This window comes from Acinetobacter soli, from assembly GCF_000760595.1.
Classification (GTDB): domain Bacteria; phylum Pseudomonadota; class Gammaproteobacteria; order Pseudomonadales; family Moraxellaceae; genus Acinetobacter; species Acinetobacter soli.
On the sequence record NZ_BBNM01000001.1, the window covers coordinates 403,292 to 496,417 of the forward strand.

General features: G+C 43.4%; 85 protein-coding genes and 4 tRNA genes (1 of these 89 running past the window's edge). 35 read left to right on the top strand and 54 right to left on the bottom strand.

From position 1 onward, the window contains the following. The 8 genes from Aso01_RS01915 to Aso01_RS01950 all read right to left on the bottom strand — a co-directional run. Positions 1–1,171, bottom strand: partial view of a hypothetical protein gene (locus Aso01_RS01915; protein WP_004939556.1) — the 5' portion only. The gene continues 233 nt to the left of window position 1, outside the view; only the first 1,171 of its 1,404 coding nucleotides appear in the window; the start codon lies at positions 1,169–1,171; the stop codon falls past the left edge of the window. Continuing rightward, on the bottom strand, positions 1,168–2,166 hold the full coding sequence (tssG, locus tag Aso01_RS01920) for a type VI secretion system baseplate subunit TssG (protein ID WP_004939560.1): 999 nt from the start codon (positions 2,164–2,166) through the stop codon (positions 1,168–1,170). Before tssG ends, Aso01_RS01915 begins: the two co-directional genes overlap by 4 nt. Then, positions 2,130–3,941: a type VI secretion system baseplate subunit TssF gene (gene tssF, locus Aso01_RS01925; RefSeq protein WP_004939563.1), complete on the bottom strand. Its 1,812-nt coding sequence runs from the start codon at positions 3,939–3,941 to the stop codon at positions 2,130–2,132. Before tssF ends, tssG begins: the two co-directional genes overlap by 37 nt. Positions 3,942–3,952: 11 nt before the next feature. Then, a complete protein-coding gene (gene tssE, locus Aso01_RS01930; protein ID WP_039910098.1) occupies positions 3,953–4,426 on the bottom strand; it encodes a type VI secretion system baseplate subunit TssE in 474 nt (157 codons plus the stop codon). A 69-nt stretch (positions 4,427–4,495) separates the two neighbouring features. Further along, complete coding sequence (locus Aso01_RS01935) at positions 4,496–4,999, bottom strand: Hcp family type VI secretion system effector (protein WP_004939568.1); 504 nt, start codon at positions 4,997–4,999, stop codon at positions 4,496–4,498. A 45-nt stretch (positions 5,000–5,044) separates the two neighbouring features. Then, positions 5,045–6,529 (bottom strand): type VI secretion system contractile sheath large subunit, encoded by a 1,485-nt coding sequence (tssC, locus tag Aso01_RS01940; RefSeq protein ID WP_004939570.1) that lies wholly within the window; start codon positions 6,527–6,529, stop codon positions 5,045–5,047. Next, the gene (gene tssB / locus Aso01_RS01945; protein WP_004939573.1) at positions 6,522–7,025 is read right to left on the bottom strand and encodes a type VI secretion system contractile sheath small subunit; all 504 of its coding nucleotides are present in this window, start codon (positions 7,023–7,025) and stop codon (positions 6,522–6,524) included. The genes tssC and tssB overlap by 8 nt, the downstream gene beginning before the upstream one ends. A 21-nt stretch (positions 7,026–7,046) precedes the next feature. After that, positions 7,047–7,694 carry a hypothetical protein gene (locus tag Aso01_RS01950; RefSeq protein ID WP_004939578.1) on the bottom strand — a complete coding sequence of 216 codons (648 nt, stop codon included), beginning with the start codon at positions 7,692–7,694 and terminating at the stop codon, positions 7,047–7,049. Positions 7,695–8,083: 389 nt separating this feature from the next. Between Aso01_RS01950 and tssH the strand changes: the two genes are divergently transcribed. The 6 genes from tssH to Aso01_RS01980 are packed head-to-tail and all read left to right on the top strand — an operon-like array spanning position 8,084 to position 15,617. Further along, entirely contained in the window at positions 8,084–10,747 is a 2,664-nt protein-coding gene (gene tssH / locus Aso01_RS01955) for a type VI secretion system ATPase TssH (RefSeq protein ID WP_004939579.1), read from the top strand. A 17-nt stretch (positions 10,748–10,764) separates the two neighbouring features. Continuing rightward, on the top strand, positions 10,765–11,865 hold the full coding sequence (tssA, locus tag Aso01_RS01960; protein WP_004939582.1) for a type VI secretion system protein TssA: 1,101 nt from the start codon (positions 10,765–10,767) through the stop codon (positions 11,863–11,865). Between the two features lie 16 nt (positions 11,866–11,881). After that, on the top strand, positions 11,882–13,249 hold the full coding sequence (gene tssK / locus Aso01_RS01965) for a type VI secretion system baseplate subunit TssK (protein ID WP_004939583.1): 1,368 nt from the start codon (positions 11,882–11,884) through the stop codon (positions 13,247–13,249). Between the two features lie 11 nt (positions 13,250–13,260). After that, entirely contained in the window at positions 13,261–14,064 is an 804-nt protein-coding gene (gene icmH / locus Aso01_RS01970; RefSeq protein ID WP_004939586.1) for a type IVB secretion system protein IcmH/DotU, read from the top strand. 11 nt (positions 14,065–14,075) lie between these two features. Continuing rightward, a complete protein-coding gene (locus Aso01_RS01975; protein WP_004939589.1) occupies positions 14,076–14,645 on the top strand; it encodes a hypothetical protein in 570 nt (189 codons plus the stop codon). 9 nt (positions 14,646–14,654) lie between these two features. After that, complete coding sequence (locus Aso01_RS01980) at positions 14,655–15,617, top strand: M15 family metallopeptidase (RefSeq protein WP_004939592.1); 963 nt, start codon at positions 14,655–14,657, stop codon at positions 15,615–15,617. A 17-nt stretch (positions 15,618–15,634) separates the two neighbouring features. On the opposite strand, the gene prpF is transcribed toward Aso01_RS01980, so the two are convergent. After that, the gene (gene prpF, locus Aso01_RS01985; protein WP_004939594.1) at positions 15,635–16,816 is read right to left on the bottom strand and encodes a 2-methylaconitate cis-trans isomerase PrpF; all 1,182 of its coding nucleotides are present in this window, start codon (positions 16,814–16,816) and stop codon (positions 15,635–15,637) included. 48 nt (positions 16,817–16,864) lie between these two features. Between prpF and Aso01_RS15920 the strand changes: the two genes are divergently transcribed. Then, a complete protein-coding gene (locus tag Aso01_RS15920) occupies positions 16,865–17,026 on the top strand; it encodes a hypothetical protein (protein WP_004939597.1) in 162 nt (53 codons plus the stop codon). A gap of 424 nt (positions 17,027–17,450) precedes the next feature. Here Aso01_RS15920 and Aso01_RS01995 read toward each other — a convergent pair whose 3' ends face one another. Then, the gene (locus Aso01_RS01995; RefSeq protein WP_004939600.1) at positions 17,451–18,743 is read right to left on the bottom strand and encodes a Y-family DNA polymerase; all 1,293 of its coding nucleotides are present in this window, start codon (positions 18,741–18,743) and stop codon (positions 17,451–17,453) included. A gap of 4 nt (positions 18,744–18,747) precedes the next feature. Continuing rightward, positions 18,748–19,359, bottom strand: a complete 612-nt coding sequence (locus tag Aso01_RS02000) for a LexA family protein (RefSeq protein ID WP_004939604.1) — start codon at positions 19,357–19,359, stop codon at positions 18,748–18,750. Between the two features lie 144 nt (positions 19,360–19,503). Between Aso01_RS02000 and Aso01_RS02005 the strand changes: the two genes are divergently transcribed. Then, on the top strand, positions 19,504–19,755 hold the full coding sequence (locus Aso01_RS02005) for a hypothetical protein (protein WP_004939609.1): 252 nt from the start codon (positions 19,504–19,506) through the stop codon (positions 19,753–19,755). Positions 19,756–19,897: 142 nt separating this feature from the next. On the opposite strand, the gene Aso01_RS02010 is transcribed toward Aso01_RS02005, so the two are convergent. From Aso01_RS02010 to Aso01_RS02050, 9 genes are all read right to left on the bottom strand, one after another. Beyond that, a complete protein-coding gene (locus Aso01_RS02010) occupies positions 19,898–20,344 on the bottom strand; it encodes a PaaI family thioesterase (protein WP_004939612.1) in 447 nt (148 codons plus the stop codon). 248 nt (positions 20,345–20,592) lie between these two features. Beyond that, the gene (locus Aso01_RS02015; protein ID WP_004939616.1) at positions 20,593–21,324 is read right to left on the bottom strand and encodes a PqiC family protein; all 732 of its coding nucleotides are present in this window, start codon (positions 21,322–21,324) and stop codon (positions 20,593–20,595) included. Further along, complete coding sequence (locus Aso01_RS02020) at positions 21,314–22,969, bottom strand: PqiB family protein (protein WP_162179346.1); 1,656 nt, start codon at positions 22,967–22,969, stop codon at positions 21,314–21,316. The genes Aso01_RS02015 and Aso01_RS02020 overlap by 11 nt, the downstream gene beginning before the upstream one ends. 36 nt (positions 22,970–23,005) lie before the next feature. Continuing rightward, complete coding sequence (locus Aso01_RS02025) at positions 23,006–23,764, bottom strand: paraquat-inducible protein A (RefSeq protein ID WP_004939626.1); 759 nt, start codon at positions 23,762–23,764, stop codon at positions 23,006–23,008. After that, positions 23,761–24,441: a paraquat-inducible protein A gene (locus Aso01_RS02030; RefSeq protein ID WP_004939629.1), complete on the bottom strand. Its 681-nt coding sequence runs from the start codon at positions 24,439–24,441 to the stop codon at positions 23,761–23,763. Before Aso01_RS02030 ends, Aso01_RS02025 begins: the two co-directional genes overlap by 4 nt. Before the next feature lie 280 nt (positions 24,442–24,721). Next, on the bottom strand, positions 24,722–25,702 hold the full coding sequence (locus Aso01_RS02035) for a zinc-binding dehydrogenase (RefSeq protein ID WP_004939634.1): 981 nt from the start codon (positions 25,700–25,702) through the stop codon (positions 24,722–24,724). 64 nt (positions 25,703–25,766) lie between these two features. Then, complete coding sequence (locus Aso01_RS02040) at positions 25,767–26,456, bottom strand: type 1 glutamine amidotransferase domain-containing protein (RefSeq protein ID WP_004939637.1); 690 nt, start codon at positions 26,454–26,456, stop codon at positions 25,767–25,769. A gap of 3 nt (positions 26,457–26,459) precedes the next feature. Continuing rightward, positions 26,460–27,083: a TetR/AcrR family transcriptional regulator gene (locus tag Aso01_RS02045; protein ID WP_004939640.1), complete on the bottom strand. Its 624-nt coding sequence runs from the start codon at positions 27,081–27,083 to the stop codon at positions 26,460–26,462. An 82-nt stretch (positions 27,084–27,165) separates the two neighbouring features. Continuing rightward, complete coding sequence (locus Aso01_RS02050; protein ID WP_004939642.1) at positions 27,166–28,089, bottom strand: LysR family transcriptional regulator; 924 nt, start codon at positions 28,087–28,089, stop codon at positions 27,166–27,168. Between the two features lie 89 nt (positions 28,090–28,178). On the opposite strand from Aso01_RS02050, the gene Aso01_RS02055 reads away from it, so the two are divergent. Together Aso01_RS02055 and Aso01_RS02060 are read left to right on the top strand one after the other, a co-directional pair. Continuing rightward, positions 28,179–28,817 (top strand): LysE family translocator, encoded by a 639-nt coding sequence (locus tag Aso01_RS02055; RefSeq protein ID WP_004939646.1) that lies wholly within the window; start codon positions 28,179–28,181, stop codon positions 28,815–28,817. Positions 28,818–28,998: 181 nt separating this feature from the next. Further along, a complete protein-coding gene (locus Aso01_RS02060) occupies positions 28,999–29,694 on the top strand; it encodes a tetratricopeptide repeat protein (protein ID WP_004939650.1) in 696 nt (231 codons plus the stop codon). A 75-nt stretch (positions 29,695–29,769) separates the two neighbouring features. On the opposite strand, the gene Aso01_RS02065 is transcribed toward Aso01_RS02060, so the two are convergent. Both Aso01_RS02065 and Aso01_RS02070 read right to left on the bottom strand, forming a co-directional pair. Continuing rightward, the gene (locus tag Aso01_RS02065; protein WP_004939654.1) at positions 29,770–30,657 is read right to left on the bottom strand and encodes a DMT family transporter; all 888 of its coding nucleotides are present in this window, start codon (positions 30,655–30,657) and stop codon (positions 29,770–29,772) included. A 201-nt stretch (positions 30,658–30,858) separates the two neighbouring features. Further along, positions 30,859–31,737: an alpha/beta fold hydrolase gene (locus Aso01_RS02070; RefSeq protein ID WP_004939657.1), complete on the bottom strand. Its 879-nt coding sequence runs from the start codon at positions 31,735–31,737 to the stop codon at positions 30,859–30,861. A 363-nt stretch (positions 31,738–32,100) separates the two neighbouring features. Here Aso01_RS02070 and Aso01_RS02075 point away from each other — a divergent pair, with 363 nt between their 5' ends. Further along, entirely contained in the window at positions 32,101–32,268 is a 168-nt protein-coding gene (locus tag Aso01_RS02075; RefSeq protein ID WP_228127985.1) for a hypothetical protein, read from the top strand. A 330-nt stretch (positions 32,269–32,598) separates the two neighbouring features. Here the strand turns inward: Aso01_RS02075 and Aso01_RS02080 are convergent, their stop codons facing one another. The 10 genes from Aso01_RS02080 to Aso01_RS02125 form a co-directional block, all read right to left on the bottom strand. Further along, positions 32,599–32,742 (bottom strand): zinc ribbon-containing protein, encoded by a 144-nt coding sequence (locus Aso01_RS02080; protein ID WP_004939665.1) that lies wholly within the window; start codon positions 32,740–32,742, stop codon positions 32,599–32,601. A gap of 326 nt (positions 32,743–33,068) precedes the next feature. Further along, positions 33,069–34,400, bottom strand: coding sequence for a phosphorylase family protein (locus Aso01_RS02085; RefSeq protein ID WP_004939670.1), 1,332 nt, complete (start codon positions 34,398–34,400; stop codon positions 33,069–33,071). Positions 34,401–34,486: 86 nt separating this feature from the next. After that, entirely contained in the window at positions 34,487–37,120 is a 2,634-nt protein-coding gene (acnD, locus tag Aso01_RS02090) for a Fe/S-dependent 2-methylisocitrate dehydratase AcnD (protein ID WP_004939671.1), read from the bottom strand. Continuing rightward, the gene (gene prpC / locus Aso01_RS02095) at positions 37,120–38,277 is read right to left on the bottom strand and encodes a bifunctional 2-methylcitrate synthase/citrate synthase (protein ID WP_004929159.1); all 1,158 of its coding nucleotides are present in this window, start codon (positions 38,275–38,277) and stop codon (positions 37,120–37,122) included. Before prpC ends, acnD begins: the two co-directional genes overlap by 1 nt. Before the next feature lie 216 nt (positions 38,278–38,493). Further along, positions 38,494–39,378: a methylisocitrate lyase gene (gene prpB / locus Aso01_RS02100; protein ID WP_004929161.1), complete on the bottom strand. Its 885-nt coding sequence runs from the start codon at positions 39,376–39,378 to the stop codon at positions 38,494–38,496. Between the two features lie 23 nt (positions 39,379–39,401). Next, a complete protein-coding gene (locus Aso01_RS02105; protein WP_004939675.1) occupies positions 39,402–40,082 on the bottom strand; it encodes a GntR family transcriptional regulator in 681 nt (226 codons plus the stop codon). Positions 40,083–40,505: 423 nt separating this feature from the next. Then, positions 40,506–41,513: a transketolase family protein gene (locus tag Aso01_RS02110; protein WP_004939678.1), complete on the bottom strand. Its 1,008-nt coding sequence runs from the start codon at positions 41,511–41,513 to the stop codon at positions 40,506–40,508. Positions 41,514–41,525: 12 nt separating this feature from the next. Beyond that, positions 41,526–42,371, bottom strand: a complete 846-nt coding sequence (locus Aso01_RS02115; protein WP_155757073.1) for a transketolase — start codon at positions 42,369–42,371, stop codon at positions 41,526–41,528. A gap of 18 nt (positions 42,372–42,389) precedes the next feature. Next, positions 42,390–43,688 carry an MFS transporter gene (locus tag Aso01_RS02120; protein ID WP_039910004.1) on the bottom strand — a complete coding sequence of 433 codons (1,299 nt, stop codon included), beginning with the start codon at positions 43,686–43,688 and terminating at the stop codon, positions 42,390–42,392. 75 nt (positions 43,689–43,763) lie between these two features. Then, complete coding sequence (locus tag Aso01_RS02125; protein WP_004939687.1) at positions 43,764–44,513, bottom strand: SDR family NAD(P)-dependent oxidoreductase; 750 nt, start codon at positions 44,511–44,513, stop codon at positions 43,764–43,766. Positions 44,514–44,699: 186 nt separating this feature from the next. Here Aso01_RS02125 and Aso01_RS02130 point away from each other — a divergent pair, with 186 nt between their 5' ends. Continuing rightward, complete coding sequence (locus tag Aso01_RS02130) at positions 44,700–45,602, top strand: LysR substrate-binding domain-containing protein (RefSeq protein WP_151765490.1); 903 nt, start codon at positions 44,700–44,702, stop codon at positions 45,600–45,602. A 10-nt stretch (positions 45,603–45,612) separates the two neighbouring features. Here the strand turns inward: Aso01_RS02130 and Aso01_RS02135 are convergent, their stop codons facing one another. Beyond that, positions 45,613–45,996, bottom strand: coding sequence for a VOC family protein (locus Aso01_RS02135; RefSeq protein WP_004939691.1), 384 nt, complete (start codon positions 45,994–45,996; stop codon positions 45,613–45,615). A gap of 217 nt (positions 45,997–46,213) precedes the next feature. On the opposite strand from Aso01_RS02135, the gene Aso01_RS02140 reads away from it, so the two are divergent. The 6 genes from Aso01_RS02140 (at position 46,214) to tcuB (ending at position 53,314) form a co-directional block, all read left to right on the top strand. Further along, the gene (locus Aso01_RS02140; RefSeq protein WP_039910099.1) at positions 46,214–47,143 is read left to right on the top strand and encodes a LysR family transcriptional regulator; all 930 of its coding nucleotides are present in this window, start codon (positions 46,214–46,216) and stop codon (positions 47,141–47,143) included. A 268-nt stretch (positions 47,144–47,411) separates the two neighbouring features. Beyond that, on the top strand, positions 47,412–48,722 hold the full coding sequence (locus Aso01_RS02145; protein ID WP_004925205.1) for an MFS transporter: 1,311 nt from the start codon (positions 47,412–47,414) through the stop codon (positions 48,720–48,722). Positions 48,723–48,811: 89 nt separating this feature from the next. Beyond that, positions 48,812–49,606: a substrate-binding domain-containing protein gene (locus Aso01_RS02150; protein WP_004939695.1), complete on the top strand. Its 795-nt coding sequence runs from the start codon at positions 48,812–48,814 to the stop codon at positions 49,604–49,606. 131 nt (positions 49,607–49,737) lie between these two features. Further along, a complete protein-coding gene (locus Aso01_RS02155) occupies positions 49,738–50,667 on the top strand; it encodes a LysR family transcriptional regulator (RefSeq protein WP_004939696.1) in 930 nt (309 codons plus the stop codon). A gap of 102 nt (positions 50,668–50,769) precedes the next feature. Continuing rightward, positions 50,770–52,176: an FAD-dependent tricarballylate dehydrogenase TcuA gene (tcuA, locus tag Aso01_RS02160; RefSeq protein WP_004939698.1), complete on the top strand. Its 1,407-nt coding sequence runs from the start codon at positions 50,770–50,772 to the stop codon at positions 52,174–52,176. Further along, the gene (gene tcuB, locus Aso01_RS02165) at positions 52,166–53,314 is read left to right on the top strand and encodes a tricarballylate utilization 4Fe-4S protein TcuB (protein ID WP_004939700.1); all 1,149 of its coding nucleotides are present in this window, start codon (positions 52,166–52,168) and stop codon (positions 53,312–53,314) included. The genes tcuA and tcuB overlap by 11 nt, the downstream gene beginning before the upstream one ends. 23 nt (positions 53,315–53,337) lie before the next feature. Here tcuB and Aso01_RS02170 read toward each other — a convergent pair whose 3' ends face one another. Continuing rightward, entirely contained in the window at positions 53,338–53,982 is a 645-nt protein-coding gene (locus Aso01_RS02170; RefSeq protein WP_004939702.1) for a TetR/AcrR family transcriptional regulator, read from the bottom strand. Between the two features lie 308 nt (positions 53,983–54,290). Continuing rightward, a tRNA-Ser gene (locus Aso01_RS02175) sits at positions 54,291–54,380 on the bottom strand. Between the two features lie 307 nt (positions 54,381–54,687). Between Aso01_RS02175 and greB the strand changes: the two genes are divergently transcribed. Together greB and Aso01_RS02185 are read left to right on the top strand one after the other, a co-directional pair. Then, positions 54,688–55,164 carry a transcription elongation factor GreB gene (gene greB, locus Aso01_RS02180; RefSeq protein WP_004939704.1) on the top strand — a complete coding sequence of 159 codons (477 nt, stop codon included), beginning with the start codon at positions 54,688–54,690 and terminating at the stop codon, positions 55,162–55,164. Between the two features lie 549 nt (positions 55,165–55,713). Further along, positions 55,714–56,826 carry an MltF family protein gene (locus tag Aso01_RS02185; RefSeq protein WP_004939708.1) on the top strand — a complete coding sequence of 371 codons (1,113 nt, stop codon included), beginning with the start codon at positions 55,714–55,716 and terminating at the stop codon, positions 56,824–56,826. Between the two features lie 75 nt (positions 56,827–56,901). Here the strand turns inward: Aso01_RS02185 and Aso01_RS02190 are convergent, their stop codons facing one another. Beyond that, complete coding sequence (locus Aso01_RS02190; RefSeq protein WP_004939712.1) at positions 56,902–57,285, bottom strand: SCP2 sterol-binding domain-containing protein; 384 nt, start codon at positions 57,283–57,285, stop codon at positions 56,902–56,904. 207 nt (positions 57,286–57,492) lie between these two features. Beyond that, positions 57,493–58,398 (bottom strand): tRNA 2-thiocytidine(32) synthetase TtcA, encoded by a 906-nt coding sequence (gene ttcA, locus Aso01_RS02195; protein WP_025096236.1) that lies wholly within the window; start codon positions 58,396–58,398, stop codon positions 57,493–57,495. A gap of 513 nt (positions 58,399–58,911) precedes the next feature. Here ttcA and Aso01_RS02200 point away from each other — a divergent pair. Continuing rightward, positions 58,912–59,760 carry a lytic transglycosylase domain-containing protein gene (locus Aso01_RS02200; RefSeq protein ID WP_004939717.1) on the top strand — a complete coding sequence of 283 codons (849 nt, stop codon included), beginning with the start codon at positions 58,912–58,914 and terminating at the stop codon, positions 59,758–59,760. Positions 59,761–59,910: 150 nt separating this feature from the next. Beyond that, positions 59,911–60,816 carry a protease HtpX gene (gene htpX / locus Aso01_RS02205; RefSeq protein WP_004939720.1) on the top strand — a complete coding sequence of 302 codons (906 nt, stop codon included), beginning with the start codon at positions 59,911–59,913 and terminating at the stop codon, positions 60,814–60,816. A gap of 43 nt (positions 60,817–60,859) precedes the next feature. Here htpX and Aso01_RS02210 read toward each other — a convergent pair whose 3' ends face one another. The 3 genes from Aso01_RS02210 to Aso01_RS02220 form a co-directional block, all read right to left on the bottom strand. After that, a complete protein-coding gene (locus Aso01_RS02210; protein ID WP_004939723.1) occupies positions 60,860–61,435 on the bottom strand; it encodes a DUF4112 domain-containing protein in 576 nt (191 codons plus the stop codon). A 33-nt stretch (positions 61,436–61,468) separates the two neighbouring features. After that, positions 61,469–62,815 (bottom strand): magnesium transporter, encoded by a 1,347-nt coding sequence (gene mgtE / locus Aso01_RS02215; RefSeq protein ID WP_004939725.1) that lies wholly within the window; start codon positions 62,813–62,815, stop codon positions 61,469–61,471. A gap of 100 nt (positions 62,816–62,915) precedes the next feature. Next, positions 62,916–66,014 carry an efflux RND transporter permease subunit gene (locus Aso01_RS02220; RefSeq protein WP_004939727.1) on the bottom strand — a complete coding sequence of 1,033 codons (3,099 nt, stop codon included), beginning with the start codon at positions 66,012–66,014 and terminating at the stop codon, positions 62,916–62,918. A 261-nt stretch (positions 66,015–66,275) separates the two neighbouring features. Here Aso01_RS02220 and Aso01_RS02225 point away from each other — a divergent pair, with 261 nt between their 5' ends. After that, complete coding sequence (locus Aso01_RS02225; RefSeq protein ID WP_004939730.1) at positions 66,276–66,653, top strand: diacylglycerol kinase; 378 nt, start codon at positions 66,276–66,278, stop codon at positions 66,651–66,653. A 269-nt stretch (positions 66,654–66,922) separates the two neighbouring features. Here the strand turns inward: Aso01_RS02225 and groL are convergent, their stop codons facing one another. From groL to Aso01_RS02245, 4 genes are all read right to left on the bottom strand, one after another. After that, entirely contained in the window at positions 66,923–68,557 is a 1,635-nt protein-coding gene (groL, locus tag Aso01_RS02230; protein WP_004939733.1) for a chaperonin GroEL, read from the bottom strand. A gap of 64 nt (positions 68,558–68,621) precedes the next feature. Then, on the bottom strand, positions 68,622–68,912 hold the full coding sequence (gene groES / locus Aso01_RS02235; protein ID WP_004939735.1) for a co-chaperone GroES: 291 nt from the start codon (positions 68,910–68,912) through the stop codon (positions 68,622–68,624). Positions 68,913–69,076: 164 nt separating this feature from the next. Next, on the bottom strand, positions 69,077–69,868 hold the full coding sequence (locus tag Aso01_RS02240; RefSeq protein ID WP_004939742.1) for a metallophosphoesterase family protein: 792 nt from the start codon (positions 69,866–69,868) through the stop codon (positions 69,077–69,079). Continuing rightward, the gene (locus Aso01_RS02245; RefSeq protein ID WP_004939744.1) at positions 69,849–70,793 is read right to left on the bottom strand and encodes a diacylglycerol/lipid kinase family protein; all 945 of its coding nucleotides are present in this window, start codon (positions 70,791–70,793) and stop codon (positions 69,849–69,851) included. The genes Aso01_RS02240 and Aso01_RS02245 overlap by 20 nt, the downstream gene beginning before the upstream one ends. Before the next feature lie 398 nt (positions 70,794–71,191). Between Aso01_RS02245 and Aso01_RS02250 the strand changes: the two genes are divergently transcribed. Beyond that, a complete protein-coding gene (locus Aso01_RS02250) occupies positions 71,192–73,021 on the top strand; it encodes a phosphoenolpyruvate carboxykinase (GTP) (RefSeq protein WP_004939747.1) in 1,830 nt (609 codons plus the stop codon). Positions 73,022–73,124: 103 nt separating this feature from the next. Here the strand turns inward: Aso01_RS02250 and glpD are convergent, their stop codons facing one another. After that, positions 73,125–74,642, bottom strand: coding sequence for a glycerol-3-phosphate dehydrogenase (glpD, locus tag Aso01_RS02255; RefSeq protein WP_004939751.1), 1,518 nt, complete (start codon positions 74,640–74,642; stop codon positions 73,125–73,127). Between the two features lie 209 nt (positions 74,643–74,851). On the opposite strand from glpD, the gene Aso01_RS02260 reads away from it, so the two are divergent. After that, entirely contained in the window at positions 74,852–75,280 is a 429-nt protein-coding gene (locus Aso01_RS02260) for a hypothetical protein (protein WP_004939754.1), read from the top strand. Between the two features lie 32 nt (positions 75,281–75,312). Here the strand turns inward: Aso01_RS02260 and Aso01_RS02265 are convergent, their stop codons facing one another. Further along, positions 75,313–75,984, bottom strand: a complete 672-nt coding sequence (locus tag Aso01_RS02265) for a class I SAM-dependent methyltransferase (protein WP_004939757.1) — start codon at positions 75,982–75,984, stop codon at positions 75,313–75,315. Positions 75,985–75,986: 2 nt separating this feature from the next. Next, a complete protein-coding gene (folD, locus tag Aso01_RS02270; protein ID WP_004939760.1) occupies positions 75,987–76,835 on the bottom strand; it encodes a bifunctional methylenetetrahydrofolate dehydrogenase/methenyltetrahydrofolate cyclohydrolase FolD in 849 nt (282 codons plus the stop codon). Between the two features lie 153 nt (positions 76,836–76,988). Here folD and Aso01_RS02275 point away from each other — a divergent pair. The 4 genes from Aso01_RS02275 to Aso01_RS02290 all read left to right on the top strand — a co-directional run bounded on the left by Aso01_RS02275 (position 76,989) and on the right by Aso01_RS02290 (position 78,662). After that, positions 76,989–77,062: transfer RNA gene (locus Aso01_RS02275), tRNA-Cys, on the top strand. Positions 77,063–77,073: 11 nt separating this feature from the next. Next, a tRNA-Leu gene (locus tag Aso01_RS02280) sits at positions 77,074–77,160 on the top strand. A gap of 178 nt (positions 77,161–77,338) precedes the next feature. Further along, positions 77,339–78,502: a glycerate kinase gene (locus tag Aso01_RS02285; protein WP_004939762.1), complete on the top strand. Its 1,164-nt coding sequence runs from the start codon at positions 77,339–77,341 to the stop codon at positions 78,500–78,502. 73 nt (positions 78,503–78,575) lie between these two features. Beyond that, a tRNA-Leu gene (locus Aso01_RS02290) sits at positions 78,576–78,662 on the top strand. Between the two features lie 118 nt (positions 78,663–78,780). Here Aso01_RS02290 and Aso01_RS02295 read toward each other — a convergent pair. The 4 genes from Aso01_RS02295 to rlmE form a co-directional block, all read right to left on the bottom strand. Further along, on the bottom strand, positions 78,781–79,095 hold the full coding sequence (locus tag Aso01_RS02295) for a DUF5713 family protein (protein WP_004939767.1): 315 nt from the start codon (positions 79,093–79,095) through the stop codon (positions 78,781–78,783). Between the two features lie 78 nt (positions 79,096–79,173). Then, complete coding sequence (gene folP / locus Aso01_RS02300) at positions 79,174–80,028, bottom strand: dihydropteroate synthase (RefSeq protein ID WP_004939772.1); 855 nt, start codon at positions 80,026–80,028, stop codon at positions 79,174–79,176. 119 nt (positions 80,029–80,147) lie between these two features. Then, positions 80,148–82,043: an ATP-dependent zinc metalloprotease FtsH gene (gene ftsH / locus Aso01_RS02305; protein WP_004939774.1), complete on the bottom strand. Its 1,896-nt coding sequence runs from the start codon at positions 82,041–82,043 to the stop codon at positions 80,148–80,150. Between the two features lie 135 nt (positions 82,044–82,178). Continuing rightward, a complete protein-coding gene (gene rlmE, locus Aso01_RS02310) occupies positions 82,179–82,829 on the bottom strand; it encodes a 23S rRNA (uridine(2552)-2'-O)-methyltransferase RlmE (RefSeq protein ID WP_004939777.1) in 651 nt (216 codons plus the stop codon). Positions 82,830–83,026: 197 nt separating this feature from the next. Between rlmE and yhbY the strand changes: the two genes are divergently transcribed. Next, positions 83,027–83,353: a ribosome assembly RNA-binding protein YhbY gene (gene yhbY / locus Aso01_RS02315; RefSeq protein WP_004939780.1), complete on the top strand. Its 327-nt coding sequence runs from the start codon at positions 83,027–83,029 to the stop codon at positions 83,351–83,353. A 12-nt stretch (positions 83,354–83,365) separates the two neighbouring features. Next, a complete protein-coding gene (locus Aso01_RS02320; protein WP_004939784.1) occupies positions 83,366–83,902 on the top strand; it encodes a DOMON-like domain-containing protein in 537 nt (178 codons plus the stop codon). Between the two features lie 47 nt (positions 83,903–83,949). On the opposite strand, the gene Aso01_RS02325 is transcribed toward Aso01_RS02320, so the two are convergent. Continuing rightward, the gene (locus Aso01_RS02325) at positions 83,950–84,378 is read right to left on the bottom strand and encodes a hypothetical protein (RefSeq protein WP_004939787.1); all 429 of its coding nucleotides are present in this window, start codon (positions 84,376–84,378) and stop codon (positions 83,950–83,952) included. 342 nt (positions 84,379–84,720) lie between these two features. On the opposite strand from Aso01_RS02325, the gene carA reads away from it, so the two are divergent. From carA to greA, 3 genes are all read left to right on the top strand, one after another. Beyond that, complete coding sequence (carA, locus tag Aso01_RS02330; protein ID WP_004939789.1) at positions 84,721–85,860, top strand: glutamine-hydrolyzing carbamoyl-phosphate synthase small subunit; 1,140 nt, start codon at positions 84,721–84,723, stop codon at positions 85,858–85,860. A 14-nt stretch (positions 85,861–85,874) separates the two neighbouring features. Next, positions 85,875–89,108 (top strand): carbamoyl-phosphate synthase large subunit, encoded by a 3,234-nt coding sequence (gene carB / locus Aso01_RS02335; RefSeq protein WP_004939791.1) that lies wholly within the window; start codon positions 85,875–85,877, stop codon positions 89,106–89,108. A 90-nt stretch (positions 89,109–89,198) separates the two neighbouring features. Continuing rightward, complete coding sequence (gene greA, locus Aso01_RS02340; RefSeq protein WP_004939793.1) at positions 89,199–89,675, top strand: transcription elongation factor GreA; 477 nt, start codon at positions 89,199–89,201, stop codon at positions 89,673–89,675. Positions 89,676–89,748: 73 nt separating this feature from the next. Here the strand turns inward: greA and Aso01_RS02345 are convergent, their stop codons facing one another. Beyond that, entirely contained in the window at positions 89,749–90,111 is a 363-nt protein-coding gene (locus tag Aso01_RS02345) for an MGMT family protein (RefSeq protein ID WP_004939797.1), read from the bottom strand. Between the two features lie 199 nt (positions 90,112–90,310). Between Aso01_RS02345 and Aso01_RS02350 the strand changes: the two genes are divergently transcribed. Continuing rightward, complete coding sequence (locus Aso01_RS02350) at positions 90,311–90,757, top strand: universal stress protein (protein ID WP_004939800.1); 447 nt, start codon at positions 90,311–90,313, stop codon at positions 90,755–90,757. A gap of 89 nt (positions 90,758–90,846) precedes the next feature. Here the strand turns inward: Aso01_RS02350 and Aso01_RS02355 are convergent. After that, positions 90,847–93,126: BapA/Bap/LapF family large adhesin (locus tag Aso01_RS02355; protein WP_042065108.1), on the bottom strand; the 2,280-nt coding region annotated here is incomplete at its 5' end.

Genomic DNA, 93,126 nt, shown 5'->3' on the forward strand with positions numbered 1-93,126 from the left:
TCAAATTGAATTGTGTTGCTGGCTCAAGCACATACACAAAAGGATCTTCCGCTTCATACTGCGCATGTGTTTCCAGATTTAAATCACAGAGTGCAGCGTGAGCGTGCGCAGCAGCTTTACAGACATTCAGATGCTTGATAGGTTCTAAGCCTTCAATCACCACGGTCTCTGCTGCTATACAACAGCTACTGATAAACTCGGCCGGTACGTGATTTTCTTTTTGCCAGAAGCGCTCGTCTATTACATCCTGATCAATTTCCGAATCGACTGCTGACACCCAATACACTTCATTTGGTTTACTTGTAATTTCTCGAAGTAAACTGTTCCATTTAGAATAAGCCGAAACTGAACTCACAAATTGATACTCAATCATGAGCTGCTCTGGATTTAAGCCGTACTGCGTAAGCTGTGCATAGATCAGCGAATTGGCATGCTCATCCTGCCAAATGTGTAGCAAGTCTTCAGGCAAAAATAGTTGTAGCGTTAAACGATCGAGCTGCTGTACAGGTGGCGTGAACATTGCGGATTCAAGCTCAGGTGTATCGGTTTGCTCATTTTTCCAACCTGGATGAACACGATAGTCATAACTTTCCTGTGTGTCATAAAATAATGCAGAACGATTTAAATGCGCGGCAATCGACTCAAACACCGATTGATGCTGTTCGAGTTGATGCTGAATCAAGCTATAAATTCGCTGCTGACGAAGCGCAAGCTCCGATTCATCGTCAGCCAAAACTAAATCTGCAATGCGATATGACAAAATAGGCAAACCATAAGAATTGGTTAGCTCACTATCTAAACTTGGACTTTGATAAGCCACAATCGCCTCAAGAATATCCGTGTTTTCACCACTTGCGGCATAGGCAGATGCGGCAAAAACATTCAGCTTAAGCCACTCGGGCACTTCTGCCTGCACGGCTTGAGCAGGTATTTCCTGAGCATGTTGCGGCTGCATTGAAGCTTGCTGCTGACGATTTTGATATGCACGATAGGCGCGATAAAGAAGCCATGGACTTAAGATCAAAAGCCCCAATACAATAGGCAGTACAAACAGATACAGCCATAAATCGGTACTGCTTGGATCAAACTGACTGTCCTTCCAGTAAAGAATCACTACACTGATAACCAGTAGCAAAACACCCAGCAACACCCATATTATTTTTTTAATCATGCAACCACCCCGATCAAGGCATAGCAGGTATCATTACGATCTTGCCCAGATGCTGCCGACATCAAAAAAGCACCTTGTCCTAGCCCCTGCTCATGCACTGAACTCAATTGAAATGGTTGTACATCTTCATGTTTTAAAATCAGACGTACATCGACCAATAGCGTCGGGTTACTCCATGTTTGTAAAATTTGTTTTAATCGCTGGCTATGCTCACCAGATGGCAAAAAACGCAAGTAATCCTGACGTTGCAGTGGGCCAATCTGGATCTCAATTTTGCCATCCATCTGCTCTACTTGATCACCACAGAAGGTATTCACGCCCAATAAGCTCGGGTTTTGTCCGCCTAAAGAAGTTTTCTGTGTATCGTTTAAGGCAAACTTTTCCCGAATAAACTCTTGAACTTTTACTTGCTGTTTAAAAATACAACGTAGCATGGTACTGAGTGCATAAGCCGTATGGTTTTGCCCCTGCATTAAGCCTGCAAATTCTGCGAAGTATTCGTCTAACTCTGGCTGCTGATGCTGCTCGGCAATATAGCCATTCAGTGCATGCAAAATCTTTAAATAATGATTTTCTTCTTCAATTTCATAGCGCAGCGGTAAATGATGTACCAGACTGGCATCTACATACTGGGCAGACAAAGTGTGGTTAAACAGACCTAAAAAGGCTTGGGTTTCTTTACGTTGAGGTCGTGCACTGCGCTTGACTTTGTTGGTATAGGTATAAGGCAATGCGCCTTGCGTTCCAGTTAAACCGACAATCAGGTTGACCAGTTCGATACGATCATTTTCTTGTGCCAGATGCTCAATTTCAGTAGCAGGAAAACCTAATTCTAACGATGTACCAAAATAAAAATGCGATGCCCAGCGACGCTGATTGAGGCGAAATGGTACATGTCGCAGTAAACGGATGGCCTGAATAAATTCGAATTTTTTAGGTGTCTGAAACAGGTTTTCTGTTACAGAAGTGCTTTGCCACCAACGTTCTGAACGCATTGGTATAACTCCTGTTGACGTTGACTGTCCCAAATCACCACATCGACAAAACTGTTCATTTGAACTTTTAAATTGAAGATATGACTGAGCAACTGACTGAAAATATATACGCTGTGCCCACGAAAAACTGTAGGATCAACATAAACATTGGCTTTGATCCCTCGCACAAACATAGGAAAAGGTTTGGCCTCGACCAGCTTGTGCGTTAATTCAAACTGGATTTGCTTGATGGCATGAATCAGTAATGTATTTTCTTTAGAATGTGGCAAATTATAGAGCGCTAAAAGTTCCTTTAGATGCGACAGGCTATCGCCTTTCATGAGTGCCAGCGTATTGAGTGATAAATGCGAAATAATTCGCCACTGCTCATTTTTATTTTGTTCAAACTGATACGGCATGGTAGGTCGTTTTAAAACCGTTGCACGGCGTGCCAGCGTACTGTTGTTTAGATTGAGCGTGGTGTGTGTTTGTCCGAGGACCTCGTGTGGAAGGTCCCAGTTTGAACACAACAATTGCGTACTCACGTAGTCTGAAGACGTATTAAATGGCTCCAGCTGTTTTGAAACAATTGTAAATCGGGTCTGCATCCGGCTCGAACTGCTTATTTTTTGCTGATTCAATGCATAAAAAAACTTAACCGTCTGAGGGTGATAATGACTCATGGCGAAAAAAGGTAAAACAGGTGTGGTGATCTGTTCCTGATTACTTTTCTCGCGAATCATCTGCATATTTTGAATAGCATACACCTGATAGGCATCAGGATAATGAGCATCGGTCAACAATGAATATTCAAGTTGCTGATGATTGATCTTTTGTGGTTCAGCCTGTTTTTCAAAAAGATTGATAATCGGTGTGGTAAAGAGTTTGAAGTTTTCAGTGACAAGTTCAGAGTAATTACGAACGCTCGCTGTATCATTCAAGTTGAGTTTAAGATGAACTGATAGCTCAAAATCAGACTGGCCCGACAAGAACGACTTGAGTATAGAAAGATTAAGCTTTAAATAATTGAATTTTTCTGGAAAGCAAAAATATTCCATCAACAACCGATAAGCATGATGGGTATGCTGATCAATCGGCAGTAAGGCCTGCTCTTCTTCAAAGCCCATGATCTGAAATGGATTCGGAATACTATGCGTCTGGCGGTTTACAGTAATCGAAAACTGGGTCTCTGTTTTAAATAACTGATCGAGTACTTGAAGCGGAAAATTAGAAATACTGTCCAGATAAATCGGTAATTGTTCATCAAGCAGCCATGTCTGCGCCGGATTCAAAAGATCAAAATGAAAGTTAAAACTGGCATTTTGGCTCAAGTGTGCACGAGCACTGTCTAATGTTTTAAATTCAACCCGTGCCAGTTGAATGGGCAATAAGCGTACATCGTAGGTGGTGTTAAATTCGCACTGCACGCCTCGAAAGCTGCGCGATTTCAAACGTGTTTGTGCCGGAATAAGATGTGGCTCGGTCAATTGTTTGAGTTTCTGAGGATCATCAAAACTCACCACACTACAGGCTGGAAAGTGTCGCAAATATTGCGGAAACATCACCTCAAATAATGAGCGGGTAAAAATGTCGTGGCTGTCTGTAATTTTTTTATCAATACGCGCCGCAATTAAAGAAAAGGCCTGAATCAAGCGCTCGATATGCGGATCATCAATCTGTTCTTGATTGAGCGCGAGACGCTGTGCAATTTTAGGATATTTCTGCGCAAACTCACGCGATTGCTGACCAAACTCTTGAAGCTGTTTTTCATAGTAGGGTAAAAGTTCTTCTATCACAGCAGCTCCACTTAGCTTTGAGCAGAAATTACATATTGTTGTGTGGTTGGTTTCAGCAAGGCATCAAATACCACTGGTTCATATAATGGGTGGATATTCAGATAGGCCTGAATACTCAAACACAATGCGCCCATATTATGACCATCAAGCAACATCTCGACCTTGACCTGCTTTAAGCGAGGCTCATGTGCGGCAATCGATTGTTCGATTGATTGACAGATTTTTTCCCGATCCATTGGATTGGCTGTCGATAAACCGACAAAGTCGATAATGCCAAACTGTAAAATAGATTTTTGAGCCAATGGATAGTGATCCATGACATGGTCCATTTTTGCAATGCGGCTGTTGAGCAAATCTTCTAAATCACGTGCCACAGATTCGCGCAATTGTTGTACGGACAAACCGCTTAAGTCTTCTTGTTCAGGGGCAAGTCGATCAAACAGTGTCGAACGAAATCCAAATGGATATAAGTGATCTAGATTCATTTTCTCAAACATGAAAAACCAGATAGAGAACAATCGAAATTGTTCTCTATCCAGCTCGAAGTTAATGCATTATGCTGCGTAAGACGCGGTGTTGTTAGACAACGACCATTTCTTGGTAACGGCACCCTTCGCTGTACCATTGATGTCTTGCTGGTTGTAAGTCCACTCTACTGCTGCGTACTTAAGACCAAACGTTTCAGTCGGTACACCTTCTTCATTTACAGTTGGTGTCACGCTTGATACCAAGACATGCTTCAATTTAATCTGCAAGTACTTGATTCGTTTGTCGCCATTGGCACGGTAAAAGTCGATCTGTACTTCGTCGAAAGTGTAACCCGCTGAACATGCTTCCCAAAGTTTTGGACTTGTTGCATCCAAATCTTTTACAAAGAGCATGTCTGAGTGTTCAACACGTTCTGCTGTATGACCACCGACGCTACTTGAAGTTGCTGATTTTGGCTGACGAATGTTATGAGCCCATGAATTGACTTCTAGCCAGTCTTTGTGCTCAGCATCACGTGACTCGCCATCCACCTTGTATTTACCACGAAATTGAACGTATATATCTTTCATTTCAAAATTATCCTATTGTAATTTAAAGTTATTATGAGCTGTTCTCTAATTTGAGGACTGCGGAAGTTCCGTGACTAGTCTTAAAGAAACTGACAACTCATCCAGCTGGAAGTGGGGTCTTAAAAAGACCACCGATTTGTAGTGTCCCGGTTGTGCCGGATCTTCTACAACCTTTACAGATGCCTCACGAAGTGGGTATTGCGCTTTTGCTTCTTGTGAAGCTCCATCATCAAGCAATACATACTGAGACAGCCATTCATTCAAGAAGGCTTCTACGTTCCCTGCTGAAGCAAAACTTCCGACTTTATCGCGCATCATTGCTTTTAAGTAATGTGCAATACGCGATACGGCCATGATGTATTGAATTTGACTCGACAATGCGGAATTGGCATTTGCAGTATCACTGTCGTACTTTTTCGGTTTTTGTGTCGATTGCGCACCAAAAAATGCAGCGTAATCGGTATTTTTACAATGTACTAACGGAATAAAGCCTAAATCGCTCAGCTCTTTTTCACGACGGTCTGTAATCGCAATTTCAGTTGGGCATTTAAATGCCACCTCGCCGTCATGCGTTTTAAAGGTGTGTACAGGCAGGCCTTCGACCAATCCGCCACCTTCAACACCACGAATCGCGGCACACCAGCCGTGTAAATCAAACGCATTGGTGAGTCGAGTACCAAAGGCATAAGCGGCATTCATCCACAAATAATCGTGGTGATCTTGACCTGTCACATCCTCTGCGAAGTTAAAGCCTTCAGTGGCTGTACCTTCTTTCGGATGATACGGCAGACGACCCAAAACACGTGGCATCGTCAACGCTACATAGCGCGCGTCTTCACTGTCTCGAAACGAACGCCATTGTACATATTCGGCCGTTTCAAAAATTTTCGATACATCACGAGGGCGATCAATATCTGTATAAGACTCTAATCCAAACATATTTGGATCGGCAGCCGAGATAAACGGCGCATGAGCCGCAGCAGCTACATGTGAAATTTGCTCAAGCAGATACATATCCGATGGCGTGCGGTCAAACTCGAAATCACCAATCAACGCCGAATAAGGTGCACCACCAAAAGAGCCGTATTCTTCTTCATAAATCTTTTTAAACAAGGTACTTTGATCAAAATCGGTTGCACCCTGAAAATCCTTGATCAGCTCTTTTTTTGTAGTGTTGAGCATGCGGATTTTGATTAATGGATTTGACGGTGTTTCTTGGCAGAAATAGTAGAGTCCACGCCAAGTCGATTCAATTTTTTGAAACTTTTCATGATGCATAATTTCGCTGAGCTGCTGGGAAATCAAGGCATCAATCTCTGCAATTCGTTTGTCAATTGACAAGGTCATGTTTTCAGAGACGGTAATGGTACCTGCCATCACCTCTTTAGCCAATTCACCAATGAGGCTTTTGGCACGTGTATGCTCTTCATCATTACGAGCAATGCGGCTTTGCTCGACAATTGAATCGAGCAAAGGTGTACTTTGAGTCTCGACTGCTGCCGCTGTATTGGCCAGTTGTGAATTACTCATGATCCACCTCATTGCTTAATTTACGCACTTGATCAGTATTTTTCAGCACTTCATCAAGTAAATCTTCAAGTCGCTCATTATTCGAAATTTTATTACGCAAATCGGTCAGACGCTCACGTGCTTCGACCAGCTTACGTAATGGCTCAACTTGTTGAGCCACATGCTCTGGGCGAAAGTCATCCATCGAATTAAAGGTTAAATCCACATGCATTCGTCCGCCTTGTTCAGTTAAGGTATTCCCTACATCAAACGCGGCACGAGGTGCCATGGATTGCATCACATCGTCAATATTGTCTAAATCAACGTTAATAAATTTTTTATCTTTTAATTTGGTTTTTTCAACTTCTGACGCCGCAGAAAAATCTCCCATTACGCCTACCACAAATGGCAACTCTTTTGCTTCTTTGCCATCACCAATCTCAACGTCATAGGTGAGTTGTACACGTGGTGGTCGAATTCGTTGAAGCTTCTTTTGTACGCTTTCTCTTTTCGCCATGGTCAATTTTCCTGTGTCAAATTACTTTAAAGAATCAAATGGACTTGCACTTGATTTCGATGCGGGAGCGGCGGCTTTGGCTGGAGCCGGGCTTGACGCTTTTGGTTTAGGCGTACTTTTTGTAGAACGCTTCGTGCTGGACGTTGCAGCTACACGTTGGGCACGTGCTTTATTTCTGAGTGATTCATCGGTGATGGGTTTGAGGTTTGAGGTATCTGGCGCAGGGACAGCACTTTTGATCGCGTCGGCAAGTTCTTTCGCGGGTGGATAAGTCGTATCTTCAGTGAGAAAACGCATTTCAGTATTACGCATCTCTTTTAAGCTTGTATTGGCAATCGCAACGCTCGATAAGAAAGTGACGTCTGTGAGGAGATTTCCGCGAACATTCTGCTGCTTGAGTTGATTGACTAAATACAGCGCATTCATATTTTGTCCGATCTGATGAAAACGCATCGCAGCCTGAGCCAATAAATCATTTTTACGATCGGCATTTTTTTTATCACACACTTGTGCATAAAGTGAAAGTAGGGCTTGATCTGTTTGCCCTGCAGCCTGCGGATAATCACGTATACAGCTCTTTTTCAGCTTAATATTTTCATCGTTTGCATGAGCAGAATTTAAAAATGTTAAGCCAACTAAAATCACTGAAAATACAATACTTTTTCTCAAAATATGCCTCTTAATCATTTAAATTTTTTAGGGAAAGACATTACAATTTTTTGTCAATCACAAATCTGCTCATCAATTTTTATAAAATTCGAACGTGCGGATTCTATCAAAAAACACACCAAGCTCGTCAAGACTAATCTGTCTATTTATTTTAAAACTTTATTTAACACGCAATCAATAATCAATACAAGAGAGTTTAATACAATCAACTTCATCTACCCATTAATGTTTTTTTTCGGTAGAATAAAAAAGCAAAACGCACCTAAAAAAGTATAATTTATTTAAAATCAATAAATTATACATAAAAAATGGTGTTTTATTTTTTAGAAGATGTGAATTTTCTTATTCAAGATTCTAGTAAATATTAATAAAACGACCTGAGATTTATGATGAGCAATTTAAAAATTCTAATTACCAAATTATCGAGTAACTCTCGGACAGCATTAGAAAAATCAGCAAACTCATGTATTTTGTTACAAAACTTTGAAATTGAAATTGAACACCTGTTTTTAGAGCTTTTAAATCAAAGCAGCAATAACGATTTAAAAATTTTACTAAACAAATACAAAATTAATTTAGATAAACTTTCAAGTGATTTAAATCAATCACTTAACACCCTACCTAAGGGAAATAATCGCACGCCAATTTTCTCAAAATCAATTGTTCGATTATTGGAACAGGCTTGGTTAGTTGCATCAGCAGATCAAACTCCGATTATTCGAAGTGGCCACTTATTGGTCGCGCTATTAACAGCAGCCGATCTTTATCAAATTGCGATTCGTGCATCGGAACGTTTTGAGGATATTCCAGTTGAATTACTCAAACATAAGTTTCTCGAAGAGTGTGAACACAGCCCAGAAAATATTCATCACGAAGACGTTAATCCTGCACCTGCAAAAGCGTCAGATACCAAACAAAAAACGCCAGCACTCGATTTATACACCATCAATCTAACCGATAAAGCTAAAAATGGTGCAATTGATCCTGTAATTGGCCGTGAAAATGAAATTCGCTTAATGCTGGATATTTTGATGCGTAGACGTCAGAACAATCCGATTTTAACTGGTGAACCTGGCGTGGGAAAAACCGCGGTGGTTGAAGGTCTTGCACTCAAGATTGCACAGGGTCAGGTACCGAGTGCCCTACTCAATGTACACTTGCATACCTTGGATATGGGGCTGCTACAAGCAGGCGCAAGTGTAAAAGGTGAATTTGAAAATCGTTTAAAACAAGTGATTCAAGAAGTTCAATCTTCGACGCATCCTATCATTTTGTTCATTGACGAGGCACATACCCTGATTGGTGCAGGCGGACAAGCCGGGCAAAATGATGCTGCCAACCTTTTAAAGCCTGCCCTTGCGCGGGGTGAGCTTCGAACAATCGCAGCAACCACGTGGGCAGAATACAAACAATATTTTGAAAAAGATGCTGCGCTCAGCCGCCGCTTTCAGGTCATTAAAGTTGAAGAACCGTCTGAAGAAGTTGCGGTTGACATGCTGCGCGCCATGATTCCAGTCATGCAGCAGCATTTTAATTTACATATCGACGATGAGGCGATTGTGACAGCCGTACAGGCCTCGCATCGCTACATCAGTGGTCGTCAGCTGCCTGACAAAGCCATCAGTGTGCTCGATACCGCCGCAGCGCGTGTCGCACTGACACAAAATGCACAGCCGGTGATGCTCGATCAGCTACAGGCCGAGCTACATAATCTTCAACTTGAACACGATTTATTAACGCATGAGCATCGCCACTCTGCGGCACATGAGCAGCGTTTAAACAGCTTGAATCAGGATATTCAAGCTGTAAATCATCAGATCCAAGCCGTACAAGCACGCTGGCAGCAAGAGCTTGAACTGGTTAAAAAAATTCAGGATATTCAAAAAAATAGTGAAAATTTAGAGGATTATTCAGCTCAGCTTTTGCCATTGCGTAATAGCTTACAACAGCTTCAGGGCAATGAGCCATTGGTGTTTGAACGTGTGACTGCACAGATGATTAACCAGATTATTTCCGACTGGACCGGTATTCCAGTAGGTAATATGGTGCATGACGAAATTCAACATATCCTGACGCTCAAAGATAAATTAGAACAGCGCGTAATGGGACAAGACTATGCGCTCGAACAGCTCGTGCAGGGAATTAAAACCTCTAAAGCTCGTTTGGAAGATCCCAATAAGCCACAAGGCGTATTTTTACTGGTAGGGCCAAGTGGTGTCGGTAAAACAGAAACTGCACTTGCACTTGCAAATGAGCTTTATGGTGGTGAACAACACCTGATTACCATCAATATGTCTGAATACCAAGAAGCACATACCGTTTCATCCCTAAAAGGTGCGCCTCCAGGCTATGTCGGTTACGGTCAAGGTGGCGTGTTAACCGAAGCTGTGCGTCGTCATCCGTACAGCGTGGTATTACTCGATGAAATTGAAAAAGCCCATAGCGATGTTCAAGAGCTGTTTTATCAGGTGTTTGATAAAGGCATGCTTGAGGATGGTGAAGGCCGGTTAATCGACTTTAAAAATACCACCCTCATTCTGACCTCAAATGCAGGTTCAAGCAGCATCATGAAAACGTGTATTAACCGTCCAGTCGAGGAATGGCCAAGCGCGATTGAATTGATTGAACAACTTAAACCAAGTTTGTATCAGCACTTTAAACCGGCATTTTTAGGACGTATGCGAATTGTGCCCTATTTTCCATTGCACGATGAGTTACTGATTCAAATTATCCGCCATAAACTCGATAAAATTGTCCACCGTTTGACGGCCCAGTACAGTACAGAGGTGGAGTATTCAGATGATGTGGTTGAACTCATTTTGATGCGTTGTACCGAAGTCGATAGTGGTGCGCGTAATGTTGATCACATTTTAAATGCAAGTGTATTACCAGCACTTGCCACCCACATTTTGATGGCGTTAGCCGATCAAAACCTACCAAAACGAATTGTAATAGATACCCAAGACGATGAAATCGTCTACCAGCTTGATCCTGTTGAAAAAAAATCGAGTAAAAAACGTGTCGTCAAAACGACTAAAGTGTCTGAAGCGTGAGTCTATAGAGTAATGCTATGCAACTAAATTTGTCAGAATTGCTAAATCCAATTACTGAACACTCGCCATGTGGAGAGGATTATTCATTCTCTAATGAATTTCATCGGATCAAGCAGGCCAGAACACAAGATGATCTGCTACTTGATCAGGGAGATTGGGTTACCGCACCCAAACAGGCCAACTGGGAATTGGTGATTGAGACATCGACAGATTTATTACAACAGCACACCAAAGATATTCGTTTACTCACTTGGCTCGTTGAAGGCTGGGCAAATCTGGCTGGATTTGAAGGTATTGCCAAAGGCGTAGAGCTGAGTCATCTGCTCCTCGATCGTTACTGGGATTCGATTCATCCGGTGATTGAAGATCAGGATTTAGATCAGCGTTTGGGGCTGTTACAGGGATTAATTAATCAGCTTCCAATGCTTGTAAAAAAAGTACCTCTGATCAATACAGCACCTTATTATGCATTGCTGCAATACGAAAGTTTTCTTTACCATCAGAATATTCGTAGAAAGCAAAGCGATGAATACTCCGATTCAGATGCACCAAATGAACTTGAAGTATTTGAGCAAGCCCTGTTTAACACTTCAAAAAGTTTTCAATATCAAAACTATCAGTCATTTAAAGAAATTCTTGAGCAATGGCATACCTTAAAACAGGTACTTGATACACATATGGGACTTGATGCGCCAAGCTATGCTGCAATTGATTCGAGTCTGGAGGGAATTGATGTGACCCTGCGTAAAATTTATAAGGCTGATACGTTTGATACTGCGCCAAGCCAAACTTCCTCCATATCTGATCAAAACCACAATGATGTTGTCGCTTTAGACCAAAGTAACCACCCTGTAGCACAGCCTGTATCCTCACAGTTTCAGCCAGTTGCTCAAAGCCATATTGAAAACCGCGAACAGGCCATTCGCGTACTACAGCAAATTTCGGACTATTTTCAAACCAATGAACCGCATAGCCCTGTCAGTTATATGCTGCAAAAAACCATTAAATGGAGTCAGATGCCGCTACACGAATGGCTGGCCCAAGTGATTAAGGATGAACATCCGCTTCAACAAATACATGATACATTGGGTGTTCAAACCCAAAATGAATACGAATAAATGTGGGTAAAAACATATGTTTAAAGCAGAAAAAATCCTCTGGGGCGAAGGATTGTTTTTACGTCCACAGCATTTTCAGATTCAGGACAGCTATCATGAGCAGCGCCTGAATCAAACCATTCGGTCAACCATTCCATTTGCATATGGTATTCGGCAACTGCGTTTTGACGAGTTACAACTCGGTACTCACGTGCTGGCACTCGAAAGCATTGAAATGATTTGGCAAGACGGCGAGATTTATCACGCACCGAGTACAGATTTATTGCCGGAACCTTTGTTACTTGATGATCTGAATTTCCGTGGTGAGATGACGATTTATCTGACGCTACCTGTGGTTCAGCCCAATAAAAAGAACATGAGTCATGATCAAGAACAGCAGCATTCGGGGCGTTATGCATCGCATCTTGCACATACCCATGACTTGTTTACCGATGCTCAACCTGCCGACATCACCTTACTCCGACGTCGTGCCGTATTACGCTTACTCGATCCAGTCGCAGATCCAATCAGCCAGTTAGAGGGTTTTTTATACCTCCCGATTGGACGCATCAAACGTCATAGCTCTGGCGCTTTCGAACTGGATCAGAAGTTTATTGCACCGCTACTCCATATCGAAGCTTCAGAGGCCTTAACCTCTAATTTAAAACGTACGCTGAATGTCATTCGCGCCAAAATTAAAACGATTCAGACCAACAATCGCGAAAACGAACAGAAACTCATCGAATTTCGCTCTGGCGATATTGTCTCGTTCTGGTTGGTTAATGCACTGAATACAGCGCATGCAACATTAAGCCATTTTTTGCAGTATCCTCAAATTCATCCAGAGCGGCTTTTCTTTGAGTTGTTACGCCTAACAGGGTCTTTACTGACGTTTTCAACCGCTTACGAAGTCGATCAGTTGCCTTCATATCGCCATCATCAATTACAGCATAGTTTTCAAGAGCTGGATGTCATTTTACGCGATTTGCTAGATACGATTATTTCGAGTCGATATATCAGTATTGCGCTTAAGGAAATTCGTCCTTCTTACTGGTTGGGTAGTCTTGAATCAGACAAAATCACCCGAGATACACGGCTGTATATTGCAGTGTCGAGCAGCATGATGCAAACCCACGAACTGGTTCAGATCGTGCCGTTACGCTTTAAAGTGGGCAGTACAGTAGATGTCGAGCAACGCGTGGTGGCAGCCCTACCTGCCATACCATTGCATCATCTGATGCAGGTGCCGACCGCTATTCCCGTGCGCTCTGGGGTAAGTTATTTTGAAATTGAACCACATCACGATCTGTATCAACGCATGCTGGAATCCGAATCGATCTGTTTATACGTTCCATCGGGTTTTCAAGATATTAGCATTGAATTGATTGCTGTGATGAACGCCTAAGGAGAATCTGGATGAGCCAACCTACTGGTGCCCCTTCACTATTTGACGATGGCAAAATCGGCGGTGATTTTTCAGCACCCAATCAATACAGTCAGCAGCAAAGTGTCAATCTGGTCGATTTGTTACATGATGGATTTTATATTGTTTTCCTCATTCGAAATCAGTATATCCCATCGGATGTGCAAGAATTCCGCCAGAAAATTGTCGACTTACTCAATCGCTTTGAACAGCAAGCTAAAAAGCTGCATTTTTCAGCCGATGATATCCACGATGCTAAATATGCTTTTTGTGCGCTGATAGATGAAACGATTGTGACTCAGCAAGATCCAAGTTTCTTTCACTTGCAAAATGCATGGCTGATCAGTCCATTACAATTAAGCCTCTTTGGTTCACAGCTTGCTGGCTATCAATTTTTTGAAATACTGGAACAACTGCGCAGTAAAGGGAAAGCGCGTCTCGCGTCTTTAGAAGTCTTTCATTATTGTTTATTGCTCGGATTTCAGGGCAAATATCGGATTGAATCGATTGAAAGTCTGAATCATTTAGTGGCACGGGTTGGAGATGAAATTGACTACTTAAAGGGTAAAAAGGCAGCCTTCTCACCTTTTGCGGCTATTCCCGATCAAATTCGAAATATGATTCATGGTGAGCTGCCATTTTTTTGGATTTTAATTATTTTACTGATTTTTGCACTTTTGAGTTTCGGCGGACTCAAATATATGTTGGGGCATCAGGCCAATAGCTCACTTGCACCTTATCAGAATGTGGTTTCCGCGCCTGCTGAAGAAGCACATATCACCATTTACTTACCTTAAAAGGCACGGATATGGCACAAGAAAAACCGACTTCATTACGTATATTACAAACATCTAAAAAAAAATCAGCTTCACCTTTTATGTTTGGTCTTGTGGGGTTCATGACCGGCGTTGGTGTCACTTTAATGGGATTTTTTCTGGTTTTACAACCGTCTATGGGTTTATCTTCGGCACATTCACAAGCCGACGAGGTTGTGGTTCCAATTACGCCGAATCCACCTAGCTTACGTCAGGATGTGGAAACACCTGCACGTTCAGAAACCGCGCATGTAACCACGACAACGGGCGATGAAGCCGATACTGAAATCGCACAGCCGAAAGACAGTGAGCTCAGCAAACTTTTTTCGCATACCCCCGCAGCCCCGCCGGTTCAACGTGTTTCGCCATTTGATCAATCGCTACATGCGACACCGAAAACAGCAACATCTCCTAAACCTGCGGCTCAAACAACACCCAAAAAAGCCAATACAGCAGAGCCTAAAACTAATCATGATGCTGCCGTACCAGTTGCTAAGCCCACAACAGATTCTACAGCCGAGCCTTCAACTGCTGCGCCAGCAAAACCTGCAGAGGCAAGTTAAGTCTCATCTATGATCATTCTGATTATTTTGGGTTTTATTGCAGTGGCAGTGACATTGACACTGTTTATGTCATACGAGCTGCGCTTCAAAGCGAAACAATGGCTTCAAACACTTCTCCCCCAAAGTAAACATAAAATCCAGCATGCTAAAACGATGGTACAGCGCATGCATGCAGCATCGTCATCGCAGCAATTACAGTCGCAATGGCATTTGCAGCAATGGTGGATTTTAATTGCAGGATTACTATTGTTTAGTAGTGTGCTGGTGTTTGCTTTTACACGACCAGTCAGCTCGAGCAAAATTGAGGCCGAATATCTAAAAGAAGTCGATCCACAAATCTATACGCTCTTAAATGGTGAAATGCTCACGCCTCCACCTGAAGTTGATCAATCCTTGATTGAAGCTGCAATTGTTGAGGCCAATCAGCTCGAACAGCAATATGCCAGTAGCCGGCCTGCACAGCCGAGTATTACAGCGGAGGCCGAAGGTATTGGGCACCATAGTCTGATTATGGATACCCAGTTTGTTGATCGTAAATGGGACAAGATGAATCCGCGTTACAAACAACGTTTGTTAATGGTGTTTAAAATCATGAAAGAGCGCCATGGCTATGAATTGGTATTACTCGAAGGATACCGTAGCCCTGAGCGACAGAACTTCTTGTCTGGCAACCCCAATACCACGCGTGCCCGGGGCTATCAAAGCTATCATCAATTTGGCCTAGCCGCCGATGTGGCATTTAAACGTAACGGCAAAGTCGTGATTTCAGAGCGTGATCCGTGGGCCATGCGTGGCTATCAGCTTTATGGTGAAGTTGCAGAGTCGGTAGGCTTAACGTGGGGAGGCCGCTGGAAATCAATTCAAGATTACGGGCATACCGAATATCGAATGCCCGGCTTGAAAAAAACGAAAGAGATGGCCGAACAGCTCATTGCCGAAGGCCAACTAAGTGCGTCAGACACCAACAGTTAGTTTAAGCCTGATATATATTACTGAGGCACATAAACAAAACCCTCCATCAGAACACGGGCACTACGACTCATAATTGCTTTTTTCACTTGCCATTGTCCGCTGGTGTCTTGTACTGCTTCTGCACCAACACGTAAGGTACCCGATGGATGACCAAATCGAACCGCTTCACGTGGTATGGCACCAGCAGCTGTGTGTACCAACGTTCCCGGTACGGCAGCGGCAGTACCAATGGCGACTGCGGCGGTTCCCATCATGGCATGGTGCAATTTACCCATCGATAATGCGCGCACCAGTAAATCGATATCGGATAGCTCAACCGTTTTTCCGCTCGATGCCTGATAGGACTGCGGCGGCGCAACAAATGCAATTTTCGGTGTGTGCTGGCGTGATGCTGCTTCTGAAATGTCTTTGATAAGCCCCATTTTGACTGCTCCATGGGCACGAATGGTTTCAAAACGCGCCAGCGCAGCAACATCATTATTAATCTGATCTTGTAATTCGGTACCTGTATAGCCCAGTTCTGCTGCATTTAAAAAGATGGTCGGAATGCCTGCATTGATGAATGTGGCTTTAAACGTTCCAACTCCAGGCACTTCTAGATCATCGACAACTTGACCCGTTGGAAACATTGCCCCGCCATCCTCACCGTCTTCGGCAGGATCTAAAAATTCGATCTGAACTTCTGCGGCGGGAAAAGTAACTCCGTCGAGTTCAAAATCCCCAGTTTCTTGTACCACACCGTGTGTGATCGGCACGTGGGCAATAATGGTTTTTTGAATATTTTTTTGCCAGATGCGTACTGTGCAGTGTCCGTTGTCTGGAACTCGCTCTGGGTCAATCAATCCCTGACGAATCGCAAAGGCACCCACTGCTGCGGTTAAATTGCCGCAATTACCGCTCCAGTCGATAAACGGTTGGTCAATCGAAACCTGTCCAAACAAATAATCAACATCATGCTCGGGTTGTTGGCTTTTGGCGAGAATGACCGTTTTACTGGTACTTGATGTTGCACCGCCCATGCCGTCAATTTGCTTGCCATAGGGATCGGGACTTCCAATCACACGCAGCAAAAGCTGGTCGCGGGCGGCTCCTGCAACCTGAGCCTCAACAGGCAAATCATTTAAATTAAAAAATACACCTTTGCTGGTACCACCACGCATATAGGTTGCTGCAATTTTTTGTTGAGGAGGAAATTTCATGGTATTGCTTTATCCATTTCGCATTTTTATTCGATGCTTAGAGTTTAAATGATTTTTCTGGTAGTGGCTGTGACTGATCAGATCTGCGCGACTAAAGTTCAAAATCAATCTGGGCTGATCTGTTCTATTTTGCGTCAAGATGAAGATGAAGATGAAGATGAAGATGAAGATGAAGATGAAGATGAAGATGAAGATGAAGAGAATATATAAATGCTGAATGTTAGATTTTTATAATATTTTATATTCTTTTAAAATCTTGAGGGTGTTTAGGGAAAACAATATGTTTAACTTCAACAATTAAAGCTTTGTAAGCTGTAACCTTTTGCCTATAAACTCTTGATCTATAGCGTCCTAAGCCGAATCGAGACCTTTTGGGTGAGTACACACTAACGTTATACGTTTTGGTGCATGCTACTCTTTTCGATCCCTATCACACCCTTGAGATATAGTGTAGGAAAATCAGGGTGGGATTGTTTCCCTTAAAATCACTTTTTTATTTCATTTTTTAAATTTTTTTTCATTTAAAGCCAAATTAGTGACAATTTTTTCAATTTAAAGAAAAAATATACTTTTATTCTTTCATTATAATCAAAAAACAAGGTTATTTTTACCAAAACCAATACTTAAAATTTAATCATTGCACCCTCAGCACATCCGCCCACTGAGTAAGATAACTGGGCGATTTATGTGCCTGATTCATTTTCCAAGGTCGAGGCTGCTTATTCGTCAAAGGAGCCAAAATAATTCGATCTTTGCCATGCTCTTTGTTTATTTGTATCAATATATCCAGTAATTTTTGATTTTTAATGGTGCTCTGTGCATCGAAAAACAGATCTGGTACATATTGCTGCCGAGGAATTACATCTAGTAGCGTAATACCGGCTTTTTTGTAGCTGTGCCCTACTTTAAAGATACATTTTAATCCATATTGAACCGCTTTATTAATTTCCAGCAGATTGTCGGTGTAATCTCTCAAATGGACAATCGTATAGGGATGAAAATACTCAGCGTCTTGAAAGCGATTGGTACGGATACTAACACCGATCGATTTACATAACAGGCGCTGTGCATAAAGCCGCTCTACAGCCCGCTGGGTAAACTGCGTTAAGGCTTCACTCAGATTTTGCAAATCCTTAACAGGTTGTCCAAAGCTACGGCTACTAATAATATGCTGCTTATCGGGCACTTGATGTTCAAGTTCAATACAAGATATCCCTCGAAGCTCACGGACTGTATTTTCAAGCATCACTGAAAAATGTTGACCGAGTCGCTTATCATCAGCTTCAACCAAATCCATCACACTGCAAATCTGCATTTGTTCAAGACGCTTTTGTAGCTTGCGTCCGATGCCCCACACCTCCCCTACATCGGTGTGTGCCAGCAAATCTTCAATCACACAGGGGTCTTCATCGACCATGTTACAGACACCATTAAATGCAGCATGGGTTTTGGCGAGGTGATTGGCCATTTTGGCTTGAGTTTTTGAGTAACCAATACCAATACAGCACGGTAGTCCTAACCATGTCTGTACGGTTTTTAAAATCTGGCGTGCATATTGACTGAGATTTTCTCTGTGTTGATGGTCGGTCAGCTCCAAAAAACATTCATCAATGGAATAGATTTCCTGATCGTTCGGCCCGACAAAGTTAGCCAGAATATTCATAAAGCGTCTGGACATTTCGGCATACAGTGCATAGTTGCTCGAAAGCACAGCCACGTGATGCCGACGAATCAAATGCTGAATCTGAAAAAGCGGAACTGCCATTTTAATGCCCAATGCCTTGGCTTCTTTAGAGCGTGACACGACACAGCCATCGTTATTAGACAAAACAACCACTGGGCGTTGATGTAATTTGGGGTCGAATACTCGCTCACAACTGACGTAACAATTATTGACGTCGACGAGCGCAAAAATACGCTGTTTCATGGACTTATCGCATTCGTTTAAGGTTGTAAGTCACTACACCCCAAATCACCAATTCTTGGCCTTCATCGATATAAATATCTTGAAAGTCAGGATTTTCGGCTTTTAGCCAGATTTTTGGAGGCTGAAAATGATGATCGATCATCAAGCGTTTGACCGTAAATTCATTGTCGACCATGGCGATCACAATATCGCCCGATTTTGCAGGAAGGCTACGGTCAACAATCAGTGGATCGTCGATATCAATACCTGCATCGAGCATGGAAAGCGAATTGGCCTTCACAATAAACGTCGCACTTTCGTTACGAATCAGATATTCGTTTAAATCGAGTCCCTGTTCGACGTGATCTTGTGCAGGCGACGGAAAACCTGCCGCAACACGCTCAGTGGCAAGTGGAATCTGATAGATTTTGGCGGTATTGGGCTGAATCGCCTGTGCCTTGATCGAAGTTTTAAAATCGACCAGGTTATTGGTTTTTAAATTATCGAGCAGCCATTGTTTGATAAATGCCACTTGCGACTCAGGCACACGAATCACCTTAGTGGGTTCCTGAAATTTTGCCTTTCGACCCGCATTGGCCCGTGCACCGCCGTGCTCATTTTTATGTTGTTCAGCCATCATTCTCCTCCTCGCTTGACCATTCATCGTATTTTATTAATCTATCTTGAATTCGTTACAAATTCAAGTTGACGACGTTTTACTTTTGCATAACAATAGCCATGAGCAGATCAAATTATCAACAATATCTGGTGGAGCGTAACAATGAAAAAACAACGTGATGCAGTATTCGGCTATGCACAGGATTTACATGCTTACTATATTCAGTTTATTGAAAATAATAAGATTTTAGAAAATCGCTACGGCCTTGTATGTAACCTAAATGATGAAGATCAGGCCGACAGTATTATGACAACCTTGATACTAAAGAAATCCTTCTGGATGAATGGCTCGTCTTTGCACGACATCACCCGTGGACTACAGTTATTGGCACCGCATTTTAGCCATGCCTGTTAATGTTCAAGCTTTAAATGCTCAAATAATCCGGTTCTGCTGTTCGACACTTGCGAACCGGATGATGAGATGAAGTCTAATTTTCTATTTCAATTTAAAAAAATAAATTGATGTCATGCATCTAAATATTATTTTAATGCTGTTTTCAGGCTGATTTGGCACGCAAAATCATATTGGTTGCGGTGGCATGCGCATAGAGTTTTCCTTCTTCATCACGCAAATAGCCTTCAGAAATAATCAGGTTTTTCCCGATATTAATTACTTTCCCTTCTGCTATGAGCGGCGTATTAAACGGTACTGGACGGCACATTTTTATGGCTAGATCAGTGGTACCATAGCCTTCTCCAGCAGCCAGAACCGAATGCGCTGAACATCCAGTTACAGAATCCAAAACAGTTGCGGCAAATCCGCCATGTACGCCACCTAAAGGATTGGTATGACGCTCATCAGCTAATGCACGCATGACAATTCGGCCAAACTCGGCTTCGACTAACTCACCCATTCCCATGGTTTTTGAAATTCCAGGAGCCGGAACCAAGCCTTTTTGAAATGCTTGCATCATTTCAAGCCCCGTCATTTGATGTGGGTTCATGTTATTTTCCTCGCAAATTCTTTCATCATGTAGTTAACCGAATCTATTTATTTTTTCAGCCGTATCAATATAAAACCTAAACCTAATTTTAAGTTCCAAAAAAGAACTAAACAAAACGTACAGCGGTATCACAACAGAGTCAATCTATAAAACCCTAGAATTCTTGACTAGCAAGTTTTTTAAGGCGATTTGATCATCTCGATAAAAAAAGCCTCAACGCGTGAGGCTTTTTTAATGATGCTGAAGTTTTACGAACAACGTACGCCCTGAATGGTAGGGCGTGTTTTGGCTTCGGTGGCGACTAGGGACTGCGCCACAGCATCAATCACACGTTCCATTGCCACACTAGAAGCACGCACAGTTGCCTGAATATCACCTGCACCAGATGCCACTGGCTGCTGAAAGGTCATACGACAACTCATTTGACGATCGGCAATTTCCGCACTTCCCGCCGCTGCGGTTTTCACAGGTGCATTGATCGGTTCTTGTCGTTTGATAATCCAGGCCACCGCCACATCAATCATACGAGCATTCGATTTCATCTTTTCACCATTACCCGCGCTGATGATATCGAAATGAGAAAAGTCGGTTGCAATACGATACGAGACCTGCCCGCCAGTCATACCGCTGCTGTAGCGATCGACGGCGCCCAGCTTACGTTGTAATCCAGCCGACAGACTATCACGCAGTTCAGAGCTAAAGGTAGAGGTCCAGCGATCATTATCGAGTACCTTGGATTCGCCCGAAGGTTGCTGCAAGACCAACGGAATACGGTTGAGGCGGTCGGGCAACGCTACAGGAAGCACCTCAATGACTCGAACATTCGAGCTGGCCAAAGGCGTTACCTGAGGTGAAAGCGTGTAATAGTTCGGTGTTGGCGAACTGCTACAGGCACTGAGAAGCCACGGTAAAGTCACAAATGTGACACATCCCAGTAGTCGACGACCCAGTGACACTGGGTGTGTAATCTTATTTATCATCATCATCCTCTGGTAATTTGCCGCGAATCAAAGATTCTGGATGTTGTTCAATATAATCCGCCATCAATTGCAAGGATGCTGCGGCGCGCGTCATTTGCTGTAACGCACGGCGAACATCTTGCTGCATTGGTGCATCACTCGACAAAATTGATTCGCTTGATTTCACAGTTTTACGTACTTCAGTAAGTGTGGCTTGCAAATCTGGTGCAACTTTTCCATCTAACTGTTTAACCAGCTTGTCGGTCGATTCAATAGCGGTATTCATGTTTTTCAGCGTTTTGCGAACATCTTGACCAATTTCAACCAGTGGGAATTTGGTGAGCTTGTCGGCAATTTGTGAAACCTGAGCCTGTAAGCCGCTGAGTTCTGTTGGCGTGGTCGGAACTTCCACAACACCATTTGGTCGAATGATCAGATTTGCTGGTTTGGCTTTCGGGAACTTATCAAAGGCAATATAGTTTTGGCCCGTTAGCAAATTCCCTGTACGCATCTGAGCACGCCAGCCTTGCTGGATAAATGATCTGAAAATATCACCATCTGGATCGAGCTCTTTACCGTTGGCTAGACGCGACGGATAAATCAGCGCCTCAACCCGCATACGAAGCTGCGTATAATTGGCGTTGAATTCAACATTAATCGATTTCACATTCCCAATTTCTAAGCCCATAAAGTCAATCGGTGCGCCTGCAGTTAGACCACGAATAGAATGATTAAAGTACATAATGATCTGTTTTGGTCGGCCGTCTGGTTCTTTAAGCGCTTCTGTGCGTGAATCTGCCAGAATAAAACGACTGTGATTGGCCGCAACCCCCGCATTGGATGATTCCGGATAACCAAAGGCAATCCCGCCCGCCACAATACTGGCCAATGACTGGGTGTCTAAATTAAAGCCTGATGCATTGAGCGTGACATCAACGCCGCTGGCTTGCCAAAAGCGCGCATCGGTGGTGACAAATTTATCGTAAGGTGAGCGAACAAAGGTTTGTAACTCGACGCTCTTGCCATCTTGTGAGAGTTTATATGCTGTAATCTGTCCGACATTGATGCGTCGATAATAAATCGGTGAGCCAATATCCAGCGAACCCAAATCACGTGCTTTAAGAAAATAGACTTTGCCGGGTACATCCGATGCCACCACAGGCGGCACTTCAAGCCCGGTAAATTCCTCTTGCTTCTCTTTAGATTTGCCGCCATCGACCTCGATATATGCACCCGACAATAAGGTATCAATGCCAGATACGCCACTGGTTCCAATTCGTGGACGCACCACCCAGAAACGCGAATCTTTTGAGGCAAACTGGCTGGCGTCTTTGCGTAGCTCGATTTTGGCAATGACATGAGAGCCGTCGTCAGCTAAATCAATTTGACGCACTAGTCCGATATCGACCTGTTTATAACGCACAGTGGTTTTGCCTGCCACCAAGCCTTCAGCCGTACGGAACGACACATCGATTGTGGGCCCGGTGTTTAAAATAGCCTTAACCGCCAGCGAGAGCGCAATCAATAACGCCACAAGCGGAATGAGCCAGATCAGTGCCGGCCGCCACTTGCCTTTTCTCTTTTGTGGTTCAGGCAAGCCACGCGAAGTATGATTCGGATCTGGAACGGGATGTTCACTGTTTGGAGTATGCTCAGACATGCTTATCGTTCTTTTTAAAGGTCATTAAAGGGAAAATGTAATTCAATGGTGCTGCTCCATCATCGTGGTCGCTGTGCCTTGAGCTGTCTGGGACTGCTGTTTGGACTGTCCGGAATAATAGTTATCCCAAATCATTCGGGGGTCGAAACTCAAGGATGCAAACATGGTCAGGACTACCACGGCGCCAAATGCAACAGCACCCGGCCCAGCCAAGATCGTGGCCAGTGATTGAATCTGAATCAGCGCGGTGAGTAAGGCCACCACAAAAACATCAATCATGGACCAACGGCCAATAAACTCAACAATCCGGTATAAAATCGAACAATGCTCAGGCGAAAAACGCCAGCGTAATGAAGATTGCATGCGTACTGCAATCAGCAGGAAAAATAGAATAAACAGTTTAAGCAGCGGAATAAAAATACTGGCCATAAAGATGACCGTCGCCACCAGATAATCACCACTTTTCCAGAAGTAAATCACCCCACTCATGATGGTGTCTTGCTGACTGCCCAATAATGAATTGGTAATGGTCATGGGCAATACGTTGGCGGGTATGTACAAAATACTTGCTGCCACAGCCAGTGCAAAGGTCCGGTTTAAACTACTGGGTTTTCGCGCATGCAATGCACTGTGGCATCGGACACACTTAGGTGTGCTCTCATCGGCGTGCGAGATGTCGACATGATTAAGTAGCCCGCAACAATGACAACGCACGAGCGAAAGTTCATGCGCTCGAGGTGGAGGCACATCGGAAACAGGACTGACCACATGCTGTTGCTGTGACTCATGTTGAGTACTCATGGCACCCTCCTGTCAATTTCATCCCACAGATCATTGATCTTAAATGATGCAATATAAACCAGTAACACACTCAGCAGTGCAAACGCCCAAAGTGCAATACCTGGAATGACCACCACCATTGCGATCAGCTTGACCAGTGTCACCAATACACCAATCAGGAATACCTCAATCATGCCCCATTCTCGAAAAAGAAACAGGGCTCTGAGCGCCACCAACAAATAAGAAGGACGCGTTTTAAATATACTCACCGAAGCCAGAACGTAAGTGAGTAACAATAAATCCAGCAAAGGAACAATAAAGGTCGTGATCAGAATGAGCACCCCCACAAATGCCCGATCAATATGAAACATCGCCATCGCGGCACCAATGAGCGTAGTCTGAGAGGAATTCCCCTGCAATTCGACCTTTACAATGGGAAAACTATTGGCAATCGCAAATACAATCAGCGCTGTGAGCACCAGCGCTAGCAAAGTGCTGAGCGACTTGCTTCGTCGATATAATTCGGCACCACAACAGTTGCAGTAAGCACGTTCACCCGCAGCCAACGTGACCTTGCGGTAAATAGCATCGCATTCTTCACACCCTGCCAATTCTGAAGGCGTAAAGGATTGTCCCTCTATAAAAATTGTCGGGCTTGATGGTAAGGCTGATGACTGCTCTGAAACATCTCGACTCATGGAGCACGTGACCCAGTATAAAATTAAAGGCGCTATGAAATAAAAGTTGTCGCTTTGATATGTAGATGACTGACGTCCTGTACAAACTTATATTTCTTTTTCTTGTCCATCTTAACCGATGATCAAAGACTTGGCACACCATTCGAACAAAAAACATAAACGATGTCGCATAACAGCTTAATTAATGTTTGGCTTTTATATTTCCCTCTATTTTTAAGGCACAAAAAAGCACATGCTTGAACTCTTCTCACATGTGCTTGTACTTATATACAGTGATGGCCTAGTTTGGTTTAAACAACACCTTGCCTTTGCGGCCACTTTGGGTTGAAAGTCGTGCCGCTTCATCGACCTGATCAAAGCTTAAAATCGCCTCGACCGGAAGTTGCAATTGTTTACTTGCCGCCAGTTGAATCAGTTCGCTCAGTAGCTCACGTTTGTGTGCTGGCTCCATGTTCTTGCTCACGACACTGGCCCAAAACCCTTTCACCACAGCCTGCTTAAAAATCAAATCACCCGAAGGTAGCTGCATTGGTTCGCCAGTCATGCTACCAAAGGACACCAAGGTGCTGTCATCGCCTAATAAGCTCAGCACTTCAGCACTGGCCTGTCCACCAATCGAATCGACACCTGCTACCAACGTATGCTCACCGAGCAGGGTTTTAACCTGTGCTTTCCAGTCATCTTGTTCGGTAGCAACCACATGCTCAATTCCGAGCGCCGTCATTTCATCGACCGCACTTTGACGACGCACCAGATTGATCACGCCAATACCACGAGATTTGGCAATCATGGCCACTGTTTTACCTACTGCGCCGTTGGCAGTGTTTTGAATCATCCATTGACCCGGCTGAATGTCAATAAAATCGAGTAACATCAGCGCGCTGATCGGCATGCCAATCAACTGTGCCGCGGTTTGATCATCAATTTCGTCTGGCAATGGCACCACACCTGCCGCTGGTGCAAGAAAGTACTCTGCCCATGTGTTATGTACAGAGGCCACCGACACACGTTGTCCAACTTGAAGATGCTCAACGCCCTCACCCAACTCATCAATCAATCCGACCGCCTCACTGCCTCCAATTGCAGGAAGTTCAGGCTTATAACCATAGCGCCCGCGTACTGTCCAGACATCGTGGTTATGAATTGGGGTGAGAATTGTTTTGATACGTACCTGTCCCGCTTTTGGCTCAGGCACAGGCGTCTCTCCCAGCTCCAGTACATCGACAGGTTCACCAAAGGTTTTATGAAGTACGCTTTGCATATAAATTTCCTAAGTTTAAACAAGAATTAAAGAAGGATGAAACGTGGCCGTATCGGCAGCGCACTTAGGCGCTACGCTGACTCAATAGTTTGAGCAAATGCTCTGCCACAGCTTCAGAACTGGCCGGATTTTGACCCGTCACCAATAAGCCTTCTTTTACGGTAAAGGACTGCCAATCTGCACCTTTTTCATAATGTGCGCCTTGGGCCTTAAATTCATCTTCAATCAAAAATGGTACAACATCAGTCAGTTGTACACCCTCTTCTTCACTGTTTGAAAAACCAGTTACATGCTTACCTTTTACAAACGAGCCGCCTTCTGGCGTTTTTACATTTTTAAGCACTGCCGGCGCATGGCATACCAAACCCAATGGTTTTTGATCTTGAGTGACCTGCTCGATCAAACGAATCGAATGCGGATCGTTGGTCAAATCCCATAGCGGGCCATGACCACCCGAGTAAAATACAGCATCGAAATCATCTGGATTGATTTGCGCCAGCGGAATAGTATTGGCAAGCTGTTGCTGTGCATCTGGATCTTCTTTAAAACGACGGGTTGAGTCGGTTTGAGCATCCGGATCGTCACTTTTTGGATCTAGCGGTGGCTGTCCACCTTGAGGAGATGCCAATACCAGCTCGGCACCTGCATCTTTAAATACATAATACGGCGAGGTAAATTCTTCTAGCCAAAAACCGGTTTTTTTGCCTGTAGAACCAAGCTGACTATGTGAGGTAAGAATGATTAAAATTTTCATTGATTATTTTTCCTGTTGGTTATGCTGACATCCCGTTAAAAGGGCTTTACTGGCATCAAGCGCCTGATAAAGAGGCGTCTTTTCTTTGTGCAGTTTGCTGAGCAATGCTGCACCCAAAAACATCTGATAAATGACCTGTGCAAGACTCTGTGCCGGTTGTACAGAAGCAATCGAGCCCTCTTTTTGCCCTTGCACAATCAAGTCCGCCATACGCGCGGTCAAACGCTTCACACCTTCATCCATAATCAGTCGCATGTCTTCAGATAAATCTGCAACTTCTGCGGCCATTTTTACAATCAGGCAAGATTCCGCCCAACTGTCTTGGGTAGAAGGATCTTCAATCCAGCATTGAAAATACGTGAGTAATTTGTCCCGTGCAGACTGCTCGCTGGCCCACAACTGATTTAAACGTATTTGATAATCGGATATGTAGTTCTTGAGTAAAGCACAACCAAAGACTTCCTTCGAATCGAAGTAATGGTAAAAAGAACCCTTTGGAACACCGCTAGTTTTTAAAATTTCTTGCAAACCCACGCCAACAAATCCTTTACGTAAGACCAAACTAAATCCGGTATCGAGGATATGTTGCCGTTTCGCTTCAGATTTTTGCGCTTGATGTGTTGTCATGACCTTCACAATAAAATAGACCAGTCGTCTATGATTATACGTCAGATTTCTTCTATGTAAAGCCAGATACTCAATGAGTCATTTAAAGTGTTGGTTCTAAAGCAAGTTTTTCTGCCAAAAATTGAATAAATACACTAAGCTTTGGCGGCAAATGTCGCGTGGGTGGATACAGTAACCATGCATCACCACTGTAATAGGTTTTAAAATACCAGTCTGGCAATACCTGAATCAGTCGACCGTCTTGCAAGGCGTGTCGTGCCACAAAATACGGCAAGCTGGCAATGCCAATATGCTTAAGTGCAGCATCTAAACGAATACCTGTATGATTGGCCGAGTAACGTCCGCTCACCTGTACCGTGATGGTTTTTGAGCCTTGCTGGAATTTCCATTTCGAATCGCTGGGCTGTTCACCCAAATAAATACATGAGTGTTGTTTTAAGTCTTGAGGTTGTTCGGGAGTGCCGTGCTCGGCTAAATATTGCGGCGTGGCGCAAAGCAGATGATTAATTTCAATCAAGCGCCGCCCCATTAACCCACCCGGCGGGTGATCGGTGATACGAATGGCTAGATCGACACCGTCATCGATAAAGTCAACATAACGATCTTCGAGCAGCATCTGGACATCAATTTTTGGATAACGCTGAAAAAACTCTGGCATATGCGGATGCAGCATAAAATGCCCCACCGCTTTCGGTACACTCATACGAACTGTACCTTGCGGCTCACTATGAAACTGCCCTGAACTTTCCATTACGGCCTGCGCAGCATTGACCATATCGAGACAATTGACATAAATCTGCTGGCCACTTTCACTTAAACGTAACTTGCGCGTTGTGCGCTGAAGCAAACGCGTGCCCAATACTTTTTCCAGACGAGAAATTGCACGGCTAATCGCAGACGGTGTAGTGCCCATCTGACGGGCTGTTTCAGAAAAACTCCCCGTTTCGACCACTTTCACAAAAATGGCCATTTCCTGCAAATAATGAATACTTTGATTTGTGCTCATGAAGCAAAAATAATTTGAATTTTTACTAGATTATCATCATCTACATGTTTTTTTACACTAAGACTTAACAAATTTTTGGGACCTTTCCGATGCTGACACACTATTGGCCTGAATTTTTAAGTTTAGCGATTGTTCACCTGCTGGCGGTGATTTTACCCGGCCCCGATTTTGCGATCAGCGTGCGTCAAAGTTTACGCTATGGCCACCTTATTGGCTGCCTGACCGCAATTGGTATTGGCATGGGAATTTCGGTGCATGTACTTTATACCTTGGTTGGGGTTGGATTTTTTATCCAAAAAAATGAGTGGCTCATGCTGCTGTTTAAATCTGCGGGTGCATTGTACCTGTGCTATCTGGGCTGGAAGCTGATTACCAGTAAATCTAGCGGCGTGATTGATCTGGAGCAGCCTGCATCTGCGCATACAAAAATGAGTAAATGGCAGGCCATCAGTACCGGATTTATGACCAATGCACTCAACCCCAAAGCCACCATTTTCTTTTTGGCTATTTTTACGACCTTAGTTAGCCCGAATACCCCCACCAATATCCAGATTTTTTATGGTGTCTGGATGTGTGTGGTGACAGCCTTATGGTTTATTTTGGTTAGCTTACTGTTTTCACGTGCCAGCATCCGTCAGGCATTTTTAAAACGTGAAACCGTAGTAGAACGCGGCATTGGTGTGGTGCTAATGGGTATGGCCATCAAACTGATCATGACCAGCGTATAGATTTAACCACGCGCTTAATCAGCATAACGATAAAACATTTAAAGAGAGACAACCCATCTCTCTTTTTTATTTCTTGGCGCATCACAAACCATTCGACCAACCATTTCACAGTCATCTGTTGCAGATTCATTCAAATTTTGGTTAAAGTTTTATCAAAATAAATACAAAAAGATGTTTTGATATGCGTAATTATGTCCACCGAAAAATTATTATTTTGATTGCCGCCTGTACGCTTAGCGTAGCAGCATGGTCTGAACCGAGCGTCAGTGATATTCGTAAAGAGGCCGAGGCTGGCAAAGCCACCGCCCAGTATCATTACGGTATGATGCATTTAAGTGGTGAACAAGGTGTTCAGCTTAATAATGCCGAAGCACTCAAGTGGCTCACTCGCGCCGATGACAATGGCAGCGTAGGCGCCAAGTACAGTCTTGGCATGTTGTATTTGGTCGGTCAGGGAGTGAAAAAAGATGAAGCACGCGCACTCGATTATTTTAAACGGGCAGCCAAGTTTGGCCATGCCAAAGCGCAATATGTAGTCGCTCATATGTATCGCGAAGGGCGAGGAACCCCACAAAATGCACAAGAAGCCTTTAACTGGATGAGTCAATCTGCACAGCAGCACTACCCGCCTGCACAATACAGCTTGGGGCAAATGTATTCTAACGGTAAAGGCGTCCAGAAAAATGATACACAAGCATTGCACTGGTACACACAAGCAGCCGAAAACGGTGAAAAAGATGCACAGTATAATTTAGGCATTATGTATTTAAATGCAGAAGGCACAGCAAAAAATCTGCCCCTTGCCAAAAAGTGGCTACAACGCGCTGCCGATGCAGGCGACCCAGATGCCAAACAGGTATTAAAAGGACTCAAATAAACATCCTGTAATACATGCTCGGAATGAGCATACCTTGCAATAAACGCAATGGAGTGATCAAAGTTTTATTTACGCTTAAGCCCAAATCACCATAATTGCGGCCACAAGCACCAGCCACAAACCCATATGGTCTGTTCTGGCGAGTTTTTCTTTAAAAAAGAAAGCTGAAATTAACAGACTAAATAAAATCTCGACCTGCCCTAACGTTTTAACAATGGCAACGGTTTGCATGCTCATGGCACTAAACCAGCCCAAAGACGCCAAAAAACTGCAAACGCTGACCTTAAAGGTTAGTCCAATTCGTTGCCACATATGATAAAGCGTTTGTCGGCTAAAGATTCCCAGATACAACAGCATGATGATGCATTGAAAACTGATCAGACTACATAGCACCCACGCAGCGCGATGTAAAAATGGCAGCATGTCAAGCTCTAAACTGGCTTCACGTACCAATAGTGATGTAATGGCAAAACACAGGCCACTTCCCAAACCAATCATGAGGGTTTTTAGCGACAATTCACTCTGCTGCCGACCTTTACTGAGTAGAAATACCGCAACCGCACCAATCGATACGCCCACCCAGCCCCATGCGGTTAGATGCTCTTGTAGAAACAATACCCCCACCAAAGCGGCCAAAATCGCTTCACTTTTGGCAAGCCCCACCCCAATGGCATAATTTTTTTGCTGAAACAATTTAACCATTAAGGCGGTGGCATAAATCTGGCTCACTCCAGCGATCACAATACACAGCCAAAATTTTGGAGAAAAGCTGACATGCGCAGTGATAGGCTGCTGATGATACAAAAAAGCAAGATAACTCAGTGCAAATACTGGCGAAAATAAAAATCGGGCCAAGGTGGTGCCATAGATATCGACACTGCCACTGAGCTGCTTTTGAAATGCATTACGCCACGCCTGCATAAATGCCGCCATCAACGTAAATAAAATCCAGACAATCGCCATAGACCCCATATGCAATTCAAAAAAACACTGTAATGTACTGGATTGTGGTCAAAGTTTCGAGCATAGTTTAAGCGTTTTAAGTCGAATTTTTAAATAACATTTGTTTTGCTGGAGTTGATCGCCCTCATAAAAAAACCTGCTTTAAGAAGCAGGTTTTTTTCGATGTTTTATAGCATGAGTAAAAAAGCTTACACTGCCTACTTAAAAACGGTCGACTGAATGCTGTACACCCAAGAAATCGAGCAAATCTTGCGCTACGCGTTCTTGTTGCGTCGCCAACACACCATGTGGCTCATCTACATACTCGATGAGTTTGGCATTCGGCAACGCTTTTTGCACCGCATGTGCGGTAATCCCAATCGGAACGGTTTTATCTGCTGTGCCATGAATCACCAGCACTGGCACGGTAAAAGCGGCCAGATCGGGTCTGAAATCTGTATAAGCAAAGGCTCTCACACAATCGACTGTGGCTTTTAAACTGGCTTGCATCGCCACTTGGGTATTCCATTTAATAAATTCATCACTGACCGCATGGCTTAGAAGGCCTACACCATAAAAATCTTTAAAGAAGTGATTAAAAAACTTTGGACGTTCATCTAAGATGCCTTCAATCATGCCTTGAAAGACTGAGCCGTCTACACCTTCAGGATGATTATCTGTTTTTAATAAAAACGGCACGACCGATGAAATTAAAGCCACCTGTTTAATATCTTTGGCTTGATGGCGACTCAAGTAACGTGCAATTTCGCCGCCTCCCATAGAGAACCCCACCAAAGTGACATTGGTGAGCTGTTTGTCTTCAATTACACCGCGTAAATCATCGGCAAAAGTATCGTAGTCATAACCCGACCATGTTTGCTCTGAACGACCAAAACCACGACGGTCATAACTCACCACACGAAAGCCAGCTTCGACCAGTTTAATCGCGATCCAGTCCCAACTGTCTGAAGACAACGGCCAACCATGAATCAGTACCACAGGCTCTCCTTGGCCCCAGTCTTTGACATATAATTTTGCTTTATTGGTTTTATTTGCAGTGTTTTCAGCGCTTATATTGTATTGATTTTCGTAAAGTGACATGTGATTTCCTTAAGTAAAGAGCATACATTGGTCTATCAATCTAAAGCTGAATGATCATTTTCGGTGAGGGTTTAATGTGTAGATTTTATACAGTACGTGAGTCTTTGTTCACGTTCGGTGAGTGCGGGAGAACAGTACCGATAATAGATTAAATTTTATACCGATATTACTTTTTAAAAAACGTCACCTTATCACTATGCTACTGATATCTTAAATTAAAATAAAATTACAAATAGAAAGAAAAATCAACGTTTTGTTGCGCGAGTGCATTATTTGTATAACAGCTTTGTACTATTGAAATATTTTGAGCAATGCTAAATTGGCAACATCATAAATAAGAACAGTACACTCATGAAAACTGAAATGACCATACAACTTCCTTCTATCATGGCAATGTGGACTTTTTTAAATGAAAACCTACATTTCAAGCTGTCTAAATATGAATTTGTTGAAGGCGGCATAAAAGTAATTGTGCAAACCAGTAAAAGTATTGCCTCGACCAAACCCAAACGTACTAAACGATTCTTTTAAGCCAAAGGCCTAATGGTGAAATAAAATTTTGTAGGCTTTGGCGTACAAAGTTTTAAGGATTTTGCGGATTGGCAGCCCAATGGTAAAGGTCTATTCTAAAGTCATACAGGAACAGGACGTTCCAAAACATAAAACAACAACAATAAGTTTAAGCATCAGGACGTGAGGTACGACAGGAGTTATACCTAGTAACGAAATACGAAAAAAGCCCGACTGGATGTCGGGCTTTTTTTTGCTTATTTGAATGATGGCTGAGTATTATCAATAAAAAATCCCGTCGGTTGACAGGGATTTTTCAAAATAGCGGATAGCTGTTTTGTATTATGCGGCTTAGGCAAGCTTACTGCTAAATTGCTTGCCAAGGCATTTGGTACACGGAGGTAGTCGATCTGTACCAATTTCTAAGTAAACGCGATGTCCGCATTGGACACAAAAATAGAAGCCTGTTCCAGGTTTTTCGCCAGCTGTAACCATTTTTGTTCTCCATATATTTTAGAAATGGTATATATACTATAGCGTGATACTTTTGATTATATATTGACCTTTCTGACAAACGGTCATGATTTAATAGCGAAGTGCAATTGTGTACGTTTTGACGTACATTATTTTAAGGATTTTGCGGATTGGCAGCCTGCTGCTCTAGGTCTATTCTAAAGTCATACAGGAACAGGACGTTCCGAAACATAAAACAACAACAATAAGTTTAAGCATCAGGACGTGAGGTACGACAGGAGTTATACCTAGTAACGAAATACGAAAAAAGCCCAACAGGATGTTGGGCTTTTTTACCATTCTGTTTATTAAATATCTGACAAATCTTCATAAATTGGATATTGAATCGATATATCCAATTCGGATTCAATAAATTCTTCACCAGAAGAAGGCAAACTATATAAAGTACTATTCAGCAAATTTATTCGTCCCCCATCTCCTATATGATACTGGGCTGAATAGCCATCACCAATTCCTCTAGATTTATGATAAATACTTAATATTCGAGTATTTGTATCAAAGTCAGCTAAACCAGCTACACATTCATCGTAATACTCACCTGTAATAACATCATCCACATCAAAGATAAATCGACGTAATTTCAAAATCTCCCATCTAGGTTGATTTTCAGATTCATCCAAATAAATGTATAAATAACCAGCTTGGTATGCATACAAACCTAAGCTGACTTCTAATAAATATTGATGATTTCCTAAATTATAAAATGTTAATCCAGATTCACTTTCAAGATTCGATGAAGAGTTTATAAAATGTTCATCATACTGTTCCCTCCATCCAATCACTTTTCTCCATAATTCTCTATCTTTTAAGCCTATGGCAGGACGAGGAAGAGTAATTGGATAAAATGGAGTATTCTCAGGTAATAAAATTAATGAATTAATTTCTAACTTTTTCAAATCATTTTCTATAAAATACTTAGCCCACTTAGAAGATCTCAATGCTGCTGCTTCATGATATTCATCATCTTTCTGGTTATTAGCATAATCACAAACACCTTTACAAACAATAGCATAGCAAAGATATGAAAAACCTTTTATAGCCTCAAAGAATGCAAATGATTCCATATCTAAAGCTAAGGTTTTTCTATCGTATTTTGATTGTAATATCTGAAAAATATCATCCTTTTCTATAACAGCAGATCCACATGCAAAGCTTGCTAAATAAACATCAAAATCATCTCTAAAAAATGCATTTAAATCTGCTTTATACTGTTTTTTTCTTTGTTTTATTAGTCCCATTATTGGAGGTAATAACTCATGCGATTGTATTTCAGGCAATAGTAATTCTTGTTTTCTTTTTCCTGTCTCGTAATCATAAACTTTTTCTGAAATTATTAAATCTCCTAACTTAACTTTGCTTTGATCTCCCGCACAAATACCTATCATAATCGCAATACTAGGGTTTATCATGTACATCATTCTAGTAACATGTGCCGCTGATGCTACTTTAGAATATTTAGGTGATACAGAAGCAAATATTTCAACTGCTTTAGACTCAATAATAACTTTCTTATGATAATAAAAGTCACCTGAAGAATTTCTATCTTCTTCCCAGTTTTCAAATTCATTTAGAAAAGGTTCTAATTCTTCTTCTAAAGCAGCAATTACTAAAACTTTCATTTTATTCTCAATAAATTATTAAATAAAAACCCCATCATTACGATAGGGCTATTTTGAATAATTTTCAATCAATTGTAGACTAAATATTAAGCCACTTGGCCTTCTAAAAAGTCTTGCGCAAAACGCTGTAATACACCACCCGCTTCATAAACAGACACTTCTTCTTCTGTATCTAAACGGCACGTTACAGGCACTTCCAGAATCTCTTCCTTACCATCCGCTGTAGCACGCTCAATCACTAAAGTTAAAGTCGAACGTGGTGCAATATTCCCAATCACGCTATATAGCTCAGTACCATCGAGATTTAAGGTTTTACGGTTCACACCTGCTTTAAACTCAAGCGGTAACACGCCCATACCTACAAGGTTAGTGCGGTGAATACGCTCGAAGCCTTCGGCTACAATCGCTTCTACACCGGCAAGGCGTACACCTTTTGCAGCCCAGTCACGGCTAGACCCCTGGCCATAATCTGCACCCGCAACAATGATTAAAGGTTGCTTACGGTTCATGTAGGTTTCAATGGCTTCCCACATCCGCATCACTTCGCCTTCCGGCTCGACACGCGCTTTTGAACCCTGCTTAATGGTACCGTCGGAGCGTACCACCATTTCATTAAACAATTTCGGGTTGGCAAAAGTGGCACGTTGTGCGGTTAAGTGGTCGCCACGGTGGGTTGCATAAGAGTTGAAGTCTTCTTCTGGTACGCCCATTTTATGCAAGTATTCACCTGCTGCCGAATCCATCATAATCGCATTTGAAGGCGATAAATGGTCGGTGGTGATGTTATCACCCAAGATTGCCAGCGGACGCATATTGGTCAAAGTGCGTGGTGCAGCCAGCGCGCCTTCCCAATATGGCGGACGGCGAATATAGGTACTTTGTGGGCGCCAGTTGTACAGTGGGCTTTCGGCTTGTTCAACCTCACCCAGATCAAACATAGGAATATACACTTTACGGAACTGTTCAGGCTTAACCGCCTCTTTAACCAGTGCATCTATTTCGGCATCGGATGGCCAGATGTCTTTAAGGTAAATGGCGTTGCCGTTTTGGTCGGTGCCGAGTGCATCTTTTTCGATGTCAAAACGAATGGTGCCGGCAATCGCATACGCCACCACGAGCGGTGGAGATGCCAAAAAGGCCTGCTTTGCATATGGATGAATACGCCCGTCGAAGTTACGGTTGCCCGAAAGTACAGCCGTTGCGTACAAATCGCGGTCGATAATTTCTTGCTGAATATTAGGATCAAGCGCGCCAGACATCCCGTTACACGTGGTACAGGCATAGGCCACAATACCAAAACCGAGTTGCTCTAAGTCTTTGAGTACGCCCGCTTCTTCTAGGTAAAGCGCTGCCGCTTTTGATCCCGGTGCAAAAGAAGATTTTACCCAAGGCTTACGAACTAAACCTAACTCGTTGGCCTTACGTGCGAGTAGCCCTGCGGCCACGGTATTACGTGGGTTTGAGGTATTGGTACAAGAGGTAATCGCCGCAATGATGACGGCGCCATCTGGCATCAAGCCTTCTGCTTCTTGTGCTTTGGCTATATCTAAATTGCCTGCAATGCCTTTTGCTGCCAAGTCGGAGGTTGAAACACGGGCATGCGGATTAGATGGGCCTGCAATGTTGCGTGTAACAGTGGATAAATCAAAACGAAGTACGCGCGGGTATTCGGCTTGAGTCATTTCAGATGCCCAAAGACCAATTTCTTTTGCATATTGCTCAACCAATGCCACTTGAGCATCTTCACGGCCTGTCAGGCGCAAATAGTCGATGGTGTTCTGGTCGATATAAAACATGGCTGCGGTGGCGCCATATTCTGGTGTCATGTTTGAAATGGTGGCACGGTCACCCACCGACATGCTGTCGGCTCCCTCGCCAAAAAACTCCAGATATGCCCCAACCACGCGTTCTTTTCGTAAAAATTCAGTTAAAGCCAGTACGATATCGGTCGCGGTAATGCCGGCCTGACGCTGCCCGACCAGCTCGACGCCAATGATATCGGGCAAACGCATCCAAGAAGCACGGCCCAGCATCACGTTCTCTGCTTCCAAGCCACCGACACCTATCGAAATAACACCCAATGCATCGGTATGTGGAGTATGTGAATCGGTGCCGACACAGGTATCTGGATAAGCTACACCATCACGTGCCTGAACCACTGGCGACATTTTTTCCAGATTGATCTGGTGCATGATGCCGTTTCCGGCAGGAATGACATCGACATTTTTAAATGCCGTTTTGGTCCATTCGATAAAATGAAAACGGTCTTCATTACGACGGTCTTCAATCGCGCGATTTTTCTCAAAGGCATCGGGATCGAATCCGCCATATTCGACCGCAAGCGAATGGTCGACAATCAGTTGCGTCGGCACCACTGGATTCACTTTAGACGGATCGCCACCTTTATCTGCAATAGCATCCCGCAGGCCCGCAAGATCAACCAGCGCGGTTTGACCTAAAATATCATGACAGACCACACGCGCCGGATACCAAGGAAAATCTAGATCCTGACGGCGTTCGATCAACTGCTTTAAATAATCGGTCAGATGCGCAGGATCTGTTTTACGAACCAACTGCTCGGCCAGCACTTTTGAGGTATAAGGCAATGTCTGGTAAGCACCTGGCTGAATATCTTCAACGGCTTGACGCACGTCGTAATAGTCCAGCGGAGTATCGCCAAGTGCAGCATTCGGCAACGGTTTACGATATGGATTTGACATTAGCCACGCTCCGCCAACGGTTTAAATTCGAGATTTTCTGGGCCGGTATAGTTTGCACTTGGACGAATAATCTTGCCGTCTTGACGCTGCTCGATCACGTGCGCCGACCACCCTGCGGTACGTGCAATCACGAATAATGGTGTAAACATGGCTGTTGGCACACCCATCAGGTGGTAACTTACCGCGCTAAACCAGTCGAGATTTGGAAACATGTTTTTTACTTCTTTCATCACGGCTTCCAAACGCTCCGCGATCAAATACATCTTGGTGTTTTGCTGGGACTGCGCCAAATCGTAGGCCACTTTTTTAATCACTTCATTACGCGGGTCAGACACGGTATAAACCGGATGACCAAATCCGATCACCACTTCTTTCTTCTCTACACGGCTTCGAATGTCTGCCTCAGCTTCGTCTGCATTGTCATAACGTTGCTGAATCACAAAGGCCACTTCATTGGCACCGCCGTGTTTAGGGCCACGTAGTGCGCCAATTCCACCGGTAATGGCCGAGTACATATCTGAACCTGTACCGGCGACTACGCGTGAGGTAAAGGTAGATGCATTAAACTCGTGCTCTGCATACAAAATGAGTGAGGTGTGCATGGCCTGAATCCATTCTTCAGATGGTTTTTCGCCATGCAACAAGTGTAGGAAATGCGCTGCGATTGAGTCGTCGTCGGTTTCGACCTCAATACGGCGCCCATTGTTACTAAAGTGATACCAGTACAACAGCATCGAACCGAGGCTGGCCATCAGTTTATCGGCAATGTCTTTTGCGCCGGCTTCGTTATGGTCTTCATGTTCTGGGGTTAAACAGCCCAATACCGACACGCCCGTACGCATCACATCCATGGGGTGAGCAGACGGCGGAAGCTGTTCAAGTGCGGTTTTGAGTGCTGCCGGTAAGCCCCGAAGTGCCTTTAATTTGGCTTTATACGCTTTAAGCTCAGCTTGATTTGGTAATTTGCCATGTACCAGCAGGTGTGCCACTTCTTCAAACTGGCTGCCTACGGCGAGATCTAAAATGTCATAGCCACGATAATGCAAGTCGTTACCGCTACGACCGACGGTACAGAGCGCGGTGTTGCCTGCCACTTGTCCGCTAAGTGCAACTGATTTTTTTGGTTTAAAGCCTGTTGTTGTTTCATTTGAGCTCATAAGATTGTCCTTTCCTATCGATCTGAATTTATTTATTAGGCACGATGGAGTCGTACCATTTTCACTTCTTATTTCGAGATTAACCACTTCGCCTTGTGCCTCATCAGAGCTTTAATCGCTTTAAAAGCAGTGCAAGGCCGTCCAATGTAGCTGCATCCATACCGCCCTCACGATAGCCAAGACCATCATTTCCACTTCTTTTCAAAGAGGGCTTATTTATTTCTTTTTCGCAAATGCGTTGTCTAAATAGTCTTCAAATGCATAGTAGTTAATGCGTTCATACAGCTCTTTACGCGTTTGCATGATGTCGACCACATTCTTTTGTGTGCCTTCTTTACGCAAGGTTTCATAAACCGTTTCGGCTGCCTTGTTCATGGCACGAAATGCAGAAAGCGGATACAACGCAAGGCTGACATCGGCTGAGGCCAATTCATCGGTGGTAAATAGTGGCGTAGAACCAAACTCGGTAATATTGGCCAAAATGGGTGCACCAGTCGCCTGTGCAAATTGCTTATACATTGCAAGCTCGGTAATCGCTTCTGGAAATAGCATGTCTGCACCGGCTTCGATATACGCGCCTGCACGATCAATCGCAGCCTGTAAACCATCGACAGCCAATGCATCGGTACGTGCCATAATCACAAAATTTTCATCGGTCCGTGCATCGACTGCCGCTTTAATCCGGTCGACCATTTCTTCTTGGCTCACAATCGCTTTATTTGGACGATGACCACAACGCTTGGCACCAACCTGATCTTCAATGTGCATGGCGGCAGCACCAAATTTAATCAGTGATTTGGTGGTACGGGCAATATTAAATGCTGAAGCGCCAAAGCCTGTATCGGCATCGACCAGCAAAGGCAAATCGCATACATCCGTAATACGGCGCACATCGATCAGTACATCATCTAAATTGCTAATACCTAAATCGGGTAAACCAAGCGAACCCGCCGCAACCCCACCACCCGACAAATAAATGGCTTTATAGCCTGCACGTTTGGCCAATAAGGCATGGTTGGCATTGATTGCACCCACCACCTGTAATGGGCGTTCACTGGCGACTGCATCTCTAAATTTTTGTCCTGCTGATACTGTAGACATGTGCTAGTCTCTCTCCCTGTCAATTAAATAAAATGTTGTTCGATATTGCGATACGATGCTGCGATATGCCGGCGCATCAGAAGTTCTGCCAGTTCAGCATCTCCTTCGGCAATCGCGTTTAAAATATGTAAATGTTCAGACAGTGCTCTGTGCGGACGATTCGGGGTTTTGGAATACTGCACCCGATACATTCGAATTAAATGATAGAGTTCATCGCAGAGCATTTTTTCCAAGGTTTTGTTGCCACAATTTTTAATAATGCAGTAATGAAAATCGTCTTGGCCTTCTTGTAAATAGTAGCCCTTACCTTCTTTGAAATCGGGATCTTGCGCGTGCAGATGCAATACGTCACGCAAATTTAAGATTTGCTGTTTGTCGATGCTTTGCGCGGCTAGTCGGCAAGCCAGACCTTCTAGGTTTTCACGAATCTGATAGAGCTCTCGCAATTGCTGATGTGACAGCGATACCACCCGCGCGCCTACGTGTGCGGTGCGCTCGACCAATTTTTGTCCTTCTAGCCGATGAATGGCTTCTCGCAACGGCCCGCGGCTGATGCCATAAACACGTGCCAATTCTGGCTCCGAAATTTTACTGCCCGCTGCGATTTCACCACTGACAATCGCCGATTGAATTTTTTTAAAAATCTGATCGGTCAGGGTTTCTTGTGTACTTGTGCGCGCGGCTGGCTCAAGAAGTTCGGTCATGATGATGTCAACAATTACGACGATGCTGTTGTTAAAATACGCACAGATATCGAAAATTGCAATCACATTGTCGACAATATAAAAAACTCACGCGTTTACTTTTTTAGCATTAAAACCATTAATTAATTGAAAATAATTAATTTATTTAAATAAACTGAATATCAACTTATCTTTTAGACTTAAGTCGAAGTTCGCAAAGTGTAAACAGTTTGGCGGATGTGATTACTTTTCTAAGCCTATACATGTAGAGGTGTATATGCCATGAGCTTAGTGGCATCTTAAAAAACAGCACCACCTAAAAGACTTCTTATAGGTGGTGCTGTACTTTTTTAACTTGTTTTGAAATAAATGCTGTCGTGTTTTTCGATAATTAATCCTCAATTGAGCGTGGCTTTGGGGCGCGCTTAAACACGTGTAGAGTCATTACTTCGCCAAATGTGCCTTGATTTTGTCTTTCACTGCTTCGGTCGAAATACCATAGCGGTCATGCAAGGTGGGTAGCGCGCCTGCATCTAAAAAGGCATCTGGCAGCCCAATCATATCAAAATGCGGATGCTGACCATGTTTAAGCAGCAAAGCACCTACCGCTTCTCCAAGCCCACCTACCAGCGAATGATTTTCTGCGGTTAGTACCGGGCGCCCGCCTTGAGCCACTTCCTGCAAAATGGTGTCTTCATCGAGTGGCTTGATGGTTGGTACGTGCAGCACTGCCACGTCTATCCCTTCTTGCGCCAAAGCTTCGGCGGCTTCAAGGGCACGCATGGTCAGTAAGCCTGTAGAGATGATTAACAAATCTTTGCCGGGCTTAATCACTTGCGCCTTGCCAAGTTTAAACTCGTAATTGTATTTATCGAGTACTAGAGGCACTTGACCACGCAATAAACGCATATAAACTGGCCCTTTATGCGCTGCAATCTGAGGAATGGCCTGCTCGATTTCCAGCGCATCGCATGGATCGATCACCATCAAGTTCGGCATTGCGCGAAAAATCGCGATATCGTCGGTAGCCTGATGGCTAGGCCCATAACCTGTGGTCAGGCCCGGTAGAGCCGCGACAATCTTGACGTTTAAATTATCTTCTGCAATCGCCATACAGATAAAGTCGTAAGCACGGCGCGATGCAAACACCGCATAGGTGGTTGCAAAAGGAACAAAGCCTTCACGTGCCATACCTGCGGCTGCACTCATTAAGAGTTGTTCAGCCATACCCATCTGAAAAAATTTATCCGGATTTTCTTTGGCAAAAATGTGCAGATCGGTGTATTTCGACAAATCGGCCGATAATCCGACAATATCGTCGCGCTCTTTTGCGAGTGCATTAAGGGCATGACCAAATGGCGCTGGCTTAGTAGGTTGTCCTTCCGCAGCAATTGAAGCAATCATGGCTGAGGTAGTAAGTTTTTTCTTTGGCGGATGTGTTAACTGGCTCATCAGAAATGCTCCTTATTGACCATAATGCGTCAAAATATTTAATGCTTGATCCCACTCGTGTTCATCGACACGAATAAAGTGAGTTTTTTCACGGCTTTCCAGAAACGATACGCCTTTGCCCATTTTGGTGTCACAAATAATTACTCGTGGGCGCTGTCCGGTATGCTGTTTGGCTTGATCAAACGCATTGAGCAAGGCAGGTACATCATTGCCATCAACACGCTGGGTAAACCAGCCAAAGGCTTCCCATCGATCTACAATCGGCTCGAATGCCAGAATTTCACTTGAATGGCCGTCAGCTTGCTGATTATTGACATCAACAATTGCAATTAGGTTGTCGAGTTTCCAGTGTGAAGCCGACATCACCGCTTCCCAAGTTGAGCCTTCGTTTAATTCACCATCGGAGAGCAGGTTATACACAAAAGCATCGGATTTTTTTTGCTTGAGTGCCAAGCAAGCCCCCACTGCAATGCCCAAACCGTGTCCGAGCGAGCCACCGGTAATTTCCATACCGGGCGTGTAAGAGGCCATGCCGGACATTGGTAAACGGCTGTCATCAGCTCCATAGCTTTCCAGCTCGTCGAGAGGCACAATTTTGGCCTCGATCAGCGCGGCATAAAGTGCAATTGCATAGTGACCAATCGAAAGATAAAAACGGTCACGACCTTCCCATTCCGGATTTTCAGGTTGATACTTCATGGCATGAAAATATGCCACAGCAAGTAAATCGGCTGCACCCAGTGCCTGCCCTACGTATCCTTGCCCTTGTACCTGCCCCATACGCAATGCGTGCTGGCGAATGTTATAGGCGCGTTGATGAAGTTCGGCAATTTGCCCAGCGCGATCGATATTTAACATTGTCATTTTCTTTCCTTTTTAACGATTGACCAGTTTTGCTGGAACACGAGACACCAAGGTCGCACCGAACAACAGAACCGCGGTTATAATGAACATGCCGATGGCATTGGATCCCGTATTAGTCGTTATCCAACCGATCAGATACGGTGAGCAAAATCCGGCAAGATTGGCAAAACTGTTGACTGCTGCAATACCAGCTGCGGCAGATACGCCACCTAAAAAGTTGGTAGGCAACATCCAGAACAATGATGATGCAGTCAGAACACCTGAAGCCGCGATACAGAGGAAAATCAATGAAACGGTCAGGTTAGAGACAAACAGAGTGGCCAGTGTCAAGGCTGCCGCACCTGCACACATCGGTATGATCAAATGCCAACGGCGTTCTCTAAAATGGTCACCACTGCGGCCCGCCATAAGCATTACAAAAATGGCACACATATACGGTAAGCTGGTGAGTAATCCGATATGCCAGTTATCGCTGATTCCGGAGTTACGAATGAGTGTGGGTAGCCAGAAGGTAATGGCGTACTGTCCCATCACCACACAGAAATAAATACCCGCCAATAACCATAATCGACGGTCACGAACAAAATCTTTGATGCTGCCGTGGCCTTCTTTGTGCTGGTTATCTTCGGCAATTTCTTTTTTAACCAGACTTTTTTCGTCGTCTGTTAACCAGTTGGCATCATTGACCGAGTCTTTAAGTATTGCTAAAACCAGAAGCCCAACCACAACCGTGGGAATGGCTTCAAGTACAAACATCCACTGCCAGCCGTGCCAACCACGCACATTGTTCATCTGGTCCATAATCAAGCCCGAGATCGGACCGCCAATCATGCCCGAGATCGGAATGGCGATAAACCAAAGTACGGTCATGCGGGCACGTCGGTACGATGGAAACCAGTACGTGAGATAAAGGAGTAATCCCGGTGCCAGTCCGGCTTCTGCTACGCCCAGTAGAAAGCGCAAGGTATAAAACTGCCATTCTGTTTGTACAAAGGCGAAACAACCCGACAAAATGCCCCACGTAATCATGATGCGGGCAATCCAGCGGCGTGCACCGACTTTATGTAAAACGATATTGCTGGGCACTTCACATAAAAAATAACCGAGAAAAAAGATTCCTGCACCTAAACCGTATACCGCTTCACTAAATTGCAAATCGTTCATCATTTGCAGTTTGGCAAAACCGACATTAACGCGATCGAGGTAAGCACAGAAATAACACAACATTAAAAATGGCATCAGCCGAAACGCAATTTTTCGATACGCAGATTTACGCACTGCATCCGATTCTTGAAAATAAACCGTATCCATTACTTGAGTCCCTGTATATGTGGCCACGCTATCCTCGTGTGGCCGTTACTCTATTTTAATTTTTGGTTTAAACCATTAGTGAATGAGCATCCCGCCATTGACATCTAATGTCACACCCGTGAGATAGGCCGACAAATCGCTGGCTAAAAATAGCGCAGCATTGGCCACATCTTGCGCTTTACCTAAACGGCCTAGTGGAATTCCGGCCAAAATATCATGGCGACGATCATCATTCATGAGTCCACCCGTGATATCGGTTTGGATGAGTCCGGGCGTAAGTGAATTAACGCGAATATTATCTGCACCAAACTCGCGCGCCATCGCTTTGGCCAACCCCAGCACGCCTGCTTTGGCTGCACTGTAATGTGGTCCGCCAAAAATACCGCCGCCACGCTGTGCCGATACCGATGACAGGCATACAATACTCCCGCCTCCACTGGCTTTCATGGATGGGATAACCGCTTGAGACATGATTAATGTGCCGCGTAAACTCACATCGAGCACGCGATCGTAATCATTACGTTGAATATCGAGTGTTTTGATGGGCTGAGTAATTCCGGCATTATTCACCAAAATATCGATTTTTCCAAAATGCTGAATTGCCGCATCGACTGCCGCTTTGGCCTGCTCTTCATTGGCCACGTTTGCCGCAAGCCCAAGATGACCTTCGCCCAGTGCCTGCGCAGCGTGCTGGCTTTGTTCAAGATCTAAATCGACCACCACCACTTTGGCGCCTTGCTGTGCAAAAATTTCTGCTGTTGCACGCCCAATACCTCGTGCAGATGCTGCACCAGTAATTAACGCCACTTTTCCTTGTAGTAACATGCTCAATCCTCTTCGTTTAACTTTATTTGTGTGCTTTTGCGCTAGATTCGCTCTTTTCAGTGCAGGCAGCAATACGATAGAATTCAGCAAGGCATGAAAAAAATTCATGCCTAAACATAATCAAAGCAGAATAAAACGCAAAAACCGGACAGAACTATGGATAGCCGTGAAAACAATTTTAATCAGATTCCGTCCATCAAAACCCTTCAGGCTTTTGAGCAAACAGCACGGCTAGGTAATGTGGCCAAAGCAGCAGACAATCTAAATTTAACGCCTTCGGCAGTGAGTCATCAGATTGCCAAACTAGAAGACATGATTGGACAAAGCCTGTTTATTCGCGGCGCACGCGGTGTCACGCTGACCCCGTCTGGAGAACGCTACTTTCACGAAGTGACCACCATTTTGCACAATCTGATGCTTGCCACAGAAAAAGCGGCAGATAAAAGCCCTAAAGACAGCCTGTATATTCACTCATCGCCGAGCTTTGGTTTGCTGTGGTTGTTGCCACGGCTTGAGGCGTTTAAAGAAAAATTTCCGATGCTACAGGTAAATCTGTCGTGCTCGTACGAAAACCTGCACTTTACCCGAGATAAAATTGATATCGATATTCGGCATGGTTTACCGAACTGGACGGGGGTCGAAATCAGAACCATTCGGAATGAACAGCTTGAGGTACTGGCCTCACCCAAACTTTTGACGAGAAGCCCGGTATACGAACCCAAAGATTTGCTTAAAAAGGAGCTAATTTTGTCGCGCTCGACACTGGTGACTTGGCCGCAGTGGTTTGCCCATCAGGGTTTGAGTATTCCTGAATTTCCTTATACCTTTAGTTTTGACCGCTCTTATATGTCGCTTGAAGCGGCGACACATGGCTTGGGATTCGTGCTGGAAAGTAACTTACTCACTCAAAATTATCTGGATTCGGGCAAATTAGTGCGTGTTTTTCCCGATTCACTCTCTATTCCAGTTTCGGCACATCATCTGGTTTATCCGCGCACGCACCAATTTATTCCCAAAATCGAGATGTTTTTAAACTGGATTCAGGACGAGTTATTTTCGCAGAATCACATTCAATCCGACACGGTGTAAATTTAAGGTTTCAATCGGTATAGTTTGAAATTTCAATCAGATTTAGATCTGGATCGCGTATGTAAACCGAGCGAATACTGCCTACAGCACCGGTACGATTCACAGGTCCTTCGCAAATCGGAACCTGCTCGGCATTTAAGTGCGCAATCACCTGTTCAAGCGGGGTTTGAGCTATAAAACATAAATCGGCTGAGCCTCTGGTCGGATGCTCAGCTTTAGGCTCAAACTCTTTTCCAGCCTGATGTAAATTGATCTTTTGCTGACCAAATTTAAGCGCTTTACGATTGTCTCCAAATACAATAACTTCAAAACCCATCACGCGCGCATAAAACTCACATGTGACTTCGATATCTTGCACGGTTAGAACCAAATGATCTAAATGTGAAATGTGCATGTTGCAACGATCTCCTGAATACTCTTAAAACCAGATATGTGAAAAGTCATGAAATATATTTTTGATCATAAGCGTACCACGGCGCAGTTGTGAATAGGTCAAATGAAGAATCTGTTGCTTGTTGCGTTTTTTAATCCTGCTATGATGCGGTATAACTGGCTGCCAAAATGGCAGTATTAGTCCAGTATTTGCATGGATCATGAGCGAAACGCTGCGTATGGAAATCAAACAAATCAAATATTTTTCAACCGTGGTTGAGGCAGGCAGTATTGGTAAAGCCGCTCAAAAGTTAGATGTCGGTGCTTCTGCCATTAGTCAGCAAATTACCAAGCTAGAACAAGAGCTCAGCATTCGTTTATTACAACGTAATGCATTTGGTGTGACCCCAACCCCCGCGGGTCTTGCTTTTTTAAAACACTCTCAATTAATTTTGCGTCAGATTAATTTTGCGATTGATGCAGCGCATTCAGCACGTCTGTCTGGTCATGTGAGTTTGGGTTTTCCGCCAACCATCAGCGCATTGATTGGCATCCCTTTAATGAAATTAATGTCTGAACGCTACCCGGATATTCGCCTAGAAATTGTCGAAACGCTGTCAGGTAATCTGATTCAGTCAATTAATTCACGCCAGCTTGATATTGCCATTATTTTTACTCATGAAATTGATAAGCAATGGGCCATTCAGCCCTTGGTTAAAGAACAAATGTATCTGATGGCACGAAAAGAAGTGCTGATCAAACATGGTTTGTCGGATTGTTTGCAAACGGGCATTATTCAGTCACAGCAAATTGGGGATATTCCACTGGTCCTCCCCCGACAGCGCCACAGTTTACGTAAACTGCTCGAACACAAAATTGGTCAACTCAATGTGGTGTATGAGATTGATGGCCTACACCTGCTCATGGATAGCCTGATTCATCTAGATCTGGCCAGTGTCCGGCCAGGAAGTGCTTGTTTACAGAAATACAAGCACCAGATCCAGCTCTTAAAAGTGATTGATCCTGAAATCGAGCGAATTAATTACCTGGTCAGTCTGGCAGAAGAAGAGCTTTCGCCAGCAGCACTGGCAGCCAAATCAGCCATTAAAGCCTGTGTAAAAGAATTAATTCGCGCACAAATCTGGCCGTGTTCCGAACTCATTTTATAAAGGGTCATTAATTTTTCTAAATACCCAATTACTTTTAGACTCTCACTCCTTTTCTGTTTTTCCTCGTACATTCCTGCCACATGATAAATGAATTGTTCTTTATCAAACTTTGATAAGTCGTTTGAACTGGAAACACGGTATCACCCTCTCTTACCAAAATATCTGCATGACGTTGTGTCACGATCAATACGACACCTTAAGACGGACCATGCGGTCATAAAAAAAGAGACACGTGATGGTTTCCATTTTTCAGACCAAGGAGGTCTTAATGGAACAGGTTGCTAAACGTAGTGCTACGTTTAAAAAAATTCTAAATGTCACCAGTGGCAATTTCTTAGAACAATATGATTTTTTTCTTTTTGGATTTTATGCAACCTATATTGCAGCCAAGTTTTTTCATTCAGAAAATGAATACGTCTCACTTATGATGACCTTTACCGTATTCGCGGCAGGTTTTTTAATGCGACCGTTGGGGGCGATTTTTCTAGGCGCCTATGTCGACCGCGTGGGGCGTCGTAAAGGTCTGATTATCACTTTAAGTTTAATGGCACTGGGTACTATTTTAATTACTTTTGTTCCAAGTTACGATGCGATCGGCATCATTGCACCCATCTTGGTGGTGATCGGACGATTATTGCAAGGCTTTTCTGCCGGTGTTGAATCCGGTGGTGTATCGATTTATCTGGCCGAAATTGCCACAGACAAAAACCGTGGTTTTATTACCAGTTGGCAATCGGGTAGCCAGCAAATTGCAGTAGTATTTGCAGCGTTACTGGGTTATTGGCTGAATTCGGTATTGAGCCATGCTCAGGTCAGTGACTGGGGCTGGCGTATTCCATTTTTAATTGGATGTTTGATCATTCCGCTTATTTTTGTGTTCCGTCGTACGCTGGAAGAAACAGAAGACTTTAAAGCACAAAAAACCCATCCAACGACCAAAGAAATTTTTAGCACGCTTGCAAGTAACTGGCGCATTGTACTGGCCGGTATGATGATGAGTGCCATGACCACGACCACGTTCTATTTCATTACGGTTTACACCACTGTCTATGCAAAACGTACTTTAGAAATGTCGATCACAGATAGCCTTTTAGCGACTGTATTTGTAGGGTTATCCAATTTCTTCTGGTTACCTATGGGTGGCTTGCTTTCCGACAAAATTGGCCGTCGTCCTGTGCTGGTCGGCATTACGACACTTGCAATTTTTACCAGTTATCCGGTTTTAAGCTGGTTGGTCAGTGACATTAGTTTTACCAACCTGATCATTGCACTTGCGTACTTCTCTTTCTTCTTTGGTCTGTATAACGGCACCATGGTTGCCACACTGGCAGAAGTAATGCCAAAACGCGTACGTACAGTTGGCTTTTCTTTGGCATTTAGTCTTGCCGCTGCGATTTTTGGTGGCATGACGCCGATGGCCTGCACCTTCTTGGTTGAGCACACTGGTAACCCAAGCACTCCGGCTTTTTGGCTCATGTTTGCTGCCGTATGTAGCCTGATCTCAAGCCTGTATTTATGCCGTGGTGCTAAAAAGAACAATCCTGACGCAGTTGTTGAACCGGCAAAACTGAGTGTCTAACACATCAGCATCATTTGAAAATTTTAATGAACAGCACGGCGTGCATATTGCAACCGTGCTGTGTTCTTGTGTCCTTCAAGTGAGTTACTATGAAAAAATCTCCGATTGTATTGAGTATGTGCTTAGCTGGTGCAGGTTTAGGCTCTACATTCACCCATGCAGACACGCTCGAAGTGATCAGCTCTGGCGGTTTTTATTCATCTATGGAAAAACTCATTCCATTATTTGAAAAACAAACTGGTCACACGGTTCATCTGTCTTCTGGTTCATCTATGGGTGCATCGCCCACTGCAATTCCAAACCGTCTTGATCGTGGTGAGCGTTTTGATGTGGTGATGCTGGCTGCTCCAGAACTCAGTAAGCTTGCAGAAAAAGGGTATGTCGATCCAGATTCACAACGTGCTCTGGTCAATTCAAGTATTGGCATGGCTGTTCCTAAAGGTGCGCCAAAGCCAGACATTAGCTCTGCGGCAAAATTTGAACAAGTTTTACTCAATGCCAAGCACATTGGCTATTCAGCAAGTGCGAGTGGTACACACCTTGAAAAAGATGTTTTTCCAAGCTTTCCACCGGTCGAATACAAATTAATTTCGAGTAAAGCAGAAAAAGTCGTCGGCGACCGCGTTGCAAAACGTATTGCTGAAGGACAGTTTGATATTGGCTTCCAGCAAATTAGTGAAATCAAACCGTTTACTGGCCAATATGGTCAAGTTGATTTGGTCGGCCCGATTCCTGCGCCTTACCAAAAAGTCACGGTATTTGCTGCTGGCATTGGTAAAAACTCTGAACATGCAAAAGCAGCAAAAGAACTGATTCAATTTGTAAAATCGCCTCAAGCGACACAAACGATTGAAGAACAGGGTCTTGAGCAGGTTAAACAATAAAAGCTCTAAAAGGCAGCATTTTGAGAGGATGTTGCCTTTATTCTTTCGGCGGTTTACGCAGCCTGATAGAACAAAATACAAAGCGATAAACCCGTGTAGAATAATGAACAAAGGACAATGTAGTATTTGCCGTGGAACTCAAACAATTAAAGTATTTTATTGCCGTGATCGAGTCTGGAAGTTTGGGTAAAGCTGCAAAAAATCTCGATATTGGCACTTCTGCATTAAGTCAGCAAATCTCAAAATTAGAAAGCGAGCTTGCTATTCGTCTTTTACAACGTACTACTTTGGGTACAGTCCCCACCCCTGCGGGTTTAGCATTTTTTCAACAAGTACAACTGGCGCTTAGGCACCTAGAGCATGCCGTAGATTCTGCGCATTCTTCACGCTTAAGTGGTCATGTGACCGTCGGTTTTTCACCAAGTGTAGCGGCTGTGATTGGCACACATTTTTTAAAACTCATGAGAAACCGTTACCCCGACATTAAAGTCCGTTTAATAGAAGGATTATCGGGTGACTTAAAAGCTTTAGTTAATGCAAGGCAGCTCGATGTGGCTATCATCTTTCGTGACGATGTTGATCCACAATGGGCTATTCAGCCTTTGGTCAAAGAGCAAATGTTTTTAATCTCGCCTAAAGAAGTGCTGAGTCAGTATCACCTTGAAAGTTGTATCGACAAGCAAACCATTACGCATACACAGCTTAAAAAACTTCCCCTGATTTTACCGAGCCAACGACATGGCCTGCGCTTGTTGCTCGAACACAAAATTCATCAACTTAAAGTGGCCTATGAGATTGATGGACTGCATTTGCTGATGGAAAGTATCAACCAACTCGAAATGGCGACTATTCAGCCTGCGGGTGCCGCATTAAACTTACGCCAAGATTTATGTTTACTACGCGTTGTAGAACCTGCCATTGAGCGTATTAACTATTTAATTAGTTTGTCTGAAGAAGAACTCTCGCCTGCCACTTTAGCCACTAAAGTGGTGATTCGTGCATGTGTAATCAACCTGATTCAAGAAAATCGCTGGCCTGGTGCGAAGCTTATAAACACTTAAGCCATTTGTATTTATTTTTACTAAACACCCATTCAAGCTGAGCCTCTCACTGCATATTGCCTTTTAAAGCTACATTAGCCTGAGCTAAAAAAGGAGAAATCTATGCATGATGTGATTGTCATTGGGGGTGGAAATGCCGCACTGTGTGCCGCGCTCACAGCAAAAGAGAGTGGTGCTTCTGTGATAGTTTTAGAGGCAGCGCCTAAAGAATGGCGTGGTGGTAATTCACAGCACACTCGTAACCTCCGTTGCATGCATGATGCTCCTCAAGATGTACTGGTCGATGCCTATCCCGAAGAAGAATATTGGCAAGACCTACTTAAAGTCACTGCTGGCAAAACCAATGAACACTTGGCCCGCCTAGTCATTCGTAGCACGGCAACATGTCGCGACTGGATGCGTAAACATGGTGTCAATTTTCAGCCGCCGCTATCAGGTGCTTTACATGTTGCGCGTACCAATGCCTTTTTTATGGGTGGTGGTAAAGCCCTCATCAACGCCTACTACCGAAGTGCGCAAGCACTTGATATTGAGATTTTATACAATACCAAAATTAAAGATCTCAAGTTAAATCAAGGACATTTTGAAGCTGCAATTGCAGAAGATGGCCGTGTGTTTCAAGCGAAAAGCTGTGTATTGGCCGCAGGTGGTTTTGAGTCAAATCTGGAATGGTTAAGGGCAGCATGGGGACAAAATGAAAACGGCGAATGGCCTGCCGATAATTTCATTATCCGTGGAACCCGCTTTAATCAAGGCAACTTACTCAAATTTATGATCGATCAAGGCGCCGATATGATTGGTGATCCATCGCAATCGCACTGTGTGGCTGTAGATGCACGCGCACCGTTATATGACGGTGGCATCTGCACTCGTATTGACTGCGTTTCACTGGGAATTGTGGTTAATAACAGGGCCAAACGTTTTTATGATGAAGGCGAAGACTTCTGGCCAAAACGTTATGCGATTTGGGGTCGCCTTGTGGCCAAACAGCCACAGCAAATCGCCTATTCCATTATTGATTCAAAAGCCATTGGTCGCTTTATGCCACCTGTATTTGCGGGGGTAAAAGCAAATAGCATTCAAGAGCTGGCCGAAAAAATCGGGCTAGATGCAAAAACCTTATGCCATACCGTAGACGAATTTAATAAAGCCTGCGTACAAGGCACCTTTAACCATACGGTTTTAGACGATTGTACCACTCAAAATATCGTTCCCAACAAGACCCATTGGGCCCTTCCGCTCGATCGCCCGCCCTTCTATGCCTATGCGCTTAAACCCGGCATTACCTTTACCTATTTAGGCTTAAAAGTCGAAGACGATGCTGCTGTGCGTTTTAACAATAAAGCCAGCCGCAACTTATTTGTGGCAGGTGAAATGATGGCAGGTAACGTACTTGGTCAGGGTTATACCGCAGGCGTTGGCATGTCGATCGGCACGACCTTCGGACGCATTGCCGGAAAAAATGCAGCCCGCTATGCACTTTCACAAGGAGTTGAACATGAATGCTAGTACTCAAGCCCTAATTCCAGTTGTTCAGCTCTCTGAGCATGAGCAGGAAGTTCAAAGAGCGCTACAGATTTGTAATGCTTGTCGTTACTGTGAGTCGTTTTGTGCCGTGTTTGCCACCATGACCAAGCGCCTTGAGTTTAATCAAGCCGATATTCATTATCTCGCAAACCTGTGCCATAACTGTGGTGCGTGTTTACACGCTTGCCAATATGCCCCGCCACACGAATTTGGGATAAACATTCCCAAAGCGATGGCGCAAGTACGTTTAGAAACTTACCAAGAGTTTGCGACCCCGCAGCCTTTAGGGCGACTTTATAAATCTGTGGGAATTCCTTTTGTTTCGGTATTAACACTTATTTTCTTTTTATGCATGCTCGCTATGGTGCTGTATAAAGGTATTAACCTGTTTGCAGGCTATCAAGGTAATTTCTATGCGATTTTCCCGCATAACTTTTTGGCTCTATTGTTTGGAGCGACCTTTACAGTTGCCATTGTTTTGCTCGGTATTGGAATTGGTAAATTTTGGCGACAAACATCTAAAGTCATTCACGGTAAAGTTGAGAAACCCGATCTGGTTCAAGCCTCTCAAAATGTGTTAACGCTTAAATATTTAGATGGTGGACATGGCAAAGGCTGTAATGAGCAAGATGACCGTTACACACTCATTCGTCGTGTGTTCCATCACCTGACGTTTTATGGCTTTATGCTTTGCTTTGCAGCCACAGGTGTAGCGACTTTATATCACTATTTCCTTAACCTCCATGCACCTTATCCTTACCTAAGCTTGCCTGTTATTTTGGGTACGCTGGGTGGAATCGGCTTAGTGGTTGGGCCATCTGGCCTGCTCTATTTAAATCTTAAACGCCATCCACTACATGGTGACCGCGAGCAAAAACCTGTAGATCGAGGCTTTATTTTCCTTTTAATTTTAGTCAGTGCTTCAGGCTTAGCTCTCATGGCATTTCGTAATTCTCCATACATGGCGCTTTTACTGATTTTCCACTTAGCCACGGTCATGACTTTCTTTATTACCATGCCTTTTGGAAAGTTCGCACATGGTTTTTACCGCAGCGCATCTTTACTCAAATTTGCCATTGAAACACGCCAGCATACCACCCAACAGGACACATCAGCTTAAGCTCAAAAGAATTAGGTGGAATATTATCTGAAATTTGATTCATGACCTGTTGTAGCAGTTGATGAGTGCTGAGGCACATCAAGCATTTCATCTAGTGCGTTTAAACATACCACAAACATCTGTTCGAGTCGCTCAATGTCGGCACGACTGGAAAAGCCGTGTAAACGGCGAAGTAAACTTCCTTCTGTAAATATCGCCACTATTTCCGATAAGGCCACAATCTGTGCTTCAGTGGCCTGCGGATATTTAAAGCGCAGCATTTGTAGACCAAATTCTGTCAAGCTGTCATCTGCTTCTTGTGCATACACAAAAAGTGGATGTTGCTGGTTTAATTTCATTAATTCATAAATCAGTCTCACTTCATCATTAGTTAAATCGCTCTGATAAATTGTACTGATTTCTTTGGCTTTTTTATGAATGTCATGATTGCCCAAATGAAATAGAATCAGACGTTTTTGCGTCACCTGCTGAATCACCTGCTTTAAAATTTCATTTTTGTCTTGGAAACAGCGATAGATTTGACCATGACCCAAACTGGTGGCTTTGGCAATTTCCGCAATTGAAACGCCATCTATTCCTTTTTGCGCAATCAATGCCAGTGTTTTATCGATAATAAGGTGACGCCGCTCTAATGTCTTTAATGATTTCGACGCGATCTTGTTGGCCATAGTGGATTTATCGTTAAATGAGAATTTTCATTATTATTTTATAAATTAATTGTATAAAAAGTATGGAGAAAAGCCAATTTGGCTTAATTAAACTTATGTTGACGCTTTTTTTTGGTCTTCATCTGATGATTGATTCACGATGAAGATATTTTGTTTTTTTGATTCAGTCAAAACGAAATTTCAAAATTCACAACGGCAATCTAAAATGTGCGATGAAACTCCAGATTTACATTTTAGAAAGACTATGCTGCATCAGCATCAACGCTTAAAATAAAAAAGCCCTGATTTTTTCAGGGCTTTTTTGTATTTGGCGGAAGCGGTGAGATTCGAACTCACGGAGGACTCACACCCTCGTCGGTTTTCAAGACCGGTGCATTAAACCGCTCTGCCACGCTTCCAATGGCGGCTATCATATAAATAAAAACATCACTTGGCAAATTATTTTTAATAAAAATCAGTTAAATGTTCAAAATAAGCACAATATGGGCTTTTTTTCTCATGTTGAGTATTTAGTAGAATCATTTACGAGCAAAATCGGGCACTTTTCGCACATAAAGCACAAAAAAACAGCTTTTTTTAATACCTTCATTAATTTTTTGCTCAGATGAAATTATAAATGCACACCCATGTGAAAAAAGTACTGCATCTAGAGCGCAGAGTATAGTAGCTTTACACAGCAGTCTGACATGTATTTGGAGCAATCTCTTGAACCGCAAATTACTCACCTCAGAGGGTTATCAACGCTTACAAAATGAGCTTAACGATTTGGTGCGTAAAGAACGTCCTGAAATTACCAAAATTGTGTCTTGGGCAGCCAGTTTAGGCGATCGGTCAGAGAACGCCGATTATATTTACAACAAGAAAAAATTACGTGAGATTGACCGCAGAATCCGATATTTAACCAAACTTTTTGAAGTGGCACATAAAGTAGAGTACAGCCCTGAGCAAGACGGCAAAGCGTATTTTGGTGCTTGGGTAGCGCTTGAAAATGACGAAGGTGAAACCATTGAATTTCGGATTGTGGGGGATGAAGAAATTTATGGCCGTAAAGATTATATCTCGTTGCAGTCTCCCATGGCCAAAGCATGCTTGGGTAAATCCATCAATGATGAGGTGACTGTACAAACCCCATTGGGTCGGAAGATATGGTACATCAATTCGATTCGCTATCAATCAGGCTAATCGATACGGTACAAATGATTGATCATTAGAGCAGATACCCTACAGCTAATGCGTATCTGAATATTGCAAATGTAAGTCGAAAAACATGAATTTTGCACATAAAACAAACAGGATATTTTTGCTTTCGTGTCTTTGTTTACAGGCCTTACAAGCGCTGAAATAACCACCAAATTAAGTAAAATTATAATATTCATAACAGTTACCAATTTACAATTTGGTTACATACTGTTGCAGAGCTTCCTCTTTTAGACCACAACTTCAGTGTATAAATTTTCTTCCCTTAGTAAATCATAGGCTTATATATCGTAAAGACTATTTTTTGACCTAAAAATTTGACAAGAGGTTTTTAGGCAATTATTATTCGCCCTACTTTTTATTTGGTTGTTTTTTAAACTTTGTAGTTTTTCTACATAGTTATTGTTAATCCCATGTCATCACGAATGACGTCATGAATGCCCATCCTCTTTGGATTTACCAACTTGAAAAAAGTTTTGTGTATTCGTTTTGCCAAAATTTTTTAGGGCGTAAATTATCTGTAGCGGAGACAACATGCACAGTAGTTCAACTTCTGGGTCGAGGCTTGGCCTAGACACTTTATTTTCTTCTCTCCCCTTGAAAGCGCTTGCATTAAGTACAATGGTGTTTCCGTTTCACAGTATTAGTGCCAGCAAAGCCCACCAGTATAATACGGTGGTTAATAGTAATACCCTCACTGTGGTTGCGGTCGAATCGCCTACTACAGTGTTCAAAGACGGTGAGTTTATTCATGGCTTTGGTTACGATCTGGTAAGAAATTATGCACAGAGCCTTAACGTTAAGCTCAAGTTTAAAACCGTCAAAGATGATGCGACTGCGTTAAAATGGATCAACGAAGGCCGGGCCAATCTGGCCATGACCACCGCAGATTTACACAGCATTGAAACCAAGCAACTGATTTCTTTTTCGGCCAGCTGTGGTGCAGACAGTACACTGACGCAAAATGGACTCAATGCATCGCTCAACTGGGTGTTTAAATATGCCGATGATCCACTTACACAGACTGCGAGCAGTTATGTGTGTCAAAGTAAGCAAAATGGCACCATGCAGCAATTGGCGTCATTTTATAACCGCAATGTGGTGCAGCCTGAATCGTGGGAAATTATTCAGCGCGATTTGAGTAACCGACTTCCGGTATATAAGGCAAGCTTTAAACGTAGCGCTGAGCAATACAATCTGGATTGGCATTTATTGGCAGCCATAGGCTATCAAGAGTCTTATTTAAAACCCAACTCAGTCTCTCCCACTGGTGTCCGCGGTTTAATGATGCTGACCAATAATACAGCGCAGGCGATGGGCGTCAGTAATCGCAACGACCCCACCCAAAGCATTCAGGGCGGCGCAAAGTATTATGATCAAATGCTCAAGCAGTATGAAATGATTCCGTATCCAGATCGTAACTGGTACGCTCTGGTAGCGTACAACATGGGGCCAGGTGCAGTCGCTCAAATTCAAAAGCGCATTCAGGCACAGGGCAAAAACCCAAACCAGTGGCTTAACCTGTACAACTACCTAAATCGTAATCAGGCCAGCAATGGCCGCTACAGACAAGCCTTGCAATATGTTACGCGGATTCGTGCCTATTTGGAGCACATCAAGACTTCACCACGCTGGGTTGATGTTTAAGCCGAATTGATCATACAGATATAAAAAAAGCTTACTGCATCTGCGTAAGCTTTCTTTATACAAGGCTGGCGTAAATTAAGCAGTATGCTCAAGTACGCGTTTGAACAGATCTTTTTGCTCTTGGCTAGGCTTTGCAGTTTGTAAAGCCATCAACTGAGACATATCGCCCTGCACTTTGATTTTGCCTGTCATGAAGGCTTGCATTGCAGCCGCCATATCAAACTCTAAAAACACCTTACGAAGCGTCTCAGCATCCATATTTAAAGTGGTTTTGGCATTCGGAGAAAGACCTTTATGAATTTTTCCGTTTTCCAAGGATACTTCGGTGGTGTTGTCTGCATTTGCAACAACAAGATTAATGGCTAAATTTGCAAGTGCTGGTGGTAAATTTAGATCACCTGCGTCTGCACTTAGTTTTTCAACAGTTGTAAACCAATCATCAGTTAAAAATGCAGGCATGATTATTCCTCAAGTCAATTTATTCAATTATGTGTGCTGTTTTTCCAGACAGCATCATGGTTGAAGCGTTACAGCTTTTGCCTTGTTATAGCATGATCTCTAAAAAGTCCGTTAACCTTTTTTGTATGAGTCCCTTAATTTTTAGAAGAATCACAATTTTTAATCAAAAAAAAGCGCTAACTTTTTAAGAGGTTAGCGCTTGACTTGTTAGTCAGCAGCAAAGCTAAGATTGACCACATCCAGTCGTTTTTTTAATTCTTCAGGTTCTTTAAAGTCGAGTTCGCGCTGTGAGTCCAAGGCTTCAAAATCAAACAGCTCACGATCTGCCAATTGCGATGGCGAGACATTTTGTAATGCGCCAAAAATACTGTGCAAGCGTTTTGGATACTGTTTGTCCCACTCACGTAGCATCTCGTTGAGCATGGCACGTTGTAGGTTTTCTTGCGAACCACACAAGTTACACGGAATAATCGGAAACTTACGCATTTCAGCATATTTGATAATGTCTTTTTCTTCCACGTAAGCCAGCGGACGAATCAAAATATTCTTCTTGTCCGATGAAAGCAGCTTCGGTGGCATCGCCTTTAGACTTCCCCCATGGAATAAGTTCAAGAAAAAGGTCGCGATAATATCATCGCGATGATGGCCTAAAGCCACTTTGGTCGCCCCAATTTCTTGCGCAAAGCCATACAGCGAACCACGGCGCAAACGTGAACACACCGCGCAGTAGGTTTTACCTTCTGGCGTAAGGCGTTTGGTAATGGTGTAGGTGTCTTTTTCAAGAATGTAATACGGAATATTGTTCTCTTCCATATAGCGTGGCAACACGTCTTCTGGAAAGCCCGGCTGTTTCTGATCGAGATTGACCGCGACAATATCAAAGTTGATGGGTGCAATGCGCTTAAATTGCAGCAAGATATCCAGCAAGGTATAGCTGTCCTTACCGCCAGAAACGCAGACCATCACTTTATCGCCGTCTTCGATCATTTTGAAATCACGAATCGCGTGACCCACTTGTCGACGGAGCTTTTTCAGTAAGCGATAATAGGCGGAGCTTGTAGGAAGCTCTGGCTTAAAATTAAATCCTGCTTCGGACTCAACTGGCGAGTACATAGACACACGTGACCCATAAAAAAAATACTGGGCAATTTTATATGATTCGCGCGTGAATCGCATCTATAGATTTTGAATTCTTTAAATTGTCATGATTTTGTATCATGCTTTTTTATTGTCCTGAAAAAAGTAGTTCTTTGAGCATTTTTTGCACAGAACGCTTATATTTTGGACTTTTCCACAGTTTTCCACAAAACCTGTGGATAAAATTGTGGATTTCTGGAGGCTTGACAAAGTGACTAGACGAAAAAATAAGGGTTTTGTTTAAATTGATCATTTTTTAACCAATTATTTTAATTATTTAAAATCAAATGCTTATTAAAGTCAACCCAACTATTTCAAAAAAAAATTTAATTTTTTTTTGATTAACATCCAAACAATAAAGCTTGATTTTTTCTGTCAAACAGTTGTGAAAAATTTTAGCTGTATATCTCGTGTTTACGTTTTTTTTTGCTACACTGGCTTACAAGATGTCACTACTTTTAGCGAATCACCTAAAGCGAATAACATAAAATGAAAAAACGCATGGATTCTTGTTTAACATTTATTTGCTCTTTCTTACTGAGTTATGGCTGCATAAATACCGCCATCGCGGGACAGATGTTTATCTATAAAGATAAATCCGGCGCAACCTTGCTTACCAACCGTAAAAGTTCAGACCCTGCCTTAACCAAAGTCAAAGTTACTTATTACCCAGACAGTAATATTCATACCTACCGCAACTGGGGTGCCTCAGAAGCATCGGTTTTACCGAGCTACAGTAAAAACGTCAATGCTTTCGATCATATTATCCGTCAGGCAGCGCAGCGCCACGGTGTGTCAGAAGGCCTAATCAAAGCGGTCATGCATACCGAATCGGGTTTTAATATTCGTGCCCGTTCGCCCGTGGGTGCGCAAGGACTGATGCAACTCATGCCAGCTACAGCAAAACGTTTTAATGTGTCAAATGTATTTGATCCCGAACAGAATATTTTTGGTGGTGCACAGTATTTAAGCTGGCTCATGAAACGCTTTAATGGCAATATGCAGCTGGTTTTAGCAGCCTACAATGCAGGAGAAGGCAATGTCGATAAGTATGGCGGCATTCCACCGTTTCGTGAAACCCAAGATTATGTAAAGCGTGTGACCAGCCGTTACCAAAATCTGTATGTTTCCTCACAAAGCTCAAGCACGGATAATCCGTTATCATCACAAATTATTGCCCAATCGGCAAACTACACGCATCCCGATGCAAACACTGCCCCGAAATATACGCAGCAACGCCAGATTATTGCTCTTGAAAATGGTAGTTTTACCGATGCACCAAACACTTATGTGACCCGTAATGCAACGGCTTCAGCCCGAATTCAGATTTCAAATTAAGCACGTCGCCCACCCCTTACAGGATTTAACTTAAAAAAAGCTTAAATCATGTAATTGGTCTTGAATTTTCTTGGGATTCCCCTCATATTGAGAGCAATGATTTATGATGAATGAATCATAATAGGTTTTATTTATAAGAGGATTTTCTCAATGATGCGGATTGGTTTGTTTTTGCTAACCAACCTCGCGGTACTGGTTGTGGCTGGCATTATCTTGTCACTCTTCGGTGTCGGTAGTTACCATGGCGCGGGTGGCTTAAATCTAGGCAACCTTTTGGTCATCTGTTTTGTGTTTGGTATGGTGGGCTCTTTAGTCTCCCTTTTTATGTCGAAATGGATGGCTAAAAAAACCACTGGTACAGAACTGATCGATCCGAATGCGCCTCGTAATCAGGCTGAAGCATGGTTATTGCAAACTGTTGCAGATCTCTCTCAACGTGCGGGCATTAAGATGCCTGAAGTTGGTATTTTCCCGTCGTATCAATCGAATGCATTTGCAACCGGCTGGAACAAAAATGATGCATTGGTTGCCGTTTCTTCAGGATTGCTCGAACGCATGAACAAAGACGAGCTACGTGCGGTACTGGCGCACGAGATCGGTCACGTTGCAAACGGCGATATGGTGACACTGGCCTTGATTCAAGGGGTGGTCAACGCCTTTGTCATGTTCTTCGCGCGTGTGGTCGGTGATTTTATCGATCGTAATGTCTTTGGTCGTCAAGATGGTGAAGCACCGGGCATCGGTTTCTTCGTTATTACCATCGTACTCGATATTGTATTCGGTATTTTGGCCTCAGCGATTGTAATGTGGTTCTCCCGTCAGCGCGAGTATCGTGCCGACGAAGCAGGTGCACGACTTGCTGGCAAACAAGCCATGATTTCGGCATTGCTTCGCCTACAGGCGGAATCTGAATTGCCAGATCAGATGCCAAAAGAAATGAAAGCTTTTGCAATTACGGAAGGTAAGGAACAAGGGTTTAGCCTTGCAGCACTGTTCCAAACTCACCCAAGTATCGAACAGCGTGTCGCAGCACTTCATCAGTTAAACTGTCCGTAAGTGTAGCCATCAAAAAAGCCTCCAGTTGGAGGCTTTTTTCACTTTATATTCCTTGGTACCACTGCCATACATAACTTAAACCGAACCACATTGCCACCAGTAGCAGCACCAGAAATACCAAACCGATCAAATCTGGAATATGCAACCAAATCCAGCTCACCACCGGGTTACGCCAAAACACAGAATGCTGCTGTTTGCGTTCTAATTGCTCATGTAAATAAGGATGAACCACATGATCGTCACTATTAATCGCATACTCATCACGAATGTGCTGATGCACGACTTCTAGCGCTTTGCGGCTTGGTCGGATAAATATATCAAACACCGTTCCGGCCACTGGAATAAACCCGAGTATGGCATCCATGGCGGCCAGTTTGAGTACTGGCGTAAGTTTGTGTTGTGGCACCCCAATCTGCCGGGCTTTATGAATGGCATACAGCGTGAGTGCAAAGCCAGCGACATCGCCTGCAACCGGAATGGTACTCAGCGCAGCATCGGCGCCCACCCCCTGCTTGGTAAAGGGAATACGCACTACACTGTCCATGATATTGGCAAACTTTGCCAAATCTCGCTCTAAGCGAATGACCTCTTGTTGGGATATTTTTTTTGGATTGGACATGGTGATTTCACTTCTTAAAACGAAATTAAGTATTTAAATTTGAGGCAGCAATTGCGCCGCAATACATAAATAAATCACGACCCCTGTTGCATCACAAATCGAAGTGACCAAAGGCGCAGAGGCACTGGCCGGATCAAGATTCAAACGATTTAAAATAAACGGTAAACTCATACCAATTACACTGCCAATCAGCACAATCCCAATCATACTTAAGATCAATACCAAAGCCACCATGGCATCGCCACGAATATAGCCCAGCACTGCAACGGCCATCGCCATCGTAACACCAAGTGCCAGAGCCACCAGACATTCACGCCCCAAAAGCAGCAGCCAGTCTTTTAAGACCACATCACCTGTCGCCAATGCACGCACCATGAGCGTAGCCGACTGAGAACCTGCATTTCCGCCACTTCCCACCAGTAAAGGCAAAAAAAACACCAGTACAATATTCGATTCAATAATTGATTCGAAATGTGCAATTCCCAATCCTGATAGCAAACTGCCAAAAACCAGAATGACCAGCCAAAAAACACGTTTCTTATAAAGCTGAAACAGCGGCGTTTGTTTCAAATTAAGTGTAGGCGCAGATGCCTCCACCCCTGCACTTTTCAAGAAATCTTCATTGGCCTCTTCACTGGCGACATCCATGGCATCATCATAGGTCACTATTCCAACCAGCCGATGCTGTCGATCGATGATTGGTAACGCCAGTAAATCGTATCTGGCAATTTTCTTGGCCACATCGTCCTGATCATCATCAACATAAGCATAGACAATATCTGTAGCCATTAAAGCACCGACATTGGCATCTACAGGTGCCAGTATCAACTGATGTAATGAAATCTCACCTAATAACTGTTGCTGCTCATCAATGATGTACGACTCATAAATCGTTTCGGCATCTGGGGCTTCTTGACGTAAAAAATCAATCGCTTCAGCTATACTCATTTCGGCGCGCAAGGTGGCATATTCCGAGGTCATAATCGCCCCTGCCGTACCTTCTTGATACTCTGCCAGCCGGCGCAGATCTTCACGCTTGGCTTGTGCCAGCGCAGGCAACAAGGCCACCTGCTCAGAGGGTGCCAAAGCCTTAAACACATCGGTGCGTTTGTCCGCCGGCATTTCTGTAACAATGGTCGCCAGATCGGCACGAGATAAAAGTTTTGCCAAACGCGCCTGATAATCAGCATGCATCGCAGCATAAACTTTGGCGCGCTTGGGCAACTGCATCAAAATCAAACTGGATGACTCAACTGGTAGTTGCTCAAGTGCCTCGGCCACATCAATCGATTGCAGCTCATGCAGTAGCATTTGAGCCGCACCAATATCCATATGTGCCAAGGCATCGGCCAAGGCTAAGATATTTGGAGCCGTTTTCATTGTTTCTCTCCAAGTACTATGTTTATTTTTATAGCAGGTGGTTTCAACCCCACCCAGATTGTTCTGTTAAAGCAAATATAAAATTTAAAATGCTAACCGCTTAAGATGCCCTAGATTTTGTGCGTCCCATTGAACGAACCAATACATACATAAACGGAATAAAGATCAGCACCAAAATGGTCCCAAACACCACACCTCCAAACACACTATACCCGATCGCCTGACGGCTTAGCGCACCCGCGCCAGAAGAAAACATCAACGGAATCACACCTGCACCAAATGCCAGCGAGGTCATCAAAATCGGTCTTAAGCGTAGTCCAGCAGATTTCAGTGCGGCATCAAGAATACGATGCCCTTGATTTTGCAAGTTAGAGGCGTACTCCACCATCAAGATCGCATTTTTACACGACAACCCAATGGTCGTGAGTAATGCGATTTGAAAGTAAATATCATTGGCAAAATTAAACCAAGAACTAAATAAAATGGTGCCGCCTATCCCAAGCGGAATAGCAGCCATGACGATACTCGGAATCGACCAGCTTTCATAAAGTGCTGCAAGACACAAAAAGATAAACACAACAGAAATGACATACAACCACACCGCTTGGTTACTCGACTCGCGCTCTTGATAGGCAATGCCACTCCACGCCAATCCCACTTCTGGCATTTTATCGACCAGTTGAGTCAAACTCTGCATGGCTTGTCCCGTACTTGCGCCGTTGCCTGCATCGGCTTCCATTTCAAGTGATGGATACCCCATAAAGCGTTCCAGCAATGGAGGAGCACCGGTCCATTCAACCTGACTAAATTGTGAAAACGGTGTCATTTGTCCTTGCGCATTTTTAACAAACCAGTAGCTTAAATCTTCGGGTTTCGAACGATATTGCATGTCACCTTGTAAATACACACGTTTGATTCGACCGCGATCAATAAAATCATTGATGTAACTGCCGCTCCACGCTGTGGAAATGGTCTGATTAATCTGTGCCACATCTAGCCCGAGTGCCATAGCCACTTTATGGTCAATCTTGATATTCAGTACGGCTTGATCGTCATTACTGCGTTTATCAATGTTGCGTAAATCCTGTGTGGCATCTTCTTGGTCTTGAAGTTGCTTAAAGGCATCCAACAGATGCTCACGGCCAAGTCCTTTTAAATCTTGCAGCCAAAATGAAATCTTGTCTGAATTACCCAATCCGCGAATCACAGATGGCATGAGTACAAAGATACGTGCTTGATTATCCTGACTAAAATACTGCATTGCACGCTCACGAATTTTCTGCGCGCTGTTTTCACTGCCCTTTCGCTCATCCCAGTGTTTTAAAGACACATAGGCCTGCCCCAAGTTTTGTCCTGTTCCCGAATTGTTTCGTCCTTGAATTACCATAATACCGTTCAGATTGGCTTTTTCATGTTGCATAAAATAGTCTGAAATCTGCTTGCCAATCGCTTCGGTTTTACTCAGCGGTGTCCCCTGAGGCAAAGTAAACTGAACGCTCAATGCTCCCTGATCTTCTTGCGGTAGAAAGCTGGTTGGCAAATTCCGATACACCCATACAAAGGTCGCGATCAGCGCCACAAAGATTACCAGCGTGATGGCTTTGGTTTGAATACTACGCTTGGTTAAACGCAAATACTGGTCTCTAAGTTGATCCAGCTTATAATTGAACCAATGTGCCCATTTAAACTCACGTTTATGGGGCTTTAATAAGACTGCACACAGTGCTGGAGTTAAAATCAGTGCCACCATCAATGACAGCGCCATCGCTGCGACCAGCGTAATCGAAAACTGCCGGTAAATAATGCCCGTTGCACCACTAAAAAACGACATTGGAATAAAGACGGCGGTCAGTACCAAGGTAATGCCCACCAGTGCACCACTGATTTCCTGCATAGACAGGATACTGGCTTCACGTGCATCGACCTGTTGCTCATGCATCAAGCGTTCCACGTTTTCGACCACCACAATTGCATCGTCGACCAACAAACCAATCGCCAAGACCATGGCAAATAGCGTTAAGGTATTAATGCTCATGCCCAGTACTGCCAGTACGGCAAAGGTCCCCAAGATCACAACGGGCACGGTAATGGTTGGAATGAGCGTGGCGCGCCAGTTTTGTAAAAATAGAAACATCACCAGTACCACCAGCACAATCGCCTCAAGTAACGTGCTCACCACTTGTTTGATGGATTCTTTTACAAATGGTGTGTCATCTCGTGGATACACAATAAAGTAACCATCTGGCAGATTTTTTTCGAGGCGTGCAATTTCCTGATACACCGCATCGGCGGTCTTCACCAGATTAGCACCCACTGCAAGTGATACCGACAAGCCCGCTGCCGGATAGCCATTGAGGCGGTTAAACACCTGATAGTTTTGCGCACCAATCTCGACACGTGCAATGTCTTTTAAATAGACAAAACTGCCATTATTGTTGGCTTTAACAATGATATTTTCAAACTGTTCTGGCGTTTTTAACAGCGAGCCAGATGTAACCTTGGCATTTAGGTATTGATCGTCGGGTGCAGGTAAATCACCAATAGCACCTGCCGCCACCTGAGTATTCTGATTTTCCAGTGCAGAACGTACTTCACCAACGGTCAATTGATAATGCTGTAATTTAATCGGATCGAGCCAGATGCGCATGGCATACTGAGAGCCGAACACATTAATTTCGCCCACGCCTTCAATGCGGCTTAAGTTCAGCTCGAAATTGTTGGTCAGATAATCTGCAATATCAATATTGCTTGATTTACCTGAGCGATCACCTAATCCCATCACCAAAAAAGAATCACTTAAGGACTTTCGAACAATCACGCCTTGACGCTGCACATCGTCTGGAAGTCGGTTTAGAGCTCCATTGATGGCATTTTGAACTTGGACTTGGGCCTGATCTGGGTTGGTTCCTTGCTGAAAGTACAAACTAATTTGGCTGTTACCATTGGCATCACTGCTCGAACTAAAATACAGCAGATGATCAATACCCTTGATTTGCTGCTCGAGCACTTGGGTCACACTGTCTTCAACAGCCTGTGCATCTGCACCGCTATAACTGGTCGAAACGACAATTCGAGGCGGCGCGATATCCGGATAACGCTCGACAGGTAGATTGAGAAGGGAAAATACGCCCACCGCCATCACAATAATTGCCAAAACTACAGCAAAAATAGGTCTATCAATAAAAAATCTGGATAGCATGATGGCGTGCGCTCAAAATTGAGTGAATGACCGCAAAGATCATTCAGATTTTTAGGTACTAGCTGATACGCTGATCATCAATGAGCAACTCATGAAATACAAGCAGAATTTACAGAATCGTGTAGTAATTTATAACTTTGGATAAATCATGAAGATTTGGTAACTATAAGGCTAGTTTGGATATTTGAAAATTTGGTTGTCTTAATTGTTTCTTAAGCCAATTCCCTTAACTTTAGAGCAAATTTAATTGCTTAAAACGTTATGACTCCCTATTCCCCATTTAAAGGTAAACAAGGCTTAAAACGTATTTTCAATGCAACAGGCTACTCGGTGGCAGGCTTTAAATCTGCATTTCGACTAGAAGCGGCATTTCGACAAATTATCTTGCTGAATATTGTGCTGGGAATCATCAATTTCAGTTTGCACTTAAGTGCGCTCGAACATGCAATTTTACTGATTGTGGGACTACTGGCCATTATTGTCGAACTCTTTAATTCGGCCATTGAAGCAGTGGTTGACCGGATTTCTTTAGAGCGCCATGAACTATCCAAAAATGCCAAGGACATGGGTAGTGCTGCACAGTGTGTTGCGCTCATCATGATTGCCGCGACATGGGCGATTATTTTATTTTGGACATAAAAAAACCATGCTTATCCAGGAATAAACATGGTGAAAACCAGAAACTACAGCCTTTGTTTCTGAGTTAAGAATAAGCATTGAAACTTAAAATTAAATTAATCCACGGCTAAAAATTGATTTTTTAAGCACATTCATCATCAAATTGTGGTTTTTTAGTTGATTCTCTATCTTAAAGCTAAAACATCATTATAAAAAAAGACCGTGAGCAGGCTCACGGTCTTTTTAGATATTCAATCCCGATTGTATTTAAAATCGGAATGCGGTCGATATTACATCATACCGCCCATACCACCCATGCCACCCATATCAGGCATTGCTGGTTTGTCTTCTGGAATATCTGTGATCATCGCTTCAGTAGTCAACATCAAGCCCGCAACAGATGCTGCATGCTCAAGCGCAGAACGCGTAACTTTAGCTGGATCAAGAATACCCATTTCAAGCATGTCGCCATATACACCCGTTGCTGCGTTATAGCCGAAGTTACCTTCACCTGCTTTGACTGCATTAACAACAACAGAAGGCTCATCACCTGCATTCGATACGATTTGGCGAAGTGGTGCTTCAATCGCACGACGTAAAATGTTGATACCAACAGTTTGGTCATCATTTGCGCCAGTTAAGCCGTCAAGTGAGTTCACTGCACGTACAAGTGCAACACCACCACCTGCAACCACACCTTCTTCAACTGCAGCACGCGTTGCATGAAGCGCATCGTCTACACGGTCTTTCTTCTCTTTCATTTCAACTTCAGTTGCTGCACCGATTTTGATCACTGCAACACCGCCCGCAAGTTTTGCTACGCGTTCTTGAAGTTTTTCTTTGTCGTATTCAGAAGTTGACTCTTCGATTTGCGCACGAATCTGCTGAACACGTTCTGCAATCGCATTGGCATCACCCGCACCATCTACAATCACTGTGTTTTCTTTCGATACTGTGATTTTGTGTGCAGTACCCAAATCTTGAAGAGTAGCTTGCTCAAGCGACATACCTACTTCTTCAGAAATTACAGTAGCGCCAGTCAAGATCGCGATGTCTTGTAGCATTGCTTTACGACGGTCACCAAAACCAGGGGCTTTTACCGCACATACTTTGATAATACCGCGCATGTTGTTAACAACAAGTGTTGCAAGCGCTTCGCCTTCAACATCTTCAGCAATGATCAAAAGCGGTTTACCCGTTTTTGCAACTGCTTCTAAAGTGGTAATCAATTCACGAATGTTGCTGATTTTTTTATCAACAAGAAGAATGAACGGATTTTCCAGTTCAGCAGTGAGCGTGTCTTGCTTGTTTGCGAAGTATGGTGAGATATAACCACGGTCAAACTGCATACCTTCTACAACATCAAGCGCATCTTCAAAGCCTGAACCTTCTTCAACGGTAATCACGCCTTCTTTGCCCACTTTTTCCATTGCTTGAGCAATCAATTTACCTACAGTCTCGTCAGAGTTTGCAGAAATTGAACCCACTTGCTCAATTGCTTTGAAATCGTCAGCAGGTTTAGCTGTCGCGCGAATGTTTTCAACCACTGCTCTTACTGCAATGTCGATTCCGCGTTTAAGATCCATCGGGTTCATACCAGCAGTTACTGATTTGATCCCTTCATTTAAGATCGCTTGTGCAAGAACAGTCGCTGTCGTTGTTCCGTCACCGGCGATATCGTTGGTTTTGCTTGATACTTCACGTACCAACTGTGCACCCATGTTCTCAAATTTGTCTTTGAGAGAGATTTCTTTTGCAACCGTTACGCCGTCTTTCGTAATGTGTGGTGCACCGAAAGAACGGTCAATAACCACGTTACGACCTTTAGGGCCGAGTGTCACTTTCACTGCATCTGCAAGAACGTTTACACCTGCGATCATTTTTGAACGCGCTGAATCACCGAATTTTACGTCTTTAGCTGACATTCTCTACTCCAATTTTTTCTATCAATGCTTGATCTGATTTATCAATGAGTGGTTAATGCGCAAATTAGCCTTCAAGAACAGCTAAAATGTCAGATTCTTTCATGATTAAGAATTCGTCACCATTTACTTTCACAGTTGTACCTGCATAAGTACCGAATAACACTTTGTCGCCTACTTTTACGTCAAGTGCACGAACGCCGTTATCCGTAATTTGACCATTACCTACTGCAATGACTTCACCTTGAGCCGGTTTTTCAGCAGCAGAACCTGGCAATAAAATTCCGCCAGCCGTTTTTGTTTCTTCTTCAACACGACGAATTACTACACGGTCATGTAATGGACGAATGTTGCTCATAAATAACTCCATCAGACTAAGTCTATTTTAATAAATGATGTTTGCTGTCATTCTTCCTAAAGCAATCATCAAAATGAATTTGATGACACTTTTGTGGGGATGGAAAAAACGGCTTCAAGGGCAAAAAAGAAAAAAAAATGAATTTTTGTATTTTTTTTAAACACTCATTTGTGATCTGACAGCTTTTCAATCGGTGCAGGCTGTAAAACAAACTGACGTAAGTTGGAATCAAACCAATAATGCTGAACCTGACCATCTTTAAAAATCACGTTAAAGCTGTTGGGTAAACTTTTATAAAGTCGATAAGACGTCGCTGTGCCAGCATGAATGTCATAAACCGGATGCGCTGCCTGCAAATCATAAATCTGATTCAAATCATATACCGCAGTTTTATGCAGATGTCCGTGGAGCACACCAAACAAGCCACTTTTACTCCAGTTATTCAGCGCCATTCTGCCGAGCACCGGACAATCTTTAATACCGTGCGGTTCATCGGGTGGTGTATAAAAGGGCTGATGCAAGGTGACCAGCTTAAGCTTATGGGCAGGGCCGCGTTTAAGCAGCTCATTGGTTTTTTGAATTTGTTCTAGCGAAATATAGCCACGGGTATGATAGCGACGCCGAATACTATTCACACCAATGACATAAAAATGCTCGGTTTCAATAGTCGGCTCAAGTGCGCCGAAGAAAAACTGATAGCGAACAAATGGAGAAAAAAAACGGTTCCACAAATGGTACAGCGGAATATCGTGGTTGCCGGGAATAACCATATAAGGAATACCCAGACTATCGAGAAATTGCTTGCACGAATAAAACTGCGTAAAGCGGGCACGTTGGGTCAGATCACCACTTACTACTATGACTTCCGGCTCATGCTCCCGACAAAAAGCAGCAATGGCATCTAGACACTCTTGTTTCTCGGTACCAAAGTGTAAATCAGACAGATGCAGCAGCATGAGGCACCATAATAGTTAAGGCATTTTTTTTCACGGTAAAAGTTAAAGGTGTCGTCAACTCTTCAATTTCTCCATCAATGGCGATTTTTAATTTTTTACGCTTACAATCGACGACTACGCGATCTGCACTAAAGCTGTATACATCTTTGGCCTGCTCGAGCGCACCGCGAATCAATTGATAGAGCATTTTAAAAAGACTGGTCTTATCGCTTTTGGCCAGCACTACACCTGCGACTCGCCCCTGCGCCGCGCATTCTGCGATTTGCAGATTCATTTCTTTGAGTTGAAGCTGATTATTACCAAAGAAGATCAATGGCGTTTTGACAGGATAAAGGTGGTCATCCACTTTAATCGATAATTTGAGCTCTTTACGATCACGAATGAGTACATCTAAAGCCGAAGTGTATGCATTTAAAGGTAAACGTCCAAAACGCTGATTATACATTTCACGCTTTTGAATAAATAAGGGATACAACCCCAAACTGGCATTGTTCAAATAAATACGATCATTGACACTTGCCACATGTACCGATCGTTGGGCACCTGTTGCGATCACCTCGGCGGCTTGAATCAGATCAAGCGGTATATCGAGAACGCGTGCCACATAATTGAATGTACCGAGCGGCAAGATTCCCATTGCAAGCCCGGTATCGACCAGCTTGGTTGCCACCGCATTAAGTGTACCATCTCCACCAGCCGCAACCACTACTCCCTCATACCCAGTACGGTCTGAGGTTTGATGACGTTCGAGTACATTCGACATGAGCGTATTAAACGACATGTCATGTTCCAGCTCAAAAACCTGAATCTCAAAATCATAATGAGTAAAGAGTGTCATGATTTGTTCATATACCCCCTCATTATCACTTGCATGAAATCCAGATTTTCCGTTATAAATGATGGAGAGTGGTTTTAATTTAGCCATACGTTTTAATATGTCAAACAGTGGACATACTTTATTTTTGAATACAAAATACACAAATAAAAGCGCTTTTATGTAATTTTTGAATGGTGATCATTTATTTTATCAATAATATATATTAGTCAAATCCGCCATATAAAATCATGATATGCAAATTTATTTTATAAATAAATAGTCTCTATTTCTTTATAAAATACCAAAAACACCCCCTAAAAATAACTTAAAATATTGATTTACAACAAATTAAACAAAAATACTCCCCAAAACCCCTGTATAGTCTTTAGTCTTATTTTTTTTAGTGATTTATGCTTTAATAGCGCCACTTTTTTGACTTCGTCTCTTTTGTTGTACCACAACCAAAGGGAATTGTACGTTGTACACATTTTAGAATAGGCCTCACCATGACCCAAGTGAACGCACCTGAATTCGTTCGTCATCCTAAGCTTATTGCATGGGTTGAAGAAATTGCAAAATTGACCAAGCCTGCAAAAATCGAGTGGTGTGACGGTAGCGAGGAAGAATATCAACGTCTGATCGACTTGATGATCGCAAACGGCACCATGCAACCGCTCAACCAAGAAAAACACCCAGGTTCTTATCTTGCAAATTCTGACCCATCAGATGTTGCTCGTGTAGAAGATCGCACGTTCATCTGCTCTGAAAAGCAAGAAGATGCTGGTGCAACAAATAACTGGGAAGCGCCCGCAGTAATGCGTGAAAAGCTAAACGGTCTATTTGATGGTTCAATGGAAGGCCGCACCATGTATGTGGTTCCATTTTCAATGGGTCCATTAGGCAGTCATATTGCGCAGATCGGTATTGAATTGACTGATTCTCCTTATGTTGCAGTCAGCATGCGTAAAATGGCGCGTATGGGTAAAGCGGTTTACGATGTATTAGGCACTGACGGTCAATACGTTCCATGTGTTCACACTGTAGGTGCACCACTTACAGAAGGTCAAAAAGATGTTGCATGGCCATGCAACCCTGAAAAATATATTGTGCATTATCCAGAAACCCGTGAAATCTGGTCATTTGGTTCAGGTTACGGCGGTAACGCACTTCTAGGTAAAAAATGTCTTGCGCTTCGTATTGCTTCGGCAATGGGCCGTGAGCAAGGCTGGTTAGCAGAACACATGCTGATTTTAGGTGTGACGAATCCACAAGGCGAAAAACACTACATCGCTGCGGCATTCCCGTCTGCATGTGGTAAAACCAACTTCGCAATGCTCATTCCACCAGCAGGCTACGAAGGCTGGAAAATCGAAACCGTAGGTGACGATATCGCATGGATTAAACCAGGCGAAGATGGTCGTTTATACGCGATTAACCCAGAAGCAGGTTTCTTTGGTGTTGCACCAGGCACCAATACCAAAACCAATCCAAACTGTATGGCAACCTTGCATAAAGACGTGATCTATACCAACGTTGCAGTTACAGAAGACGGTCAAGTATGGTGGGAAGGTCTTTCTAAAGAAGTTCCAGCTAACTTAACGAACTGGAAAGGCCAGCCACACGTTGCGGGTGAAAAAGCTGCACATCCAAATGCGCGCTTTACCGTATCTGCTGGTCAATGCCCTTCTATTGATGCTGACTGGGAAAATCCAGCGGGCGTGCCAATTTCTGCATTCATTTTCGGCGGTCGCCGTGCGGATACAGTGCCGTTGGTTTCTGAAGCATTTGACTGGGTAGATGGTGTTTATAAAGCAGCAACTATGGGCTCTGAAACAACTGCCGCAGCTGTCGGTCAACAAGGTATCGTTCGCCGTGATCCGTTTGCGATGCTTCCGTTTGCAGGTTACAACATGGCAGACTACTTCGACCACTGGTTACAACTTGGTCAAGAAGTTGGCGAAAAAGCTGAAGCAGCTGGTAACAAGCTACCAAAAATCTTTAACGTAAACTGGTTCCGTCGTGATGCTGAAGGCAACTTTGTATGGCCTGGCTTTGGTCAGAACATGCGTGTACTTGAGTGGATGATCGACCGTGTTGAAGGCCGTGCAAATGCAGTTGAAACTGCTATCGGCTACGTACCAACTTACGATGACTTGAACTGGACTGGCACAGACTTCTCTAAAGAAGAGTTTGATCTTGTCACAGCTCAAAGCAAAGATCAGTGGATTACAGAGATTGAAAGCCACACTGAATTGTTCAATAAACTTGGTGAACGTCTTCCAAAAGCATTGAAAGAACGTCAAAACCAGTTACTTGAAGCAGTAAAAAAGAGCTAATCTAGCTTAGATAAAAAAGGTCACATCTGTGGCCTTTTTTATTTTCTACTCAATGCTCAATGAATTAGATTGTATTTGATTATTTATTTGTACGAATATAGAGTTAAGCAATCAATCCTGTTGTGTATCCCATACGGTTCATCATGTAATCTTCAAGAATACGTTTTTCTGTACTACCAACGTGATAACCCAGTTTTGTTCTGCGCCATAGTAGATCATCAACTGTCTGCACCCACTCCACCCGAATCAAATAATCAACCTCAACCCGATACAACTCATCAGCAAAATGCTCTCCCATATCCTCCAATTTGGCCACTCCCTCAAGCAGTTTCCAAACACGTGTACCATAGGTCGATGCCCAGCGTTTAGCCAATGTTGGTGATATCCCTTTCACACGGCGCTGAATAGCTGCTGCAAGCGTAACCTTCGATTTAAAGTGCTCTCCACCTGGCAGAGGTTCAGTCTTGGTCCAAGCAGGTGCCATATGCTTAAAATACGGTTTTAGGCGTGTCATGGCAGACTCGGCCAGCATACGGTAAGTGGTCAGCTTGCCGCCAAATACAGATAACAGCGGTGCATTTGGGGCGATCATCTGTAGTGCAAGCGTATAATCACGCGTAATGGCAGATGGCTGGTCAGATTCATCATCGCACAACGGGCGTACACCCGAAAAATGCTCAACAATATCTTCTTTCGTAATTGGCTTTTTAAAATGTGCATTGACCACCTCCATTAAATAATCTGTCTCACTCGAGGTGATTTCAACTTGATCCAAATGCTGCGTATAAAGCTGGTCGGTTGTTCCAATTAATGTAAATTCATTCAGATAGGGAATGGTAAACACAATCCGGCGATCATTATTTTGCAAAATATAAGCATGATCCCCTTCATACAATCTTTTGACAACTAAATGGCTGCCTTGTACCTGCCGGATCTTATACGGTGAGGGTTGATCAAGCTGCGTTTTAATAAATTCTTCGACCCAAGGCCCCGTTGCATTGACCAACGCTTTGGCACGGATTTGAAAGTATCCTTTTGCACCCTGTAACGAAAGCACCCATACCCCCTCCACAACCTCGGCACAGACACAGCGGGTACGAGTCATCAGCTCTGCCCCATGCTCTCTGGCTTGCATCGCATTTAAAATTACCAAACGACTGTCGTCTACAGCACAATCAGAATACTCAAACCCCAAACAAATTTCCGGAATTAAGGGGCTACTGGCATTCATATGAATTTTTTTGGAGGCCGCCAACGTTTCACGCTTGCCTAAATAGTCATACAAGAACAAGCCTGAACGAATCAGCCATGCAGGGCGTAAATGCGGCCGATGTGGCATAACAAAACGTAGAGGCCACACAATATGCGGTGCCTTACGCATCAATACTTCACGCTCAGCAAGCGCTTCATGTACCAATCGAAATTCATAGTGCTCAAGATAACGCAGACCACCATGAATTAATTTACTGCTAGCAGAAGAGGTATGACTGGCAAAATCATCTTTCTCACACAAAAAGACCGACAGACCGCGTCCCGCAGCATCGTTGGCAATTCCCACACCATTAATGCCACCGCCTATCACTGCAATGTCGTACAACGGAAGCGAATTTTCTATGTTCATCATCCCCGCCTTTTTGTGATTTTTATTTTTAACGTTAACAAAAAACATCCAAATTGGAAAGCCAGACGGCCAGATTTTCACACGGCACAACCCACCAAACGTGTACACTTTTTATGTGATGTAAAGTCCAGCGGATTCACCCCGCTTCAGACACCACGTTATGCTTAAAACTATGCGATACTAACCACAATAAGAGAAGGATGAATTTCATGAAAATGTATAATTTATTGGGTGTCTTAGCGCTTGCAGCGAGTCTTGCGGCTTGTCAAAGCACACCACGTCAATATAACGGTAATACGGGTTATCAAGTCGAAAATAAATCTGCCAATTCGGCAACGATTTCGTATACGCTTGCAAATCGCGCGAATCAAGATTTAGATCAGAGAAAATTACAACGTGCCTGTCAATCGGTATTAGGAACGACCAAAACCTATACGCTGTCGATTTTAAGCATCAATGAAATTCCAAATACAGCAGCCAACCGATCGCAAGATCAAGGGATTGCTATTCGTAACTCACGTATGTCGTTTGGCTTATCCGACAGTCCAAGTCTCAACAACAGTGAAGGCTATGCAACGCGTGAAGCCTTAGAGGCACGCCCAAGTACGCTTAAAGTCGTGCGCTATACCTGTTCTTGATTTAATCTGTCGGATAAAAAAAGACGCTGTGATCACAGCGTCTTATAAAAACTCACATTTCGAAACTCTTTCGCCTCATCCAGATCTGGCCATGTGGTTGCACTTCGTTCATCCATTTTCATATAACGCGAATGGCTAAAGTTTTTTACCCGGCTATCGGCCACCCACACCTGAGGTGCGAATTTTAAAAATTCATCCAGAAAAAAACGATTACACTGGTCATATAAAACATCGGCCGCCAGCAACACATCGACTTGCTCCGACTGATATAAGTCCTCTAAATACTCCAGTTCCACCGAGTTTAAACGTGCATTTTCACGGCAGGCCGCCAAACTAACCGCATCGATATCACAGCAAATGACGCGTTTTGCACCAGCCAGTTTTGCAGCAATTGCCACCACGCCAGAACCGGCACCAAAATCCAGTACCACCTTGTCACGCACATGTTCAGGCTCTGCCAGCAACCATTGTGCCATCGCCAAACCCGAAGCCCAACAAAAAATCCAGTACGGTGTATCGTTCCAGATTCTACGCACCACCTCATCATCGAGCCGATCTACTGGAAATACTGGAGGAATCAACCAGAGGGAAATTGGCGTATCGGGTAATTGCTGTGCCTGTAATTCAGCATTTGGAATAATGGCATGCAGTGCTTCGAGTAAAACAGGCGGCACTGCATGTGGTCGCGATATATGATCGCTCATATTTAGACGAGTGCTTTTTCGGCAGCTTCAACAGTCTGACGGATCAGCGTAGTGATGGTCATTGGACCCACACCACCCGGGACAGGCGTGTAAGCCGAAGCGATAGTCTCGATACCCTCAAGCTGAATATCACCTACACCACCGCCATCACGCGGATGAAAACCAGCATCGACCACTACCGCACCCGGTTTGATCCAGTCTTTTTGAATCAATTCAGCCTTACCTACAGCACCGACAATAATATCTGCCTGCTTCACAAACTCAGCTAAGTTTTGTGTACGCGAGTGACAAATCGTAACGGTCGCATTCGCTTCAAGCAACATGGCGGCCATTGGCTTACCTAAAATTGCCGAACGTCCTACGACAACAGCATGCTTACCGGTCAGCTCAATATTGTGTTCTTTTAAAATTGTCATAATTCCAGCTGGAGTAGCAGAACCATAGGCTGCCTCACCCATTGCCATGCGACCATAGCCCAAGCACGTCACACCATCGACATCTTTATTGAGTGAAATTGCATCGAAACATGCACGCTCATCAATCTGTGCAGGAACAGGATGTTGCAGCAAGATTCCGTGTACATCTGGATTGGCATTGAGTTTTTCAATTTCTGCCAATAGCTCTTCGGTAGTCGTGGTCTGTGGAAGTTCAATTTTTAATGAATCCATTCCCACACGGCGACATGCATTGCCTTTCATACGTACATAGGTTGCAGAAGCACCATCATCACCGACTAAAATTGTTGCCAAAATTGGAGTACGACCTGTTTTTGCTTTCAGTGCTTCAACACGCACCAACAAGTCCGCTTCAATTTTCTTTGCTAATGCACGACCATCTAAAACCAATGCCACGGCACATCTCCAAGCTAGATATGAATCAATTTTTGCAAATGATACATGATAATTTAGGTAATTTTATTTTAGATGTTGTTTTTCTGCGCATATTCACTGAATTTAGTATTGTTTTTTTTCTGAAGCTTGCTAATATGTGCATCACCAAATGATGGCGGGGTGGCAGAGTGGTCATGCAGCGGACTGCAACTCCGTGTACGCCGGTTCGATTCCGACCTCCGCCTCCACATTTGGTAAAGCCCGGGTGGTGAAATAGGTAGACACAGGGGATTTAAAATCCCCCGCCCACAAAGGCGTGCCGGTTCGAGTCCGGCCCCGGGCACCATTTTAAATCTTTTGAAATGGTGCAATAAAGAATCCAGCAATGTGCTGGTTTTTTTATGCCTGAAATTTATGTTTTTATATTTTCTTTATTCAAGCCAAGACTTTCTCATTTAAATCTCAAGATCTGAGTGTTATCTTCATAACAAATCCAATAACAATGTGCATCGCGTTATTATTCAATGATGAAAACAAAAACATTTGTACTCGCTCCTGACTCCTTTAAAGAAAGTATGACTGCCAGAGAAGCATGTTTGGCCATGCAACACGGTTTACAACGTATTTTTCCAGATGCCAAGTATGATTTATGCCCTATGGCAGACGGTGGTGAAGGTACAGTAGATACCATCATCGATGCGCAACAAGGCCAAAAAGTATATGTCACAGTGAGTGGTCCTTTGCATCTTTATAAAGTCCACACCTATTTTGGATTGATTGATCAGGGGCGTACCGCAGTGATCGAAATGGCAAAGGCCAATGGTATTCACTTGCTCACACCCGATCAGCGTAATCCCCTACTCACTTCGACTTATGGTACTGGAGAGCTGATTCGCGCTGCTTTAGATCATCAGGTATCGAAAATTATTATCGGGCTTGGCGGTAGTGTTACCAATGATGCTGGCATGGGAATGGCAAGTGCTTTAGGTGTACGATTTTTAGATCAATTCGATCAAGAGGTTGAATTGGGTGGCGGGCAACTGAATCAGATTGCATCAATTGATATCACTCAACTCGACCCACGCTTGGCTGATGTTGAGATCGTAATTGCCACCGACGTGAATAATCCGTTAATTGGCCCACAAGGCGCAACCTATATTTTTGGGCCGCAAAAGGGCGCCACACTGGATATGCTCATTCAGCTTGAGGCCAATCTTTGTCATTTTGCCGATATTATTCAGCAGACTTTAGGTATCTCTTTACACCATGTAAAGGGTGCTGGCGCCGCAGGAGGACTGGCCGCAGGCCTAATGGCGTTTACCACGGCAAAAATTCAGTCTGGTGTTGAAACAGTCATCGAATCTATTCAATTGGCTCAGAAAATTCAGGCAGCAGATTACATTTTTACTGGCGAAGGCGGAATCGATATACAGACGCAGTTTGGAAAAACACCGATTGGAGTGGCGCGTTTAGCCAAAACGTTTAACAAGCCTGTATTTGTATGTGCAGGCTATATCGGCCAAGGCATCGAAATGCTGTATGAAGATGGTATTACTGCGATTTTCGGTATTCTCGATGGTGCCAGTAATATTGAACAAGCTTGTAAAAATGGGGCAATGAATCTTACACGCACAACAGAAAATATCGGACGCCTCATTAAACAGCTTGAATCGACTGAAACAAAATAATTGCTTGAAAAATCTGCATATAATTCAAGATTTCCTTGCCTAATTTGCATGGTTACACTATGATGGCGCTCATGCCCGGGTGGTGAAATAGGTAGACACAGGGGATTTAAAATCCCCCGCCCACAAAGGCGTGCCGGTTCGAGTCCGGCCCCGGGCACCATTTTAAGTCTTTTAAAATGGTGTAATAAAAAATCCAGCAATATGCTGGTTTTTTTATGTCTGCTCACTATTAAATGTAGATCACACCGATGACTACACATAGATGGCGAGAACGGTGATCACCATTCTCGGTTTGCAACCAATTCCTCAAGATCGATATCCATATAACCCGCATCTTGTACGGCCATCATCATTGCTTCCGCAATATAATCAGTGGCTGTATCGTCCAAATTCGAGTCAAGATCCTCAAAGTCTGGTTTCATTTCATTGATTTTCAGCAAGGTTAAGTTTGCCAAGCGATAAATTTCAGAATCAGATTGCTCAATTTTCTGAATCTTTTTAGCAAATTCAACAATATACTGCTTAACTTCTGCAACTAACACTTCTGGATAGTAGCCGTCATCAAACATAGGGAGAAGTAAATCGTTAAACATCAGTACATCTTTTCAATAAAAAACGTGCTGCTTATATCATACCTGATACAAAAAGGCGACCTTCTTTAAAGGCAATATTCACGATGCAGCCAACATCGCCTGCCACATACGTACCGCATCCACGGTGACTTTTACATCATGAACACGAACAATGGAGGCCCCTTGCTGAAGACTCAGTAAATGCCCAGTTACACTCCCCACCATTCGCTGATCTGCGCTTGCGCCTTGCAAGACCTCTCCGACAAACCGTTTGCGCGACAAACCCGATAATACTGGGTAGCCTAAATCCGTAAATCGCCACAGCGCATTGAGCAAAGTCAAATTCTGCTGGGCATTTTTTGCAAAACCGAATCCGGGATCGACAATAATATGTTCCTGCCGAATACCAGCTGATAACGCAGCTTGAACGCGCTGTTGAAGTTCATTAATCACATCTTCTATAACATTGTCATACTGATCTAGCTGATTCATTGTGGTCGGTTCACCACGCATATGCATGATAATCACAGGAATATTCAATCTCGCAGCCATCTCAAGGGCGCCTGGGCGAGTAAGTGCACGCACATCATTCCAGATATGTGCACCTGCTGCCACAGCGGCTTCTATCACACGAGGCTGACTGGTATCGATAGAAATGATGACATTCTCTTGTGCCAAAGCTTCAACCACAGGTACTACACGCTGTATCTCTTCTTCAACCTCCACTATCGATGCACCCGGACGAGTGGATTCTCCTCCAATATCAATAATACTCGCACCATCTGCAATCATCTGCTGCGCATGCACTATTGCAGCTATCTTGGAGTTATGTTTCCCTCCATCACTAAATGAATCTGGTGTGACATTTAAAATACCCATAACATGGGGACAGGATAAATCCAACTCCAATAATCCACAGGAAATAACTTTCTGCGGTAAGGGCATCAATTTCATGCAATGACTCCACATTTAAATGCCATCATTTTAACAACCTCATCACTTTAAAGATAATTTCCATTTTGTTTTAAATAAAAAAAGAGCCGCTCTAGGCGACTCTTTTTTTTATTTCACACTTAGCTCATTGATGGCAATGGCGGAGGTGTAGATGGTCCGTTACTTGGTGGATCCAAATCAACAACTGGATTTTCAGCAACATAAACCTTTGGTGGACGCGGTTCACGACCTTCCATAATATCCAGCACTTGATCACGATCAATGGTTTCCCACTCCATCAAGGCTTTCACCATGGTATGCGCTTTATCCTTGTTGTTTTCAAGAATATCCCATGCCACTTTATACTGCTCATCTAGAATACGACGAACTTCTTCATCAACCTGTTGCTGGGTTGCTTCAGAAATTGTACGGCTACCCACATTTCCAAAGAAACCTTGAGTATTGTCGTCTTCATAAACCATCACGCCTAGTCGATCTGACATACCGTATTTGGTGACCATCGCACGTGCCATTTTAGTTGCACGTTCAAAGTCGTTTGATGCACCAGTGGATTGCTGATTGATGAAAATTTCTTCAGCAATACGACCACCAAATAAAATCGAAATTTCTTTCAACATTTTATCTTTGTAGTGACTAATCTGATCCTGCTCAGGCAACTGCCAAGTTACACCTAGTGCCCAGCCACGCGGCATAATGGTCACTTTATGTACCGGATCGGTACCCGGCAAAGCTTCTGCAACAATGGCATGGCCCGACTCATGATATGCCGTTGCACGACGCTCTTCTTCACGAAGAATCATCGATTTACGCTCAGGACCCATATAGATCTTGTCTTTGGCATCTTCAAAGTCATGCATATCGACCGTGTTTTTGTTACGACGTGCAGCAAATAAAGCCGCTTCGTTAACCAGGTTAGCCAGTTGTGCACCAGAGAATCCCGGTGTACCGCGTGCCAATACCTTAACGTCTACACCAGTCACTGACGGTAATTTTCTGAGGTGAACATTTAAAATCTGCTCACGACCATTAATGTCAGGTAATCCTACCATCACTTGACGGTCAAAACGGCCTGGACGCAACAAGGCTTTATCGAGTACATCGACACGGTTGGTCGCTGCAATCACAATCACGCCTTCATTACCTTCAAAGCCGTCCATCTCAACCAGCATCTGGTTTAATGTCTGTTCACGCTCGTCATGACCACCACCGGTACCTGAACCACGGTGACGACCAACTGCATCGATCTCATCAATGAAGATAATACATGGCGCATGACGCTTAGCTTGTTCAAACATATCACGTACACGTGAAGCACCAACACCCACAAACATCTCAACAAAATCAGAACCTGAAATGCTGAAGAATGGGACTTTTGCTTCACCTGCAATGGCTTTCGCCAAAAGGGTTTTACCCGTTCCTGGAGGTCCAACCATCAAAACGCCACGCGGGATTGTTGCCCCTAAACGTTTGAATTTCGCTGGATCTTTTAAAAAATCTACGATCTCTACAACTTCTTGTTTTGCTTCGTCACAACCTGCAACATCTTTAAATGTTACTTTGATTTGATCTTCCGAAAGCATTTTTGCCTTCGACTTTCCAAAACTCATTGGCCCGTTTTTACCACCTGCACCGCCACCCATGTTGCGCATAAAGAACATGAATAACAAAATGATTAAAAGCACAGGGAAACTAGCAATGAGAAGTTGCATCAACAAGCCTTGACGTTGAGGAGCTGTACCTTCAACCACCACATTATTCTTGTTTAGGCTAGGTAAAAGCTGTGTGTCTTCAACTTGCGGACGTACTGTCTCAAAGTGAGAGCCATTGGTTTTCTCACCACTAATATTCAAACCATCAATAGTGACTTGCTTAATTTGACCAGCATTCACCGCCGCAACAAATTCCGAATAATTCATTGCAGATGGCTTATTACGGTCACTGATGTTACTGAAAATCAAGATCAGAACACCAAGTATTATTAGCCACAATACGGCATTCTTGAAGAGATCGCTCAAAGCTTTATTCCCATTATCAATCTAATTTGATCATGCCCATATCACTGGGTTGACCCTAGTTCACAGCAAGTCTCGTGCTTGCAACAGTTCAAATTGTACAAAATGCACAATTTTTAACGGCTTGGCAAGTAAACTTTATTTCAAGGCCTTTTTACGCCCTTGACCGATTAAGAATACTTCCTTTGATCGAGCACGAGAGGCAGCAGGTTTTGCAGTTTTAAGAATATCGAAACTCTCAACTACCTGCTTACGAAACTCATCAAAACCTGATCCTTGGAAAACCTTTACCACAAACTGACCATCTGGACCAAGTACTTTCTGGGCAAAATCGAGCGCCAGTTCACATAAGTAAATCTGACGAGGCTGATCTACTGCCCTATTACCTGATGTATTGGGGGCCATATCTGAAATTACAATGTCTACAGTACGCCCATTTAAAATATTTAACAATTTTTCGAACACTTCCTCTTCGCGAAAGTCACCTTGCAAGAAAGTCACGTCCGGCAGAGCGTCCATTGCCAAGATATCAGAAGCTATCACTAAACCTTTACTACCTACAAGCTTGCCTGCAATTTGCGACCAACTTCCAGGCGCAGCACCCAAATCGACGACTGTCATTCCGGGTCTGATCAGTTTGTATTTCTCCTGAATTTCTAAAAGTTTATATGCAGCACGTGCACGGTAGCCTTCTTTTTGAGCCTTTTTTACAAAAGGATCATCAAGATGCTCTCTCATCCACGCACGACTACTTTTAGATAACTTCTGGTTGGTAATGCGTGTCGCCATAACTTACTAAATATTAAAAAACTTCTTGACCTCTATTGTACGTCAAAAACGGCATTGATGCAGTATGGTTGTGTATCAGAAAGCCCCACTTTTGGTAGATTTTTTCCTATGATCATGATCGAATATTTCAACAATAGTGCGCGCGTTTGACCTTCAACTTTGCTATACTTAGGCGCTTTTAATCCTAGGTAGTTTCAATGGCAGCTTTATCTATTCAAGAACGTAAACGCTTACGTCAAATCGGGCATGCGCTCAATCCAGTGGTCATGATCGGTGGACAAGGGTTGACGGAAGGTGTTATCGAAGAAACCAACCGCGCACTGAATGATCACGAATTGATTAAAATCAAAATTGCAGGTGAAGACCGCGACGCGCGTGCACAAGTGATTGATGCTTTAATTGCAGAGACTCAAGCTGAAGTGGTACAGAAAATTGGCAAGATTGCACTTTTGTATAAAAAAGCTGCAAAACAAAATCCAAATCTTTCAAATCTTGTGCGTCATGCGCATTTGGGCAACAAATAGTTGATTTGATGTATGGCGAGTTATGAGTTAAATGCATTTGATCGGTTTGAAGTCATTTCACTGGTCGGTGCGATTGAGCAACAACATCCATCTGTTTTAAATATCGGATTCTGGGTACGTGATCCCAACCAGCTGATTGAATGGCCCAAACGTGTCTCAGCGCATCCTCGTCAAGATTATTTATGGAATTCAACTTGCTTTGAAGTCTTTATTGGCATTAAACATCAAGATGCGTACCGTGAGGTTAATCTCTCCCCTTCACAGGCCTGGCAAGTATATGAGTTTGAAGAGTATCGCTATCCAGAGCAGATGCCTCCTGTTGCCGCGCATGATATAGAACTCATCAAGCTAGAGCGCACGCATTACGGTCTAAATACAAGCCTCGATCTTGGCAAATTTATGCGTCAGCACCAAGTGAAATGGACAGATCTCTATGTGGGGTTAAGTGCTGTACTCAACACCTCTCAAGGAACACAGTTCTACGCCATGCAACACAGTAGTCCACAACCCGATTTTCATAATAAACGGGATTGGCTACATCAGTTTTAAAAAAAATGCGAGATACTAGATCTCGCATTTTTGTCTTTTGCTCAATACTAAGCACTCTCTTTGACTTTATGCCATGCTTCAAGCGCCTGATCTTTAGAACGCTTAAGCACTTCAGTCAGCGTTTCCTTGTGTTTTGAAGTCACATGGGTCAAATCATCTTTAATTTCTTTACCCAATTTGCTTAAATCATCACTGAGTTGCAATAACTCTTTTTTAAGTACTTCAACTGCCTCAGACAAATCGCCTTGTGAATGTGTGAGTTGCGATTTGATCACATCTAAGCGGCCAAGCACATCGGCTTTAATTTGTTGATACTGGGTTTGGATGGTCTGGTTTAATTCTTTGGCTTCGGTTTCAATTTTTTCCTGCGTTTCGTTCAGCACTTCTTGTACCTGTGCTGTGGTGTCACTACACAGTTGATCAACTTGCTGTTGATGCGCTTGGACCGCTTGTTTTAATGATTTTTTTGTTGTCATGAATACACCTCTGATTCACGTAATAGTATCGATTTGGTCACCGCATATTACATAGTAAGCCTAACGTTGAGAAAACTGATAAAAATTGTTCGACAATCTTGAATTTCAGTGTTTTTTTCAAATTTCGATATCAAAATTCAGTAAAAACAATGAATTGTTTTAATTCAGAATTTTTCAAATAAAAACGTAGACTTTGGTCTAATCGATGCGTATAATGCGCTGTTAAGTTATAAGCGAGTAGACTGAAAGGAGGGCATGTTTTTGAAGGCAGCCTACCTTTTTTTACGTCTACTCGCTTTTTTACAGCCCTAATTTTTGTGGTTTTAGTTCAGGAGCTTTGGTTTGAGCACCCCCGCCATTTTAGCCCTTGCTGATGGAACGATCTTTAAAGGTACGTCTATCGGTGCTACGGGTTCAACGACTGGTGAAGTCGTTTTTAATACTGCCATGACTGGTTATCAAGAAATTCTGACCGATCCAAGTTATGCACAACAAGTTGTGACATTAACTTATCCTCACATTGGAAATACTGGATGCAATGACGAAGACGCCGAATCGGGTCGCATCCATAAAGTGTGGGCAAATGGTTTGATTATTCGTGATCTGCCTTTGCTTCACAGTAATTTCCGTTCTGAACAATCTTTAGGCGACTACTTAAAACAGCACAATGTTGTGGCAATTGCCGACATTGATACGCGTAAACTGACACGTATTTTACGTGAAAAAGGTGCGCAAAACGGCTGTATCCTTGCGGGCGACAATATTACAGAAGAACAAGCGCTCGAAAAAGCACGTGCCTTTGGTGGTCTAAATGGCCTCGATTTGGCAAAAGAGTGCTGTGATCCTGAAGGCTTTGAATGGACGGAAGGTTCATGGACGCTTGGACACGGTTTTACTCAACCTGAACTTAAATATCATGTCGTTGCATACGATTACGGTGTCAAAACCAACATCTTGCGTATGCTTGCAGACCGCGGTTGTAAACTTACAGTTGTTCCTGCTCAAACACCTGCCGAGAAAGTTTTGGCAATGAATCCAGATGGCGTTTTCCTGTCGAATGGTCCTGGCGATCCAGCGGCATGTGACTATGCAATTGAAGCAGTTAAAACAATTGTGGAAACAACCAACTTACCAGTATTTGGTATTTGTTTGGGTCACCAGATTTTAGCGCTGGCTTCAGGTGCAAAAACCATGAAAATGAATCATGGTCACCATGGTGCAAACCATCCTGTACAAAATCTTGAACAAGGTACAGTGATGATTACTTCTCAAAACCACGGCTTTGCTGTTGACGAAAGTACTTTACCTGCAAATGTGAAGGTGACTCACCGCTCACTGTTTGACGGTACAAACCAAGGTATTCATCGTACAGACAAACCCGCATTTAGCTTCCAAGGTCACCCAGAAGCTAGCCCAGGTCCACATGACTGTGCCCCATTGTTCGATCATTTCATCGAACTTATCGAAGCAGCTAAGAAGTAATTGAGGAGCGAATAATGCCTAAACGTACGGATATTAAAAGCATCTTGATTATCGGTGCTGGTCCAATTGTAATTGGACAAGCCTGTGAGTTTGACTACTCAGGTGCACAAGCATGTAAAGCGCTTCGTGAAGAAGGTTACCGTGTTATTTTGGTCAACTCTAACCCAGCGACCATCATGACCGATCCATCAATGGCGGATGCGACCTACATTGAACCAATCACTTGGCAAACTGTTGCGCAAATTATCGAAAAAGAGCGTCCAGATGCTGTGCTCCCTACTATGGGCGGCCAAACTGCATTGAACTGTGCGCTTGCTTTGGACGAAAATGGTGTTCTAGAAAAGTTCAATGTTGAACTGATTGGTGCCACTAAAGACGCAATTGAAAAAGCAGAAGATCGTAAACTTTTTGACATCGCAATGCGTAAAATCGGCTTAGAGTGTCCTCGTGCCGATGTTGCAGAAAGTATGGAACATGCACTGGAAATTCAGTCACGTTTCGGCTTCCCGGTCATCATTCGCCCATCATTCACCATGGGTGGTTCTGGTGGCGGTATTGCTTACAATAAAGAAGAATTTATTGAGATCTGTGAGCGTGGTTTCGATCTTTCTCCGACTAAACAATTATTGATCGATGAATCACTGATTGGCTGGAAAGAGTACGAGATGGAAGTTGTTCGTGATAAAAACGACAACTGTATTATCGTCTGTGCAATCGAAAACTTTGACCCAATGGGCGTGCATACAGGTGACTCGATCACTGTTGCACCTGCACAAACACTAACCGACAAAGAATATCAAATCATGCGTAATGCATCGATTGCAGTTCTTCGTGAAATTGGTGTTGAAACAGGTGGTTCAAACGTACAGTTTGGTATCAATCCGAAAGACGGCCGTATGGTTGTGATCGAGATGAACCCACGTGTATCGCGTTCATCTGCTCTTGCTTCAAAAGCGACAGGCTTCCCGATTGCGAAAATCGCGGCGAAGCTTGCGGTAGGCTACACCCTTGATGAATTAAAAAATGACATCACCGGTGGCGTAACACCAGCATCATTTGAACCTGCAATCGACTATGTAGTAACCAAGATTCCTCGCTTTAACTTCGAAAAATTCCCGCAAGCAGAGCCTGTGTTAACCACACAGATGAAATCTGTGGGTGAGGTAATGGCGATTGGACGTAATTTCCAAGAGTCTGTACAAAAAGCATTACGTGGTTTGGAAGTGGGTGTTTGTGGCTTCGATGAAAAAGTTGAAGCCGGTACCACCAATGCCAAAGAGATTATCTTAAAAGAACTTAAAGTGCCTGGTCCGGAGCGTATCTGGTATGTGGCTGACGCATTCCGTCACGGTTTTTCTTTAGATGACGTATTTGAAGCGACCAAAATCGACCGTTGGTTCTTGATTCAAATTGAGGACATTATCAAAACTGAAGCACAAGTGAAGACGCTAGGTTTTGGTGATTTAAACGCTGACAACATCCGTTCGTTCAAACGTAAAGGTTTATCTGACCTACGTATTGCCAACTTGATGGGTATTTCACAAAAGCAATTCCGTAAGCAACGTTGGAATTTGGGTGTTTATCCGGTTTACAAGCGTGTGGATACCTGTGCAGCAGAGTTTGAGTCAGGCACTGCCTACATGTACTCAACTTATGATGAAGAATGCGAAGCGAATCCATCGAACCGTGACAAGATCATGGTTATTGGCGGTGGTCCAAACCGTATTGGTCAAGGGATCGAGTTTGACTACTGTTGTGTACACGCAGCGCTTGCAATGCGTGATGACGGTTACGAAACCATTATGGTGAACTGTAACCCAGAAACAGTTTCAACAGACTACGACACTTCAGATCGTTTGTACTTTGAGCCCGTTACGCTTGAAGATGTACTTGAGATTGTGCGTACCGAAAAGCCAAAAGGCGTGATCGTACAGTACGGTGGTCAGACACCACTTAAATTGGCACGTGCGCTTGAAGAAGCAGGCACACCAATTATTGGTACCTCACCAGATGCAATTGACCGTGCTGAAGACCGTGAACGTTTCCAGCAAATGATTCAACGTCTACAACTTCGCCAACCGAACAACAGTATTGTAAAATCGGCTGAAGAAGGCATTTCAGAAGCAGCGAAAGTGGGATATCCATTGGTTGTTCGTCCATCTTATGTCTTAGGTGGTCGCGCAATGGAAATCGTGTATAACGAAGAAGAGCTGAAACGTTATCTTCGTGAAGCGGTACAAGCGTCGAATGAAGCGCCTGTCCTGCTCGACCGTTTCTTGGACGATGCAACTGAAGTCGATGTAGACTGTGTCTCTGATGGTAAAGATGTGGTGATTGGCGGTATCATGCAGCACATCGAACAGGCCGGTATTCACTCTGGTGACTCAGCTTGCTCAATCCCACCTTACTCGCTTTCTCAAGAAGTTCAGGATGAGATGCGTCGTCAAACCGTTGCAATGGCAAAAGAGCTCGGTGTTATTGGCTTGATGAACGTACAATTTGCTGTAAAAGGCAACGACATCTATGTTCTTGAAGTGAATCCACGTGCTTCACGTACCGTACCATTCGTATCGAAATGTATCGGTGAATCACTGGCGAAAGTTGCAGCACGTTGTATGGCGGGTCAATCACTAGCGTCTCAAGAATTTACCAAAGAGATTATCCCGACACGTTTTGCTGTGAAAGAAGCAGTCTTCCCATTCGCCAAATTCCCTGGCGTAGATCCAATGCTTGGCCCAGAGATGAAATCGACAGGTGAAGTGATGGGTGTGGGTCAAACCTTTGGTGAAGCATTCTACAAAGCCGTACTTGGCTCAAACGAACGTCTGCCTGGTTTGCCAACTGATGGTGAAGTGAAGTATGCATTCTTGTCTGTACGTGAATCTGACAAGAAATACATTGCTGATATTGCTAAGCAGTTAATCGCGTATGGCTTTAAACTTGTTGCAACAAATGGCACACATAAAGTCCTCCGTGAAGCAGGTCTGGAGTGTGAAGCAGTAAATAAAGTCACCGAAGGTCGTCCACATATTGTGGATCGCTTGAAAAATGGTGAAATTCATCTTATTGTCAACACAACAGAAGGCAAACAAGCGCAATATGATTCTGCCATGATTCGTCGTGCTGCCCTACAGGGTAAAGTGTATTACACCACGACCATCAACGGTGCAGAAGCCGTTTGCCAAGCTTTTGCTGTGAAATTGCCAATGGATGTTTACCGTTTGCAAGATTTACAAACAGTAGGTTAATTCGTTACCGATAAGTCCCGCCACCTTATCGGTGGCGGGCTTTTTATTTTTTAAAAATGCGGTTTTCCCATTTTATTAAGAGGGACTAAAATGCAACGTTATCCAATGACTCCCGAGGGCAAATCTGCTCTAGAGAAAGAATTACAACATCTGAAGAGTGTTGAACGTCCACGTATTACACAAGCGATTGCAGAAGCGCGTGAACACGGTGATTTAAAAGAAAATGCCGAGTATCACGCTGCACGTGAACAACAGGGTTTCTGTGAAGGGCGCATTCAGGATATCGAGGGTAAATTAGGCGCAGCTCAAGTGATCGATATTAAAGAGCTTGAACACAATGGCCGAGTGGTTTTTGGTGTGACTGTGACCATTGAAAATCTTGATACCGAAGAGCGCAAAACCTATAAGATCGTGGGTGATGATGAAGCTGATTTTAAAATCAATAAAATCTCTGTGAACTCGCCAATTGCACGTGGCCTACTGGGTAAAAGCGAAGGTGACGAAGCCAAAATCACGACGCCTCAGGGTGAAGTCGAATATGAAATCGTAAGTGTGGAATACTTATAATTTCACTCGATGACTTAAGCCTCAGTTCGCTGGGGCTTTTTATTGTGCTCTATTCATCTCAATTCTAGTTTACCTAAATTTGAGATGTGTCAGTCATCCACTGGTACTTCTTCAAATCAATTCGTCCACCTTTTATGATGATACCTTCTTGTATGAGTTTGAGTTCTTGAATATTTTGACCAGCATCATTGATTTGCCCAGTACTGATTCGTCCCTGTGCATTAATAATCCGGTGCCAAGGCAAATCTGACGTTTCACTCATCTGTTTTAAAACAGTTCCAACCAATCGAGCATGTTTAGGTAGTCCAGCAAGTTTGGCGATCTGCCCATAAGTGGCCACATAACCTTCAGGCACTAATGCAACCACAGCCAATATCTGTCGATATAGCTCAATCGATGACGCTTTTTGTGGCTGAACTTGACGGGAAATCACCATAAGCACACATCTTATATAAAACAATTAAAAATTTGATTATGCATGAATTCTAAAGTTGAATCTTTAAGATTATTTTGTGCTAATTTATGAAAGCAACTCATACTAAAGATAATTAAGTCGCCTCTATTTTTTATAAGTTAAATAGAATACTGTTTGGATGCAATAAATCTTATCAATAAATACAAGGGAGTATATAAGAATGGGATATCAACATATCATGGTGCCAGTTGATGGATCACCCACATCTTTAACTGCAATTCAGCATGCCGCCAAGCTTGCAACCACCTATCAAAGTACAGTGACTGTGATCTATGTCTTAACAATTGATCCATTCATCAACATTGAATATATTAATTCGGCACACCAAGTGGAAAACGACGCGCTAAAACAAACTCGGGAAATTATTAAAACTATTGTCGATGAAGCAAAACAAAAATTCTTAACGTTTGGAATTGATGCGAATACTGTCATCATTGAAGGCCAAGATGTTCACAAAGAAATTATTAAAGCATCTGAAGAGCATGCGGTCGATTTAATTGTAATTGGTTCACATGGCCGAACAGGTATTCGTAAATTAGTTCTTGGTAGTGTCACTCAAAAACTATTAGGGGAAACCACACTGCCTGTACTGGTAGTGCATAAATAAGATTGATGTTTTTAACATATAAGATATTAATTTTTATAATATTTAAACAAAAAAAGAGGACCTGACAGTCCTCTTTTTTTTCTAACGAATTAGTAAATCAAATGATTGTTTTGCAACAGTTCATCTAGAGTTGTATTCACATTTTTCAATGTAAGCAACTCAGTGCTTTGGTAGGTTGTTCCTGTTCCATCACGATCAATGCTAATTACCGTATCTGCACCATCTTTGGTTACTGTAACGTAATTCGCAATATTAGATGCTGTGACGCTTTGACCTGTTAACAATGCACTGATATCCACTTTATCACCTTGTGCTTTGCTGAAATCAGTCCATGTGTCATGACCATTTCCACCAGTCGCATCAGTGTTATTCAACAAGTTGAAGATCACTTTGTCTGCACCTGCGTTGGTGGTGAAGGTATCATCACCTGCACTGCTAGTAATAATATCGGCACCTGCACTGGTGTTGTATACAAAGCCGGCATTAAACTTCAGTGTTGCAGTCGATTCATCGCCGTTTGGTGCAATCAGTTTATAAGTAAACTGATCTTCGCCGCCACCTGTAAGTGTCGTGTTTGGTGTATAGGTATAACTACCATCGGACTTAATCACAAGTGTACCGTGAGCTCCCTGAATCGTTGTACCTGTACTAGTGACAGTAGAGTAAGTTGATCCATTATTTGAAATCGCGATATCGGTGTACTGAGATGCAACTTTATCTACGCCTGCACCGGTATCTTCCGTTAAGATATTTCCTTTTACAGTCTCACGAGAAGTTACGGTGTAGCTATCGAGGTCAATGACTTCACGTGTAACAGTTGCATTTACAGAACCAGCTATACTTGCCAAGCCAGAGCTTGTAACAGCCTCTACTCGATATGAGCCAGCGTTTAATCCTGTCAACGTAACGCTATTTCCATTAGGAAAAATTCCAATTAGATCAAGTGTACTACCTGAAGCAGTTGTACCAATTAATGTGCCTGAGGAGTTGTAAACATTAATTGTTGTACCTCCACCTAGAGAAATTGCTTGACCCGATGTAAAAGTAACTTTTACATTTTCAATTGTTCCAGATGCAACGGTGAAGTTGGTACTGCCAGAAGTTGGGCCAACAGTAACGCCGAATAAACCAATTAACCATGAGTAGCTAATAGGGTTAGCCGAAGCAGTTGTTGTAGCATTGGTTGCATTTACATCAACCTCTTCTACATTGTTGGTTGCAACAACGCTGGTCGCATCTGCCTCTGGGTTGTTTGGATTCCAAGTCAAGTCTAGGTCACTATTGGTTCCAATTTGAACAATCAGTTTAGCTGTATCACTCTTACCAGAAGTTGTATCGGTAATGGTGTAAGTAAAGACATCAGTTTTACCAATTACGTTTACATTACTAGTAGGAGTGTACTTATAGCTTCCGTCCGCTTTAATGGTTAAGGTGCCATGTTCTCCGATAACTGTGGTCGTACTACCATCAGCAGCGACAGTTTGGCCATTCACGGCTGTCACCTTGGTTTGTGATGTTACCTGATCCTGACCATTGGCTTGATCATTATCTGTGATCACATTTCCTTCTTTAGAAGTAATGCCACTCACGACTGGATTAGCAGCTGTATTTTCGGTTGTTAATTGCAAATCTGCTTTAATCGAAGTGCCTAGACCGACTAATGAACCGCCAGTAAAGTCAAATCGATAATTACCAGGTGTTAAATCATTTACTTTTACTTGGGTTGTTTGACCAAAGATACCGAGTAAATCGAGTAAGCCATTCGATTGATTATCTGCAATTAACTTCCAAGTACCATCATCTTGCTGTTTGTACAATCTCATTTGAGCTGTATCAAACAAGTTAATAAGCGAACCTGTAGATACTGAAATTACCGCATCTGCAATCTGATCTTGACCTACAGTAAAGTTGCCAGAGTACGTCTGACTTCCAATATTAATAATCGAACTTTCATTAATAATATTTTGACTTGGATTTACTGTAACTGGGTAAGTAAAGTCGACCTTAGCCTCAACAATATTGTCTTTCGCATCAATAACAATATTCGGTGCTGTTAGATCTGTGGCTTGTGATTCATTGCCTGCTTTGTCTGTTGCTGTAATTTTTACTTTTTCAGCATCATCCAATGGAACGGTAAAAGTCACTGTGTACTTGCCACTTGAATCTGCAGTCGCTGAGCCTAATACATTACCATTTGCATCTTTGACTTTCACAACAGATCCAGCTTCAGCAGATCCTGTAATCTCAGAACCACTAGCATTAAATGTACCCGATGGTGCATTCGGTGGAGTTAGGTCAACAGTCAGGTTGAATGGATCGCTCTTGCCACTTTCGTTGCCTACAGGATCGGTCGCAGTCACGCTTAGGCT

Bases quoted from the DNA above. Each gene is read 5' to 3' on its own strand.
- acnD (WP_004939671.1), bottom strand. From the start codon at position 37,120: ATGTCAAATCCATATCGTAAACCGTTGCCGAATGCTGCACTTGGCGAT.
- prpB (WP_004929161.1), bottom strand. From the start codon at position 39,378: ATGTCTACAGTATCAGCAGGACAAAAATTTAGAGATGCAGTCGCCAGT.
- ttcA (WP_025096236.1), bottom strand. From the start codon at position 58,398: ATGTACTCGCCAGTTGAGTCCGAAGCAGGATTTAATTTTAAGCCAGAG.
- Aso01_RS02075 (WP_228127985.1), top strand. From the start codon at position 32,101: ATGACCATACAACTTCCTTCTATCATGGCAATGTGGACTTTTTTAAAT.
- Aso01_RS02200 (WP_004939717.1), top strand. From the start codon at position 58,912: ATGAAAAAACGCATGGATTCTTGTTTAACATTTATTTGCTCTTTCTTA.
- Aso01_RS02085 (WP_004939670.1), bottom strand. From the start codon at position 34,400: ATGAAAGTTTTAGTAATTGCTGCTTTAGAAGAAGAATTAGAACCTTTT.
- Aso01_RS02005 (WP_004939609.1), top strand. From the start codon at position 19,504: ATGAAAAAACAACGTGATGCAGTATTCGGCTATGCACAGGATTTACAT.
- Aso01_RS02045 (WP_004939640.1), bottom strand. From the start codon at position 27,083: ATGACAACACATCAAGCGCAAAAATCTGAAGCGAAACGGCAACATATC.
- Aso01_RS02025 (WP_004939626.1), bottom strand. From the start codon at position 23,764: ATGAGTACTCAACATGAGTCACAGCAACAGCATGTGGTCAGTCCTGTT.
- Aso01_RS15920 (WP_004939597.1), top strand. From the start codon at position 16,865: ATGATTTTTCTGGTAGTGGCTGTGACTGATCAGATCTGCGCGACTAAA.
- tssK (WP_004939583.1), top strand. From the start codon at position 11,882: ATGTTTAAAGCAGAAAAAATCCTCTGGGGCGAAGGATTGTTTTTACGT.
- Aso01_RS02110 (WP_004939678.1), bottom strand. From the start codon at position 41,513: ATGAGCCAGTTAACACATCCGCCAAAGAAAAAACTTACTACCTCAGCC.
- Aso01_RS02350 (WP_004939800.1), top strand. From the start codon at position 90,311: ATGGGATATCAACATATCATGGTGCCAGTTGATGGATCACCCACATCT.
- carB (WP_004939791.1), top strand. From the start codon at position 85,875: ATGCCTAAACGTACGGATATTAAAAGCATCTTGATTATCGGTGCTGGT.
- Aso01_RS02040 (WP_004939637.1), bottom strand. From the start codon at position 26,456: ATGAAAATTTTAATCATTCTTACCTCACATAGTCAGCTTGGTTCTACA.
- Aso01_RS02030 (WP_004939629.1), bottom strand. From the start codon at position 24,441: ATGAGTCGAGATGTTTCAGAGCAGTCATCAGCCTTACCATCAAGCCCG.
- Aso01_RS01975 (WP_004939589.1), top strand. From the start codon at position 14,076: ATGGCACAAGAAAAACCGACTTCATTACGTATATTACAAACATCTAAA.
- Aso01_RS02325 (WP_004939787.1), bottom strand. From the start codon at position 84,378: ATGACAACAAAAAAATCATTAAAACAAGCGGTCCAAGCGCATCAACAG.
- Aso01_RS02150 (WP_004939695.1), top strand. From the start codon at position 48,812: ATGAAAAAATCTCCGATTGTATTGAGTATGTGCTTAGCTGGTGCAGGT.
- Aso01_RS02060 (WP_004939650.1), top strand. From the start codon at position 28,999: ATGCGTAATTATGTCCACCGAAAAATTATTATTTTGATTGCCGCCTGT.
- Aso01_RS02055 (WP_004939646.1), top strand. From the start codon at position 28,179: ATGCTGACACACTATTGGCCTGAATTTTTAAGTTTAGCGATTGTTCAC.
- Aso01_RS02120 (WP_039910004.1), bottom strand. From the start codon at position 43,688: ATGGATACGGTTTATTTTCAAGAATCGGATGCAGTGCGTAAATCTGCG.
- Aso01_RS02050 (WP_004939642.1), bottom strand. From the start codon at position 28,089: ATGAGCACAAATCAAAGTATTCATTATTTGCAGGAAATGGCCATTTTT.
- Aso01_RS02115 (WP_155757073.1), bottom strand. From the start codon at position 42,371: ATGTTAAATATCGATCGCGCTGGGCAAATTGCCGAACTTCATCAACGC.
- tssG (WP_004939560.1), bottom strand. From the start codon at position 2,166: ATGCGTTCAGAACGTTGGTGGCAAAGCACTTCTGTAACAGAAAACCTG.
- Aso01_RS02015 (WP_004939616.1), bottom strand. From the start codon at position 21,324: ATGATAAATAAGATTACACACCCAGTGTCACTGGGTCGTCGACTACTG.
- Aso01_RS02295 (WP_004939767.1), bottom strand. From the start codon at position 79,095: ATGTTTAACGATTTACTTCTCCCTATGTTTGATGACGGCTACTATCCA.
- tssH (WP_004939579.1), top strand. From the start codon at position 8,084: ATGAGCAATTTAAAAATTCTAATTACCAAATTATCGAGTAACTCTCGG.
- Aso01_RS02260 (WP_004939754.1), top strand. From the start codon at position 74,852: ATGAAAATGTATAATTTATTGGGTGTCTTAGCGCTTGCAGCGAGTCTT.
- htpX (WP_004939720.1), top strand. From the start codon at position 59,911: ATGATGCGGATTGGTTTGTTTTTGCTAACCAACCTCGCGGTACTGGTT.
- Aso01_RS02065 (WP_004939654.1), bottom strand. From the start codon at position 30,657: ATGGCGATTGTCTGGATTTTATTTACGTTGATGGCGGCATTTATGCAG.
- Aso01_RS02105 (WP_004939675.1), bottom strand. From the start codon at position 40,082: ATGACCGAACTTCTTGAGCCAGCCGCGCGCACAAGTACACAAGAAACC.
- mgtE (WP_004939725.1), bottom strand. From the start codon at position 62,815: ATGAAAACGGCTCCAAATATCTTAGCCTTGGCCGATGCCTTGGCACAT.
- Aso01_RS01995 (WP_004939600.1), bottom strand. From the start codon at position 18,743: ATGAAACAGCGTATTTTTGCGCTCGTCGACGTCAATAATTGTTACGTC.
- prpF (WP_004939594.1), bottom strand. From the start codon at position 16,816: ATGAAATTTCCTCCTCAACAAAAAATTGCAGCAACCTATATGCGTGGT.
- Aso01_RS02145 (WP_004925205.1), top strand. From the start codon at position 47,412: ATGGAACAGGTTGCTAAACGTAGTGCTACGTTTAAAAAAATTCTAAAT.
- groL (WP_004939733.1), bottom strand. From the start codon at position 68,557: ATGTCAGCTAAAGACGTAAAATTCGGTGATTCAGCGCGTTCAAAAATG.
- groES (WP_004939735.1), bottom strand. From the start codon at position 68,912: ATGAGCAACATTCGTCCATTACATGACCGTGTAGTAATTCGTCGTGTT.
- Aso01_RS02265 (WP_004939757.1), bottom strand. From the start codon at position 75,984: ATGAGCGATCATATATCGCGACCACATGCAGTGCCGCCTGTTTTACTC.
- Aso01_RS02135 (WP_004939691.1), bottom strand. From the start codon at position 45,996: ATGCACATTTCACATTTAGATCATTTGGTTCTAACCGTGCAAGATATC.
- Aso01_RS02320 (WP_004939784.1), top strand. From the start codon at position 83,366: ATGGCGAGTTATGAGTTAAATGCATTTGATCGGTTTGAAGTCATTTCA.
- Aso01_RS02210 (WP_004939723.1), bottom strand. From the start codon at position 61,435: ATGTCCAATCCAAAAAAAATATCCCAACAAGAGGTCATTCGCTTAGAG.
- glpD (WP_004939751.1), bottom strand. From the start codon at position 74,642: ATGAACATAGAAAATTCGCTTCCGTTGTACGACATTGCAGTGATAGGC.
- tssA (WP_004939582.1), top strand. From the start codon at position 10,765: ATGCAACTAAATTTGTCAGAATTGCTAAATCCAATTACTGAACACTCG.
- Aso01_RS02070 (WP_004939657.1), bottom strand. From the start codon at position 31,737: ATGTCACTTTACGAAAATCAATACAATATAAGCGCTGAAAACACTGCA.
- Aso01_RS02185 (WP_004939708.1), top strand. From the start codon at position 55,714: ATGCACAGTAGTTCAACTTCTGGGTCGAGGCTTGGCCTAGACACTTTA.
- Aso01_RS02080 (WP_004939665.1), bottom strand. From the start codon at position 32,742: ATGGTTACAGCTGGCGAAAAACCTGGAACAGGCTTCTATTTTTGTGTC.
- tssC (WP_004939570.1), bottom strand. From the start codon at position 6,529: ATGAGTAATTCACAACTGGCCAATACAGCGGCAGCAGTCGAGACTCAA.
- Aso01_RS02190 (WP_004939712.1), bottom strand. From the start codon at position 57,285: ATGCCTGCATTTTTAACTGATGATTGGTTTACAACTGTTGAAAAACTA.
- icmH (WP_004939586.1), top strand. From the start codon at position 13,261: ATGAGCCAACCTACTGGTGCCCCTTCACTATTTGACGATGGCAAAATC.
- prpC (WP_004929159.1), bottom strand. From the start codon at position 38,277: ATGAGCTCAAATGAAACAACAACAGGCTTTAAACCAAAAAAATCAGTT.
- Aso01_RS02345 (WP_004939797.1), bottom strand. From the start codon at position 90,111: ATGGTGATTTCCCGTCAAGTTCAGCCACAAAAAGCGTCATCGATTGAG.
- Aso01_RS02225 (WP_004939730.1), top strand. From the start codon at position 66,276: ATGACTCCCTATTCCCCATTTAAAGGTAAACAAGGCTTAAAACGTATT.
- Aso01_RS02140 (WP_039910099.1), top strand. From the start codon at position 46,214: ATGGAAATCAAACAAATCAAATATTTTTCAACCGTGGTTGAGGCAGGC.
- Aso01_RS02010 (WP_004939612.1), bottom strand. From the start codon at position 20,344: ATGAACCCACATCAAATGACGGGGCTTGAAATGATGCAAGCATTTCAA.
- Aso01_RS02240 (WP_004939742.1), bottom strand. From the start codon at position 69,868: ATGCTGCTGCATCTGTCTGATTTACACTTTGGTACCGAGAAACAAGAG.
- tssE (WP_039910098.1), bottom strand. From the start codon at position 4,426: ATGAATCTAGATCACTTATATCCATTTGGATTTCGTTCGACACTGTTT.
- Aso01_RS02250 (WP_004939747.1), top strand. From the start codon at position 71,192: ATGACCCAAGTGAACGCACCTGAATTCGTTCGTCATCCTAAGCTTATT.
- tssB (WP_004939573.1), bottom strand. From the start codon at position 7,025: ATGGCGAAAAGAGAAAGCGTACAAAAGAAGCTTCAACGAATTCGACCA.
- folP (WP_004939772.1), bottom strand. From the start codon at position 80,028: ATGAAATTGATGCCCTTACCGCAGAAAGTTATTTCCTGTGGATTATTG.
- Aso01_RS02000 (WP_004939604.1), bottom strand. From the start codon at position 19,359: ATGGCTGAACAACATAAAAATGAGCACGGCGGTGCACGGGCCAATGCG.
- greA (WP_004939793.1), top strand. From the start codon at position 89,199: ATGCAACGTTATCCAATGACTCCCGAGGGCAAATCTGCTCTAGAGAAA.
- Aso01_RS02170 (WP_004939702.1), bottom strand. From the start codon at position 53,982: ATGGCCAACAAGATCGCGTCGAAATCATTAAAGACATTAGAGCGGCGT.
- Aso01_RS01935 (WP_004939568.1), bottom strand. From the start codon at position 4,999: ATGAAAGATATATACGTTCAATTTCGTGGTAAATACAAGGTGGATGGC.
- Aso01_RS02220 (WP_004939727.1), bottom strand. From the start codon at position 66,014: ATGCTATCCAGATTTTTTATTGATAGACCTATTTTTGCTGTAGTTTTG.
- Aso01_RS02245 (WP_004939744.1), bottom strand. From the start codon at position 70,793: ATGGCTAAATTAAAACCACTCTCCATCATTTATAACGGAAAATCTGGA.
- rlmE (WP_004939777.1), bottom strand. From the start codon at position 82,829: ATGGCGACACGCATTACCAACCAGAAGTTATCTAAAAGTAGTCGTGCG.
- Aso01_RS02125 (WP_004939687.1), bottom strand. From the start codon at position 44,513: ATGTTACTACAAGGAAAAGTGGCGTTAATTACTGGTGCAGCATCTGCA.
- Aso01_RS02285 (WP_004939762.1), top strand. From the start codon at position 77,339: ATGATGAAAACAAAAACATTTGTACTCGCTCCTGACTCCTTTAAAGAA.
- tcuA (WP_004939698.1), top strand. From the start codon at position 50,770: ATGCATGATGTGATTGTCATTGGGGGTGGAAATGCCGCACTGTGTGCC.
- yhbY (WP_004939780.1), top strand. From the start codon at position 83,027: ATGGCAGCTTTATCTATTCAAGAACGTAAACGCTTACGTCAAATCGGG.
- Aso01_RS01980 (WP_004939592.1), top strand. From the start codon at position 14,655: ATGATCATTCTGATTATTTTGGGTTTTATTGCAGTGGCAGTGACATTG.
- Aso01_RS02035 (WP_004939634.1), bottom strand. From the start codon at position 25,702: ATGCAAAGCGTACTTCATAAAACCTTTGGTGAACCTGTCGATGTACTG.
- tcuB (WP_004939700.1), top strand. From the start codon at position 52,166: ATGAATGCTAGTACTCAAGCCCTAATTCCAGTTGTTCAGCTCTCTGAG.